The following is a 110,645-nucleotide window of genomic DNA, read 5'->3' as shown; positions in this document are numbered from 1 at the left end:
TCGATTCACGAATCATGAGCTCGAAGGGGGCGATGTACTGGACGGTCGGGCGGAGGGGGGCGCGGATGCGCTGAGCCACCAGTTCGACAGCCCGTTCCGCCATCCATCGATGATCAGGTGCCACCGTGGACAGTGAGGGCACGGTGAATCCGGATTCGGGGATGTCGTCGAACCCGATGAGACGGACGTCCTCGGGAACGCGTAGACCGCGGTCGGCCAAACCGCGGAGGACGCCGAGGGCGACGGTGTCGGTCACCGCGACCACACCGTCGATCTCGTGGCCGGAGTCGACCAGACTGCGGGCCGCCTCGCGGCCTGCTTCCATGCTCGCGTCGTCCAGGGAGAAGAGCAGAGCCGGATCGACGCCTATGCCTCGCTCGGCGAGCGCGGCGAGATAGCCGCAGCGGCGGCGTGTCACCATGTTGACGTCATCGGACGCTCTGCCGGTGACGATCGCGATCCGGCGGCACCCTCGGTCGGCCAGGTGGTTGGTCGCGGCTTTGGTGCCTTCCTCGTTGGGCATGGCGACGTAAGCGGCCGCCGAAGTCCTGCTCACCGAGCATGACCAGGGGGTAGCCGGCTTCGGCGGGATGTTCGTCCAGCCGGTCCAGTGCGTCGAAGCAGCAGCCCCATCCACCACCGATGTAACTGGTGCCGGATGGGGCTGCCTCAAGATATGACCGAGGATGCGGTCACTGCGCTACTTGTTGGCCACCATGTGGTCGAGGTTGAACCACCCGGCGTCACCGGGACCATAGCTGACGCTAATCGTGTTGATACCCGCCGCCAACTGCACCGGAATGGTCGCGTCGCCCCAGGTATTCCAGCTCCCAGTGAGCGGGAGTGGAATTTGGTGAGGATCTCCGCCGTTTACCGACACCGATGCGCTCCGGGTGCCGGCCGGACCGTCAGGGCCGGCCGCGTAGCGGAGGTCCAGTGAGTATGTGCCTGCATCCTGGGCGACGATCCGCTGAGTCACGCTCGGCCCCCGTGAGGTGAAGCATGCGACGAAGCCCGATCCCGTATACCCGGGATGGTCCGTGGCCAGGCATGCTCCGCCGGACAGAGCTCCGTCCTCAGCCTCGCAGACGTCCCCGACCCCACATTGCAGCAACGCGTCGACAGAGTTCTTCACGGAGACGTCCTGCCCTTCGGACTTCGTCGTCGCAGCCGCCGTGAACCGGTAGTTGCCTCTGGGCAGATCGGCAGAGGTCGTCATCGTGTACTGCACAACAGTGCTCTGGCCGGAGGCCAACTTGGGCACTCTTGGGCACGCCGGCGGGCCACTGGCCGCGCAGGTGATGGTGAATCCGGGGGCCGGCTCGCCTTCCGGGGTGTAGGCGGCAAGGCTTGTTCGGACGTCGCGATCCATCTGTCCACCGCCGTTGGTGAACGTTACCGGGACTGTGTATCTGCTCCCAGGCTGCACGGTGGTCGGGGCGTCGAGAGAGATCGTCTGTGGTTCGGTCCAGGACAGATAGATACCGTAGGCGTCATGCTGCGACTCGAGGTCGAACGGCACTGTGATGGCATCGTTCTCGACCTTGACGTCTTGGCTGAAGGCAACCTGGCGCGTGTACAGGGGTGCCTTGTCAGGGATCCTGTAGACAGTGGCGTGCACGAGGCCATCGCGGACCAGCCACGGCGTCGAGGACAGTCCCTTGAACGTTACGGCCATCGGCCCGACGTATGCGCCCTGAATGTCACCGAGCAGCGCCACAGCGCGCTTCTTCGCGGGGTCCGCGGACGCGGAAATCGCGGTCGACCCGACTTGTTCGGAGGTGGAGACCAGCGTCCCGGTCAGGTCGGCATAGGTTCGCATCGCCCACCAGTTTCCGTTGGGCGCCCATCCGCTCGGGGTCTTGGTGAGCAGCCCGGTCAGGTTCGGAATGGTGCAGCAACTCCAGTTTCCGCGCATGGCGTTGGCATAGTTCGACTGAGCCAGTCGGGCGTTGTACCAGGCAGTGTCTCCGGCGGTCTGCCGATCCGCGGGCTGGTACTCGTTAGCAGAGAGGGGCCGTTGGGGGATCCCGTTGGCGTCGAGTGCGTCCGCCAGGGACTGGCCGACGGTGACCGGGTCGTCCACGGTCCCCTCATCGTGGTTGGTGATCTCGTCCGGGACAGTGTTCGCGGCCTTGACGTGGGCCAGGAAAGCCTGCCATTGTGCGGCCCGTCGCTCAGGGGTGTAGGCGAACGACGGACCGGCGATTTTCGCAGCCGGGGCGATGCGCCGGATCTCGCGGTAGGCGCTGTCCCACATTTGGAAGTACTGTGCCGTGTTGACGCCCGGTTTCCAGAAGATGCTGAGGTCGGGCTCGTTCCAGATCTCGTAGGTGAAGTCCTGGCGGGAAGCCTGGAGCCGGGTCACGGTCGCGTCGATGAACGTGATCCAGTTGCTGCAGTCGCCGTCGGTGCACGGCCACAGGGTGTTCGCCGGAGCCCCGCCGGTTGAACCGAACACATCACTGAGCAAGACCTGGTACTCGACCTTGTGTCGGGGCGGGCGCTGCAATCGCTTCGCCTCGGCGATGACCGCATCGATGTTGGCTTGGGTGCCCGGTCCGAAGGTGTACTTGTCCTTGATCCAGCCGCCCGCATACCAGCCGCCGCTGCGGTAGGCGTTAATCGTCAGCGGGTCGAGGTATTCGTCGGACGGTTGCAACCCGTCCTGCGTGATGCCGTAGAGAATGCCAAGACCCACCCCTTCGGACCGCTTCGTCTTTGCGGACAGATCGACGGTCAGCTCTTTCACGCTGGCAGAGCTGACGTTCGAGTCTGCCGTGGCGGTCTGCTGGCCGCTGACCAGCAAGGCAGCGGTAGCGAACAGTGCCCCGAGGGCTGCGAGCAGCTTTCGGCCGTTGAGGCCTCGGCCCTGGCCGTGTGCCGCAGCTGTACCGTCGGGACGCCTAATGGTGACTAAGCGTTTTGGATGAGCTGACATTCTTCCTTCTTTCGTGGAGGGGCCGACCCACATCGCGGCCGGCGGGGTCACGGTCAGCGCGAGTGCGGAGCGGGGACGGCGTGCGGCACGATCCTGCGTGCCCGCCGAGACAAGGGTGTGACCATGCGCCTTTCCCGTTCGGGGGTGCGGTTAGGTCGAATCGATTCGGCGAATCGGTTCGACTGGACCATAAGCGTGTGTCGGCGGGATGGTCAAGAGCCGGAAATGTCCGTGATACGTCCTCGTCATGCAGCCGTCATGCGACGCCGTGGACCCGGAAGCCGCGTAGGGCTAGGGATCCAGTGCCGTTGTTCGAGGAGGACTCGACGGGGGAGGAGCCGGGGTCAGGCGCGGGGTTTCGCCGGTCCTGTGGTGCCGCGAAGGGAGATGGGCGGGGCGGCCAGGAGGTGGCGGTGCGTGCTGCCGGGATCGGCGATGCGCTGGATGAGCAGCTCGACGGCGCGAGCGCCGAGCTCGATGGTGGGAACGTCGGCGGAGGTGAGCGGTGGGTCCAGGTTTTCGGCCAAGTGTTGCGCGGCGACGCCGGCGATGGAGAAGTCCTTGGGGACGGCTAGGCCCGCCTGGGCCAGTGCGCGGTACATGCCGGTGATGGCGGTCTCGTTGATGGTGGCGATGGCCGTCAGTTCGGGATGTTCGGCGAGGAGTCGCTCGACGCAGGACAGCCCGGCCTGGGCGTCGTCGGCACAGCAGGCGTGCACACCGTGCAGGTCTCGTTGGGCGACGGCTCGTGTGAAGCCGGCCTGGGCGCGATGGCCGGGACCGTAGCCCGCGGCGACCAGCTCGGCGGAGCGGTTGACGAGCGCGATGTTGCGATGGCCGAGGTCCGCCAGGTGGTGCACGCACTGGGAGATGAGCGTCTCGTAGTCGACGTCCACCCACGTCATGTCCTCGGGATGGCTGGTGCGGCCGATTCCGACGAACGGCAGCCCGCTCTGCCGTAGGCGGGTGACGCGATCGTCCTCCAGCCTGATCTCCATGAGAATGACGCCGTCCACGCGTCGGCCCGTGACGACGCGCTCGAATGAGCGCTCGTGCTCGCCACCCGACGGTGACAGCAGAACGTCCAGGTCGGCGCGGGCGGCGGCGTCGACGACCGTGGCCACGAAGCCCAGCTGCATGTCGGTCAGGCGCTGACTTGCCGGAGGGATGACCAGGCCGATCGTGCGGGTCCTGCCCTCCTTCAGTGCCCGAGCGGCGGCATTGGGCCGGTAGTTCAGCTCCTCGATGACCGCCTGGATGCGCTGTCGGGTCTCCTCCGACACCGGGCGCTTGCCGGTTAGGGCGTAGGAGACGGTGCTACGCGCCACACCCGCTCGCCTGGCGATCTCCCCGATGTTCACCCGCACCCCCGCATCCGAATCCGCCGGTCCGCGACCATCGTAGGTCGAATCGGTTCATGGCACCCGCGGTACTGGATTCCGTAACGAGGATGTGTCGCGGGGCGCACGCCTGCGGCGACATTTCGGCAACCTGAAGTCCCTTCCCATTGACTCGTGCGACGAACCAGGCCTATGTTCGGTCGAACCGGTTCGCCGAATCGGTTCGACCTAGATCGAAAACAGCCGCGTAACGCCTGTCAGCGGAGGTCAGAACCAGTGAGATCAGCGGCAAGGAGCCGGCGCATGGCCGGTGTGAGTCTGGCGGTTCTGGCGACCGCGGGCGGTCTGGTCGCCTGCTCGTCAACGTCCGGCAGTGAGAGCTCGTCGAGCGCGAGCCAGGCGGCAGGGGGCGGGAGTTACGCCGTCTGGGACCCGTACCCGCAGTATGACAAGAGCTCTGAATGGGTGAAGCTGCTGGAGGCATGCGGCACTCAGGCCGGGGTGAAGGTCGAGCGCACCAGCTATGACACGAGCGATCTGACGAATAAGGCCTTGCTTGCGGCCCAGCAGGGCAACTCGCCGGATGTGCTCATAGTGGACAATCCGGTGGTCTCGACGCTGGCCGAGGCCGGCGTGTTGACAACGACCGAGGAGAACAAGCTCGACGTCTCGGCGATTGCTCCGAACCTACTGGCGGCGGGACAGAGCGGCGGTAAGACGTACGGCGTCCCGATCGGCGCCAACACCCTGGCCCTGTACTACAACAAGGGGGTTCTGGAGAAGGCCGGAGTGGACATCGCGTCGGTCAAGGACTGGCCGTCGCTGACCGCGGCACTGGAGAAGGTCAAGGGCGCGGGCAAGAAGGGAATCACGTTCTCGGCGATCGGCACCGAGGAGGGCAGCTTCCAGTTCCTGCCCTGGTTCTGGGGTTCCGGCGCGCAGCTCACCAAGCTCGACTCGGCCGAGGGCGTGTCGGCCGTGGCGCTGTGGAGCGACTGGCTGAAAAAGGGGTACGCCCCCAACTCTGTGATCAACAATACGCAGACGACCAGCTGGCAGGAGTTCGCCAGCGGCGACTTCGCCTTCGCTGAGAACGGCACGTGGCAGCTGGCCAACGCCAAGAAGGCCGGCTTCGAGTACGGGATCATTCCCGTGCCGGGCAAGGGTGGCGGGACCGCGCCGGCTCCCACCGGTGGTGAGTTCGTCAGCATCCCCGTCCAGCAGGACACCGCCCGCTACGCGACCTCCCAGAAGCTCGTGACGTGTCTGACCAGCCCCGACAACTCTCTCACCACCACGACCACCCTCTCCTACATCGCGCCCACTGAGGCGGTGCAGGCCAAGCAGGTGGCGGCCACTCCCGACCTGAAGGTGTGGGTGGACGCGGTGAAGGCGGCCAAGGGCCGCACCAGCGACGACCTCGGCACCAAGTACCCGAAGATCTCTGAACCGATGTGGGGTGGGGTGCAAGCGGCGCTGAGCGGATCGAAGTCGCCGCAGGAGGCGATGGCGGCCGCGCAGTCCGCAGCGGCGAGCGCCGTCCAGTAGAAAGCATGAGTCGAGTCACACAGACGAAGGTCCGTCCCGCCGGTGGTCTCGCCCCATTGAAGGGCCGAGGCCACCGAGTGGCGGCGCGAACCCGGTCCGGGCAGTGGGCGGCGTGGGCGTTTCTGGCCCCCGTTGCCGTCTACTTGCTGGTGTTCTACGCCTATCCGCTGTATCGCAACGTCGAACTGAGCCTGCGCAACTACACGGTGCGTTCGTTCGTGCAGGGCGATGCGCCGTTTACCGGGTTCGCCAACTACATCAAGATCTTCGGCGATGCGACGTTCGGGCCCGCCCTGTGGCACACGGTGGTGTTCACGGTGGTGTCACTGGCCTTCCAGTTCGGGATCGGGCTTGCTCTGGCGGTGTTCTTCAGCCGGAACTTCCGACTGTCGGCCACGTTGCGGGCGCTGTTCCTGGTGCCCTGGCTGCTGCCGTTGATCGTGTCGGCCTCGACCTGGTCGTGGATGCTCAACAGCGACTCCGGTGTGATCAACGTGGTGCTGGGTGCGTTCGGGATCGACCCGGTGAACTGGCTGACCTCGCCGGACTGGTCGCTGTGGTCGGTGACCATCGCCAACATCTGGATCGGCATCCCGTTCAACCTGGTGGTGCTGTACTCCGGCCTGCAGGGGATCTCACCGGCCATCTACGAGGCCGCCGCGCTGGACGGGGCAGGTGGCTGGCAGCGGTTCTGGAAGGTCACCTTCCCGCTCCTGCGGCCGGTGTCGGCGATCACGCTGCTGCTCGGGCTGGTCTACACGCTGAAGGTCTTCGACCTCATCTGGATCATGACGAAGGGTGGTCCGAGCGGCTCCTCCACCACATTCGCCACCTGGTCTTACCGATTGGGCTTCGGAAACCTGGTGCCCTCCTTCGGGCCCGGCGCGGCGGTGGGCAACCTGCTGATCGTGATGGCCCTGATCTTCGGGCTGATCTACATCCGCGTGCAGCGAAGGCAGGCCCATACATGAGGTACTGGAAGACCGCGATCGGGTTGGTGCTGACCGGCGTGATGCTGTTCCCGGTCTATTGGATGATCAACGTGTCGTTCACCCGGGACACCGACATGCGTAAGAGCCCGCCGAGCTGGTTTCCTGTCAACGGCACGCTGGAGGGATACCGGGCGGTCCTGGACCAGCAACTGCCCTACCTGGGCGTGAGTTTGGTCGTCGGGCTGGGCACGGTGGCGCTGACGCTGCTGGTATCGGCACCGGCCGCGTACTCCCTGGCCAAGCTGCGTCCGCGCGGCGGTGGGGTGCTGGGCTTCGTGCTGCTGATCGCACAGATGATCCCCGGGATCATCATGGCGATGGGGTTCTACGCCATCTTCCTCAGCACAGGGGTGCTCAACACGATCCCCGGGCTGATAGTGGCCGACTCCACGCTCGCCGTGCCGTTCGCGGTGCTGATCTTCACCGCGTTCATGTCCGGCATTCCCGAGGAGCTGCTCCAGGCCGCCCGCACCGACGGCGCCGGTACTTTCCGCACCTTCTGGTCCATCGTGCTGCCCGTCAGCCGCAACTCGATCATCACTGTTTCGCTGTTCGCGTTCCTGTGGGCCTGGTCGGACTTCGTCTTCGCCAGCACTCTCGACCAGGGCGGTGACCACCAGCCGATCACACTCGGCATCTACCACTACATCGGCAACAACAACCAGCAGTGGAACGCCATCATGGCCACCGCCGTGATCGCCTCCATCCCGGCCACCATTCTGCTCATCATCGCCCAGCGCTACGTGGCCGCCGGTGTCACCGCGGGCGCCGTCAAGGACTGACCTTCCGAGAAGGGACTCTCACTTTCATGACCGTCGCCGCGTCAGGCCCGGTGTTCTCTCTGCGGGAAATCCCGTTCAGCTTCCACGGATCCTGGTTCGACTTCTCACCCGTGGTGGCCGAGAAGACCTACGCCCAGGACGTGCACCTGGTCTCACACCAAACCGGCATGCACCCGATCCTGCGGCTGATCCCCACCGCAGAGACCGACATCACCGCCACACCGCACCAGCTCACCTGGAGCTGCGAGGGCGGCCGGATCGATCTCGCCTACGAAACCCCCGATACCGTACGGCTGCGCGGCCACCGCCTCGGCCTCCGCCTGCTAGCCGCTGATCCCATCCTGACTCCGTTCAGCGGCCCCTACTTTTACCAGGATCCCGCCGACGGATCATTCGTCTTCACCGTTTACCAGACCGGGCGCCGCTATCGCATCACCCTGATCTACGGGCAGATCACCGAGCAGCTCAACGCGCAGACGCTTGGCGCCGCCGAGCGCGGCGTCGTCCTGAGCGGCGATTGGGAGATCGCCATCGAGGAATACGAGGCCGCCCGCGAGCCCTACACCAGTGCAGATACTTTCGAGCAGGTGGCCAAGGCGGCGCGGGCCGAATTCGACGCGTTCGCCGCGGCGGTGGCGCCCTGGCGCAGCGATCGTACGCCTGCCGCCGAGTTGGCCGCCTACGTGCTGTGGTCGGCCACGGTCCGCCCAGCCGGGTTCGTCACCCGACCCGCCGTGCTCATGTCCAAGCACTGGATGGACAAGGTCTGGAGCTGGGACCACTGCTTCAACGCCATCGCCCTGTCCGGCGGCCTGCCCAATCTGGCCTGGGACCAATTTCGGCTGCCCTTCGACCACCAAGACGTCGCCGGGGCGCTGCCTGACTCCGTCACCCATTCCGAGATCCTCTACAACTTCGTCAAGCCACCAATCCATGGCTGGGCCCTCCGGCACATGCCCCCGGTGCCGAAGGGCGAGCTGGCCGAGACGTACCGGCTGCTGGAGCGCTGGACCATGTTCTGGCTGACCGCCCGGCGCGCTCCCAGCAGGGAACTGGCGCACTACCAGCACGGCAACGACAGTGGTTGGGACAACGCCACCACCTTCGACCCTGAGCGCGTCGTCGAGACCGCAGACCTGGCCGCCTTTCTCGTGCTCCAGATGCGAGCGCTCGCCCGTCTGGCCACCGAACTCTCCAATCCTGATGCGGCGGCCGGCTGGTCGGCCGCGGCCGACCGGATGCGAGACGCGCTGCTCGCTGAGCTGTGGACGGGGGACCGATTCGTCGCCCGGGGCGCACGTTCGGGACGAACCTGGTCCAGTTCCAGCCTGCTCGACCTCATGCCGATCGTGCTGGGGGAGGAACTCCCCGAACCGATTCGTGCGACGTTGGCCGCCAAGATCGAGGAGCACCTGACCGCGTTCGGGCCCGCCACCGAGTTGCCTACCTCTGAGCATTACCAGGACGACGGCTACTGGCGCGGGCCGATCTGGGCGCCCTCGACCGTTCTGATCGAGGACGGCCTTCGACGTGCTGGGTACACCGACCTGGCCGACGAAATCAGCGTGCGCTTCCGCGCGTTGTGCGAGAGCTCCGGGTTCGCGGAGAACTTCGACGCCCGCACGGGAGAAGGATTACGCGACCGTGCCTACACCTGGACGGCTAGCGCCTACCTCACGCTCGCCGCTGCCCAGGAGGGGCGGCACCGACAATGACAGTGCCTTTGACACGGGAGGTCAGGCCCGCCTAGCCTGTGTCGAATCGATTCGAGCGCGTCTGTGACGATGGGCCGGTCACACGGGGGAATGGGTGAACATCGGGGAGATCGCCAAGCGGGCGGGTGTATCGCGCAGCACCGTGTCGTACGCCCTCAGTGGCAAGCGCACGGTCTCCGAAGCAACGCGTCGGCGCATCCTGCGGGTCATCGACGAGGCCGGTTATCGCCCCAACGCCAGCGCCCGAGCCCTGGCCGAGGGGCGTACCCGCACCATCGCCCTGGTGATCCCCCCTGCGGGACGTCGCCTCACCCCCATCCAACTGGGGTTCGTCGCCAGCGTCGTCGCGGCAGCCGGCCTTCACGAATTAGATGTGCTGCTCTCTCCCAGCGGCGGTGAGCACGACCGCTCGTTCGAGCGGATCATCAGCGGCCGCCGCGTCGACGGAGTGATCCTCATGGAGGTCCGATTGCAAGACGCGCGGGCAGCCAGGCTGCGCGAGTCCGGCCTACCGTTCGTGGCGATCGGCCACACCGCCGACGCCGGGACCGGCTGCTGGGTGGACCTGGACTATGAGGGGCTCATCGGGAACTGCGTGCACCACCTGGCAGACCTCGGGCACCGCGCAATCGCCCTCATCAACCGACCGCAGGAGTTCCTGGACTCCGGCTACGGCCCAGCCCGCCGCGCCCTGGACGGATTCACCGCCGCAGCAGCCGCGCGCTCCCTCACCGCGACCGCGATCTGCTGCCCCGATGACGCGATGGCCGGTGAGGCCTGCGTGGAGAACCTCCTCGCCGCCCACCCCGCGATCACAGGTATCGTCACCGCCAACGAGGCCGCATTGCCCGGCATGGAACGCTCGCTACGCCGCCTCGGCCGGGCCGTACCCGGCCAGATCTCCATCACCGGGGTGGTCGGACGGCACTGGGCCGAGGAGTTCCACCCACCCCTGACCGCGGCCGACGTCCCCATCTCCGACATGGCCGACCGCGCTGTGGGACTACTTGTCGAGCGAATCTCCTCGCCTGCCGGGCCGGAGCGCCACATCCTCCTGACGCCACCGATCTCCTTACGCTCCAGCACAGCTCCTCCGGTCCAACGAGCCGAGTGTGATCCAGCCTTGCCCTCCCAGGGCAGCCACGCTGAGTGTTTGACCAGCTGAAGCGCCGGCAGTTCACGCCCTGAGCCCGCACCAGGCGACTGCCGGCGCAGGCGAGCAAGATGATGACATTCGATGCTGTCGAGCTTGGCGTCGAAATCGGGATCGGGAGACTCCTTCCACGTCTTGGTCCGTTGGAAGATGACCCCATGGCGAGCGAGTAAGGCGCGTAACGCCTCCCGGCCGATACGGATGCTTTGGCAGGCAAGACGCTCCAGGTAGGCGGCGAGCTTGCCGATACGGCGGACAACTGATGATCATCTGGTTCGCTTGGCACCCTCGCCGCGGGCGCCTATCCACATGCCCCAGCACGTCCCGCTCCCCGTGGCGGTGATGCCGGTCACCGCTCACCATGCGGCTTGAGCCAGGTCATGATCTCGGTTGCTGGAAGATGCTCAGCGAAGCTGTTGTCGGATACTTGCTGTAGCACCACGCGCAGGTCCCGCTCGAAGTCCTCAAGCCTGTCGCCGAACAGATGGGGGGCTGAGTCGGATCGGGAGAACACCCACGCCACGATGTCGTCCGCGGTGCGGTTGACCACTTCCCCGGCAGGCACGACATGTCGTTCGAAGTGGTCGAACCCGGCCCGTGCCAGGACGAGGTCCTCCCGGTTCGGCGTGCCGTTGACGAGCGTTCCCTGCCCCGCGCGGCGTACCGGGCCCAGGTACCGACGCACTAGATCGCTGATCTGCGCGAACGGGGGAGCAGGCAGCGGCAATGGCGCCGGTTCGGCGGGCGGGTTCTTGAGGTCGCTCATATGGACGAACGCGCCTCCCGGCTCCAGCATCTCCAGCACGGTCGCAGCGACACGATCCCGATCCGTCCAGTGGAAGGACTGGGCGAACACCACGACCCGGAACTCACCCAGACCGGCCGGCAGGTCCTCGGCGCGGGCGGTCACCCAACGCGCGTTGGTCACCCCGCGACGCCTGGCCTCTCGCTCGGCCTCGGCCAGCATGTCCTCATCTGGGTCGATGCCGGCTACTTCGGTGAAGAACCGCGCCAGGGCGAGCGTTACGGTGCCGGGCCCGCAGCCGACGTCGAGGAGTCGGCCCTGGCCGTCCAGGCCGAGGGCAGTGGCCAGTGTTTCGGCGAAACCCGGAGCATACGGTAGCCGGCCACGCTCGTAGTAGGGTGCGCTTCCCTTGAACAGGGTGCTGTCCCACTGCCATCCATCAGGCACGTCAATCTCACTTCATGCGTGGGCGAAGCCCGTCGGCAGGTCCGAGCCCATCGGCGGCGGCGTCGTCCCGTACGCGCCGATGTCCACAATTCAGGGTTTTTCCTCGATCACCTGTCAAGCATGACCTGAGACAGAAACGCCAAGCATCTCGTGGGACGAGACAACGGGATCGGCGCGCAAATGCTGCGGGCCGGGCGCCTGGAGGACGCCCGGCCCGTGACATGAGACGGTTGGCGTCAGCCGATTCGCTTCCAGGGACCGTTGGGGTCACCTGGCGTCTGATTGCGGGTCCACCATTGCGCCTGGTAGACGACGCCCTGGTAGTCCGCCCTGTCGCCGGCGACGAAGACCCGTGACGGGGTCCATACAGCGGTGCCGTCCGCTGCGGAGACGATTTGCTCCCAAGGTCCGTAGGGGTCGCCGGGGGTTTGGTTCTGCGTCCACCACAGGGCGCGCCAGACCGATCCACGGTAGGACGCCTGGTCGCCGGTGTTGTACACCTTGCCGGCGGTCCAAGCCGGCGGGTTGTCGATCACGATGGAGACGGTCTGCTCGGTGGTCAGGCCGTTCGTGCCGACTGCGTCGATCTTGAGCTTGTAGGTGCCGTTGGGGTAGGCGGTGGTGTCGACGACGAGGTTGGGGTGGAGGCCGTCGTTGTGGCTGCCCGGTGCCTTGGTGTTGTCGGTCAGCCAGACGCCGCCGTGGTTGAGTTCGATGTAGGTGTAGGACACGTCGGATGCCGTACCGCCGAGATCGGCGGTGAAGGTCTGCGTACCGGAGACGGCGGCGTCGGCCGCGACCGAGACTCTGTTGATCGTCGGGTAGGGGGTGAGGGTCCAGAAATGGTCCAGGACGGCGGCGTCGCTTGTGGCGGGCGCCGGACTGGAGACGACCGTTGCGTTGCGTCCGTTGCCTGACGAGTCCGCGACGGCCGTTCCGGTCGTCTCGTCGAATGTGTAACGAAGGACGTTGCCGGTGCCGGCCTGCCCGCCCGCAAGAGCGGACACCTCAGACGCCGTCAGCGCGCGGCCATAGACGTTGAAGTCGTCGACAGCGGCGGCCAGGTACGGGTCGCCCGAGTACTGCGAGCGGCCGATCCAGTTCTGGGTGGTGTTGCCGAGGTTGGACGGGTGCAGAGTGAGGCTGGTGTTGGTACCTGCGACCTGGCCGTTGACGTAGAGGGTGCCGGTGGTGCCGGACACTGTCACCGTCACCAGTGACCAGGTGTTGAGCGGGAGCGACGTGGTGGAGCTGATCTGCTGCTCCCCGCCGGCGCCGCTGGTCGTGATGGCGAATCTGAGCCCTGTGTTCTTGTTGAGCGTCAGGAACATGTAGTTCGACGCGCCGGTGCCGAAGTCGAACACGCGTGACCACGTCGAGTTCTTGGTCGGGTTGACCCATGTCGAGACCGTGAAGTCGCCCGTGACACCGCTCACCGCGCCCCGCGGGACGTTGACGTACTGGTTGGATCCCGACAGCGCGACAGCGTTGCCGAGCCTGCCGGCAACCCGGGTGCCACCGGCACCGGATGAGGTGACGGTGGTGTCGCTCCACTGCACGACCTGGGCGCCCGAGGTCTTACTCATGCCGTCGACAGCGAGCGCGAGACCGCTGTCGTAGCTCACGAGCTTGTTGTGACCCTTCCCGTCAGGGATGACCTGCCAGAGCTGGGTGTTGCCGCCGGTGTCGGTCTCCACCACAGCGGACGCCCCGTTGCCACTCGAGGCGTCCTTCACCCCGAGCACCAGGCCGCTTGCCGTGTTGACCACCTTGTACAAGCCGGGGCCGGCGGAGACCAGCTTCCATTTCTGGGTGGGACCGCCCGCGACGCCGGCCTGATTGACGGACGTCCCTGACGACGTCCCCGCGTCCTTGGTGTCGAGTGCGAGACCGCTGTTGAGGTTGGTGATCCGGTACGTGTTCTCGAGGTCGGTCGCAGTACCGGCGCCGCTGATCACCAGGTGGTAACCGTTCGCGGAGTTCATCGCCACCGGCACGGTGATGGAGCCGTCGGCGACCTGGTAGACGGTGTCGGAGATGGTGATCGGACCGGCGACCGGGTTGGTGCGCCCGTACGACGGGGTGTACTCGAGCTTGGCGTGGACGGTGTCGCCGAGGCTGAGCTTGTCGAGGCCCTTGACCTGGACGGCGGTCGCGCCGCTGCCGCCACCGAACAGAACGCTGACCTGCTTCTTGTCGCTGGTCACCGCGGCGGCGCCGTCGAGGCCCGACGTCGCGTTGGGCGGCGTGGTATCGACCATGTCCCCGTTCATGTCGGCGTACCACTTGTAGAGCCAGTAGGCGCCGTTCGGGCTCCCGCCGGTGCCCGTCAGCAGGTCGCCGAGCGCGCCGTAACCATTCCAGAACGCCAGCTCGGCGTCGTGGATGCCGTACCGCTCGAACTTCGCGATGTACCCCACCAGGGGGCCCGGGATGCCGACCTCGGACGGCGCCGCGTACTCCTCGATCGAGATCGGGCGCGGGCTGATGCCCAGGTCCTCCATGATGGCGGTGACCTTGGCGAGGTCGCCCACGATCTTCCCCGAGTTGATCAGCTCGTGCCAGGAGATGATGTCGGGGACCGTGTCGGTCGCGACCGCGTTCTCCAGGAAGTTCTGCATGTCGTTGATGTTGTCGGAGAAGCTCGGGCCCTGGATCGGCGTGGTCGGGTCCAGGGACCGCACCTGGCGGAAGGTCTTCGTCCAGAAGTCCTCGTAGGTGCCGTTGGAGGCGAGCCAGGTGTTGTCCGACTCGTTCCACAGCTCGTAGGCGACCATGTTCGTCGCGCCGGACGCCTGGACGGCTTTGACCTGCTGCTCCACGACGGTCGGCCACGTGGCCCAGCTGAACTGGTACGGCCAGCCCGCGTAGTAGTCAGAGAGGCGGTTGACGACCTTCGCGCCCGCCCTGGCCGCCTTGTCGGCGACCACCAGCACGTCGCCCTTCGCCTGCTGCCTGCCGCCTACGGCCATCTGGACGAACGTGTTCGGCTTGATGGCCTTGACCAGGTCGTCAGACGGCGTCGCGTCGTCGGCGAGGCCGTAAAGGGACCCGGTCGCGACGTGCGTGACCGGGCGGAACGGCTTGTCGGCGCTCACCACAAGGGTTGACGCGGGCGTCGGGGCGGCGGACGCGGGCGAAGCCGTGATCGCGGTTCCCGCGGCCGCGATCGTGAGCGCGGCGACAAGGGCCCCCGCGCCGCGAGACCGGCGCCGTAACCGGTCGAGGTGGAGGGCCGATGCCCTCCCCTGGGGTAATGCAGGTGATGCCGTTCGAGACATGCGTGATACTCCTTTGTGTTCCGTGAACGAGGGGCGTTCACAATCCCGGGTTCGGGCGTTGCCCATGGAGGTCTTCCAGGGCAAGGGCAGGCCCCGCCGAAACGGAAGTGAGCGTTAACATTCGGTTCGCGCTGCGGGCCTGCGTCGATTCACACTCGCTTTGGGCGTTACCTCTGAGGGGGTGGCGGGGCCGGATCCGGGGCGCCCTGGTGGATGGTGCCTTTAGGGCGGTCCGTCGCCCTGTCACCGCTCCTGCGGTGGGAACGGGATCCAGACCCGCATGGCTCCCGCGGACCTGTTCGCCCAGAGGAAGTACGGAACGGCCGGGATGGCGGCCGGTGCCGTCGCTGAAGGTGTGGTGGTCTCGAAGGTCCGATACAGGCGGTCGTCGCTGCCTGACCGCACACGTACGGGGGTTCGAAGCGTTACAGGTGCGATCGCGTGGGCGCCGTGGACGACGTCGATGGGGCTACGGGTGTCCAACTCCAGGTCTTCGAAAACGACGTCGGCAAGGTCGTCGGCAAGGTCGGCCTGTTCCAAGCAGTACACGAGCGGGCCGCGGGTGAGTGCGACGCTGCCGCGCACTGCGTCGACCCGATGGTGGGCGGTGACCAGCCGCGGCGGCATGGGCAGGACGAGTTCAACGCGGTCGCCCGGCCGCCAGGTGCGCGTAAGGTCAAAGTAGCCCTCGTGACGGGCTGTGACGTCGACCTGCGACCCGTTGAGTGTCAGCTGGACGTCTGTGCACCAGGCGGGGAGGCGAAGGGTCAGGGTCCACGGTGCTTCCGTTGTCTCGGTGACCGTGATGGTGACGTTCTCGTTCCACGGATATGCGGTGGTGACGTCGACCGTGTGCTCGCCGGCTGTGACGGTTCCGGGAGCGTACAGGTGCAACTGCAGGCCATCTGGGCCACCGGTGGCCGTGTAAGTGTGCAGCGATGCCATCAGCCGGGCGAGATTGGGCGGGCAGCAGGCGCAGGAGTACCACGGCAGCCGCTGGCCAGGGGCGTCCTCGTCGGCCTCATGGCCCGTGCGCACCTGTAGCGGGTTGGAGTAGAAGAAGGCGGTGCCATGAAGCGCGGTGCTGGCGGCGATGCCGTTGTAGAGCAGGCGTTCCATCTCGTCGGCGTAGCGGGAGCGACCGGTGGCGAGCAGCAGCCGCCACGCCCAGTGGAAGCTCCCGATGGCGGCGCAGGTCTCGGCATAGGCGCGGTCGGCCGGCAACTCGTAGGGATCGCCGAATGCCTCGTCACGGTGGCGTGAGCCCTGCCCGCCGGTCACATACGTCTTTGCTGACATCGCCGATTCCCAGAGCCGCTCAGTGGCGCTCAGCAGGGCGGTGTCACCGGTTTCCACGGCGACGTCCACGGCACCGGCGGCCAGATACACCTGACGCACGACGTGGCCCGTGACCTCGGCGGCGTCGCGGACAGGCCGGTGGTCCTGGTAGTAGTGATGCTGCCGGAAGCGATTGTCGGGGCCGAGCAGGCCGTGCCCGCGCAGTTCGACGAAGCGCGCGGCCAGGTCGAGGTAGGGGCGGTGGCCCGTGACCCGGTAGAGCTCGACCAGCGCGGTCTCGATCTCAGGGTGTCCGTCGAGAGCATCTACACCGTCTGGGCCGAACCGCTCGATCAGCAGGTCGGCGAAGCGTCGCGCCACCGCGAGGATCTGCTGCGCCGCCGGCTCGTGCTGAGCCGTGCGTGCCGCGGCCACGGCAGCCTGGATGAGGTGGCCGGCGTTGTACATCTCATGGCTGGAGGGCAGTTCGGCCCATTGGCGGTCGCGGTGGTCGACCTGGAAGTACGAGTTCAGGTAACCGTCGGAGTCCTGGGCCTTCTCCAGCAACTGGGCGGTGTCAGTGACGAACGCCGACGATCCACCGGACCGCGCGAGCTCCCAGAGGGCCGCCTCGAGCGTCTTGTAGACATCGGTGTCGGCGAACCAGTAGCCGGCGAAGCCGCCGTCGAAGTCCCCGGTGACGCGACGGAAGTTGTCGAGGTTGCCGCGCACGTGGAGTTGCCCGATGCAGTGTGGGAGGGTGGCGGCGGCGTTGCGGTCCTGCCAGCCGCCGAGCAGTCCGTCCGCGCTGAGGCGCACGGCGTGGGCGGGCAGCGGCCTGAGCGCGGAGATCGCCTGGGAGGTGGGCAGGGTGGGACCGTACGAAGCAGAGTGGGGCATGCAGGGGTTCCTCAGTCCTTGACGGCACCGGCGGTCACGCCGGCGGCCACATACCGCTGAGCCACGATGAGCAGCAGCGTCGCGGGGATGGACGCGACCACGGCGGTCGCCATGATGGCGTTCCATTCCTGGTTGTTGTTGCCGATGTAGCGGTAGATGCCGAGCGTGATCGGCTGCTGGGCGCCGCCGCCGTCGAGGGTCGTGGCGAAGACGAAATCCGACCACGCCCACAGGAAGGCGAACAGGCTGACGGTCACGACGGCGTTCCTGCTCACCGGGAGGATCACCGACCAGAACGTGCGGAAGGCGCCGGCCCCGTCGATCTTGGCCGCAGCCGACAATTCCGCGGGTACACCGGACATGAATGCCGTGAAGATGAGCACTCCGAACGGAACCGCGATGGTCGAGTCGGCCAGTACCAGGCCGGCGGCGCTGTTGAGGACCCCGAGTTTGAGATAGATCGAGTAGAAGCCCATAGCCATGATGACGCCGGGAATCATCTGAGCGACCAGCAGCACGAAGCTGAGCGCACCTGCACCGCGCGGGCGGAGCTTGGCCAGGGAGTATCCGGCGGGCGCGGACACTATGACGGTGAGCGCGACGGTGCCGAGCGCGATCAGCAGGCTGGTGCCCAAGTACGGCAGTTGCTGATCGAGCACTGCTCGATAGCCCTCAAGGGTGCCGTGCAGCGGGAACAGGTGCGGTGGGTCGGCGCGCATGTCCGTGTCCTTCGTGAAGGACACGTTGATCATCCAGTAGATCGGGAACAGCATGATCGCGGTCAGCATGATGCCGATGGCCGTCTTCATGGACCGATTCATCGCGGAGCCCTCCGCTGCATGCGGATGTAGAGCAGCCCGAAGACCATGGCGAGGACGATCAACAGGTTGCCGACTGCCGCGCCCGGCCCGAACGACGGGAGCAGGTTGCCGAAGCCGAGCCGATAGGACCAGGTGGCGAGGGTCGTAGAGCCGTCGGCCGGGCCACCCTTCGTCATGATCCAGATGATGTCGAAAACCTTGAGCGTATAGATCAGACCGAGCAGCAGCGTGATCGCTGACACAGGCCGTAGCAGGGGAAAGGTCACCCGCCAGAACGTGCTCCACGGCGTGGCGCCGTCCAGCGCCGCTGCCTCGTAGATGTCCGATGGGATGGCCTGCAGGCCGCTGTAGAGCACGACCAGGTTGAACGGGATGCCGATCCAGATGTTGGCGATGGTGACCGACACCAACGACCAGTCCGGCGAGGTCAGCCAGTTGACAGGGCCGATGCCGAACACGCCCAGAGCGCTGTTGACAATCCCCGAGTCACTGTTGAGCATCCACGACCACGTTGACGCCGAGACGATCAGTGGCAGCAGCCACGGCACGAGGAACAGCGCGCGCAGTGTGGCCGACAGACGGAAGTGCTGGTGGAAGAAGATTGCCAGAGCCATGCCAATGGAGAACTGGAAGACCAGCGAGGCTCCAGTGAAGACCGCGGTGTGGGTCAATGCCGGCCAGAAGGTCGGGGCGTCGAAGACCGTGCGGTAGTTGTCCAAGCCGCTGAACGGTGCGCCGCCCTGCACGAACGAGCGGACCGTGTAACGGTGCAGACTCAAATCGAGGTTGCGGTACAGCGGGTAGGCGTAGAACGCGACCAGGTACACGACGACCGGGGCCAGGAAAGCCCAGGCCGTCCAATGCCCGCCGGAGCGGGCCGACCGCGGCCGCCTGGCACCGGCCCCCGTCTCCGGCACAGCCGGGACGGAGGCACGGGTCGTCACGTGAGGTGCCATGATCACTTCGTCGCCGCAGCAGCTGTGGCCTGGGCGGCGGTGAAAGCGTCTTGTGGGGACTTCGCTCCACTCAAAGCCGCCTGGAACCCGGTCCACATCGGCTCGGAAATCTTCGGGTACTTGGTGCCGAGGTTGTCACTGGTACGGCCCTTCGCCGCTTTGACCGCCTCGACCCACACCTTCAAGTCGGGGTTGCCCGCCACCTGCTTGGCCTGCACGGCGTCTGTCGCCGCGATGTAAGACAGTGTCGTGTCCGTCGTGTAGGCGTTGTCGGCGTTGGTCAAGCAGCTGATCAGCTTTTGTGAGGTGGCGTAGCGGCCGGTGTCGGTTTGCACCGGAGCCGTGACGAACTCGCCGCCCGTGGGGGCCGGTGCGGTGCCGCCGGAGGAGGACGGGATGGGGATGATGCCGTACTCGAAGCCGGCCTTCTCCGCGTTGGCAAGCTGCCACGTGCCGTTCTCGGCGAACGCGAACTGACCGGTGGCGAACTCCTGCCAGCTCGTGGTCTGGGTGTTGTTGATGACGGAGTTCGGCGCATAGCCGTTCTTGAGCCAGTCCGACCACAACTGCAGTGCGGATATGCCCTGCGCCGAGTCGAGCTGGGTCAGGTTGGCGCCGGCACCCCAGAACCAGGGCAGGAACTGGAAGCTCCCCTCCTCGGTGCCGATCGCCGAGAAGGTGATGCCCTTCTTGCCTGCGGCCTTGACCTTCTCCAAAGCCGCGGTAAGCGACGCCCAGTCCTTGATCTGCGCGGCGTCGACTCCTGCCGCGGTCAGGACTTCCTTGTTGTAGTAGAGGGCGAGGGTGTTGGCGCCGATCGGGATGCCGTACGTCTTGCCGTCGATCTGACCGGCCGCCAGAAGGTTCGGCTCCACCGCCGAGGTGTCGACCTTCATCTCCTCGGTGGTGGTGAGCACTCCCGCATCTGCGAGCGTCGACACAACGGGGTTGTCGACGATGAGCACGTCCGGGGAGTTGCCTTGCTGGGCCGCGAGGAGGGCCTTGTTCGTCAGGTCGGTGGTGTCGTAGCCGGTGCGCTTGATGGCAACGCCGGTGTCGGTGCCGCACTTCTGCAGCAACTTCACCCAGTCGGCGCTGTCGTCGAACTGCGGGTATGGATCCCAGATCGTGTACGTGCCGTTCGAACCGGAGGACCCGGCGCCCGAGCTTGTGGACGAGCCGGTGGTGGAAGAGCAGGCAGCGGCGAGGCAGGCCGTCAGCGTGACGGCCGCGACAGTGCGGACACGACGGCGTGTGACGTTCGAAGAAATCATGGCGATCCCTTTGCACGGGGGGTCAAGCGATGTGGGATGCGGTTCGGGGTGTCATCGGCTTCCTGCCTCCCGCCGTGGCCACCACAACGGGCCTGGACGAAAGTTCAGGAGCTCTTGAGGATGAGTTCGGAAAATCAGGAAAACGATTGCCCCGACGCTAAGCTGGGCCTTGCGACCATGTCAATAGGTAGTTACAGTCACGTTAACCGGACCAAAAAGCATCATTAGGAAACCAAGGAGGAAACACTGGGCAACATCGTTCGGCCACCCACGATCAACGAAGTGGCCACACTGGCCGGGGTCTCCACCGGAACCGCATCAAAGGCGCTCAACGGTCGCGGCACCCTGCGCCCCGAGACGCGTCTGCGCGTCCAGCAGGCCGCCGAGCAGTTGGGATTCGTTGCAAACGCGGCGGCGCGCAGCCTGCACAGCGGGCGCACCTACACGGTAGGCATGATCACAACCGACAGCATCGGCCGGTTCAGCATCCCGCTGATGATCGGCGCCGAGGACGCTCTCGGCGCAGGACAGATGTCGGTCTTCCTCTGTGATGCCCGTGATGACCCTATTCGCGAGCAGTACTACGTCCGCACGCTTCTCAGCCGAAAGGTCGATGGGATCATAGTGACCGGGCGGCGTACTCAAGCTCGCGCACCGATCGGAGAGGATCTCCCGGTGCCTGTGGTGTACGCATTCATCAGTTCCTCGGACCCGCAGGACTGTTCGGTTGTCCCGGACGAGGCCGATGGTGCACGCCGGGCCATACAGCACCTCCTCGCAATCGGCCGGCGCCGGATCGTCCATGTCACCGGTCCCGAGCACCACTACTCGGCGACGGTTCGCGCGGCGGCAGCCGAGGAGACTCTGACCGCAGAGGGGCTCGAGCCTGCGTCCAGGACCTTGTACGGCGAGTGGAGCGAGGCCTGGGGTCGCCAGGCTGCCGGGATCCTGCTTTCCACAGGAGCCGACATCGATGCCGTGTTCTGCGGCAGCGACCAGATAGCCCGCGGAGTGGCGGAGGGGCTACGCGAGGCCGGCCGGGAAATCCCCCGCGATGTCGCCCTGGTCGGCTTCGACAACTGGGATGTCATGGTTCAAGGCTCCCGGCCCGCGCTGACCAGCATCGACATGGACCTGGAAGGAATCGGCCGGACAGCCGCCGAGTTGCTCCTGGCGGCCGTGAACGGCGAGCCGGTGCATGGTCAGCGGGCCCATCCTTGCCGTCTTGTCCCGCGCGCCTCCACCGCCGTGCCTGCCGATTCCGGTCGCCGCACGTGAACCAGCCGCTGACGACACCCTTCGCTGCGATCCACCGGGACTCTGCCGGACCTGCTCGTCGGCATCCACCACGGCATCGTCCCGCGCGGCTACGTGCTCTGTAGGGCCGAAACGCCCCCGAATGCGTACATGAGGAAATCAACCATCGGGCCCATCACCTACCGCCGCGGCACCTTCGGGGCGATCAGCTCGTTAACCGACGCCACGGTCCAGGGCTATAAGTACTGATCGAATTGCGCTCGCTCGCCGGTCGAATTGGAGAACAGCCATGGAAGCTGCAGGGCACGGGAGGGCGGCGGTGATGACCGACGTCGCCCGGTTAGCGGGCGTGTCCTCCCAGACGGTGTCGAGAGTCCTCAACGAACACCCACGCGTCAGTCCCGCCACCCGCGAGCGGGTATTGCAGGCCGTTCGCCAACTCGACTACCACCCCAACGCGCTGGCGCGCGGCCTGGCTGGAGGGCGTTCACGGGTTGTCGGCGTGATCAGCTTCAACACGGTCCTGTACGGACCAGCCGCGACGATGCTGGGCATCGAGCGTGCCGCCCATGCGTCGGGCTACGGGTTGAGCATCGCGACGGTAGAGCACGTCGACCGCCACGGCGTACTGTCGGCGTACGGACGGCTGGCCGACCAATCAGTCGACGGCGTGATCGTCATCGCTCCGCAGACCGCAGCCGTCGCAGCACTGTGCCATTTTCCTTCAGGCATGGCCGCCGTCGCAGTCTCCCCGGACAACTGCGCACCGGTGCCGGCGATCTCGGTGGACCAAGTCACAGGAGCCCGGCTTGCAGTCACTCACCTGCTGGAGCTGGGACACCGGACTGTCTGGCACATCGCCGGAGCCGACGACTCGCTGGACGCGCGAGGACGCATCGAGGGTTGGCGTGCGGCCCTGGAGCAAGCTGGCATCGCCCCACCTCCTCTTATTCGCGGCGGCTGGAGCGCCCGTTCCGGCTACCGAGCCGGTCTGAAACTTGCCGAACGGAACGACGTAACGGCAATCTTCGCTGGCAACGACCAGTTGGCGCTTGGCCTGCTGCGCGCCTTGGCCGAGCACGGAATTCGCGTGCCCGATGACGTCAGCGTCGTCGGATTCGACGACATCCCAGAGGCGGAATACCTCGTGCCGCCCCTTACAACGGTCCGGCAGGACTTCGACGAGGTCGGCCGCCGCTGCATGGCCGCACTCCTACGACGCATGCACGCTGGTCACCCGAAAGGCGCAAAGCTCCCCATGCCGGACCCGACCGTTCAGCCCACTCTCATCGTGCGCCGCACCACCGCGCCGCCGCCTGGCTAGCTGGCGGCACCTGTTGTACCCGGCGCCAGGCCACTTACTGGAACTCGGGCATGAGACCGTGTGGCATGTCGCCGGTCCCGCCGGCTGGCGGGAGGCCGACGGACGGTTTCAAGGCTGGCGCGCCGCGCTCCGTGCAGCAGGGCGGCAGGTTCCGGACGCGCTGATCGGAGACTGCAGTCCCCGATCGGGATATCAGGCAGGCAAGCTGCTGATGACACTTCCTGGCCGGGTCACCGCGGTGTTCGTGGCCAACGACCAGATGGCGCTGGGCGTACTGCGGGCGTTGGCGGAAGCGGGCGTGCCCGTTCCCGGCCAGGTGAGCGTTGTCGGCTTCGACGACATCGCCGAGTCCGACCTTGTGGGAGCCGGCGAGGGCGCCGGGCGGCGGCTGGGCAAGGCCGGCACATGACGCGATTGTCGGGCTGGCGCCGACGGCGGCCCGGCCGCTGCTGCGGGCCAGAGGCTCCGGCGGCCTGGCCTCCGGAGGGAAGGGCCGTCAGAAATAGGTGGGCATACGCGGTACGTAGGGCTCTTCCAGCGAGCGGATCTCTTCGTCGGTGAGCTGGATGTCGAGCGCGGCGGCGGCGTCGGCCAGGTGGTGGGGCTTGGTGGGGCCCACGATCGGCGCCGAGACCACGGGATTCTTGAGGACCCAGGCCATCGCGACCTGCGCCATCGGCACGCTGCGGGTCTCCGCGATCCGCTGCACGGTGTCGACGATGGCCTGGTCGCTGTCGAGGAACAGCGGCCGGCCGTGGAAATCGACGACGGGATCGCTCTGCGAGCGGCGTGTCGACCGCTCCCCCCAAGGACGCGCGACCCGCCCCGCCGCCAGAGGGCTCCAGGGGATGCTTCCCACGCCCTGGGCGGCGAGCAGGCCGAACATCTCCCGCTCCTCCTCGCGGTGAATCAGGCTGTACTGGTCCTGCATGGACACGAACCGGGTCCACCCGCCCGCCTGCGCGGTGTGCTGCATCGTGGCGAACTGCCACGCCCACATCGACGAGGCCCCGATATAGCGGGCCTTGCCGACCTTGACCACGTCGTGCAGGGCTTCCATCGTCTCCTCGACCGGTGTCCCGGGGTCGAAGCGGTGGATCTGGTAGAGGTCGATGTAGTCGGTGTCCAGGCGTCTCAGGGAGGCGTCCACCTGTTCCATGACGGCCTTGCGGGACAGGCCCGCCCCGCCCGGCCCCTGGTGCATCGGCTGGAACAGCTTGGTGGCCAGCACGACGTCGTCGCGCTGGACGTACTTTCTGAGAGCTCGCCCGACGATCTCCTCCGAAGTGCCCAAGCCGTAGATGTTCGCGGTGTCCCAGAACGTGATGCCCAGGTCGACGGCCTGCCGGAAGATCGGCTCGGCCGCGTGGTCGTCAAGCACCCACGGCAGCCGCTTGGCAGGGTCGCCGAAGCTCATGCAGCCCAACGCGATGCGGCTGACCTTCAGCCCCGACGTTCCCAAACGGGTGTACTCCACAGTGTGTGTCCTTTCCCAGCGTGCGGGCCCTTCGGGCCCTTCGTGTGGTCGGGTTCGGGCGCCGGTCAGCGTTGGGGAGTCGCATGCCGACGCGTCACGGCTGCAAGGCGGCCGTGATCCCACCTTCGCCGTCTTTCGGCGCAGACGGCAGGCCGGGCCGTTCGGGGTAATGACAGGGCCCCCCACGGCGGGGCCCGGGCAGGTCAGCGCGATGCGACACTGAACAAATGGCACACGAGCCCGGCACCAGCGGCGGCGGTGGCATGGAGTTGGGCCGCTTCCTGCGCGCCCGCCGCACCCAGACCAGCCCGGAACAGGTCGGCCTCACCGTGGGCACCGGCTTGCGCCGCACCCCGGGCCTGCGACGGGAAGAGTTGGCCACCCTGTCCGGGATCAGCATCGACTACTACATACGTCTCGAGCGAGGCAAGGAAACCCGCCCCAGCCCCTCCATCCTCGACGCCCTCGCCCGGGCCCTGCACCTCGACGACCAGGAGCACCACCATCTGCGGGAGCTGGCAGCCCGTGCCGCCCACTACGCACCCGAGCCGCCTCCCGCCCCCAGCCGCACCGTGCGCCCCCACCTGAAGCTGCTTCTGGAGACGATGCGCCCCAGTCCCGCCTACATCATCAGCCGCAGCATGGACCTCCTGGCCTGGAACCACGGCGGACTGGCGCTGTACGCGGGTTTGGACGACTGGCCCACCAAGCAGCGCAACCTCGCTCGCTACCTGTTCCTCCACCCCACCGCCCACAGGTTGTTCCCCGACTGGGACAACCAAGTACGCGCCTGCGTCTCCCGCCTTCGCGCCGCCGCCGGCACCGCGCCCGATGCACCCGACCTGACCAGCCTGGTCGGCGAACTGCTGCTGAAGAGCGCCGACTTCGCCAAGCTGTGGGAGCGCTATGACGTGACCGGCCGCAAGCACAGTCACAAGACCTTCCACCATCCGCACGTGGGCCTCATCACGCTCAACACCCAGTCCATGCACCTGGAGGGCACCCCCGGCCAGCGCCTCGGCGTCTACGTCACCGAACCTGGCACGCCCGACCACGACGCGATGCTCCTGCTGGACATGACCGCACCCGAGCCTGCCGCGCATCCGTCCACGACCAACCAGGCACAGCGATCAGCGGGGACTGACGGGAAGTCACGGGGACTCGACCGGCGCTGAGCAGCAGCCCCTGTTTCCCAGCTCAGAGGAGGGCAGATCAGTAGCCGCTTCCTAAGACAACCGGCCGGGCTGCTGTGTCCCGGAAAGCCGTGACTCGACCGGGCGCGGCGATGGTTCAATGGGTGGCCATGAAGGCCAACCGCTCTATTCCAGCGGCAACGGTGATACCGGTCCTGATCTATCCTGACGTACGCGAGGCGGTGGCCTGGCTGTCCGGGGCCTTCGGGTTCGTCGAGCGAGTGCGGATCGGCGAGAACCATCGCGCTCAACTCCGGTTCGGCGACGGTGCCGTCATCGTCGGCGATGTCCGACATGATCGGCGTCCTCCCCGTTCCGGCGAGGTCACCCATTCGGTGACCGTACGCGTGGAGAACGCGCGGGCCCACTGCGAACGAGCACGGGCGCACGGTGCGGTCATCCTCATGGAGCCGACGGATTTCGAGTACGGCGAGAGGCAGTACACGGCCCAAGACACTGCGGGTCATCAGTGGACGTTCTCGGAGACGCTGGCCGACGTTGCCCCCGAGGAATGGGGCGGGGAGACCGTCAGCTCTGAATGAGATCGTCGAAACTCCGCCTACAGGCCGAGACGTACAGGGGATTGGGGACCATCCGGGGACGACACGTCGTGCATGTAGCCGAACGACCCGCACGTCACCAAACGTCGTTCATGGCTACCCTGAACGCCACGCTGACCGTAGTCGCGAACCCTGCTGCCGCTGCCACTGCCGGCCCCTTCTTGTGGGCTTCGGGGGCCGTCGGTGGGGAAAGCGGAAGGTGCTGGACGTTGCAGGTCCTTCCACGGCGAACAACGCGAAGGTGCACCTTTGGGGCGCGCCCGCAGCACGGTGGCGATCACGTGCGCGTTCAGCACGGCGGCCCTTGACACGTCCATGACATGGAGCCGCCCGCTGGTCCGGCGGGCACCCGGAAGTCAGGTGCCGGTGGTGACCGGGCTGGCCAGGATGATCGGGTCGGGGGAGAGCCAGGGGCGTACCCACGCCTCCTCCTCGCGCCGGACGAGCTCGCCGCAGCCGTCACACACCCTGCCCGGGGTCGTGACCTGGCCGCACCGCTGGTGGATCACCTGCATCGAGCCGGTCGGCTCGGCCGGCTTGGTGTGCTCCTCGCCCCAGACGGCCAGAGCGTGCAGCACCGGCAGCACCTCGGCCCCCGCGGTCGTGAGCCGGTACTCCTGCCGGGTGCGCCCCCCGTCGTGGTACGGCACCCGCATGAGCACGCCGGCCTCGACCAGGCGGGCGAGCCTGTTGGACAGGATGTTCTCGGCGATGCCGAGCTCCGCGCGAAAGGCGTCGAAGCGGGTGGTGCCCAGGTTGGCGTTACGCAGGATGAGCAGCGTCCACCGCTCGCCCAGCAGGCCGGCGGCGCGGCCGATCGGGCAGGGAACGGACACCTGTGGCGCTGTCCTCACATCAGCCTCCTCTCGAGCCCAACACTGGCTTGCATTAAGCAAGTCTAGCCCAGGAGGCCGGAAGGGGGCGGCCTTCGCGCCATGGCGCTTCGACCTGGCATGCGGCGTCGCGCCACTCGCCGCGCCACCGCCGCTCCCACACAGCCTGGCTTGCACCTGACAAACCGAAGACGTAACGTCGCAGGTAGAAATAGCTTTCGTTTTGAAAGTCAGGCTGGTCGCGGAACGCGGAACCGTCCTGCGGCAGACGCCGAGAACGGCGCCCTACAGTACGGCGACGCCCATGTCCCGGTCCCGCCCACGGAGCGGGATGCCGGACCGGCCGCACTGGTGAAGGGGGAATCACCATGACGGCTATCAAGGCCCACCCTGTCCAGGACGTCGCGCGCGAGGTCCACCGGCTGACCGTGGACACAGGCATGCCATTCGCGGCCTTCCGGGAGAGCTACGAGCGGGCGGTGCCGCCGCTCGACATGGCGGAGTACGAACGCCTGCGTCATTCCGGTTCCGACTGGGACGCCGTTCTGCGAGCCGCAGGGGAAAACGCGCCTCACGGCTTCATGATCTTCTGGAGCCTGGACAACACGGCGATCATGCAAGGCTCCGGTGACCGGTGGCACAGCGTGCAGTACCTGATGGGCAACCACACCATCGCCCAGCGGATGTTCCACCACGATCCCGGTGTTCTGCTCTACGCGCCTCTGCGCACCACGATCTACGAGGACGCCCGTGGGGTGACGCGCTTCGCCTTCGACCAGCCGAGCGCGCAGTTCGCCTCCTTCGGCGATCCCGAGATAGCGGCCGTCGGCGTCGAACTCGACCGGAAGGTCGCCGCCCTCCTCGACTACCTCGGCGTGCCCGTGCCGGAACGGCTCGTCCCGGCGGACGCCCGTACGAGGTAGAGGTGGGTGGCGGACATGAAGCAGACGTTTCTCGGTGTCGGTTACACGAGGGACCGCGCCGGGCTGCCACTTGAGGCGGTACGCGTTCCCGTCCCGCGGCCGACGGCCGACGAGGTGCTGATCCGCGTCGCCGCTTCGTCGCTCAACCCGCTGGAGTACAAGCTGGCCGACCTCAACTTCATGGGACGGACGCCTCCCGTCGTGCTCGGTTTCGACCTCGCCGGCGTGGTGGCCGGCGTGGGCCGTGACGTGGAGGGCGTGGCCGTCGGTGACGAGGTGGCCGCCATGGCCGGCCTGAACGGTGACGGGGGCTGGGCCGCGACGGGTGGCGACGGCGGCTCATACGCCGTCGCACCGCGGTTCCTCACCGTCCACAAGCCGTCGTCCGTGAGTTTCCGTGACGCGGCGGCGCTTCCCATGTGCTTCCTCTCGGCTTTCGCGGGTCTCTACGGGGCCGTCCAAGCCGGTGCCACGGTCTACGTACCGGGCGGCGGGGGCGGTGTCGGTCATCTGGCCGTGCAGATGGCGGCACGTGCCCTGGACGCCGGGACGGTGATCAGCAGCGGTGGCAGGCCGCAGTCGATCGCGCTGGCCCGGCAGTCCGGCGCGCACTTCGTCTTCGACTACAAGCGTGACGACGTCGCGGTCGAGATCGCGGAGTTGACGCACGGCCGGGGAGTCGACCTGGTCTTCGACGCCACCTACAACGAGCAGAGCTTCGCCGAGACCGCGAAGACCGTCCGGCGGGGTGGCAGCTGGATCGTGCTCGGTGTCGGCCCCGGCAGGACGACCCGCCTGGCCGAGACGCACAGCCCGGTGGACGCCATCCTGGCCGAGCGCGGAGCCAGGCATGTCAACGTCAACCTGCTGCGCTACTTCTCCGAACCCGCCATGCTCGACGGCGAGGCGCGCGGCTTCCTCCAGCGCGGGATGGACCTGGCGATGGAGTGGGCGACGAAGGGGCTCGTGGTCCCGCACGTCAGCCAGACCGTCGACAGCACCGTCGAGGCGATCAGCACCGGACTGCTTTCGCTGAAGGAGGGCGGCGGAGCGCTGGGCAAGATCGCGGTGATCGTGGATCGCGATCTGGCCGCGGGGACGTGAGGGGCGAGCGCTCACGAGCCCTACAGCGCAGGGTCGACTTCCCGTCCCGAGGGAGGCCGAGGATGAACACCCGTCCCACGCCGAGATAGAAGTTCGCCGAGATCACGGGGTCCGTTTGGCCTATCTCGACGGGGGAGAGGGCCGTGCAAGGCGGGCCTGGTCTCCGCTGTGCCACGGTCACATGGTGATGAGCGTGGCTGACGCATCGCGAGCCGCAGTTGGGTGAGGTGCAGTCCGCGTTGCGTCGGCAGGGTTGTACGGCGCCCAGGCGGGCTCACGGAGGGCAGGGCAGTGTTCGGGAGTTGGATGGTTCGCGATGTCGATCATGCGGTCGAGGGCGTCGCGTGCGGCAGCAAGGTCGGCCATGGCGGCGGTGATGCGGTTGCGCTCCGATGCCAGCAGCTCGAAGGCCTTGGGGGAGGCGTGCCCGGTATCGACGCAGGGCAGCAGCTGCAGGATGGTCCGGCTGGGCAGGCCGGCGGTGAAGAACTGCTGGATCAGCCGGACGCGTTCGACGGCTGACTCGGGGTAGGTTCGCTGGCCGCTGGGGGTGCGTTCCGGGGTGAGCAGACCCTGCTCTTCGTAGTACCGGAGAGCTCTGGTGCTGACCCCCGCATGGTGTGCGATCTCGCCTATCCGCATCTGTGCCCTCTTCTGATTCCGGCTTCGCGGTTCTCGACTTGCCCTTGACGTCAATGTGAGGTTTTAGGTTAGCCGATGCCGGGCCGGATGCGGCTCGCCGAACCCGAGAGACCTACGCAGGAAGCAAGGAACCCATGAACGTCACCGACCAGATCGCCCTCGTCACCGGAGCCAACCGCGGTATCGGCCGTCAGTTCGTGCTCGAACTGCTCGAGCGCGGGGCGAGCAAGGTCTACGCGACGGCTCGCCGCCCCGAGAGCCTCGACTTCGACGACACCCGGGTGGTGCCGCTGCGACTCGACATTGTCGACCACGAGTCCGTCATCGCGGCAGCGGCGACCGCGCGGGATGTGACCCTCCTCGTCAACAACGCCGGCATCGCGACCGGTGCCGCCCTCGTCACGGGTGACCTGGACGAGGTACAGCGCGAGATGGACACGCACTTCTGGGGCACGCTCGACGTGATCCGTGAGTTCAGCCCCGTCCTCGCGGCCAACGGCGGAGGTGCAATCGTGAACGTGCTGTCGGCGCTGTCGTGGTTCGCCGGCCCGGGCACCGGCTCGTACTCCGCTGCCAAGGCTGCGGAGTGGAACATGACGAACGGCGTCCGTCTCGAGCTCGCGGCTCAGGGCACGCTCGTCCAAGGCGTCCTCCTCGGCGCCGCCGACACGGACATCATGGCCGGATACGACGGGCCCAAGATCGATCCCCGCGAGGTGCCGCGCCGCTCGCTCGACGGACTGGCCGCCGGCTCGATCGAGGTGATCGTCGATGACTGGACCGCAATGGTGAAGGCGTCGCTCGTCGGCGACCCCGCCGCGTTCTACGCACAGATCACCGAGTTGCTCGGTGCGAGTTGAACAGCTCGGTCGGAGCTTCCTCTCGTGGAGTCGAACATGAGACCGCCTCCGGGTGCCCGCGGCAGCCGACGAGCGAGCTCGACGACGACGACGCCGGCGGGGGGATGTACCGCACGTGGGAAGACGGCGGGAGCGTAATGTCCCATTACCTCTGAATCCGGCGGGATTCAGAGGGGGACATAGTTGATCAGAACCTCCCACTTCCGCCGGTAGCGCCGAGGTGGGTCCTGATCAACAGGGACCGGGCGCGGTCGTCGGGGGAGCGGTCGAGGCATGTCCGATGGGGAAGTGGAAGCAAGGGGCAGGAAGGTAAGGCAGCGGCGGCGGGAGCGGCAGGCCGTGGCGAGGTCGTACGTGGTGAAGTTCGTCCTGACTGAGCAGGATTACGCGGACTTCCGTGCGGCGGCGGAGCGGCTCGGGTTGGCGCAGGGAGCGTATGCGGCCGAGGCGTCCCTGGCGGCGGCGCGGATGGCGAACCCGCCGATGCCGGACCCATTGCGGGAAGCGTTGATCGAGTTGATGCAGGCGTGTGCGTCCAGGCGATGTTGTGCGGACCGCCTTCGATCGCTGCGCCCCTGTGGCGCTGGTACTCGAGGCGATGCGGGTGCGTCTTCGAGCGGTTCCGCTGAAGCGCGTTCATCCGCCGGGCGCGGCCTCGCCCGCCCGCACCAGGCCCTGCTCGTAGGCGAAGACCACGGCGGCCACGCGGTCGCGTAGTCCGGCCTTGGCCAGCACCCTGGACAGGTGCGTCTTCACGGTGGCCTCGGACAGGTGGAGAGCCGCGGCGATCTCCGCGTTGGACCGGCCGCGCCCGACGTGCGCGAGGACCTCGCATTCGCGGTCGGTGAGGCGCTCCAGGGCAGTGCCGCCGCCGGGTGGGACGCTCAGGAAGCGCTCAATCAGCCGCCGTGTGACCGCCGGGGCGAGCAGCGCCTGCCCGGCGGCGACGGTCCTGACCGCCTCGGCGAGCTGTCCCGGCGGCGCGTCCTTCAGCAGGAAACCGCCCGCCCCCGCGCGCAGCGCGTCGTAGACGTACTCGTCGAGGTCGAAGGTGGTGAGCACCAGTACGGCGGGGCCGCCGCCCGGCGTGTCACGGATCCGCCTGGTGGCCTCGATGCCGTCGAGCCTGGGCATCCGGATGTCCATCAGCACCAGATCGGGGCGCAGCCGCCTGGCCTGCGCCACCGCCTCGACGCCGTCGGAGGCGGTCCCGGCCACCTCGATGTCGGGCTGGACGCCGAGCATGGCCGACAGTCCCGACAGGGCCAGGGCGTGGTCGTCGGCGATCAGTACACGGATCACGTGGGCTCCACGGGGAGTCGGATGCGTACGGCGTAGCCGCCGTCGGGGACGGGACCCGCGTGCAGGGCTCCGCCGTACAGGCGGGCCCGCTCACGCATCCCGAGCAGGCCGTGGCCGCCACCGGCCGCAGGGGCCTGGGCGGCGCCGGGCCCGTTGACGACCTCCAGCCCGAGTTCGGCGCCTCCGTAGACGACCCTGACCTCGGTGTCGGCCGCGCCCGCGTGCCGCAGGACGTTGGTAAGCGCTTCCTGGACGATCCTGAATGCGGCCAGTTCCAGCCCGGCGGGCAACGCGAGGCGCTCTCCCTGCTCGACCAGTCGTACCGGCAGCCCGCCTGCCCTCGCCTGCTCGACCAGTTCGGGCAGCCTGTCCAGGGTGGGCTGCGGGGCGAGCCGGTCGTCGCCGTCGTCGCGCAGGGCCTCCAGCACGTGGCGCATCTCCGCCAGAGCCTCGCGTGCCGTACCGGCCACGGCGTCCATGTGGTCGCGGGCCCGTTCCGGGTCGAGCCCGCTCAGCTCCCGCGCCGCCCCGGCGTTCACCGCGATGATCGACAGCGAGTGGGCGACGACGTCGTGCAGTTCGCGTGCGATCCGCAGCCGCTCGGCCGCCACCGCCTCCCTGGCCTGCTCGCGCGTACGCTCCTCGGATGCGCGCAGCTGGATGTCACGGCGGCGCAGCAGCCTGCCCGCCGTCCACGCGCCGGTGACGAAGAAGAGCAGGATCAGGAGGGATCCCACGTCAGGCCAGGGGCCGTAGAACCGCAGTGCCGTCGCCCCGGTCATACCGCCGACCGCCAAGGGCCACGCCAGGGCCGCCACCGGCAGGGACCGGATGTGCAGCGCGGCCGAGAATGTGGACACCAGGATCGTGGGGAAGGGCGCGACGGTCGCCGGCGGCCCGGTGGTGACGGCCGCCCAGACCAGCAGCGCGGCCACCGTAACCCCCAGCACAATCACCGGCGCGTGCCGTCTGAACATCAGCGGCAGAGTCACCACTAATGCGAACGTGATTCCGGCATACAGCGGGTCCGGGCGCGCCACCAGCGCCTCGGCCACGGCCCAGACCGCCAGCAGCCCGGCGAGCGCGAGGTCCGACCTGGACGGGCGCGGCACGCGTGCGAGCCGGGCTAGGGGGTCCACGGCTAGACCGTACTTCGCCGCGGGCGGCCGGGCATCAGTCCGTGGCGGTAGCCGGGTCAGCCATCCGCGGTAGGAGGTCGCGCCTTCCGGCGGACGCGCCGCGATCTGCCTGCTTCCTACCGTTACAGCGTGATCTCAAATGAAACAGCGCCCCGCGGGCGCACCGCAGCGGGCTGGTCGGCGATGGCCGGCGGCCTGATCATGGCCGGCCTCGGCGTGTGGCAGGCCGTGCTGCCCTACGACACCACCTTCTTGGTGCTCGGTCTGGAGCATCTCTCCCTCGGGCTGTTCGCGGTCTCGCTGATCCTGCTCGTCCCCGGACTGATCGCGCTGGCCCGCCACGGGGGCAGGGCCGCCCTCGCCGGGGCCGCAACCATCTCCGTCGGCCACGTCCTGCTGGCGTTCGGCGCCACATCGTCCAACCTGCACGGCGAGGACTACCCGTGGTTCGTCTTCGTCGCCATTCCCGCGAACCTGGCCATGCTCGCCGGGGGGATCGTGATGGCGGTATCGCTGTGGCGGACGGGCCACGTGCCCCGGCTCGTCGCCGCGATCCTGCCGCTGCTGTGGTTCTTCGAGATAATCCTCAGCCAACTCGGCGGCAGTCTGGTCGCCGGCGTCTACTGGCTGGTGGTGGGCCGCATGTTCGTCGCGGGTACGGCGGACCGCCGCCTCGCCGCCACAGGCTGACGGAGGATCAGGTACGAGGGCTTTGCGGAAGGTACTGCGATCGATCCCGCCTGCTGGAGACCAGCGCTGATCTCCGCGAAGGTCAGTCGCTCACCGTCGAAGGTGCGCGCGGCCGGTGCCGCAGGGCTTGGGACCTCTGGAATCCGAACGGTTCGCGCGCTTGCCCAGTAGGGCCAGGGCGAGGACCGTGCCTGTCGCGGCGATGACGGCGGTGGTGGCGAACGCGGTGCGGTGTCCGGAGACGAGGGCGAGCGTTACGGGCCCGCCGATCGCGGACGCGCTCGCGGCGGCGGCGCTGGAGCAGATGGCGACGCCAAGCGCGGTGCCGATGGCGAAGGAGGTGTCGGCCAGCCCGGCGGCCAGGCCCGAGTCGCGCTCGGCGACGCCGGTCAGCGCGGCGATCTGCGCGCACACGGCCGCTGTGCCCATCCCGGCGCCGAACACCAGCAGCGCCATGAGCAGGAGGCCGAGCGAGCCGTCGGCCGAGATCCGGGTGAGCAGCAGGCAGGCCGCGCCCAGCAGCACGGTTCCCGAGGTGGCCACCAGTCGTATGCCAAGCCTGGTCACCACTCGCTGGCTGAACAGCGCGCCCGCCACCGACGCCACGGTCATCGTCGCGGCCGCCAGACCGAACTGCACCGCAGACCAGCCCAGCACCTGCTGCACGTGCGAGGTCAGGGTGATCAGCATGCCGTCGACCGCCATCCCTGCGATCAGTAGTAAAAGGTTCCCGCCGACCAGCACCCGCGAACCCAGCAGGCGGAATGGCAGCAGCGGAGCCGCGGAACGCCGTTCGATCATCACGAACAACGCGACGAGCGCTGCTGCGACAGTCAACAGCCTGCCGTCCCAGCCGTCACTCGGCACCCGGACGATGACGTACACCAGCAGGACGAGTGCCGGGGTGATCGTCAGCGCGCCCGCGAGGTCGAACCCTCGTGTGTGTGTACGGCTCTCGTGAAGCAGTACCGGCGCCAGCAGCAGGACCGTCGCCCCGACGGGGACGTTGACCCAGAAGACCCACTGCCAGCCGAGCGTGTCGGTGATGAGCCCGCCGAGCAGCAGCCCCGCGGTCGCCCCGAACCCCCCGAGCCCGCCCCAGACAGCAAGCGCCTTGTTGCGCTCCGGGCCCTCGGCGAAGGCGTTCATCACGATGGACAGCGCGGCGGGAGCGATGATCGCCGCCGAGACGCCCTGCAGGGCGCGGGCGGCCACCAGCATCTCAGGAGAGGGCGCCAGCCCGCAGAGCAGCGATGACAGCACCCGCAGCACCATCCCGGCCAGGAACACCTTGCGGCGTCCCAGCAAGTCGGCGACTCTGCCGGACAGCAACAGCAAGCCGCTGAAGGCCAATGCGTAGGCCGTCACCGTCCACTGAATCGCGGGGCCGTGAAACTCCAGGTCACGCTCGATGGAGGGCAGGGCCGACAGCAGGCTGGTGCCGTCCAGGATGGTCATGAAGAACGCCGTGCCCAGCAGAGTGAGCATCTGCCAGGGGGTCCTTGTCATGATGGCCTCTCTTCATCCGCGCCGCAGGTCGGCGCCGAGCGCGTCGAGCCAGTCGCCGGTGCCCTGCCGCCGCTCCGAATGGTTAGGCATGTACTTAACTATGCGCTTTTCGCGAGCTGATAGTCAAGTGACTGCTTAAGTATTTGCCGGCATGGCCCCTCCACCGCGACTCGGCCGCGGATGGGCACGGATCCGCTGCGGAGCAGGGTTAACGGGTAGCGGGGACGATCCGCGCCGGCTGGACTTCTTTGGACGGGCCCGGCTGGATGGCTTCGCGGAATTCAGCGCGCCGACCGCAGGACATCACGACGAAGCAGCTCGCCGGCTACGCCTCTCATTGGACCAGCTTGGCTCCAACGAGAGTAAGCAGGCCGATGCCGATGCATCTGCCGATCTGTCGCCGCCGAGGCTCCGCCCGTACCGCATCTGATACCGCCGCGCCCAAGCGAGCGGCTTCTCAGCCGCGACTGAGGTCTCCTAGCGCGACCATGGCGTTGTCAGGCAGGTCGGCGACCCGCAGCAGCTCGCCGCGGGACACCCGCCAGGCCAGCAGCCGGGAGGGCCGGCCCCGACTGGCGAAGAGCACCGTGTCCTCGTCGTACCAGCCCATCACCTGACAGCACCCCGTCCACCGATCCATCCCCGGCAACACAAGTCCTGCGGCGAGCTGCCCTGTCTCGGCGTCCAGCACCACAATCACTTCGGCCTCGATGACGTCGGCATAGGGGCGCGGGCCTCCAGCGCCGAAGACGTCCCCGGCGATACGCCCGCCGCGCAGCCAGCCCGTCCCCCACCAATCGCCCGTGCCCACGGCGAGTCGAGGGCGCATGCGGCTCAGCAGAGTCCCAGAGGTGTCCCAGCGTGTCAGTTCAGCCACCTGCGATGAGGGGTTGTGCAGTCGATAGAGGTCCGTCCCCGGCTCGCCGCCCGCCACCGTCCCGAACCCGGGGTACGGCGGATGCCTGACCCGCCCGGTGTCGCTGTCCACCAGGTACACCGCCTCCTCCTGCTCGACCACGAGCGTGACGCCGTCCGGACGCCAGGAGACGATCTCGTTGAAGCCGGGCACCCGCCAGCGGCGGGAGGTGGCGTCAGTCAGGTCGACGACCACGACCTCATCCCGCTGTGGAAAGGCCGCCATACGTCCGTCCGGGCTCAGCGCGGTGTCGTCCAAGGCAGATTGCTCGTTCCCATGCCGGTCGGTCACCCTGGTCAACCCAATGTTGTCCAGTTCGCGTAATCCGCCGTCGCCCCCCAGGGCGAGCACTGGGCCGGGGTCACCCTCGCCGCCTCGTTGGAACAACGCCAGTGCCCGCGCGATCGGCGCGGCGGATAGCGGAGTGGCGCCGTTCAGCGAGAGTTTGTCAGGCAGGACCGTCTCCAGCCGGGGCAGCCGGTCTTCGTCGGCCCTCTCAACGCCTATCCAGATCCCCGGAGCCACCGCCGTCGCGGTTGTCACCGCCGATGCCGGCACGGATGGTGTGAGCGTGGCCGCCGACGCCGTCGGACTGTCCGCGAGCCGCATCCCGGCAGTCCTAGGCCAGGCCGTCACTGCTGCCAGCAGCACTACGAACACGCCTGCTGCCACAACCACCCAGCGCGCGACGCGTGTCCCGTTTCCGCTGTCGAGTACCTCCTGATCGTCCACGCTTGGCCTTCCTGCCCAGTGAAATGACTCACCAGGTAGTACCGACGGGCACGAGAAAGGGTTCCTACCGCTTCGACTCACGAAGTCGCGGGGACTCGACCACGCCTGAGCTGCACCCTCGGTTTCCCAGCTCAGAGAGGGTAGATCACTAATCGATTCCCAAGCTGACAGCTTGCACATCTGCGCAGTGCTGCTTACTTGCAGCCTGCGCGCGTTCGGCGGCCTGGCGGCCTTGCGCATGCGGCCCTTGGGGCCGTACGCGCCCGCCGCGTTGTTCCCCACCCGAGAGTGGCTCGACCAGGGCGCGCTGTTCCTGCGAGCCGTCGCTCGCAATGTTCGCCTCGACGCAGTACCGATCCGGCCCGACGTACCCGGCGATGCGATCCGGCGACTGGAGCACCGCGGGATCACTGTCTATGTCTCCGGGATCCGCGACGGCCACCACCAGCCACTACGCGCTCTCGGTGTGATCGCACGGCTCGACGAGGCCGGGCGCGTCTTCGCGACCACCCCAGAAGCGATCTCCGCAGCGCGGGACGGGCTGCACCGTGCCGGCGTCCTAACGACCGTCCCGGTTGGAGCCGGGCCACACACCGTTGTGCCCGGATAGCGGACTGAGATTGGTGGTCGAGCGTCACAGCCCAAAGGACCCGTCGGAACCGGAGTAGTGGGCGGTGCGGGGGAAGGCTATTTCGGGACGCCGCCGCGAGCGATGTGAGCGGCGGTCATCTCCCATATTCGCTGCTGGAGTTCGACGTCGTAGGACGCGGCCGGGGAGCGGATTTCGGTCCTGACGTGGAAGTAGCGCCCTGTGGTCTCGGCCAGTTCCGGGGCGATGGCCGCATTGAGGGTGGCTTGAGCGCCTTCTTCAGGGGGAAGGAGGAGACGCCTGGTCAGCGGAAGGATCGGCTTCATGAGCGGGTGCGCGATGTCGTCGAGGATGCCTGTGTTGACGAGCCCCGGGTGCACGGCGTTGACCGTGACTCCGGTGTCGCGCAGTCGTTCGGCGAGAAGGTAGCCGCTCATCAAGGTGAGCATCTTGCCTCTGGCGTAGGCGTCGAGCGGCGTCCAGCCCGCTGCCGGATTGGTGTGTCTGAGATCGTCGAGTTGGGCCGGGTCGATGCGGACCGGACGCGGGCGGCGGCGGAGTTTGACCACTCGGGTGTCTTCCAAGGCCATCGACGCGACGTTGACCACGCGCGAAGGAGTTCCTGCCTGCAACGGGCCGAGCAACAGGTCGGTCAGCGTGAAGCCGGCCAGATAGTTGATGGCGATGTGCATCTCCACGCCGTCGGCGTTGAGTGTCCGCTGCCGGTAGTGGGCGCCGACGTTGTTGATGAGCAGGTGCAGGGCCCCGTGCCGGGCGGTGAAGCGGTCGGCGAGCCGGTGCAGGTCGTCCTGGGAGGCGAGGTCGGCGGTCAGCACCTCGACGCGGTCGGCGCCGACTTCTGCGGCGACCCGCCGCCTGAGCTGTTCGCCGCTGTCGGGGTTTCTGACCGCGATCACCACGGTGCTGCCCAGCCGGGCGAGTCGGGTCGTGATGACCGTACCCATGCCGCCGGTGGCACCGGTGACCAGGCTGACCTTGCCGGTCAGATCGACGTGTGGAGACAGGGCGGTCATGCGGCGATCCGTGGGGCCTGGTGGAGGTAGGCCGGTGTGGTGGCCTCGCGGAGCAGGAAGTCGGCCAGGTCGGCGCGGGAGATCGCCGAGGTGAGCCGGATCTTCAGGTCTGTGCTCGTGCGGTAGACGCCGGTGTGGGGCTTGTTCCTGAGTGCGGGCGGGCGCACGATCGTCCAGTCGACGGTGGAGGCACGGATGAGTTTTTCCATCTCGTCCTTGTCGCGCATCTTGTGGCCCAGCATCGCCCACAACATGCGCGCATAGAGGGAACCGTCGTTGCTCTCGGCGGCACCGTGGGCGCTCACCACGATCAGTCGTCGCACCCCGGTCCGCGTCATCGAACCGAGGATCGAGCGGACGCCGTCGGTGCAGACGCTCACCGGTCCTCTGGCGTTGGTGCCCAGCGCGCTGATCACCACATCGCGGCCGCCGATCACGTCATCGACCATCTCGGTGTTGGTCAGGTCCGGCACGACGGCGATCTGCAGACCGGGCCGGGCCTGCAGGGCCTCCGGGCGGCGCGCCACCGCGGTGACGTGATGCCCTGCGGCGAGGCCCAGTGTGACGGTCTCCCGCCCGGTGCCGCCGGTGGCTCCGAAAACGACTATTTTCACGACGATCCCCAACTCCGTCCTGTGAGACAATTTGTCTCGCAGCGAGAGTGGCATCGGCTCGTCTTTGAGTCAAATCGTCTCATAGAATGCGGATGTGAGCAGCTTGACCGATCCCCGTGCCGTGCGTAGCCGAGACGCGATCCTGGCCGCCGCCAGCTCGTTGTTGCTCGACGAAGGCCCCGGCGCCCTCACTCATCAACGTGTCGCTGAGCAGGCCGGCGTCGGCCGCGCCACGGTGTACCGGCACTGGCCGCGCCCTGAGCAGCTGCTTCTCGACCTCATGACCGACGTAGACATGCCGTACTTCCAGGAACCGGAAGCGCCGATCCACCCCTGGCTGCACTCTCAGCTTCGCGAGCTCGCCGACGCGATGGCCGTCCCCCACATCGCCGCGGTCACGCTCACCCTGATGCAAGGTGCGCTCTGGGATCCGAATGTCGCGACGCAGCGTGACGCCTGCCTCGAAATACTCAACGAAAGGCTTGAGGCGGCGCTGGCGTTGGCCGCCGCAAACCGGGAGATTGACATTTCCGTCGATCCGATCGATTTCTCGGCGATACTGGTCGGGCCGATCATCTATCGCGTCGCCATACAGGCCGGATCCGTCTCCGATCACTTCATCGATCAACTCATCGACGGTTTGGGGAGGTGGGCCGTCCGCTCCATTCGGGGACCCGATCAACCAGAACGATCCTCCCGTCACCATGAGAGCCCGAGGCCGTAGAGGCCCTCCGAATCGTCTGCCGAATCGTCTGCCGCATCGTCGAGCAGGCTCACCACTCGCGGATACCGGACGCCTTCCAGCGCGGCGGGCCGGTCCTCGTCGGCGCCGTCTATCTCAGCAGCGATGGGCCCGGTGAGGAGTCGTGTGCGGTGCGGGCTTCGAGTAGCGCGGGGAGATGGTCCTTGCTCCAGGCACGTGCGGCCGCGATAAGGGTCAGCAAGCTGCGCCCCAGTGCTGTCAACTCGTACTCGACCCGGGGTGGGTTCTCGTCGTATGCGGTGCGTGTGACCAGACCGTCGCGCTCCATCGCCCGCAGGGTCTGGGTGAGCACTTTCGGTGTTATGCCGCGCAGTGGCTCGCGGAACTCATTGAACCGCCGCCGGCCACCTTCGAGACAGAGCACGACCATCGCGGTCCACTTGTCGCCGATCCGTATCGGCATGGAGCTGGACGGGCACACCGGGTCGAACATCTGTGGGTCCAAGGGCTCAGCCATGGACGCGAAGCTATCCCAGTATCTTTGAGGTAATCAGTATCTCGTGGATACGGTCCTTTCTGGCAGCGATATACGTGGCCAGATTGGAGTGACATGAGCAGCATCGTCATCTTTGGAGCGGGCGGCCGGGCGGGACGAGCGGTTACCGCTGAGGCGGGTGAGCGCGGACACCGCGTCACGGCCGTGGTCCGGGATCCGGACAAGTACGGCGACATCGAGGCAAATGGCGTCCGCGTGGTGCGGGGCGACGTCACGGACGTCGAGGCAATCTCCTCGATCGCGCTCGGCCATGATGCCGCGGTTCACGCGGTGAGCCCGTTCTCTGGCCCGGAGCAGGGCTTCGCCGGCCTCGACCCTCAGTTCTTCGTCAAGGCAGCCGACGCCCTGCTTCACGGTCTGGCAGAAGTGCGCGTGCCCAGGCTCGTTGTAATCGGGCTGTTCGCGAATCTCAACGACGCCCACGGGCGTCTGGTGATGGACGATCCCTCGGTCTTCCCGGCTGAAATCCGGCCGTTCGCCGTTGCGCACACGGCCGGCCTGGACAGGCTCCGGGGGGCAGAGGACACAATGATCGACTGGCTCATGCTGACTCCGCCTGCGCTGCTGGAATCGACAGGTCCCAGGACTGGCTGCTACCGGATCGGGGGAGAGATCGTGCCGCAGTCGGCATCCGCGCATCTGTCCTATGCGGACCTCGCGGCGGCGGTGATCGACGAAATCGACACGCCACGGCACCACCGCACCCGCGTCTCCGTCTTCAACTGAGCCGACAACGAGCACGTTTCCGGCTGGCCGAACATCACCTCTTCAGCAAGATGCTCCGATCGCGATGCTGTACCGGCTCCATATGCGAATTCCTGGACCTTGACGCCGTATCCGGCGCCACAAGATGATCAACACGTGTTTTCACGCGCAGGCGTCACCATGCAGGCCTGATCGCGCTCGCACTGGTAGGCGCCTGCGGCAATGATGGTGTGGATCACGCCGAGCGGGTCTCACTCAAGGGTCGGGTGTCCTCTACGGCCACGGTGGCTCCCTCACTGGTGGCGTTCCCATCCCTGCCCGCCGCCGAGTCGTCAGCCCCTGCGGACGTCGCGCCGGGCCCCATGGCGACCTCACTGTCGTCAGCGTATTGCCGATGCCTGCGGTGACGCACTCACAGGCCGCCGGCCCGCGGGCACATTCAGGGCACATGGCGAGAAGCGCCGAGATGTCGAACCCACAGGTCGGAGGCATTGTTGGAGCTTTGGCGCTAGTCAGCAGCACCCACCGTGGCAGTTCACGAACTACCGCTGGAGGCGGCTGTTGACGCATGTTCAGCTGCTGACGCGGATGTGATCGCCGAACTAGGCTGGCCGGATGGTAGGGGAAGAAGGCTTCGGCGTGGTGTTGGAGCGATTGGCGGATCGCAGAAACCTTGACCTCGTTGCCGTGTCCTCCATCCCCGCGTCCGAACTGCTGGCAGTGTTCCAAGGTGAAGCACCGAGCCCATCCCTGCTTCGGCCGCTCGCGCCCGTGCTCGGTCTACACGCGGCAGACCTCTTTGCCATCGCTGGTGCTGGCGTACCCGAGGATCTTGCCCCAGTGGATATCACGGCTGGACGAAGCGTCCCCTACTTCCTCCTAGACGCGGTCCGCCTGCCGCTGGAGAAGAGGACCGTGCTGCGTCAGTTCGTGGCATCCCTGCCGCAGGAGAAGCGGGCGCAGCCTTTCGAACCGCCGACGCACGAGCAGTACCAATCGGGTCCTGGGGCCCTGCTCATGCGCATGGTCCGGAACCGAAATCTCGGCTGGACAGCCACAGCCAAGACGTTCCTGGCGGTCACGGGGCGATACTGGTCTGCTGCCACCTACGGCTGGGTGCAGAACGGCCGTAAGCAGTTGACCCCCGAACTCCTGGCCGATTTCTCCGCTGTGCTCGATGTCCCCGCCGATGACTTGGCGGCGTTGACCGGCGTCGCGCTGCCTGACGCAGCCTTGGTTCCGAAGCCAGATGTTACCGGCGTGGCCGAACTGATCTGGGACGTGCGACGCCTTACCGCGAGCCAGCTTCGGCAAGTCAGCGACCTCGCGAAATCCATGCCGCATTAGCCGTCTAGTTGGCCGTGTCGAACGGCTGGCACCAAGGTGGACGCATTAGGACCCCCTCACCTGGGGCCATCCCTTCAGCTCGAACACTGCCGATTCGGTCCAGTCAGCGTCTCGATGGACAGCGGCGGGCACTTCTCCGGCTTCTGGGTGAGGGTCACGAGTTCCTCCGGGGGCTCGCCACCGTCCCGTACGGCCACGACGTAGGTCTTTGCCTCCTGTGGTCCAAACCCCGGGGCCTGCTTGCGTAGATGACGTATCGCGGCCATGGTCCCCGCGGAGTGCAGGTGTTCTCGGACAGCCGCGACCAGCGGATCAGGTGGTCGGATGCCCTTGACCTGTCGGAGGTACAGCTCCGCCCAGTCTCCAGTGGCGTACGTGGTGACGGGGATGTGGTGGATGCTCTCGTCCCGCCGGTCCACCAGGTAAGGGCCCTGGCCTACCAGCATCTTCTTCTGTTCACGGGTGCGGATGTACTCCACCGACTGCAAGAAGACCAGCCAACCGAGAGCATGTTCCTCCACGTCGAGGACAGCTAGTTCGGGCATCCATGGCGACTCTCGCCGCTTACACAGCAGCAGATCTTCGACCAGTTCGACAGCGCGCACCTTGGTGACCACGCCCTCATCATTCACCGCAACTCGGATCAGCCGCGCACCGGTTTCGGAGGCCGGCACCGCAACGAGAGCGCCACGTATTGAGAACTGGGAACCACCCGGGGACCACACGTCATGCGCGTAGCCGGACAACGCGCATGTCACCGCACGTCGTGCGTAGCTATCTGAAGGCCGTTGAGCTGCAAAAAGCCAGGCACCTCCTCCGGTATCAGGGGCGTCTCCGCTATCAGACGAGGATGCGTCGCAGGCGGCGCACGGCGACGATCAGGATGACCACGGCGGTGAGCGCCCCGCCGGCGGCGAGCATCCACGGCGGCGCCGAATTCAGGAGCGCCGGAAGGCCCCAACTCGCCGCTCGCACCGGGAACGTCAGGGTGCCCGTGACCGTGCGATGGACTCGGCCGCTCTCCAGCGTGAGCGCCACCTTCCAGGGGCCGTCGGGCAACGGCTGGCGCAGCATGACGGAGACGGGGGCACTGGAACCCGGCGCCAGCGTCGTGCCGACCTGGGCGGCGAACGGTCCGGCCTGCAGCCCGTTGGGCCCCTCGGACAGCCACATCCGCCCGCTGAGGTCGAGTGCGCGTTCACCGGTGTTGTGAACCGTCGCCCGCACGGTCGGCAGGCCGTCCTCGGTACGGCCGGGCAGCAGGCTCTCGATGCGGAAGTCCGACGGGGGATCGCCGCCGGGACCGACATCCAGGTAGATCCTGATGCCCACTCCGTTGACCACCCGGATGGTCGAGCCGGAGGCCGGGCCGGCGGGAGCGGACCGCACCTGGGCCCAGATGCCGCCGTACCGCTCTCCGCGGCTGGCGGACTTCGGGATGCTGATCGTCGCCGTCAAGGGGATGCGGCTGTGCGGTGGGGCCACCACCTGGGGCCGGTCGACGGCCACCCACGAGCTCAGCTCGTTGGCGTCGCGGTCCGCGGAGGGCACGAACGCGTTGCCGCGGATCTCGGCCGCGCCGGGAAAGATCGCGATGTGCTGGGCCGTGCTGGAGGTGTTGGTGATCTCGAAGCGCCGCGAGATCGTGGTTCCCGGGTTGATGTGGTCGACGATGTAGAGCCGGGCCCGCGGATCGTCGCTCCGATTGGACGAGGCTTCGAGCAGCCGGATGCCGAGGGAGCCGTCGGCTTCCCCGGCGTGGGCGGCGGTTGGCCACGCGAACGCCGGGGCGCCGCCGGCGACATGAATCGCCAGCAGCGCCCCGATCGCGGCGAACAGCCTGGTGCGTAGTGACACCCGGCTACGCCACCGTGTGGGAGATCGTGCCGGTGTACGTGCCCGCCACATTGCTGAGGGCGATCGCTGCCGTGATCAGCGGGTTCCACGTGGCCGAGTTGTTGCCCGTGCCGCCGGTGTGGCTGTATGCCGTACGCGACGTGTCCAGGGTCTGGCCCGTCGCGGGAGGCGGAACAGCGCAACCGGTCTGGCCGGCGGTGAAGGTCCCGTTTCCGCTGGTGGTCGCGTCGCCCGAGCAGTAGTACACGCTGGCGTTGCTCACGGTCTCACCGGCGGCGGCGGCGCCCGTGGTGAAGTCCGTCGAGGTCACCGTCGTCGTCCATGTCGGCGTGCCGGACGCCCGCTCGTCGTCCACGGTGACGTCCCCCAGTTGCCCGTAGGCGAATCCGCCCGGCGATCCGTCGGTGGCGAGGACGGCGGTGTCGGGCACGGTGATCTCGAGCGCACCCGCGGTCACGTCGAATGTCGTGGTGGTGTTACATGCGGTGCTCTCCGCGCACGTGGCAGCGTGGGCCGGCATCGCCGTCAGCACGCCCGCACAGATCGCCCCTGAGATCCCCGCCAGAGCGGCTGTGAGAATTCTGTTCATCGTCCCTTGGCTTCCCTTGACTTCGTCGACTTGATCAAGGACGCCGTCAAGTTAACACGTGGGGAAATGTCGCCTGACGTGTTGAAGTCAAGTGTTGATCAACGTACTGACGTGCAAAGACGACACGGTCGGCCCCGTGTCGGAGACGGCGGGTGAGTTCGGCGAGATCCGTGTCGTCCTCGCAGCGAACGGCAGCACATGGTCGAGGACGACCGCGTGCGGGCCGTCCACTCGGACAATAGCCTGACGTGCGGTGCTAAGTAGAGACGCCGTGAGAGAGGCAGCAATGGGCCAAGGCGCCCGCGGCGAGCTCATCAGCCGGCTGGCCGAGGCGATCAGATCCGTCACGACCACGCCGCGCTGTGCCGGGTCCTGCTCGATCCGCTGGGCCCAAGCGGAGACCGAAGGTTCCAGCACACGGTCTACGACAGAGACACCGACACTCCATCGTCCCCGCTGGCCACGACCGCCCCCGCAGACGCCGTACTGCTCTTCGACGGCGTCTTCCTCCTGTGCAATCGCGGCCAATTGACGTTTGTCCGTGCCATCGCCGTCCTACCACGGGCAATCAATGAGCGCCATGGCTGGGACATCGAACAGATTGGGCCGCCAAGCAGGTGGCCGACACCACGGAGATCATCAGTCTCAGATCACGTTGCCGGTAGTGGGCACCGTACGCATTGCCTCCTAGCAGAGCCTCACCTTCTATACGGTGCCCGGCGTGCGAATCAAGGTCGCAGGGCGTGACCGCCCGGTGGTCGCCGTTCAGACCGCCGGGCAAGTCCTGAACGCGGATCGGCCGAGCGCTTCTTGAACGATGCGCGACAAGAAATTCCTTGCCTCGGCCCCCGCGCCTATCGGCAGGACACATGGTCCGTAAAGAAGTCGGCGTGTCTGATTCCTCGGTGGCCTGTCTCCGCTCAACTGAGGCATGGCAAACATGCAGGTCAGGGACATATTCTGGGGCAGATCGGCGCGGAACGTCCGCTTGGTTGTAGCGGCGAGGGCGGTTCGTACCTTCGGCTACGGGTGTACCAGTGTGCTGCTGGCCGGGATGCTGGCGGAAGATGGTGATGCCCCGTGGCAGATAGGGCTGCTGCTGGCTGCCGCGTCGGCTGGCTCGGTCGCCTCCAGTCTGCTTTTGGGGTTGTTCGCTGATCGGTGGGGGCGGCGGCGGGCGCTTATCGCCTGCGGGTGTCTGATGGCGGCGGCGGGCGTGGTGTTCGCCCTGAGCGAGTCGTTCCTCGCACTGGCGGCTGCGGCGTTCGTCGGCACGATCTCGCCGTCGACGAACGACAACACCCCTTTCTCGGGGGTGGAGCAGTCGATCCTGGCGCAATCGTGCGAGCCGTCCCAGCACACCAGGGTCTTCACCATTTACAACGTGACGGCGCTGGTCGCCGGAGCCCTAGGTGGGCTCGCCGCCGCCATATTGGGTTTGCAGCACCTGGTGTCCGCCGGTGATGCGGCCTTCGCGTTGTATGCCGTGCTGGCTGCGGGCACCGTCACGCTCTTCTTCAGGTTGTCGCCCGAGGCCGAAGCGCGGGCGTATCCCGCACCCGACACCGGAACGATCGGCCGTCCGGCCGCCCGGGCGCCTTGGCGGGTACCCGCCAACATCCGCCGCTTGGCGGGACTTTTCGCGGTCGACGCCTTCGCCGGGGGACTGGCCGTACAGACCGTGCTGGCCTGGTGGTTCGCCCACCGTTACGGCGCCACCACCGCCCAACTCGGTCTGGTGTTCTTCGCCGCCAACCTTCTACCCGCGCTTGCTCAGCTCACCGCACCCCTGTTGGCCGCACGCAGAGGCCTGCTCGCGGCGATGCTTGTGCCGCATTTCGCCTCCAACCTGATCCTGGCCTGCATCCCGTTCGCCCCGTCTCTGGGCGGTGCGGTCGCATTGCTGCTCATCCGTCAAGCCCTCTCGAAGATCGACGTTCCGGCCCGCCAAGCTTTCACCGCCGCTGTCGTGGATCCTGAGGATCGGACCGCCGCTGCGAGCATGACCAGCATCGCCCGCAGCGTTGCCGTGTCCGTCAGCCCTCTCGTCGCCACGGCCCTGCTCACCGGTGCACTCGCAGCAATAGGCGCGCCACTGCTCTTGGGAGCGGCACTTGCCATCGGATACGACATCACCGTCTGGCGCAGCTATCGCTCCACACCCCTGGGCGAAACGGCATGACGTCGCCTTGCGTGGAACGCGAGCGCCCCTGTCGCATCGCTGGATTGACGCCGCTCGTGCCATGACGCGCAGGACCTGATGGCGTGAACACGAAGAGCTCCGAATGGATGGCGCCGAAAAGCGGAAGCTCCAGAGATTTCGTTGTTCGCGGAGCGACCTGGATGGGTCGTGCCTCGGCGTTGCAGCTCAGTCGATCTAGAACGGTGTCACGCGGCCGGGTCCCGTCGCAGGAGTACGAGGACGGCGACGCCGGTGGCCAGGACGATGGTGGCGATCTGGCACACGGTTCCGGTCCCGAGGGCGGCTGTCGCGGTGGGATCGAACAGATGTGTCCAGCTCTGCCAGTAGTGCACGGGCAGCATTACCGCCACGGTGTGCAGGGCGGGCTGGCCGTTGAGGATGCCGGCCACGACCACGAAAGTGACGGCGGTCCCGAGGGCTTCGGCGCCCCGTGGCAGAAGTAGCCCAAGGGCGAACGCGATCGCGGCGATGCTGAGCATGCACAGCAGGGTGTAGCCGCTGGCGGCCAGGACGCGGGCGGTCGCGTCGCCGGCGTTCAGGTCAGGCGCGCCGATGATGTGAAAGGGATGCCAGCCGAACAACGCGAGGCCGATGAGCAGCCCGGCCACCAGCACGCACAGGTTGGCGGCGGCGGTGACGACAGCGACGGCGCCGAGTTTCCCCGCCAGCAGCCGTGCCCGGCTGACCGGGGTGACGTACAGGTAGCGCAACGTCCCCCAGTCCCGGTCGGCGGATCCGATCGCGCTCGCGAGCGACGCCACCACGATGGGGAGCAGTGGCGGCGCGATGAACTGCAGGCTTGCCATCGCGTGGTTGAGCGCCGAGTACGGCGACGGGCCGAACAGGCCGCTCTGGTTGTTGTAGCGATGCCCGGCAGAGGACATGGTCGCCAGCCCCGCGAAGACGGGGACGGCGGCCAGGCAGGCGAGCGCGACTAGGGTGCGGATGCGCAGGAGTTGAGTGGTCAGTTCAACGCGCAGCATGCCGGCTGTCTCCTTCGGTCATGGTGAGGAACGCCTCTTCGAGGGATCGGTTCGCCTGGTGCACCGCCGTGACGCCGATGCCCGCCGTGACCAGTTCACGCACGAGATCACGGGAGGGCACGTTCGGAGCGGTGACGATGACCTCGGCGCCCCTCACGGTGACCGACTCGACGCCCGGTATCCGGCGCAGCACGTCGGCCGCCCCCGCGGTGTCCTCCGCCTGGAGGCGGTAGGTGTCGGTGTCGCCGAGCAGGTCGGCGAGCGGGCCCGAGGTGACCAGGCGGCCGTGGTTCATGACGACGGCATGGGTTGCCAGTTGTTGCACCTCGGCCAGCTGGTGACTGGACACCAGCACCGCCGCGCCCCGCCGGGCCAGCGTCCCGAGGTGCTCACAGCCGCGACGTGCTCAGTGAGGCGGCTTGACCAGCCCGATCTCGTAGGCGGTGATCACCAGCTGAACCCGGTCCCGGGCGCCCAGTTTGGTGAACAACCGTGAGACGTGCGACTTGGCGGTGGCCACCGTGATGAAGAGATCCTCCGCGATCTCGGTGTTCGACCGGCCGCGTCCGACCAGGGTCAGCACTTCACGTTCCCGATCGGTGAGTCCTTCGACCGGCCGTGGGGAGCGCTCCGGAGCAGTAGTGGGTCGCCCGACGAAGTCCGCGATCAGACGGCGCGTCACGCCCGGCGCGATCAGCGCGTCGCCGGCGGCGACGACGCGGATCGCCGTGAGGATGTCGTCCAGCGCCATGTCCTTGACCACGAAGCCGCTCGCGCCGGCCCGGAGAGCGTCGTAGACGTGGTCGTCCTCGTCGAAGGTGGTCAGAACGAGGACGCGGGCCGTTGTCGGACCCGCGGTGATTCGGCGAGTGGCCTCGATCCCGTCCATGCCGGGCATCCGGATGTCCATCACCACGACGTCGGGGTCGACGTCCCTGACCAGTTGGACCGCCTCGGCGCCGGTGGCGGCCTCGCCGACGACCTCCAGGTCGGGGTGATCGGCGATGAGCACGCGTAGACCGGATCGCACCAAGGGCTGGTCGTCGGCGAGTACGAGCCGGACGGTCATCGAACCTCCGCCGGAGCTTCGACGGGTTCGGGCAGCGGCAGCCTCGCCATCACCCGGAAGCCGCCCTCGGGACGCGGCCCGGCGCTGAGGTGGCCGTGCAGCAGGCCGACCCGCTCCCGCATGCCGACGATGCCGAAGCCGTGGGACGAGCCGTTCTCGGTGGCGCCGCGCCCGTCGTCGACGACCTCCACGGTCAGTTCATCGTTCCCGTAGTCGATGGCCACCCGGCAACGCCCGGTCCCCGCGTGGCGGATCACGTTGGTCAGCGCCTCCTGGACGATGCGGTAGGCGGACAGGTCGATGTCGGCCGGCAAAGGACGCTGCTCCCCGCTGCGGCGCACGTCGACGCGTACCCCCGCGTCCGCGGTCGCCGCGGCCAGGCGTTCGATGTCCGCCAGACCGGGCGAGGGTTCGAGAGGTGCGTGACCCGAGGCCGCCGTGCCCGGGTCGGCCTGACGGAGCGCCACCAGTGTGCGCCGAAGGCCCGACAGGGTCTGTCTGCTGGTGGTCTCGATGGCTCGCAGTGCCTCGCGGGCCTCCGCAGGCTGCGTCTGGATGACCCGGCTGCCGACCCCGGCCTGGATGGCGATGATGCCGATACTGTGCGCGACCATGTCGTGCAGTTCCCGCGCGATCCGCAGCCGTTCGGCGGTCACGGCCTCGGCCACCTCCTGCGAGCGCAGCGCCACCGCGTGTTCGCGGCGTTCGCGACTGAGCAGACCGACCGTGCAGGACGCGGCCGTCGCCAAGAGGGCGATCACGCCGTTGACGATCAGGTTGTCTCCGTGAGCGAACCCGCCGATCACCAAGGCTTGAACGGTGAGAGACACGCCCACTACGACGATCGAAGCTCGCCGGGTGCGGGTGGCGACAATGAAGCCCAGGACGAGGTCCACCGCCAGATACGACAGAAACTGGCCCTGGTACGACACCGACAGGCTCGCATAAGCGGCGCTTGGAGGGCCCACCACCACGGCGGTGGCCCCGAGCAGCGTCATGGCCAGAGCCAGGAGCGGCATCCGTCGCAGCACACCGACGAGCAGGCTCACAGCCAGCAGTGACCCGACGGCGTGGACCGTGCCCGAAGCCCGCGGCGCACCCCACACCAGCAGAGCCACCATGACGAAGTACAGCGCACCCCCCACCCAGGCCATGACCTTCGATCTCGTCATCGGCGGGGCCCCCTCTTACGAGGGAGGTCGCGATGCGAAGCGCGTGCAGGCAACGGGGTCCTCCGTGTGGTGGCCATGCGGCGAGACTAACCAGACGCCGCCCGCGAGACATCGGCCCGGGGACGTACGCCCGCGGGCTAACCCGGCAGCGTGATTGCCGCCCATGGCCCAATGCCCCGACCATCACTCACCCCGGGGTGTTGCGGGCACTGATGGCAGGGGGTGGTCCGGCCCGGCGGCTACCGCGGGCGACCAGTGCCAGCCAGGTCGGTCACGTCCCCTCGGGGGGTGTCACGCCAAGCTGCTGACGTAAGCCCCGGACATGGGGCGGGCCATCGTGTGGCGGTCAGCGAGTTCCCGCGCGCCCGTCTCTCCATGGCGTGGATGCCACTGCCTGCCCTCGGATAGGTCACCGTCAACTCGGGTTCCGGGTTCGGCACGCTCATGTTTGCCCCGCTCGTGACTGCGGTGATCCGCGACCGGCTGGCGTCAGGCGCTGTTCGCGTTCAATGCCCGGCAACTCGGTCTTATCGGTGGAGGACGATCCTCACGATCGTCTTCACGTTCCGTCGCTTCCTACCAGCGGCAGTTGCAAGCTGCCGAGAAGGCTCAGCAGGCGCAGGCGCTCGCCGGCGCATTCGATGCCATCAACAACATCCACCGGGAGGGGTTCGCACCAGCGACACCACCCATAGCTCCGCAGCCGTCACCCGTCGATGAGTCGGCTATCCGGAAGCGTCATGAGAGCAAGGCGCTGGAAGGCATCGGCATTTTCAAGCGAAGCGAGCGGACAGTAGCCAAGGAACACGCCCGTCGGACGGGGGAGCAGGAGATCGCCCGCGTCCGCCAGGAGTTGACCGCTCAGCGAGCAGAGTGGCAAGCCGCGCTGGACGCACGCTGGAACCAGTTGTGCGCCAACAACCCAGATGTTGTTCTGGAGACCCTGGCTGAGGCGTTCGACGACAACGAAGCACCAGCCGCAGCTGTCGGGATTGTTGGGGGAGAAGTCGCCCTGGCGGTGCTTGTCCCTAACGCCGATACGGTCCCCGATCGTATGTCACTCATGGGCTGGGAAGACTGCCTCGGTGTCTAGGCGGATCACCACGTACTGGATCGGAAGCCCACGCGCGTGCGCTTGGGCGGCCGCGGACTCGGCGTCGCGCAATGCGTCGTCTCGGTCGTACGCGCTGTATCCGAGGCTTTCCAGCACGACCAGGCTGCCGTCGCGCTGATCGAACTGAATTACCAGGTACTCAGAGTTGGACAGCGGGTTCGTCACAGACCGCCCTCCTTAGGGTGTCGGGTCTCGACTTGCGGAAAGCTGAACTCGGGCATGACCGCCTTGCGGAGACCTGACCACGCAGGTGCCCAGGCAACCCGGGGCGCACAGTGCACAAGGGCCGTTGTGTGCGCGGGTACGTTCTGTTTGAGGTGCCGGAGGACTTCAAGCCGGCGTACATCGCGTACTCGCCAAGCAGCGGCGACTCCCTTGAGTGGGCTGTCCGCTAGTCACCACTGCGTTCTCGGTCGTGGTTGTGGTCGTGCAGTCGTGGGTCGCCGGCCTTGCGGTGGGAGGCATTCGTCGATACCTCTCCTTGGGAAGCTTCGAGTCGCACTACTTCGAGACCGGTCCCCGGGGGAGACATCATGCGTGTGAGCAACATTCCCAGGTCTGCCGCCGAGAGGTCCCCGCTTCGCGGGTCACTTCGCCGGGTCAGGGCCTTGTCCTGCGCCCTTGTCCTGGTCGGCGGGCTGCCGGCGTCGGGGTGTTCCACAGCCGGCGACACCACGCGGCCGGTTTCCTCACCCGGATCCCCGACGCCACCCCTTGCCCCGGCTTCGTCGTCGGCGACACCGGTCCCATCCTCATCCGGCACGACCACGCCGCCGACCCGGCCAGTGCGGCTGAGCGGGAAGATGACCCGGCCGGGAACGCGACTGCGGTTCGGGCAGAAGGCGATCGTGCCCGTCCGTCAGTACAACCGCATGAGTAAGACCTACTCCGAAGGCGTGCTGGGCATCATCGTGCAGCCGATCCGGCGTGCCCCGGCCACCACCATCCGGGGCGACTTCGACGCCGACAGCCGGGCGTTGCTCAAGACTCGCACGGCGTACTACGCCAATGTCGTCATCACCAACGAAAGCGGCGACGCCCTGTCGTTGTACGCGCCCCGGTTCAACCCCGTGTTCCGCGACGGAGGCCCGTCCGACGTCATCCTCATGGGGTTCGGCGGAGATCTGCCCAACTGCCCGGAGACCCCCCAGCCGGAGTCGTTCGATCACAGGGGCGATCGATGGGTCACCTGCATGGTCAACGTGTCGACCCCGTCGCGGCCGATCACAGGGCTCCAGTACATGGACCCGCCGTACGGCAGCGAGGGCCACTACCCCGGAGATCCGTCGCCGGACTTCAACAAGTACTACGACCTCGGGACGATCATCTGGTCATAGCCCTCACGCGGCCTCCACCGGTGGACCAGCGAACCACGTGGTTACTTGAGCGGGCTAGGCAGGCCATCTTGATCACAGGTCGGGAGAGTCGCTGCTGCTGTTGGCTCCGCGGTCGCGCCTGACGACAACCCTGACGACAACGTCGGCTCACGGACGTGCTGCTAAGCAGCTCAAGGGCGCGTGACCTTGTCCGGGAGTCCCCGCGAGTTCTTCTGGTGACCGTCCCGCCTGGCACGCCTGTGGCACGCATGGGGGATGACCATTTACAGGACTCGATCAACCCAGGTAGTACCTGGCATAAAGCCGCGACCTGTTCTCTACGGAGAAGTTCAGGAAGTCCCCAGTTGCCTCGCAGCTCAGCAGGTAGTCCAATGCCTCTGAAGCATCCGCTGACTTCTCTGTGGCCAGGTACGCCTTGGTTTCTTCGAGACCAGCTCCGCAGAGCAACTGCACATCGATCGAACAGTGGGCATCCCAGCTCGATTCCTTGGCCCGCCAGATAGGCAGCACATCATCGAGGTTGCCCGCGTTGAAGAGCTGCACGCAGCAGAGCTTCATCAACTCGGTGTCACTGTCGGCTTGCTCTGCTTGAGCCTCCAGGGTCTCCCGAACTTGGCCAAGGTCCTCCACGGCTGGACTCAGACCGTAACGCCGAAGGCTTTCGTCCTCATTCATGAGTACACCGTCGGAACTCAACCGCTCTCGCCACCTCGTAAGACGCATCGCCTGGCCATGAATAGTGGCCCTGGGCGTGTCGGACCCCTTCATATCAGGCAACAGGCATGAGCGTTTTGAACTGCCCGAACACGGTCTTCACCTGTAGGGATCGTCCACCGCCGGTCACCGGTGTCCGAGGTTGTCCGTTGGCGTTGTCACGCAGTTCGTCACGCACGAGACCTTTTCTCAGCCGGCCCAAGGGCTCGGTCAGCGCTCGTCCGACCAGTGGAGCGGTGCCGAGCCCCTGCCGGTCCACCGTGCGGCCGTGGCAGGGTCGGCCTAGGGAGGGCCTGTCGGCGGCGGGTTAAATCACGTTCTTGCAAGATCTTCGTACAAGGGTGAGCAGGAGTCCGGAAAGCCTCTCAGCTGGCCCGGCCCAAGGTCACGGTGCGGGATCCGGGTGTGAAGTCACCGAAGGACTGTTGCCAGGACTCACCGGGCCAGTAGTACGTCACACGGCCCTCGACGGGCCGGTAGTGGGCTGTGTAGAGCGTTCCCGACCCCTGCTCGTCGACGGATCGATACAGCGGCGGCTTCAGCATCGCCGCCACGTCCGCACCCGCGGCGCGAATGGCGCGCAGCCGCTCCTGCGTCCGCAAGGCCCGCTCCTGCTCGTCGGTCACCGGCAGGTGCTGGTGATTGGCGGCACAGGCATCCGGCGCCACCGTCGGCGACATATCCGGCCCCACGAACACCGTCACCGCCTTCGCGGGATCGACAAGGGTGAGGTTTTGTGGGACGGCGACCGGCAGGGACCGCAGCCTGCCGACCGCCTCATCTACGGTGTCGCACGTCTCCAGCAGGTAGCGCACCACGATGAGAATGGCGAAGCCACGTCCGTAGACGGAACGTCCGCCGAAGGTGATCGAGACCGCGAGACCGGCGTCGTTCATCCCGTCCAGCAAGCCCCACAGCACGTCCTGCATCCCGATCACGGGGCGCAGGAAGCAGGAGGAGACGATGGTGCCCTCGCACTGATCGGGCGGGAAGTCATAGTTGCGCAGCAGAGTGCCGTTCCTGCCGATCTGGGTGCAGGACGGGGAGAACGGCCGCAGTGCCGCGTGGGTGAGGAAGACTTCCGCCTCGGGCCGGACGAGTTGGCCGGCCAGGCGGTCCAGAACCGGGACCAGTTCCGGCATGTGCGCACGGAACAGCGCCCGAACACGGTCCGCGCCCTCCGGAGTCCTGCCCTCCGCGGTCAGCAGGCCCTCCATGTCCTGCCACAGGGCCCGGGCGTGGGCGGCCCACCGCCCGTCGCCGCCGTCGCCGACCTCGATCGCCTGGAAGGTCTTGTGCTGTTGCCGCATGGCTGCCACTTTCCCCTGTGCGAATCGGACGAGGTGCGGGCAACCTAGCTAATTGTGCGGGTAATTCACCAGGTGGCCGCCATCGGCGACGGCCAGGCGCTGGATCTGATGAAGCCGCTGAACGCGAGCGTGGCCGATTCCAAGTAGGCGATCATGTCCCGCGTTGGAGGAGCCGGGAGTCAAGAAGGCGGGTGGCGGAGCAATTGTCAATCGCTGTGGTTCGGGTGACGTGTGATCAGGCTACGACGGTCTCGTCGCGCTCGGCCAGGAAGCCGTTCTCGAACTTGGCCCCGGAGCGGACCATTGCGACGAGGGAGGCGCCGGTGATCGCGCGCCGGCGTTCCTGGGCGGACTCGACCAGCTTGAATACCATGGCGAGGGCGGCGGCCGGGCTACCGGCGGTCCTCGGCGTTGTAGATCTCCTGCATGGCCTTCGTCGCGCCCGGCTGCGCGGACTTCGGCAGGGCGTTTGTGATATTTCGGGCCTTGTGGACCCAGCGCCTTTGATGACGGGCGGCGGGGAACACTGCGGCCAGGGCCTTCCATAGACCATCGCGCCGTCGCCGACCACCAGCTCGGACTCGCATGCCGCGTCGGCGGCAGTCGCGTAGCAGGTCGGCCCATGACTCGGTGGACTCCCGCAGTCCCTCCGCGAGAGCGATCAGCTGCTTGGCGCCGTCCAGCCGCACTCCGAGCAGGACCAGCACGCACGAGTGAGCCTGTCCGAGCCGGACCTTGGGGTGCACGCCGTCGGCCCACACGTAGACGAAGTCGCGGTCCTTGAGGTCGCGCTGCTGGAAGACGGTGTGGTCGTCCTGCCACTGGTTCGTCAGCCGGGTCACGGACGCCGACGACAGGCCGGGCGAGCCGCCGAGGAACTGCTCCAGCGCGGGCACGAAGTCCCCCGAGGACAGTCCATGCAGGTAAAGCAGGGGAAGCACTTCGGATGTCTTCGGCGACTTGCGGCACCACGATCACAGGCCTGGGTGTTTTCGGGGATCATCCGGTCCTCTTCCGCGTCTGTGGGAGCCATCCGGGTCCGTTCCTCAGCGAGATCGGCGCACAAATCAGAGAGCACTGCTCTTGACTGTGAGCGGATCTCCAAGCATGCTTGTTCTCTAGCGAGAGCAGTGCTCTCGGAATCATCTGCTGAGGAGCTGTGATGACCCGCTACATCGAACCCACCCGCATGGATCACCTGTTCAACCGTACGGTTGCAGGGCTCACCCGGCTCGGGATCAGCGTCTGGGGCTCCCGGATCCTGTACGTCCGCGGCCGGTCCAGCGGCGAATGGCGCACCACGCCGGTGAACATGCTGACCCTGAACGGCTCCCGCTACCTGGTCGCACCCCGAGGCATCACCCAGTGGGTCCGCAACCTGCGCGTCGCTGGAAACGGCGAACTGCACGTGGGCCGCCGCATCGAAACGTTCACCGCCACCGAACTATCCGACGACGAGAAGCCGGCCATTCTCCGGGCGTACCTGAAGCGCTGGGGCTGGGAGGTCGGGCGGTTCTTTGAGGGAATCAACGCGAACGCGTCCGAGGAACAGGTGCAGGCGATCGCTTCGGGCTTTCCCGTCTTCCGGATCAACTAGAGAGGCCTAATGGCTGAGGTTAAGGCGGGTAGAAGTCCAGGCCCGTCTTGGCGGTGAAGCGCTGCCGCGGCCCTCCTCCGTCGGGCCTTGTCATCGGGTGACCATGGCCGAGGTGACAGCTGCCTGGACACCCGTGGATGTCACCGATCTTGCTACGGAGCGACTACCAGCTGGCCGCGATCGAGCTTGGACTGCTGAACGCCAGCGCGGCCTCGCGGACCTCGTCGGAGTCGACCAGCTTCAGACGTAACTCAGCTCTTCGCTGCCTGCTCCCTCCATGCGGAGGAGACCCTCAGGAGGGTCACGCTGCCGGGCCGACGGCTCCTAGCTCGATCGGAGAAATGCGAGCACCGCAAGGACGCGTCGGTGGTCGCCGACGCCCGGGGGCAGGTCGAGCTTGGTGAAGATGCTGCGTACGTGTGCCTCGATCGTCTTGGCGCTGAGGTGAAGTTCTGTGGAGAGTGCGCTGTTGGAGCGGCCCTGCGCCATGAGGGCGAGCACGCTGCGTTCCCGTTCGGTGAGGGCGGTGAGGGGGTCACGCTCGCGCTTGCGTCCCACCAGCCGGGCGACGAGTTCGGGGTCGATCACGCAGTCGCCGTTGGCCACGCGGCGCACGTCGCCGGCGAAGCCGGCCAGGTCGCTGACCCGGTCCTTGAGCAGGTAGCCCACGCCTCGCTCGAATTCGGTCATCAGCCGCATCGCGTGGTGGGTGTCGACGTGCTGTGACAGCAGTAGTAGTCCGACGTCCGGGTGGATACGTCGGATCTCCGCGGCCGCATCGATACCTTCGGTGGCATGGCCCGGCGGCATCCGAATGTCGATGACCGCAACGGCGGGGGGATCGCGTCGGACGAGGTCGAGCAGTTCGGCGGCGTTGCCGGCCTGGCCGGTGACCCGGAAACCGGCTTCGATGAGAATCCGGGCGGTCCCTTCCCGGAACAGCACGGCGTCGTCGGCGAGGATCACTCGCATGGGATCTCCGCGCGGAGCTTGGTCCCGCCACCGGCCGGACTGTGCACCGTCAGGTGCCCGTTCAGGGCCGCCAGCCGGTCCACCAGACCTTGCAGACCGCCTCCCCAGCGGTCGTCCGCCCCACCCTGTCCCTTGTCGGTCACCTCGATCCACAACCGGTCGCCGTCCAGTCCCGCGCTGACCGTCACACTGGAAGCCCCGGAGTGCTTGGCAGCATTGGTCAGCGCCTCGCTCACCACGAAGTATGCGGTGGTCTCCACGTCCTGGGGTGGCCTCCGCTCGAGGTGGATGTTGAGGCGGACTGGTAGCGGTGCGCGTTCGGCCAGGAAGCTCAGCGCGGCGTCGAGTCCTTCCTGCGTCAGGATCGCGGGATGGATGCCCCGGGCCAGCTCGCGCAACTCGGCCAGCGCCTGGGACAGCTGGCGCGTGGCCTCCTCGATCCTGGCCACGAGCTGATCGTCGCCGACGGCGGCTGCATGGCGGGACGCCGACCGGAGGCTGAGCGCCAGGGTGACCAGTCGCTGCTGGGCACCGTCGTGAAGGTCACGCTCGATGCGCCGGCGGGCCTCGTCCTGGGCTGAGACGATGCGTTTCGCGGCGGCCTGCAGTTCGGCAGCCTGCACCGAGATTTGGTGAAGGCGCTGCCGCAGCTCCGCGCCGAGACCCACGTTGTCGATGACGAGTCCGGCCTGAGCGACGAGGTCGCGCAGCAGACTGTCCTCGGCGGCTGTGAGCACCTCTCCAGGCGCTTTGGTGAGCGTCACGGCGCCACGCAGTAACCCTCGGTGGACGATGGGACGCACATGGGCACGGCCGCCGTCTTCCAGTGAGGCAAGGTTCCGAGGAGCGATGGTCATCGCCGACCGGTGATCGGACCGTGGCGGCCACCACGCGACCGTGACGAGCTCGTCGATCGAGCCGACCCACAACGTCACCTCGGCGGCACCCACCCCGTCAGCGACGGTCGACGCCAGTCCAGTAAGCAGGTCGTCATGCTGACCGCCGCGGCTCAGCTGCGTCGACAGGCGTGCCAGTGCCTCGTAGGGGGAGGGCCGGTTGCCGTAGACGAGGCGGTCCGCGACCCGCTGCACGCGCCGTCGGGCGGGATCGAAGGCGACGGCGACCATGGCGGTGGCCACGATCGACAGCACCGGGTTGGCGCCCGGTGTCACGCCCACCAGCCGGCCCACACCCACCACCACCGCGATGTACCCGAGGGTGACCAACACCGCCAGCGCGCCCACGACCAGGGTCTTGTTGATGACCAGGTCGATGTCGTACAGCCGGTACTTAACGATCGCCAACCCGGCGGCAAGGGGAATGGCAGGCACGGCGAGTACGCCGAGCATCGGAGAGCCGAAGACCGCCAAGCCTGCCGCCATGGCCACCGCACCCATGGCAACCGCGTACGCAAACCACCTGAACTGGCGCGCCTCATCGCCGCGGGCTCGACGCATACGGTCCACCAGGCAGGCCACCCAGGCAATCTGCAGCAGGAGGTAGCTCGCCGGACCGAGAACATCCCACAGCCGCTGCGCGGTCTGGTACCCGCCCAGCTGCAGCGGATGGGGCAACGACAGGGAGTTGTCGGCGTACTCCACCGGCCACAGCGCCGAAGCGAGCGCCAGCAGAACCCCGTCGGCCACCATGACGACCACGACCACCCGCCATCGAGGTGACGGCAGCCGCCCCTCGGGAAAGCACATCAGGGTGACGCCGGTGAGCACCAACACCAGCGCCAGCGGCCAGACTCCCGTCCACGCCACCCAGGTCGCGCCGGGCAGGGCGGCGTCCCGGTGGGCGGCGGAGTAGAAGCCGTACTGGCGTCCGAAGAACATCGCCGCATGGGCCACTCCGGTGGCGGTGAAATACCACCCTTCGCGGTTGCCCCATCGCTTGCCGACGACCACGATGCCGACGGCCGTGAACGCCGCGGCGATCAGCCCGTTGTGCAGATTCGGCAGATAGACGCCGAGGACGAAGCCCCCGACCACGAGCAACGCGCAGAGCAGACCCAGGCATGAGACGGCGACGTACCGCCCGGTGCCGGGACGCTGGGCATCGAGTGACGGCGGACGGCCGTCGCCCGCGGCCTCGGTGGTGCGCGTTTCGGCCTGCGCTTCTGGGGTGCCGGCTGGGCTCGTCATAGCCGCGCCACCGCCCGGCTCAGCGACTGCACCGATAACTCCGCCTTCGTGATGAAACCCGCCGCGCCGCTGCGGACGACCCGGCTGCCGTAGTCGGCCTCCTCACGCGTGGAAATCAACACGATTGTCGGGTCGGCGTCAAGCTCCTCCACCTGCGCCATCACGCCGAACCCGTCGATGTCCGGCAGTTGCACATCGAGCAGGACCAGATCCGGCCGCAGCGTCACGATGGCGGCAAGCGCCGAGCGTCCATCGGGGCAGGAGCCCACGACCTCGTAACCCGCCGCATCGAGCAACTGCACCGCGTGAGCGCGGAAGTCGGCGTGGTCGTCCACGACGACTGCGGTTGGTGCCACCCGTCGAGGCTGACACAACATCCGCTGTCCGCACATGAGGGCTAACCCTCAACAAGCTCCAGGGACGACCCTGATGAACGCGTACCTAGGCGTCCTTACCGTGACCGGGAGACGATCCGATGCGCCAGGAAAGGAAACGCCATGTCCACGTGGTCGACGACGCAGGAGCCGACCGTGACCCGCCCCAGCCGGCTGGTCGGATGGGGACTGCTGGCGGGAGGAGCGTTCTTCCTCGCCGGTGGTCCGCTGCATCCCAAGGAAGACCCCGAAGGTGTCAGCCTCAAGGAGCACCTGCGGCTGATGTACGAGGACCCCGCGTGGTACCCCTCCCAAGCCATCCTGCTCGTCGGCGTGGCACTCATCGCCGCCTCGCTCGTGGCGCTGGCCCGCGGCCGCAGCCTCGCCGGCGTCCCACGCCTGCACACCGTCACCGTCATCGCGGCGATCACCGCCTCGATGGCTGCCGTCGACTGGCTGCTGCGCCTGGTGTCCGCCGTTGACGCCGACGCGATCGCCGCCGGGCGGCCCACGCCTATCAGCGACGTACAGGTCATCATGGAAACGATCACCATACCCGCGTTCTGCCTCGGCATCATCGCCCTCGCCGTCGTCGGAGCCAGGACCCGCGCCCTGGGTAACCCGCTGATCGCGGTTCCCGCCGTCCTCGGCGGCATCGGGCACGGCCTGGCCACCGCAACAATCCTGTTCACTGACCGGTTCAACCCCCTGTTCCCCGCCGCCGCCGGCATTGCGGTGTGGGCCATCGCGGTCGGAGTGACGGTGCTCCTGCGCCGGCGAGCGACGACCCCGATCAACGCGACCTGACGAGCGTGACACGCCGCGAGCAGCGCGACCCACCGCTGTGGCACCGCCGCTCCTGGGTGACCCCGCGCCCACGCGGCGCGAGGTTCACTCGAGGATCGCTCATCTGTCGGTCAGGCGGCGAAGACGCCGCGCCGTAGCAGCCGCCCGTCCGGGCGGCCCAGTTCCGCCGGTTGCCGAGGAGACGGCATGACCATGTCATCAGACGATCCCCGACTGGTCGTCATCCACCCGTCGCAGCTTGCGGGCACGGTGCTTCCTGTGAGCCCCGGACGCCGCTCCCTCGGTCGAGGGCAGGCTGCCGATCTACGGCTCGACGATCCTTATCTCAGTTTCATCCACGCCGCGCTGAGCCAGACGGGCGGCCAGACCAGTGTTGAGGACCTGGGATCGCGCAACGGCACGTCGGTCAACGGCGAACCGGTACGGCGGCCCCGGGTCCTGCACGACGGCGACGTCGTCCAATTCGGCATGGTCCGCGCACGGTACGAGGTGCCTGGGAGCACCGGCATGATCCCGCCCGCCCGGCCCGCGCAGGAGCCGCCGGTCCGCTTCGACATCGACCGGCAGGCAGGCGGCCAGATCAACAATGTGGGCCGCGACCAGTACAACCACTACTTCCAACAGCGGGACAGCTTCCTACGAGAGGTCGCGGCGGCTCGCACCCGTTCTCTGCGGTTGATTTGGCTGAGCCTGGCGCTGATGTTCGGCGGAGGCTTGGTCTACCTCTGGGGGTTCTACAGCACCGCCAACAGCTTCGGCAGAAGTTTTGGCGACATTTTCAACAACATCGGCAACCCGGAGGCCGGCAAGCCACCGTCCCTGGGCAATTTGTTCGACGAGCAGGGCTTCGCACTTTCGGCCATCGGGTACACCGTCGGGGCGGTTGGCGCCATGCTGTTCTTGATTGCATTGATCATGCACATCATCGCCGCAGCACGTGGCAGGAAAGTGGACACCGACCCCCGGCACGCCTGGAACGCTCCGGTCCAGCGCGGGTGAGTTGGAGGATGGGATTGACGTTCAACATTGGCAACCAGCAGGCCGTCAACATCAACAACGTGGGCGGCGACCAGACCATCCAGGGCGGCCAGCAGGGCACATTCCTCGCGGGAGAGCCCAGTGAGTGGGCCGCGTCGCTGGTGACCCGGCTCCAGGCTCTCGGCCTGCCGTCCGAGGCGGCCGAGGCGGAGGCCGTACAGACCGAACTGGACCGCGCGCAACCCGATCGGCAGAGCATCGCCACCCGCCTGGCCCGGCTGACCGAGGTACTGACCTCGGCGGGGGCGATCGCCGTGGCGGGAGAGTCTCTGCGCGGGCCGCTGATGGCTCTGGCGGGCTGGCTGGGGGCGCTCGGAACTCCCATCATGCACATGCTCACGGGTTGAGCTCGCGGGACGCTGTCCCCTGGAGGGTGCGAGCAATTTGGATCGACCGAGGCACATGGTCAGGACCGGATCAGAAGGTACGGGTTTCGAGTACCTCCGGCCGCACACAGCTATGAAGGCCCCTGAACTGGCAATACGCCGTCAGAGGCCTTCCTGCTTACAGGGTGAGGGTTATCCACGCGGAGTCGTGGTCGCGGCCTTCGTCGCCGGGGGTCCGGTGGCCGGTAAACGCGCCGCCTTGCCCGGCGTTCACTCGCTCAATCAGACGTTGATCAGCCTGGTCATGCATTAGTCATCAGCGTTAGCGTCGGGGAAGGCTCTCAGGGGCAGGCGCGCTGCCACGTTGGCGGTGAACCAGGTGAAGTAGTCGGTACTCGGGTCCAAGTCCGCGCGCACCGTTTCACTCCAGTCATCCCGGTTAAGCGTCGCCAGGTACTGCTGCAGGATCCGGTTGCGATCTTCAGCGGTGCAGCTGAGCCGTTCCGGTGGCTTTTGGGTCAGATGATCGGCGATGACTGCCGTGTTGACGTACCTGTTGACGCTCGGTACTTGGCGACTGAGGTGATCGGCGTGTGCTTGGAGGACGATGCGTGCAGGCGGGTAATGGCCCAGGGTCATGCCGCGCGCGGGTGACCAGGGTGGAGCGGCGCGTCCGCAACGGTGAGGTGACCATCCACTTGGCCGACGGGCCGCCCGTGGTCGCCGACGAGCTGCTGGTCGCCACCGGCCGTGTCCCGGCCAGTGGCGGGCTCGGCCTGGTCACCGTCGGCCTGACGCCGGGCTCGCCTGTCCAGGTGGACGACAGTATGCGGTCAGCGACATCAATGGGCGTGCCCTGCTCACTCACATGGGCAAGTATCAGGGCCGCCTGTGTGGGGACGTGATCGTCGCCCGCGCGAAGGGCGAGCCGGATGACCTACCCGCCATGAGGGATGTGACCACCGCGTCCGGCGTGCCGCAGGTGATCTTCACCGATCCGCAGATCGGCGCCGTTGGCCTGACTGAGGCCGCGGCGCGGGAGAAGGGCTACCGGGTCCGCGTGGTGGAGTATGACATGGCGGCGGTGTCCGGCGCCTACGTGCGAGAGCCCTCCTACCGCGGCCGGGCCAAGGCGGTGGTCGACGAGGACCGCAAGGTCCTGCTCGGGGTCACCTTCGTCGGCCCTGGAGTGGCGGAGCTGGTGCATTCGGCCACCATCGCCGTCACCGCGCAGGTGCCGCTGGAGCGGCTCTGGCATGCCGTACCGTCGTTCCCCACGGTCAGCGAGGTGTGGCTGCGGCTGCTGGAGACCTACGGGCTATAGAGCCGAGGCAAAGGGCCGGTCCCCGCGCGGACCGGCCCTTTCGCATGGAATCAGTGAAGCGCGAAACGACGCGTGGGATGTGGCCTTGCGTAAGACCTGGACCGGCATCGAGCCGTCCGGGCGGTTCACGGCGACCGTGCAGGCCGCGGTGATCGTCGGTCAACGGCCGTGACGCGGCTATCCGCGGCCGAGCCGGTGGATCGTCCAGTCGGCCCCCGCCCACCAGTCGTCGTGGAGCACGGCGCGGGTGTCGATCGCGACCCGCCTGGCCACCACCTCGCCCAGCTCCTGCGGGTTGATGGCGCGGAACTCAGGCCAGCCGGTCATGACGAGCAGCACGTCAGCGTCCCGCGCGGCCGCGATCGGATCCTGCGCGTAGCCGAGCTCCGGGTGGGCGGCGCGGGCGGTGTCGATGGCCATCGGGTCGTAGATGGTGAGGGCGGCGCCTGCGGCGTGGAGGCGGGTGGCGACGTCCAGGGCGGGGGAGTCGCGGATATCGTCCGTTCCGACCTTGAATGCGGCACCCCAGACGCCGATGCGTGTGCCTGCCACGTCACCCCCGACCGCCTTCGTCGTCAGGTCGACGACGCGGGTGCGCCGGGCCGCGTTGATGTCGTCGACGACGGACAGCAGCGCCACGGCGCCGTCCGCGCCGAGGTCGCGTGCTCGTGCGGCGAACGCCCGCCCGTCCTTCGGCAGGCAGCCGCCGCCGTATCCGAGGCCGGCGTCCAGGAACGCTCGGCCGATGCGCGGATCCAACCCGATGGCATCAGCAAGCAGACGGACATCTCCTCCAGCCGCCTCGCACAGGTCGCCCATGGCGTTGATGAACGAGATCTTCATCGCGAGGAACGCGTTGGCCGAGCCCTTCACCAGTTCGCAGGTCACCGGGTCGGTCACGACCAGGGGAACACCGGCGTCGGTGATCGGGGCGTAGGCCTCGCGGATGATCCGCTCGGCCTCCGCGCTGGTCACGCCGATGACGATCCGGTCCGGGCGCAGTGTGTCCTGAACGGCGTGGCCCTCGCGCAGGAACTCCGGGTTCCATACGACCTCCACGGCGTCCCCGGCCGGGGCCAGGTCGCGGACGAGTTCCTGCACGGCAGAGGTGGTGCCGGCGTGGACGGTCGACTTGCCGACGATCACGCAGGGTCGGTGCAGGTGCCCGGCGAGCATGCTCACCGCCGAGAACAGCTGCGTCAGGTCGTACTCGCCGGTGTCCGTGCCCGGGGTGGCCACCCCGATGAAATGCACGTCGCCGAACTCGCCTGCTTCGGCGAAGTCCGTGGTGAACCGAAGCCGGCCCGACGCGATGTGCCTGGCCAGCATCTCGTCCAGATCGGGCTCGTGGAACCACGCCCGACCCGACCGCAGCGTCTCGATCTTCGCTGCGTCGACATCCACGCCCAGGACGTCATGACCGATCTCCGCCATCGAGGCCGCGTGCGTGGCTCCCAGATGGCCGCACCCGATCATCGTCATCCGCACGTTCTGGTCGTCCCTTCGCTCGGAGGTACTCAGTGAACATCAGCGTCATCGGATGCGGCCGCCTCGGAATCCCGTACGCCGCCGGTATGGCGATCGGGGGCAACGAGGTCCTCGGCCTGGACGTCGCCCCGGCCATCGTCCGTACCTTGTCCTCGGGCCGGGTCCCGTTCTCCGAGCCCGGCTTGGCCGAGGCTATCGCCCGCCACGTCGATTTCAGAGTTCTCGTGGTGGGACGACGGTGTCGACGAGGCCGGTGAGGACGTCGTAGACGAGTCCGGAGACCTGGATGCCGTCGAGGCAGGGTTCGGCATGTAGCGCGGCGACGTCGCGGGCGACGGCGGCCCGCGGGTCGCCGACGGCGACGGCGGGCAGGTTCTCCTCGGCCACCTCGAAGTAGGAGGCCAGCATGTCGGCCCGGTTCTGGATGAGCGTGATGCCGCACTGGGTGTGCTGGAGCACGACGATGTGCCTCTCGGACGGGATATCGGGCTGGTTGGCCCGCGCCACCTCCTGGAGTATGAGCAGTTGCTCGATCGTCTGCGGGGTCACCCGCCCGCCGGGGTTGCGCAGCACGGCGATCTCGCCCTGCTCGGTGCCGAGTACGACGGCTGGATCCACCCGGGGGTCGAGGCAGGTGATGACGGTGGTGTTCAGGCTCGGCCGCATACGTAGCCGCGGGTCGAATCGCGTCTCGGCGAACGCTCGGTTCCGGCGGATGAGGGCTTCCAGGATGTTCATGGTGTGTTCCTTTAGGACACGGACACTGAGTCGATGTTCAGGAAGGTGAGCGGCCGGCCCGGGGTGATGTCGTCGGGGTGGCGGCGCAGTACGAACCGGCGGGTGGGGTAGGCGAATCCGTCGTAGTGCCGGTAGCCGGTGATCTAGTGGGCCCGTCAGCGGGTTCCCGAGGACGTCCGTGCTGTAGTGGTGCTGGCGCACCGGGGTGTGCCCGGTGTGATCGCCATGAGTCCATGACCGACCACACCGGGGCCGCCGGCGAGCTATCGCGATGCGAGAGCCGGGTACAGGACGGTGACGGACTGGGAGAGCGCGGCGTGCACGCCCTTGGTCATGTCGTCGACGAGTACCTCGTTCTCGCCGGCCTCCAGAGCGTCGAACACCGACGCGACGACGTCGGACGGCTTGTGCTTGCCGGGCGAGGGGTTGTCCGCCTGCATCGGCGTGTCGGTGGGGCCGAAGTAGGCGCCGAGCACCTGCACTCCGTCAGGTGCGAGTTCGAGGCGCAAGGCGTTCGTCGCCATCCACAGGCCGGCCTTGGAGACGCTGTGCGCCTTGCCGACCGCGAGCCAGCTGAGGACGGAACCCACGTTGACCAGCGCACCCTTGGCCGATCGGAGAGCGGGTGCGAGGGCACGGGTGAGGCGGATCGGTCCGACCAGGTTCGTCTCGATGGTCGCCGTGATCTCCTCGATCGGGGCGCTCAGCAGGTCGCCTCGGGGGAAGATGGCCGCGTTGTTCACCAGGACGGTGGTGTCGCCGGCCTCGCCCGCGGCCCGTTCGATCGAGGCGGGGTCGGTCAGGTCAAGGCGCAGCGGCACGACGCGCTTGTCGTCCCAGTCCTTCGGGTTTCGTGCGGCGGCGTAGACACGGGCGGCGCCTCGCTCGAGGGCGGCCTGGACGAGTGCGGTACCGAGCCCGCCGTTGGCGCCCGTGATGAGGACGGTCGCGTTGTTCATCGATGTCATGTTCTTGTTCCCTTTCACTCAGGAGTGATCTCTTGCGATGAGAAGGCCGGCGCTAGGCCGCATGGGCCTTCCGGCGCCGTGCAGTGCGCGTGCCGGTGACGACCACGCCGGCCATGGCCACGATGGCGATGACGATCCCGAAGCCGGTCGCCATGGACGTCACGCCGACGGCCCCGGCGAACTGGCCGGCGATGATCGCGGGGATGCCCATGGCGAGATAGCCCACGAGGTAGATGGCGGTGAACAACCCCGCGCGCTCGTGAGCTTTCACCTCGGGCACGAGTCCCCGGGTGATCCCCGAGAACGACGCACCGAGCCCCGCGCCGCCCAACACGGCGGCGATCCACAGGAAGGGCAGTGCTTCGGCGCGGACGCTCACGATGAACTCGAACGCGCCGACGGTTATCGCACTGGCCCCGATTAGCCTCAAGTGGTGAGGTCGCACGCCGGTCGTGACCGCCGATACCACGGTCCCGACGCCGAAGGTGACGAACGCGGCCAACGCGCCGACGAATGGTGTTCCGGCCCCGAAGACGGCGCCCATCACGATGGGGACCAGGCCCAGGAACAGCGCCATCGTCATGAACGCGCTGATCACGACGGGCAGGGTCGATGCGAAGAGACCGCGCACCTGGGGTGGCACCGAGACGCGCGGGACCAGTGACGCCAACGCGCCCGGCTTGCGGGACGACGTCTCCGGCGTGAACACGGTGAAGACGGTTCCGGCGGCCACGACCACGACGAGAACGAGCCAGGCCGTGAACGCGGGATCGGAGACGAACTGGGCGAGCAGGCCCGCGAAGAGCGCCCCGATGCCCAGGCCCGCCAGGGGCGCCATGCTGGTCATCAGGGCGCCGAGCTTCTTGTGCCGCTCGGGAGCGAGCTCCACGACCGCGGCGCTGAGCGAGCTGGAGGCCGCCCCGGTGGCGACTCCCTGGACGATGCGGGCGGCGATGAGCCAGCCGATCGAGGGCGCGAACAGGAATACCAGCATCGCCGCCAGTTCGACCGTGAGCGCTGCGATCATGAGTGGGCGCCGGCCGACGTGGTCGGACAGTGATCCGATCACGAGGATCGCGATCAGGAGCGCGATGGCGTAGACACCGAACGCGAGCGTCAGTTGCCAGGGCGCGAGGCCCCAGTTCCTCTGGTAGATCGGCAGGAGCGGCGTGGGGGCGCCGGCCGCGACGAGGATCGCCACCATCGCCGCCGAGATGCCGGCGAAGCCGACGGTGCGCGGCAGGTGCGGCCGGCGCGAGGACGGGTTTCGCGCTCGCCGGCCTTCGGGGCCGGAAAGCAACCCAACCGTGTCTGGATTGGTCACAGCACCACCTAGGTCAGTCTGTCGCCGTTGAGGAGGTCGGCGTGCGCGCGGGCGTACTCGCCGACCGTCATCGACCGGCGGTCGGTGAGTTTCTCGATGTTGTCGTCGGCGCCCGACATGCGGCCGTTCTGGTAGTCGAGCATCGCGCCGGTGATGTGCGCGACGCCGTAGGGGGGCACGCCGGCCGCCTCGAGGTGCGCGGCGTACTCCGCCATGGGCGGGTTCTCAAAGACGATCTTCCTGCCGAGTGCCTCGGTGAGTTCGGCCGCCATCTGCTCGTGGCCCATCTCGACCGGGCCGGAGAGCGGGATGGTGGTGCCGATGTGCTCTTCGGGGTGCAGCAGCAGCGCGGCGATGGCGCGTCCCTGGTCCTCGGCGGCGACGGGGGAACTGGTGCCCTCGCCCACCGGCATGTACAGGACGCCCTCCCGCAGCTTGGACGGCATCCAGGAGTACTGCAACCACTCGAGGAAGAGGGTCGGGCGGAGATGAACGACGTTCAGCCCGGACCAGTTGAGCACCTCTTCGGCGATGTAGGTGTCGCGGCACGAGGGGCTGGTGGACTCGCGGTTCGCGGACCGCTGGGAGCAGTTGAGGACCGCCTTGACGCCCGTCTCCTTCGCGGCCTGGGTGAAGTTGACGGTCGCGTGGATGAGCCCCGGCGCGACCGGATAGCACAGATATGCCGCGTCCACGCCTTCCATGGCCGGGCGAAGGGTGTTGGGGTCCAGGAAGTCTCCGACGACGACCTCGGCTCCCTGGTCGGCGAGGGCCTGGGAACGTGCATCGATGCTGCGCACCATGGCCCTGACGTTGAGGCCGAGAGCGATGGACTCCCGGACGGTCGCTCGCCCGGTGTCACCCGTCGCTCCCGAGACGAGGACGGTCTTGCTTGTAGCTGATGAGGACATATGGTTCTCCGCTGGTCGATTCACGATGCGGTGGTGGACTGGGTGGAGTCAGCCGCCCCGTGCCGAACGGATCGGGGATCTTCGTGACGTACGGCACGAGCCGAGCGGCCGCGATCCCGACCGGCAGGGTGCACCGGGAGTCTCCCGGCGCCGGCTCGAGTGACAAGCAGCCCGCCGATCACGGGTTCGAGGTGACGGCGAAGGCGTCCGGGCCCGCCGTGGACGCGGCGAGCGACGGGGACCGTGCGCGGGCCGTGCGTGACCGCCCGTCGCAACTCTGGACCAGGACGGTCGCCCAGGGTCCGTTCGGTCATGTCGGTGACCCTAGGCGTGCTACTTCGTTTTTGCAAGTCAGCTTCGTAAAACGAATCAGGCGGCAGATTAAAGAGGTTGCTATAGTTGAAGCATGAAGCGTCGTGATTACGGTCAGTACTGCGGCCTGGCCCGCGCGTTGGAGCTCGTGGGCGAACGATGGGCGCTGCTGATCGTGCGCGATCTCGCGGTGCGGCCGCACCGCTACACCGACCTGCTCGACGGGCTGCCGGGCATTCCCACCAACGTGCTCTCCACCCGACTCAAGGAGCTCGAGCAGTCGGGCATCGTCGAACGCCGCGTCGCGCCGGCGCCACAGCGCGGCGTCCTCTACACGCTGACCTCTGTCGGCCGCGAACTCGAACCGGCCATCTTCGCCCTCGGGCGCTGGGGCGCCGTGCACACGGGCGAGCCACGACCGGGCGAGATCGTCACGCCCGAGTCGCTGATCATGAACCTGCGGGGGGTCTTCCACGCCGAAGCCGCGGCAGGGGTGACCGCGACCTGGGAGGTCCGCGCCCCCGACCTGGTGGTGCACCTCGCGGTCACCGACGGGAAGCTCGAAGCCGGCGTAGGCCCGGCTTCAGGCGAGCCCGATCTCGCGATCGCCTTCCAGCCGGACGGGCTCCCCTCCTACTGGGAGCTCATGCGGGCGGCCAAGTGTGGGTTGGTCGAACTGTCCGGGCGCCGCGAACTGCTGAACACCTTTCTGCGCCTGTTCACCATCCCCCAGCCGGTCTGAAGCACGCCGTAAGCCCCCGACGAGCCGGAACAGGAATTTGTGCTGTCGGCGGCGAAGTCTGTCGGATATCTCAGCCCGCGCTGCGCCACATGGCGAGCAGCTTGCTCGTGCTCTTGACCACGCGCGGTTGGGACTCGTCCTGGGGCCGGATCTGCAGCAGATAGCTATCGATGATCTCTGCCGAGGTGTCCGCCTCCCGCGCCTCGTCCATGCCCCGGGCGTGATAGCGCAGTCGGTACCACCCCGGTCCTGTGGTTAGGTCGGGGAGGTCATGGGCCACCTCGGGCGACCACTCGAGCAGGGAGACTCGTCCGACGGTGGACTTGAAACTGATCTCCACGATGTCCTCGTACCCGTCGGTGTCCGCTCCCGGGTCGCCATCGGCCACCGTCGCCGAGAAGCCGACCGTGCCCGTGTGCAGGCCTGTGACCAGGAACGCGATGCCGTCTTTCACACGTATGATCCCGACGGGATGCGTGGGGTGGTCGTCGAGTAGGTCGCCTGGGCCCATCGCGTCGTCAATGAGGTCGATGAGGTACGCCTGGCTATAGGCGACGTGGAGATCGAACGATATGGTCCGAGCCTTGGTCATGGGCGGCAAGCTTACGATCTTGGACTGACGTTTGCGGATTGGCGCCGGGCGAGCTATCCGAGCGCACCATGGGCCGCACCCGAGGTGTAGGCCTTGTCCGCCAGAACACTGCCAGGCCGGGTCCGGGGCCGCGCGCTACCCAGACGAGGCACCCGGATGGCGTCGATGACCACGGTGAACTGCGGGCTGTCGCCACGATGACCGGCGATCAGCAGGATCGCCGGCGGCTTTTGACCCTGCTCGCACGCCAGATGCAGCTTGGTGGTCAGGCCGCCGCGGGAACGTCCCGGCGCGTGGTCGGTCACGGGCCGCCCGGCGCGACCGGGCCGGGCGGGCACCCCGACCGGACGCCGGCGGACACCTCATCGAGCACCAGGCAGTCATCCGCGGTGACGTCCTAGCGGGTCAGCCGTGCACCCTCGTAGCGCCTTGGAGCCGCTCTAAGCGCGCTTGGGCCAGATGAGGCCCTGGTCGGTCCAGATGACACCCTTGTTGTGGCAGAGGCAGAAGGGGTGGCCGACGGGGTCGGTGTAGACGCGCCAGCCATAGCCGTCGGAGCCGATGGAGTCCTGCTGCAGGGACGCCCCGAGGGCCAGGACGCGGCTCTGTTCGGCCTCGATGTCGTCGACCTCGAAGTCGAGGTGGAATTGCTTGGGGTGCTCGCTGTCGGGCCACTGGGGGGCGTGGTAGTCCTCCACCGGGTTGAAGGCCAACTCGATCTCGCCGAACTGGATACCGGCCCAGTTCTCGTGGCTGCCCTCCTTGAGCGGGCGACCCGTCACCTCGGAGTAGAAGGCCGCCAGTTTCATCGCGTCTGGGCAATCGATGATGAAGTCGGTGAATCGCAGCATCCCGGGATCTTGTCACAAGATCAAATAAGCCGGGACTTTGAGGCAGGCCCTAGAACGGGCTACCACAGCCACCAAGAACACAAACGCACCTACCAGGCCGAATACGACCTCACAGCCTGACTTCTCACCAAGCGTGCCGTTGCGACGAACGCTTTCCAGTTGGAAAGCATGGCCGCATGCACAGGCGACTGTAGTGTCCTCGATGCGGTCAGGGATGGGTCAAGCCCTACCGAGTACGGGGCGGCGAGATCAGCTTCCTCCTCTGCGAGGAATTCGACGCCACCTGGACGCCTGAACAGCAACCCGAGCGCGGCACCTTTCGCGATCTCAGCAACCGACTGAACGAAGCCTTCGGGACCACCGGTCAGAACATCAATTGGTGGACGCGAATAGAAGAACCGACAGAGCAAACCTGATCCAGGGCGCGCCTCTCCTTTCCCTGCGGACGAGAAACACCCTGGCGAGAGTGCGGTCGGCTCTGTCCCCTGCCTCTCCATGAATACCCCGGCGACTTCCGTTCCACTGGCGCGGGTGAATTCCAATCCTCCTATTCCAAAAATATGCGAGGAAGAACGTTCGGCCTGCTGAACCGGCAGGCCGAAAGGACCGCCCGCACGGGGTAGCCGTCTGGGTACTCGGCCGCTCCCGGCGGCCCCGAGAGCGGTCGCACCGGCGCTGGCGCCCACCCCCTTCCTACGTCCGGCGCAGCGCACGACCTGGTACACGGGGCGGGACAAGGGCGCGGAGCAGAGCCGGAACACGGGGTGGGGCACGGAATTCACGCGAAGTCAAACAACAGGATCAGAAATTGACAGAACGCTTGGCGGCATGCCCTCGGGAGCGCACTAAACCGCCGGCCCGCTCACATCTTCAAGAATTGACAGAACGCTTGGCGGCATGCCCACGGGAGCGCACTAAACCGCCGGCCCGCTCACATCTTCAAGAATTGACAGAACGCTTGGCGGCATGCCCTCGGGGGCGCTGGAAAATCGCCGACCGTGACCGGCTACCCGGGAATTGACATACGCCCGATGGTTGCCTACGGTCCCGCTCGTCAGCTTTTCCAGATCGCATTCGAAGGTATTCATGACTACATCCACGTTGCCGAATTCCAGGCAGCGGTTGATTCTTGCCGTTCTCATGGTGTGTTCACTGCTGATCTGGCTGGACAACACCGTCCTGAGTACCACCCTGGAGACCCTCGCGGACCCGGTCCGTGGGCTGAACGCCGGCCCGGCCGAGCTGCAGTGGGCCACCGGCTCGTACACGCTGGCCTTCGCCACCTTGATGTTCACCGCGGGTGCGCTGGGCGACCGCTTCGGCCACCGGGCCGTGCTCGCGACGGGCTTGGTGGTCTTCGCCGCGTCCTCGGTGTGGGCAGCGTACGCGGGGGACGCGGGGCAGCTCATCGCCGCGCGGGCGGCGATGGGCGTCGGCAGCGCGCTGATCATGCCGGCCAACCTGGCCATCCTCATATGGACGTTCACCGGCCCGGCGCGGTCGACCGCGATCGCCATCTCCTCGACCTCCGCCGGGGTCGGCATGGCCGTGGGCCCGGTGCTCGCCGGTGTGCTGCTCGACCACTTCTGGTGGGGCTCGGTCTTCCTGGTCAACGTCCCGGTCGTGGTCCTCGCGCTGATCGGCATCGCCCTGCTGGTCCCGAACTTCCGCAGCCCCGTCGTGCGACCGCTGGACCCGGCCGGGATGCTGCTGTCCATCACCGGCCTCGCGGCGCTCGCCTACGGGCTGATCCGCGCGGGTCAGGCGGCGGCCTGGGGCCGTACGGACGTCTGGGCGCCGATCGTCGTCGGACTGATCCTGCTGACCGTGTTCGTCCGCGTCGAACTGCGCAGCAAGATGCCGAGCTTTGATCCCCGGCTGCTCGCCCAGCGCGCGTTCGGCGGCGGCAACGCGGCGCTCGGCCTGCTCCTGTTCGCCATATCCGCGGTCACCTTCTACAACGCGTTCTACCTGCAGGGCGCGCGCGGCTACTCGCCGATCGAGGCGGGCCTGGCCGGCCTCCCGACCGCGCTCGGCGCGATCTTCGGCGCGCCCGTCGGCGCCCGCCTGGTGCACCGCTGGTCGCTGCGGCTCGTCGCCGTGCCGGCGCTGATCGTCGCGGCACTGACCATGGGCGCGTACGGGCTCTTCGGACTGGGCACGCCCCTCGTCTGGATCGAGGTCGTGCTGCTGGTCCAGGGCCTGTCCATCGGCATGGTGCTCGGCCCGGTGACCGCGGCGCTGATCAGCACGCTGCCGCTGGAGCGGGCCGGTGCCGGGTCGGCCGTCACCAACACCGTGCGCCAGACCGGCAGTGTGATCGGTATCGCCGTCGGCGGCACGATCATGTCGATCGTGTACCGACGCGCGATCGAGCCGTCGCTGGACGGTGTCCCCGGACCGGTACGGGAGCAGGCGCGGGTCTCCGCCGAACAGGCGCGGCACGTCGCCACCACGTCCCACCTGCCCGCGCTCGGGCACGCCGCCGACGACGCGTTCGTCCACGCCATGCATGTCGGCGCGGTCTGGATCATGTTCATCGCGCTCTTCGGCGCGGCCGTGCTGCTGCTCGCCCTGCGCGCGATCCGCAAGCCCGCGGCTGCCGGGGGCGAGCCGGAGCCCGCGCGGGACGGCAGCCCGATCGCGGACGAGACGGCCCCCGGGGCTGGGGCCGAGGACCTGACCGCCCGCGAAGGCGACGAGGTGGGCACCCGCTGAAGCCATGGGAACCAGGCAGAAACTCCCCGAGGCGCCGTCGGACAGTCAGGCCACGTACCTGCCCGAACGGCACATGTTCGCCCTGTGGACCTGGGCCGACGGCGCCCGTGGGGCCGGCCCCGCCGAGCCAGGGAGGCGGGCACTGAGGACTCCGGTCAGGCGGCGCGCTGATACATGTTGATCTCGTCCACGGTGGTCAGCTTCTCGAAGGACTCGTCGTCGGCTTTCTCGTTGCCGGCGCGCTGGTCCGGAGTGGCGGCCAGCTCGCTCAGTACGTCTGGCTTGTTGGTGATGATGCCGTCTACGCCGTAGGAGGTCATGCGGCTCATGTCGTCGGGGTCGTTCACGGTCCAGGTGAAGATCTTCATGCCGTTGTCGTGTACGCACTTGACGTATGAGGGGGTTACGTCGGCGTACGGCGGGTTGATCTCGTCGGCGAACTTGGCGAGGTCGTCGAGATCCGCGGTCTCCGGTGTGCCGAGCAGGCCGATCGGCACCTGGGGCAGTTCCTTGTTGAAGGTACGCATGGAGTCCCAGTCGAACGACTGGAGGACGAGCCTGCTCCCGCTGAGCCACGAGGAGTTGCGGCGCAGCTTGCTGGCGACGCGGCCCTCGATGCCCGGGTAGAGGTGCGGGGACTTGATCTCCAGCCGCAGGTCGAGCCCGCTTCCCTGCATCGCGCGCAGCGCCTCGCCAAGGGTGGGCACCGGTTCGCCCTCGTAATCGGTGTCGGCCCACGAACCGGCGTCGAGCTTGCGGATCTGCGCGAGGGTCAGGTCGCCCACCTTCCAGGAGTTCCGGTTGGGAAAGACCTTTTCCGCGTCGGTGGTGCGGTTCAGCGTCGTGTCGTGCATCAGGACCAGCTTGTGGTCCTTGGTCTCCTGAACGTCGAGTTCGAACATGTCCGCGCCCTGTTCGGCGGCCAGCTTGAAGGCCGCGACGGTGTTCTCGGGCGCGTACGCCGACGCTCCGCGGTGGGCGACGCCGATCACCGTTGAAGGATCGGCGGCCGCTGTGCTCGCACCTACCGCCATGGCAGCCAGGGCGGTGGTGATGATGAGGCCGACTCGGCGCAACTCAGATCTCCCCGTACTCGGTTAGGCCTACCACGAGCTGAACTCGCCCCATTGATCGCGGCTTGCAGGCGATGGACGAGTAACCCATTGATTCCCGGCAGGTGAGCATTCGAGCGCCGCGTGGCCAACCCTTGTCACCCCTGTCCCAGTGCCCTGGCCAGAAGGGCAGATCGGGTCGGTCTCCTTGACGATCCGCACCGATCCCGCCCGGAACTTGGGATCAAGCGTTATGCGGATCAATCCGCGAGAGCAGATGAGATGGCACTGCCGCAGGCGGCGAGGCCACCAGGACGACGCCCCTTGATACCGCGGCCACGTCAAGGGGTCGCAGGGTCAAATCCTGTCGTCCCGACGCAGCTCAGAGGGCTGATCCGATTGATCGGGCCGGCCCTTTCGGCGTCTTGAGGACCACGATCATCTTGCGTCCGGCTGATGGCGTTGCTTGACTGCCGGTCAAGAGCTGTCATGGCGATTGCCGCCGTATTCCTTTGAGTCTCGCGCGGACGAGGCTGTTCAACCCGGCCCCCTCGGGCGGCTGTGTGCGCCTGACGTGTCGGGGCCGGGCCAGGTTCGGGATCGGAGTTCGGCGATCCCGTGGTTTGCACCGCCTCCGGGGTTTACAGGTTCGCGGACGCCAGCCGAGCGGCTCGTTTCGCCAAGGACGGCTGGAGCTTCATCACGAGTCGATAGAGACCCCGCATCTGAGGAGGGTGTTCCTGCCAGTAGTCGAAGAAGTGACGAACCATCTCCTCTCCGCAGACCTTCGCCACCCTGCGGTCCAGCCCATATATCCGCTGCCTCAAGGCGTACGGACTCATCACGATGACGACCGCCACGATTGCGACGACAGCCGGGATGAACGAGTCGAACAGGATGACAAACGGGGCCACCAGGGTGCCGACCACAAGGCCTATGACAAGGGCGCGCCTGATGGATACACCGTCCTTACGGGAACGTTCGCGATCGGATGCCGCGACAAGCCACGCGATATCCGCATCCTGTAAACGCTCTGGCAACGCGTCGAAAGTATCTCCGATGACGATCACTGAGCTCTTCCCGAGTCTTCTCAGAATGCAGTCCGCTCCTTCTGGCGGCGTGCCATGGATGACCTCAGGGGGCTTGACACCGAACAGCCGGGACATCTCCTCGACGTGAAAACGAATCTTGTCCATATCCACGAGGCCATCTTCGCAGCTGGTCAGAGTCCGGCGACCCCGACGGATGCGGGGCCCCGACTGGGCCGTGAGACGCCTGCGGGTGACGGACGCAGGCCCGCACGTTGGCCGGCACGGTGGGGACCACGTGGGGACCACACGTCATGCGCGTAGCCGATGTCTGCTTCATCGATGGCGCCCGCCTGGTCTTCGGACCGGGCGGGCGCCTTTTGCGTTGTGCGGCTCGCTACGTGCTTGGCCACCGATGAATCCGGCGGTGTGGCGCTCTCCCAGCCGGAGGTGGCGAACGCGTGCAGCCGATGGGCTCGGTGATGCGCGATCGGGTCAACCCGCGCGCCGGGAAACATCCGCTGCAGGAGCACCGCACGCGGGTGCCCGCCTGCGAGGCGTCGGCGCGCTCGTTGGGCCGCCCCCCAGCCGGCCTCGCACTCGCAGCTCCCGACACCACTCGCGAAGCCCCTGCCCGAGCGGCCCGTGGACCCGATCAGCGATGTGCTGAGCAGTGTCGCGTTCCCCGGCCTTCCGGGTGCTGCTGCGACGGCGACTGCGGTTCCCAGAGCACCGGTCACCGGGCTATAAGATCCCCCTCCAAAGACTGACGAAGGGTGCATCGACATCTCCTGTTATCACTCATCTGGCTCGCCGCTCACTGAGGATGGCGCTCGGTGAGCGGAGGGGTGGCGCTGCAGGCGATCCTGAGCGGGTTGGCCCTGGGTACGGCCTACGGCTTGATCGCGATGGGGTTCAGTCTCGTCTACCGGCTGACCGGCGTGATCTCTTTCGCGCACGGCGATCTCGTGGTCGGCGGCGTGTTCATCGGTGTGCTGGTGGTGCTCGGGACCACGCCGGTGGCGGCGGCCCTGGACATGGTGCACTCCGTCGGGCTGGCGGTGCTGATCGTCGCCGCGGGAGCGGCACTGTCGGCGGGCGTTTACCTCGTCGCCGTACGGCCCTTCCTGCCGGGAGTCGGGCACCGGTCCACCCGCGGGGACGTCTTGGGCTGGGTGGCGGGTGGCCTGGCCGCCGGCCTGCTGATCCGGGAGGTTCTCGGGCTGGTGCTCACGCAGGACGCGTACGCGGTCCCGGATCCGTTGCGCCTGGGCAGCCTGACGCCTTCAGGAGTGCTGCAACTGCCCGGGGGAGAAACGGTGTCGGTGCGCGCTCTCGGGGTCATAGGGATCGGGTTGGCCGTGGGGATCCTGGTCGAGCGGCTGCTCGTACTCACCTCGGTCGGCACGGCGATGAAGGCGGTCAGCGAGGACCCCACCGCCGCCGCGCTGCTCGGGCTCCCGGTGCGGCGGCTGGTGCTCGTCGCTTTCGTGGTGGCCGGCGCGCTGGCGGGTCTGGCGGGGCTTCTGATCTCCCCAGACCGTTCGCTCGGTGTCGACGACGGCGTCGTCCTCGGCCTCAAGGCGATGGCGGCTGCGCTGGTGGGCGGCCTGGGATCGGTGCGTGGCGCGCTGGCCGGAGGGCTGGCGCTCGGCGTGATCGAGTCGTTCGTCGTCGCATCGAGCGTTCTCGGCCCCCACTACGCCGACGTGGTACCGCTGACCATCCTGCTGATCGTGCTCGCCCTCGGACGGCGGGGCCTGCGATCGCCGCTGCGTGAGGACCCGGAATGACGGTCGAGCTGGCACACCATCTGTACCTGTTGATCGCCGTGCTGGGGCTCGCGCTGTCCGTCTCGTACGGAGGGCAACCCGTCCTGTGCCAAGGCGCGTTCCTGGCCGTGGGCGGTTTCGGTGTCGTGCATCTGGAACGCGCCGGATTGCCGCTCGCGGCGGCCGTGCTCGCCGCCGCCGCGATCGCGGCGTGCGCCGGCTACCTGGTCGGCCTGCTCACGGCTCGTCTGCGCGGCGCGGAGGTCGCGTTGTCGACATGGGCGTTCGCCTGGCTCGTGTACGCGTTGCTCCGTGCGTTTCCCGCGGTGTCCGGTGGGAGCCAGGGGCTGGTTCGCCCGACACCGACCCGCCTGAACTCACCGTTCTTCGGCGTGACCGTCACTCTCACCCCGTGGGCGCACGTCGCCGTGGCGGGAACGCTGTGCCTGCTGTCACTGGCCGCCGTGGCCCGGCTGACCCGCGGCCCGGCCGGCCTGGACTGGGCGGCCCTTCGCGAGGCTCCCGCGCTGGCCACGTCCCTCGGGGTGCCGGTGCTTCGCCGCAGGGCTGCTCTCTTCGCCACGACCGCGGCCATCGCGGCGGTGTCCGGCGCGGGCATCACCGTGCTGCTCGGGGTGGCGGCCCCATCCGACGTCTCGCCATTGCTGTCCCTCCAGTTGTTCGTGGCGGCGCTGATCGGGGGTACGGCACGGCTGTGGGGGCCGGTGCTCGGCCTGCTCGTGATCGCCGTGATTCCACCGCTGGGCGACGCGCTCGCCGGTGCGGTGGGTCTGCCGGCCGAGGCGTCCGGTGGCGTGCTCACCGCCTTGGCGCTGGTCGCGGTTCCCTTCCTCCGCGAGCCGATCGAACGGCTGGCGGCCCGGTGGCCCGAGCGGGCGGAGCGCCCGCGTGAACCGGTGGAACATTCCGGGGAATCCGCCACCCGCACCGCTTCCCGGGAGGGGGTGGTGTTGGCCGCCCAGGGGCTGGACGTCGGTATCGGGGAGACGGACATCCTCACGGGAGTGGACTTGGAGGTGCGAGCCGGAGAGGTCCACGCGCTCATCGGCCCCAACGGCAGCGGCAAGACGACGGCCTTACGCGCCCTCGCCGGCGCTCTGCGTCCCAAGGGCGGCCGGATTCTGCTGGAGGAGACCGACGTCACCGGGGCCGGCCAGTTCGAGATGGTCAGGAGGGGAGTGACCCGGACGTTCCAGCGCACCGTCGGTCTGGAGCGGCTCTGTCCTCACCGTCAGGTGCTGCTTGGGGTGCGCGGAGGAACACCGGTGCCGTTCGCCGCCGTCCGGCACCTTTTCGGAAGTGCGTCGATGCAGGACCACGCCGACATCGCCGACCGCGAGGCATGGAGGGCGCTGCATGTGACGGAACTCGCCCAGCGCGCGTTCAACCGCCCGGGGGCGCTCGGCGCCGGCGAACGGCGTCTCCTGCAGGTGGCCCGGGCCGTCGCGACCGGGTCACACGTACTCCTGCTCGACGAACCGGCCGTCGGCATGACCGGGCCGGAACGAGCCGCCCTGACCCGTGTCCTGCGTCGCCTCGCGGCAGGCGGCGTGGCCGTCCTGCTGGTCGAACATGATCTGGCGCTGGTGTACGGCGTCGCCGACAGGATCACCGTTCTGGACCGCGGCCGGGTGCTGGCGAGCGGAACCCCCGAGTCGACGGCCGCCGATCCCGCGGTACGCCGGATCTACCTCGGCGATGCCGATCCGTCGTCCACCCGCGCCTGACGTGCTGAGAGGAGACCGCGTGGCGCTGCTCGACATTCGCGGACTGTGCGCCCGCCACGGCGCCGCACCGGTGCTGGACGACGTGTCCTTTCACGTCGAGCGCGGCGAGATCGTCGCGTTGCTCGGCGGCAACGGCGCGGGTAAGACGACCGTCGCCCGTGCGGTGTCGGGCCTGCATCGGCCGAGCTCGGGCGAGGTGATGTTCGACGGCCGGGACATCACCCGGTGTGACCCTCGGCGGATCGTCCAGGGGGGACTGAGCCACGTGCCCGACGGCAGACGCGTCTTCCCCAGTCTCACCGTCGAGGAGAACCTGACCCTCGGCGGCTATCTCGACAGCCGTAGGAAGTACGTCGTCGCCGAGCGCCGAGAGGGCGTCTACCGGACCTTTCCGCGGCTGGCGGAGCGGCGCGGGCAGCGCGCCGGCAGCCTGTCCGGCGGAGAGCAGCAGATGCTCGTCATCGGCCGCGGCCTCATGTCGGACCCCTCGCTGCTGGTCCTCGACGAACCGTCGGCTGGTCTGGCTCCTGCGTCGATCGCCGCGCTCGCCGAGGACATCGCCGCCATCCGGGCCATGGGCACGGCCGTTCTGCTCATCGAGCAACACCTTCAGCTGGCTTTGCGGCTCGCCGATCGGCTTGTCGTGCTGCAGGAAGGTCACGTGATCCTCAGCGGGTCCACCGCGACGGTGGCGGCCGACCCGCGGATCGGCCGGATGTACTTCGGCGACGGCAACCCCTGAAGTGAGCCGCCTCGTTTCCCGGAGGCCCCGATATGCGTCCCCGTGGTGACGGGCGTCAGTCCTGCAACTGGTGCACCGAGGGGATGGTGTCGGAGAGCGGGTCGTCGCCGACGGGTTCGAAGACGAAGCCGTGGAACCGGGCGAAGTACATGTCGCTGGGGTTCACCCCCTCGTGCTGGTCGGCCGCGTAGCCGCGGTAGTCGCCGTTGGCGCCGGTGATGCTGATCTTGTTCAGGGCCTCCATGAGCGGCTCGCCTGGCGCGCCGCTCTCGCTGAGCGATGCGGCGACCAGGTGAACCGCGTCGTAGGAGAACATCGGCCAGTCCGGCGGCTGCACGACCTGCTTGCCGTCCTGGCGGACACCGACCAGATCGACGCCCATCTTCGCCTCGTAGCCGGCGCGGAACTGCTCGAACGGCCCCGGCCCGACCTCGCTGGTCATCCGGAATGAGACGAAGGTGACCTGGTCGAGCCATTCCGGATGCTCGGCGAGGCGCTGACGGATCAGCGGGTCCTCACCGGTGGGCCCGGTGTAGACGGGCACCTTCCAGCCCAGCGCGTGGACGGCCTGGATGGCCGCGATCACGTCGCTCGCGCTCGCCCACACCACGAGCTTGTCGGCACCCGCCTGCCGTGCGGCCAGCACCTGCGTCGTCAGGTCGGGGGAGCGTGCCGGCGCCTTCTGATCCGCCACCACCTCCACCTCGTCGATCTTGAAGGCCTGTAGCAGCGCCTCCCGGCCCTGCTCTCCGTACGTCGAGTCGTCACTGATCACGCCGACTTTGGGGCGGCTGTTCGCGATGTAGTCGGCGAGCCGGCGCGCCATCGGCTTATTGGCCGGCGCCATGCGGAAAAGGCTCGGCCAGCGGGACGGGTCGATCAGCGCCTCGCCGCCTTCGAAGCAGATGAAGACCGGCAGGTGCGCGGCGTCGGTGATCGGCGCGACGGAGGCCGCGCCGGTCCCGTCGGTGAGCAGAACGGCCGCGTGGTCGTCGACCGCCTTGCGGGCGTTCGCCGCGGCCTGTGCCGGCGACCCGGCGTTGTCGAGCACAGTCAGCCTGACCCGGCGCGATCCGGACGAGGTGGTGACCCCGCCGTGCGCGTTGAGCTCGTCGATCGCGAGCCGCGCCCCTCGTTCGATGAAGGCGTCGATCCACGGCTCTGTGGACATCGGCGCGCTGACCACCACCAGTAGGTCGTCGGTGGACGCCCCCTGTGACCCGCCGCCCGAGCAGGCAGAGATCAGCACGATGAGAGCGGCGACCCACATCGGCACCATCCGTCGTCTGTGGCCACGCCGGCGAACCTGGTAGCGTCGCCGCCCGCGGGCGTATCCGCCCGTTTTGAGGGATTCCTGCCCGATCATGCGCAGGACCTTATCTCACCCCCTGAGGAACCATTTCATGAACATCACACGACTGATCGCTGCGGCGAGCATCGCCGTCGCCGCCGTGGCATCGCTCGCCGGTTGCGGGGAGACTTCTTCGAACGCCGCTGCGCAGGAAAGCCCCGTGAGCGCGACTTCGGCGGCGGCGAGCCCTGAGGCGGCGGGCAACGGCATCCCCTGCTCGCAGGCCGGCGACCTGACCGGCAAGCCGGACCGGCAGCCGCCCGCGGACCTGCCGGTGCCGTCCGGCGGGCAGGTCTACATGTCCAAGGGGCCCTTCGGCAAGACCGAGCTGTTCTTCGTCGCGAAGGACGCGGATCCCACCAAGCTCGACAGTGTTCGCGACGAGGCCGCGGACGTGCTCGCCAAGGCCGGGTACAAGATCGAGCGCAAGGACCAGGAAGAAGGCTCGGAGGCCGAAGCGCACCTGTCTGGACCTCACGACGTGGCCATTCAGGTGATCCAGCTGTGCGAAGGAAAGGTCCGGGTCAAGTACACGTTGTCGTAGGAGACAAACGCCGGCCCGTGGCTTCCTACATTTGTCGCACGAGACCCTGACGGCTCCGCCAACGGGTTCGTGCTGCTGGAGGCGGTGCACGGGCCGGCCCCCGTACGACGCTGACGCGCGATGCGGCATCGAGCGGGTGTGCCCGCAACGTCCCGGAAGTAGTTACCCTTCGACAAACGTCTATTGACTCAATACTTTCGCTCTCTTTACCTTTTGCCCCAGATGTCCAACTGTGGACGGGTTATTGGGAGACGGAATGGTCAAGAGACGTAAGAGTCGGATGAGGCGTGCCCTGCCCGCGATCGGTACGGCGGGCGTGCTCGCATTCGGCGTGTCGGCCTTGACCTTCCAGGGGCCCGCGTTCTCGGGTCAGGCGGTCCTGTCCGCGGGAAGCCAGACGAGCGCCTCTCTCCAGCTTCCCGGCGAGGAGGAGGACGGTGGTCCCGCCGAACCGGCGAAATACCTCACGCAGAAGTTCACCTCCGGCCAGGAGGTGACGGCCGCGCAGATCAAGCAATCGGTCCAGCAGGCCAAGGCGCTCAAACCCGGCGACGGCACCTGGGATCTCGTCGGCCCCTCGAACATCGGAGGCCGTGTCACCGACCTGGCCGTCGACCCCGCCCACCCCGACACGTTGTACGTCGCGGCATCGGGCGGCGGCGTCTGGAAGAGCACGGACGCCGGCAACACCTTCGAGCCGGCCTGGCCGGACGACTACACGCAGACGGTGGGCGCGCTGGCGATGGGCCCCGACGGCACGCTGTGGGCCGGCACCGGCGAGGCGAATCCGTCCGGCGGCGGTCTGACCTACTTCGGCGACGGCGTCTACAGGTCGACCGACGGCGGCAAGCACTGGCAGCAGTGGGGCCTCACCGGCAGCGCGGCGATCGGCAGGATCGTCGTCGACCCCACGGACCCGCAGACGGTCTTCGTCGCGGCCGCGGGGAACCTGTCCGGGTCCGCGAGTGAGCGCGGCATCTACCGGCTGACGAACCACGGCAAGGACTGGAAGCTCGTCCTGCCGACGCCGAACGCCACCACCGGCGGCGTCGACCTGGCGATCGACCCGACGAACCCCAAGCGGATCTTCGCATCGTTGTGGGACCACCAGCGCAACAGCGGCGCACGCCTCTACGGCGGTGTCGGCTCCGGTCTGTACCGCTCCGACAACGGCGGGGACACGTGGAAGCGGCTGGAGAACGTGACCGGCACGCATGTCTCGGACACCTCGGGCACCGGGCTGACGAGCGACGCGAGCCTCGGCCGCATCGGAGTCGCGATCGCGCCGAACGACCCGAACCGGGTGTACGTGATCTCCGGGAACACCTACGGTCCAGACAAGGGTTTCTACGTCTCGAACGACGGCGGCGACTCATTCGTGCCGGGCGGTCGTGCGGGCGGTTCGAGCGGCTTCGAGTGGTGGTTCGGGCGCCTGTGGGTCGACCCGAAGGACGAGAACCACCTGTTCAACGCCGATGTGAACCTGCGCGAGTCCAAGGACGGCGGCGCGACGTGGGCCACCTCCAGCGGACCCCACTCCGACCAGCACATCGTGCAGTGGGACCCCAACGTCCCGAACCGGGTCTACCTCGGGGACGACGGCGGCGTCTACCGCTCCGACGCCAACGGCGCCACCCGCTCGTGGATCCACGCGACGTACGAGCCGTTCAACCAGTCGTACCACCTCGCGGTGGCCATGGACGACCCGAGCCGGCTCGCGTCCGGCCTGCAGGACAACGGCAGCAACCGTACCTGGACCGCCGCCGCCGGGCCTTCGGACCTGACGCAGTGGAACTCCTACGGCGGCGGTGACGGCCACTTCGTCGTGATCGACCCGAGCGACCACAACATCTACTACGAGTGCTCCCAGGTCGGAAACTGCACCCGGCACGAGGACGCGAACGGCACCACCCGCAACATCCGGTTCGGAACGCGGCACTCCTCGCGGATCACGACGGACGCCCCGGTCGTCCTCGACCCGAGCGACCCCTCGATCGTGTACTTCGGCGGCAACGTTCTCGACCGGTCGACCGACCGGGGAACGACCTGGACGCAGATCAGCCCGCCCGGGGACTACCTGACCGGCCCGGTTCCGCCGGAACAGGACGACCAGGGTTCCTATGGCGGCCTCTACTCCACGATCACCACGGTTGGTGTGGCGAAGACCGACGGCAACACGATCTATGTCGGTACCGACACCGGCCGGCTCTGGAAGACGACCGACCTCGGCGCCAACTGGACCGAGTTCACCGGCAAGGGCCTGCCCGTCCGGTGGGTGAACTCGATCGTGGTCGACCCGGCCAACGCCGACCACGTGTACGTGGCCTACTCGGGCTACCGGGAGGGCGACTACGCGGCGAACGTCTGGGAGACGACCAACGGCGGAGCGAGCTGGAAGAACATCAGCGGAAAGCTGCCGAACGCGCCGGTCGAGATGCTCGCCTACGACCAGCCGAACGACCAGCTCTACGCGGCGACCGACTTCGGCGTCTTCTACGACAAGAACGGCAAGAAGAACTGGAAGCGGTTCGGCGACGGCCTGCCCAACACGCCGGTGCTCGACATCAAGATCACCGGTGACGGCAAGACGCTCTACGCGGCCACGTTCGGCCGCAGCGTCTGGAAGATCGCGCTTCCGCAGCAGTAGCGAGTCACCCACTGACGGTCGGGGAGGGCGGGCGCACAACGGGCCCGCCCTCCCTGCGTTTTGGTGTCCCGGTCATGTCCGAAAGCGGCCCGGTGCCGCGGCCAACTCGATACGGACATGCGCGTAACGAACCCTGCGGGTGCCGAATAATCATCCGCGGTGGGATGGGCGGTGACATCGAGAACACGGATGCGGCGGGTAGGTGCTCGATGACTGCGAAGACGGCACGCAGCACGCAGCGCAGGCCGCCGCCAAGCCGGTCAGACGGGCCGGGATAAGGCGCTTACGCCGATCCGAATCAGCCGACGTCGACACGGTGCCCTCCGCCTGCAAGATCAGAGAAGGGGAGCGGGCAACACGGACTTGCCGCACAAGCCACCAGATCATCACACCCGGCATCCACCGCCTGTACCAGCGTCTGCCGGATCAGCTGAAGGTCGGCAATCTTCTGCTCGACCTCTGCTAGCTTGGCTGTCGCCCGCGCCTGCAATCCGCTGTTCGGTCTGCCATGACGATGCCCGATGGTCTCGATCAGGTCGGCAACCTCGTCCAGCGTGAAGCCCAGCCGCTGCGCGACTTTGATCACCCGAAGCGCGATCACGGTTTCCGGCGGGTACAGCCGATGACCACCGTTACTACGCTGCGGCTCTTGCAGGAGACCCCGGCGATGGTAGTAACGCAGCGTTTGAGCGTTCACCCCCGCCGCTTCGGCGACCTGCCCGGTCCGCAGCCACTTCTCACTCATGACGCCATCCGGGGTGCCGCCTCGTTCGCCCGGACCGCCAACCCGTCCAGGACCTTGACGTGAACCATAGGGACCTCGATATCCAGACCAAGGCCCTGGTCTCCTGGCGTGAAGGTGAACGTGAAGAACGAACAGCAGCTCGTTTCCCGCGCCGCCAACTCCCGCGCAGTCGCTTCCACGAGCGCACCGCCTTCCAGCATGAGCCGAAGATGAGTCGGCCCCACACGTTCCACCCCACGAAGCGTGGAGGCGAACAGCGCGTCGAACTCTGCCACTCGCAACGGCTGCTCCTCGGTCGGCAGTGTGCATTCAGCCGGCGCCCAATCCATGAGCCCTCCCAACTGCCAAGGCCACCCGTCTCTCCTGCGAGCGACCCACAGTCCGACGGTAAGCCTGTACCTAGGTACGAGATGCAACCCCTAAATCCATGCATCCAGCGGCGGCGCTCCCGCTCCTGGACGATCCGGCGGGGGAGTGCGTGCGAGATCGCACAGACCATGATCCGGAATATGGCTGGAATGATCATCGTCCAAGGGCTCGCAGGCGGAAGTCCAGGACCAGGTCAGGGGCTGTCCTGCATTACCGTCTGCGTCTCCAGCGGTGTCATCGCAGTGGCTTCCGGAGAATGTAGTTGAAGCCGAACTCCGTCTCGCTCGTGCGCACGTCGACGTAACCCAGCCGCTGGTAGAACCCGTGCCCAGTCACGCTGGCGCCGGTTTCCATGTAGTCGTACCCCTCGGCTGCAGCCAGTGTCTCGATGTGGCGCATCAACCGCCGTCCGAGACCCTGACCGATCGCCCGGGGATGGACGAACATCGTGAAGACCTTGTTGCCATCGCGGGAGACGGTGCCCGCGATCCCCGCACTCTCGGCGACGAACATCTGCCGCTCGTCGGCGAGTTGCACGATCCGCTCGGCGGAGAAGTGTGCGCACATGCGCTCGATGATCTCTTCCGGGTAATCGCGACTGTTGAGTTCGCGCAGGCACCGCTCGATGACGTCGGCCACGGCCGGACCGTCGCCAGATCGGAACAACCGGATCTCCACCACCTCCGCATTCTGCCCCAGGTGCATCTCATGAGGAACGGCGCCCGGTAGGCGGTGGCGGCCTCTGCGTATCGGCCGAGTCGGTGCAGCAGATCCGCTTTGATCGCGGGGAGGTAGTGGTACCCGGCCAGACGCGGGTCGTTCTCCAGTGCCTCCACCTCGCGCAACCCGGTACCCGGGCCAGCGCCACGGCCCGGTTCAGTGCGACCACCGGGGACAGCCAGACCTGCTGCAGCCGGTCGTACAAGCTGACGATTTGTGGCCAGTCAGTGTCTTCGTACCCAGGGCCTGTTTCAGAAGTCGGCTGAGGATTGATGTCCGCTGAGGGCTCTGTGCGCTCGGGCGGTGTTAGCAACCCAGACGGCTGCATCGCGAGCGATGCGGTCAGGGTCGCTTCCGACGCTGAGTTCGTGCCGTCTGCGAACGGTATCCCGGTACTCGACCTCGTAGGTACCGTCATCGAGGAGGGATGCAGATGCGAACCAAGCGGGGTCATCTTCGTCGGGTTCGACGATTACGAAGGTGTTATCGGGCGCGGTCAGCTCGATGATCATCTCGTAAAGGGCGTCTTCCGACGGTTCCACGATGAGCTCGCCGCCTTCGGTCTCCGCCTTAAGCGGGATGTAGTCGTGTCTCATCGGTTCGATCGTCCTTCCGACTCTCCTGTTCCCGTCCACGCGGCGACTCCAGGATCCCAGCCCCGAGCAGAACTGCCATCACAGCCACTCATCGATCACAGCTTGACCTGTATCTGTTCCAGCAGCCGCGCCCATGTGCCGTCCTCGTCCCAGCGCTTGAACCGCTCGTAACAGGTCTGCCAGGGCCCGTACCGCTCGGGAATGTCGCGCCACGGCGATCCGGTCCGCAGCCGCCACGCCACGGACGACCCCGCGCGTCCGTGGCGGGCAACAGCGGCTCGATCCGCTGCCAGGCCTTATCGGTCAGCTCACCACGTCTCACCACGAACGATCATCTAACCGCACCAACAGAGATCATTCATCAGACAAACCCTAGGCGCCTCCGCGTGCAAGACGGCTATCGCGGCCTGCAGAAGATACCCGGCTAGCCCGGCCCAGCCGCATGCCGCGCAGGACGAGGGCCCGCCCTTCCGTGATCGCTGCCTGGTCCCAGTGGGCACGGTTCTGCTCCGCCAGGCGCAGCAGCCGACCCTGGGCATCGGTGCGGGTGGTCCGCCGTGAGTCGCTGACCAGCAGCAGTGCGAGCAGCCCGGATACCTCCGGCTCATCGCTGCGAGCACCAGCGCCCACTGGGCCCGGTGCGCCTCGGCTTTCCTGGGATTGCCGATACGATCCCCGCCATGCGCAATGTGACAATTGAATCTGACAGGGATGGTATTCCAAGAATGCATGTGCGACTGCCGGGTGAATATGACGGAAAGCAAGGTTTCTTTCGTTGGATCATTGAACAAGATGGAACTATAAACCATCACCTATCTACACCAGGAGGGTGACCCGTGGCTCATGTTAGGCAGGAAGCGCTGTTCGCAGTGCTGCCGACTTCGATTCAGGAAAGGTCGGCAGATCTTACTGATGTTGGATCTGCCGAGTACGCCTTCCCGGTCGATTGCCTAGATCAGGTTTTTCACATTCTTGTTCAGAATGATTTCGTGATTCTAGGTGGCGACCTATGGCGAAAGGTGCCGGAGGGCTTCGAGCCAGTTTTTGAGGGATGGTATACGGACTCCCCCGGCGAGGGTGCAATCTCGGCTTGGCGGCAATTCTTGATTGCAGCATCCAGGGAGCCGAAGTATTTTGCCACATTCGTAGTTCAGTAGTTTGATTTCTGCCTGAAGATCGCAGGGGCCTCCCGGAGATGATCCCGGTAGGGCCCTCTTGGGTGGTTGATTGGGGGGTGTCTAACGGCAGTAGTTGACGGCATCGTCAGCAGACGGGTGCGCCACAAAGTGGCGGTTTGTCGCAGGCGTTCGTACGGCTACTGCGGCCAGATCTGGCGGGCGCGCGGAAGGTCCTCGATTCCGCCGCCGAGAGGAATCACGCCCCATAGGAATGGGATCACGTAGTTGGGCGGCTCGCCGAGAAGGTCCGGGAGTTCATCTTCGGTGATATCGAGGGAGAAGGGCCTGCCCCTGCGCGCCGGTGCCCATCCCTCGTCGAGTGCACGTCGGATGGTCGATTCCACCAGGACCGGGCGTACAGCGATGGCTCGCTCTCCGAGCCAGTTGTCGGGCCGGGCGCAGGGGAGGGTGACCATGAGGACGTTGGCGGGTTGTGCGGCGTGTTCCACCGAGAAAGAGAGGGGAGTCCAGCCGTTGCCTTCGCAGTAGGTGGGCCGGTGACGGATGTGCCACCGGAACACCACGTCGGCCACGGTGATGAGCCGAGAGCCCTTCTTGGGCATCGCCATGAATCTCTCCTGCTCCGCCCATGTTCCGTGAGGCCTCGAAACCAGACCTGCACCGTGGTGGATCCCCGGGAGCGTAGCGTCTGCCCGAGGATCTGAGCGACCGAGTAATCAGGTGAGCGGCGGAGGCGTCCGGGCGGACTTCATGGGGACCACACGTCGTGCACGCAGCCGAACAACCCGCACGTCACCAAACGTCGTGCATGTCTACCTGAAGGCCGTTGAGCTGCAAAAACGCCTAACCCCACTTTTTGGGGGTCAAGGGGTCGCGGGTTCAAATCCTGCCGTCCCGACCAGGTTTTGGCTGGTCGGATAGGGTGTCACGTGATCACGTGGCACCTTTTTCATGTGCTGAGTGACTAACTGAGTGACAACGGATCCGATCTCGCTGTGGCTTCCGGAAGGGCTTATGGGATGACCGCGAATCGAGCCGCCTCTGTCGCGAGGTCCGTTGGTGCGGCGGCGCTCTATGCGGTGGCGGCATTCTGGGTGCTGTTCAGCTACGCCACGACGATCGAGGCGGATAACCCGGAGGCCTTTCCCGGCATGCTGGACAAGGACGAGGCCTTCGGTGCGTTCCTCAGCGTGGGCTTGGCGGTGCTCTTCGCGGCGGCGGCCGTGGCATTGCTCCGGCGGCCCCTTGTCTCCAAGGCCGTCTTTGCGTTGATGGTTCTGGTGTGCGTCTATCGGGCGATCAGCGTCTACGGGCAGTTCTAAGGGGCCTGATCACGTGAAGATCCGTCCATGGCTTCGGCTCCGCCGAGGAGTACTGGGCGGATCTGCTTGCGGTAGACGGTTTCGGTGACGGCGGTGCCGCTGTGGCCGACGAGAGGGGCGATGCCTTCGAGGGTTACGCCGGAGTCGGAGAGTAGCGAGACGAAGCTGTGCCGCATCGCGCGTGGTGTCCATTCGTGGGCGGGTAGGCCGGCGTCCTTGACGATCTTCCGGAAGGCTCGCCGTACGTTGTGGGAGTCGAGGGGAGTGCCGGCGAGGGAGGCGAAGGCGAGACCGTGTTCCCGCCACTTGTCGCCGGCCTCAGCCCGTTCCCTGTCCTGCTGCGCCCGGTGGAGGGCGAGGACTGCGCGCCACCACGGCCGGTGGCCACTACGCCGTCCAGCAGGCCGTGGTCCGCCAGTTCGGTTCCCCCTTCGAGCCCTTCGGCCTCCTTCGACGGCGCAGCAACGAACTCGAGTACCCATGTTCCCCGACGAGTCCGTGGAGCCTGAGGAGGCGGAACAGGCAGCGACCTCCGCCGCGTCGATCATCGAGGCTGCGGGCAAGACGATCGATCATCTCGGCCTGTTCTGAGCCGAAGACGCGACCCGGCCGGGCCGTCGCGTGCGCGGGCGGCGCGCATGTCGGCTGAACATGCATCTGTTCGAACGGGCGAGGCTTTCCTACGATGTTGACGTGCTCGCCCTTCTTCGCTCGGTCTGGGACGAGCCGCGCCCCTCCCCCGTGCCGGCCCGCGTCTGGCGAGACTGGGTGCTCGTGGCGCTGCTCATACCGGCGGCGGCGCTCGAAGGGGTCCTGCGGCCGGATCTTCCGTGGCGGGCCTACTCGGTGACCGTCGCCATCGGGCTGGTGCCCACCTTGTTGTGGCGCAGGACCAGGCCGCTGTCGATGCTCACGATCTGCTTCGTCGCCACGAGTCTGATCCCCGCGTTGCTGGGCGGGCCGTCCTCCGACGAGTACACGGCGGCGTATCTGCTGATCCTTCCGTACGCGTTGTTCCGATGGGGGTCGGGCCGCGAAGCCGTGATCGGGTTCGCCGTCATGCTCATCTCGGTCGGCGTCTCGACGATCTCCGCGCCCGGCGACCTGGTCGGCGCGCTGGCCGTCATGTTCGCGACCATCGGCCTGGGCGGTGCGTTCAGGTACCGGGCCGGGGAGAGGATGCGCGAGTTGGATCAGGTGAAGCTACTCGAACGCGAACGGCTGGCCCGCGACCTGCACGACACCGTGGCGCATCACGTCTCGGCGATGGCGATACGCGCCCAGGCGGGCCTCGCCACGTCGGCGTCGGGACCTGACGCCGCCACCGAGGCGCTCCGCGTGATCGAGGCCGAGGCGTCACGCGCGCTCGCCGAGATGCGCGCCATGGTCCGCGTCCTGCGTCGCGGCCAACCCGCGGACCTGACACCCGGCCGGGGCATCGGCGACCTCAAGGAGCTCACGCGACGGAGTGGCTCCGGCCCGTCCGTCGACGTGGAGGTCTCAGGCGATCTCGGCGACCTCTCCCCAGCGGTGGGGTCCGCGGTCTACCGGCTCGCCCAGGAGTCCGTCACCAACGCCCTTCGGCATGCGCGGCACGCCACCCGCGTCGAGATACGCGTCGCAGCCGACGAGACCTCGGTGCACCTACGTGTGAGCGACGACGGCGACAGCGGCCTCATCCGCCCGAACGCGTCGGCGGGATACGGGATCCTCGGCATGATCGAGCGCGCCGACCTGCTCGGCGGCACCTGCGCGGCCGGCCCGGATCCCGACGGCGGGTGGACCGTGACCGCCGCGCTGCCCCGGACGGGACCTGCGACATGAGCATCCAGGTGCTCGTCGCCGACGACCAGGAGATCGTGCGCACCGGGCTCACCATGATCCTCAACGCCCAGCCGGACATCGAGGTCGTCGGCGAGGCCGCCGACGGACGGCGGGCCGTCGAGCTCGCCCGGCGCCTGCGCCCCGACGTGTGCCTGTTCGACATCCGCATGCCGGGCGTGGACGGCATCCAGGCCACCCGATCCCTCGCCGGGCCCGGCGTCGCCGACCCTCTCGCCGTCGTCGTCATCACCACATTCGACCTCGACGAGTACGTCTACGCCGCGCTGAGAGCCGGCGCCCGGGGCTTCCTGCTCAAGGACGCGGGCACGGAACTGCTCGCCCAGGCCGTCCACGCCGCCGCCGGCGGCGACGCGCTCATCGCCCCGAGCGTCACCGCGCGGCTGCTCAGGACCTTCGCCCGGACGACGACCGGCTCAGCCCCGGTGCGCCCCGTCGAGGCGCTCACGGAGCGCGAGGAGCAGATCCTCGCCACCGTGGCGCGCGGACGGACCAACAGTGAGATCTCCGAGGAACTCCACATCTCCCTCAGCACGGTCAAGTCCCACATCGCCAGCCTGATGGCCAAGCTCGGCGCCAGAAACCGCGTCGAGATCGCCATGTGGGCCTACGAGACCAACCGCCTCTAGAAGGACGCGGACCGGCTGCGGACGACCCATTCGGCCACGGCGAGATTGATCAGCCAGCCGGCGGCCACGAGCAGCGCCCTGGACGTCCCGCTGGGCATGCCGAAGATCAGGACCCAGGGCAAGTGGATCAGCGCCTGCGTCCCCGCGCCGACCCCGATGGCATAACCCCGGGTCATCCATGCGCGGTGCCGGGCGACGTCCCGCCGCCGGATGGCGGCCAGCCCCAGGACGATGGACACGACCATCGCGGTGCCGAACAGGAGCCGGAAACCCGCGAGGAGATCGCCGTCGCCTTCGGGGCGGGGATAGAACAGGGTCATCCACAGGCCCGTGAGCCCCGCGGCGATTCCGCAGGCAACGAGCAGTCGTCCGGCCGCGCGATGCAGGCGGGGGTGTCGGCGGCGGAGTCCGCGCGCGAACTGGAAGGCGCCGAGCACGCTGTAGAGACTGGCGCCGATTATGTGCAGCACCACGGGAAGGGGCACGGCGAAGAAGCGCGCGTTCTCCGGCGTGATCGCCGCGCCCCCGCCCAGCTGAGTCAGGCGGGCCGCTCCGGCGACCACGGGAACGGCGCTGAGCATGATCAGCGCCGCGGGGACGAGCCAGGAGGCCGTGGCGGACGTCCCCGCCTTGTCGGGGGCGCCCGCCGGAGGGCCGCCTCGAGGCGATGTCGGATTTTCCACCGTGTTCTCGTCGGTCATGCCCCGATCGTGATCGGCGGGCGACGGCGGTTCATCGGGCGATGGGCCTGATCCGGGTCGGCCTATCGTCCGCCAAACGGGCGTACTTTCGGCCGATGAGCCCTTTCTCCTGGACTTTTACAGTGAATTTCCGGCTCGAGACCCGCTCGTCGCCGTCCCCGCCCGCAGTGGATGAGGAGAAGTGATGAAGGCGTTCGTTCTGCGCTCGTACGGTTCCCCCGACGTCCTGGACCTGACCGAGATCGACCGGCCCGTGCCCGGCGAGGACGAGGTGCTCGTCCGGGTGCGCGCCACCTCCGTCCAGCCCTACGACTGGCATCACATGAGAGGCGAGCCGTACATCGCGCGCCTGATGGGCGGCAGCCTCGGGCCGCGCAGGCCGAAGTTGGACATATTGGGCGCGGACGTGGCGGGGCAGGTGGAGGCAGTCGGCGGGCGCGTGACGGGGTTCCGCAGCGGCGACGAGGTGTTCGCGCAGATCAAGCAGGGAGGCTTCGCCGAGTACGTCTGCGTGCAGGCGGCAGAACTGGCGCCGAAGCCGAGGAACCTGTCGTTCGAGCAGGCGGCGGCGGTGCCGCTCGCGGCCAACACCGCCCTGATCGGCCTGCGTGATGTGGGGCGGATCCAGCCGGGCCAGAAGGTCCTCGTCAACGGCGCCTCCGGCGGTGTCGGCACGTTCGCCGTGCAGATCGCCAAGGCGTTCGGCGCGGAGGTCACCGGTGTCTGCGGGCCGCGGAACGTCGGCATGGTCCGGTCGATAGGCGCGGACGACGTCATCGACTACACCAAGGAGGACTTCACGCGGGACAGGCGGGGGTACGACCTGCTGCTCGACAACGCGGGAAGCCGTCCGGGGTCCGCATGCCGGCGGGTGCTGAAGCCGAAGGGGACCTACGTCGCCGTCGGCGGACCCGCGAGCCGATGGTTCCAGCCGGCCGTCCGCGTGTTCTCGGCGGTCGCGATGTCCCCGTTCGTGTCGCAGCGGATGGCCGTGGCGGACGTGGTCGGCTGCACGGAGAACAGGCGGAACCTGATGACGCTGACCGAGCTCATCGAGGACGGCAAGGTCACCCCGGTCATCGACCGCTGTTATCCGTTCGAGGAGATCCCGGCGGCCATCAGATATCAGGAGGAAGGACACGCACAGGGAAAGGTCGTCGTCGCCGTCTGAGACCGTTCATACCCCCGTGCGCGACAGCCGGCTGTGAGCCTGCGACACAGGCCTGCGAGTCACCAGACGTCAGGCCGACCTGGCAGGCTCCGCCGGCGCCAACGGGGCCGCGATGTTCCCCAGTATCGGCTCAGCTCAAGCGGCGGGAGCCCGTGGTGTCAGACGGACCTCGACATCCGCATCCAAGGCACGTGCCAGGCGTTCCAAAACCGGCAACGTGGGGATCGTCCCGCCGGCCTCGAACCGCGCCACCGCCGACTGCGTCATGCCGGCCTCGCGTGCCAGATCGTTCTGACTCCAGCCTCGCCCTTCACGCATCGCCCGAACCGTCTTGCCCAATTCGTAGGCGAGACGCGTCGCCTCATAGGCCTCAACCGCGCCCGGCTCGGCCAACCGGCGATCCCTGAGCTCTCGCCAGCTCTCCTGCTCACTCATATCGCTTCTTCTTCCCCATCGACGGTGTGCGCCAGTTCGACACAGCGACGCATAGCTCGCCGAGCCCGTTCGACCTCACGGAACAGGCTTTCGATGAACCGTGGAAACAAGCTCTGCGTACCTCCCAGCGAGCGCCTGGATCCGCTGGCGTCCGTGGAGGGAGAGCCGTGAAGATGATGACCCGCACGAGCTCGCTGGAAAGTGCCCGACTCGTCGACTGCAGCACACTGCCGGCCTGATGAGCCGGCACAGGGGTCTGACGCTCCGCAGGTTGACCGTCTTCCTCGCTCTGCCGCTCGCCATGGCTTGTTCATCTGAGGGGCGGAGCCATAAGTCGGTTCAGGGCCACGCCCTCGGTGCCCCCACCTTGGGTGCCGGTTCGCCGTTGAGCGTCGAGCAGTTGGCCGCCAAGAGCGGCTGCGGTAGTCCAAACGTACAGATTGACGCCGACGAACTGCGTCAGGCGATCTGCCAGACACCGCGGGGGCGCTACATCATCACCAGCTTCGCCACCGAGAAGGGCAAGCGGGACTGGCTGGACGACGCCCAGTCGTACGGCGGGGCGTATCTCGTCGGCAACCGATGGGTCGTCATCGCGAGCCCAGACCTCTTGTCATCGCTGCACGGTCAGCTCGGCGGACAGATGGAAATGCCGGGACATTGAAGCCGCCGATGCTCCATCCGGGCAGAAGGCTTCACCCTATGGATGCCTGTGCAAGTCCTTGGCACAGGCCGTCCATGATGTCGGCGTAGTCCTGCCTGTCGTGCACGTAGGTCTTGCCGTGAGACGCCGCTCTAGGAGGTGTGATGGCTCGACGGTCGATTCGCCGGATGTTGGTAGGGCTGTTCTGCACCGTTTCCATTGGTTGCGCATCAACCGTGGCCGCCCAGGGCGCCTTCGCCCACAACGTTCTCGAGGCCAGCAATCCCGCGGACAAGTCCGAGCTGCACACCGCGCCGCGAACCATCCTGCTGGACTTCAACGACAAGGTTCTTCCTCGATTCGCGACTGTGATCGTGAGCGGGCCACAAGGGAAGCGATACGAGAATGGATCAGTTGCGATCAAACGCGACACGATTCGCCAGTCACTGAAGCCGCTCCAGGCTGCGGGAATGTACGTCGTCGCCTTCCGAGTCGTGTCGGCTGACGGTCATCCGATCAAAGGGCAGATCTCCTTCAAGCTGACCACGTCAGCCCTTACCGCGACGGCCGAGGCCGCCTCGGCCTCTTCAGGCGAATCTCCGGATGAGAAGCCGTCGCCGTCGGGCCGAGATGTCTCTTCTCCTCCAACCGTGGCCCTACCACCTGGGGCGCAAGCGCCTTCCATGGCGCGGCCGGCTACGCAAGCGGAGGGCCTGGGGACGCGAGCGCTCATGGCGCTGGGAATCGCCGCACTCGCCCTCATAGGAGTTGGCGCGCTGTCCATGCGGCGACGGGGAGATGTGGATGAGGACGGTCACTGAGAAGAGGAGGACTGTTCGCGCCTATTTCGCCGGTGCCGCTGCATGCAGTATCGGGATCTTGGTCCTGGGACTGTGGGTCGGTGGAGCCGGAGCCGATGGTGATCTCGCATACCTCCTCCCTACGGCAGGTGCCGTGGTCACCTGGACCCTGCCGTTGGCTCGTCTTGCGCACGACGCGTGTGCCGTAGCTACGGTGGGCGCGTTGTTCACCGGGACGGTCTTGGTGCCGACATCACCGGGTGAGCTGAGCCCGGCTGCCACGCGGTGCATCCGGGCCGCAGGCGCATGGGCGCTGGGCTGGGCGGTGAGTACCGCGTTCGTGCTCGTCCTGACGGCATCTGACGTCTCAGGAGTGCCGCTTTCCAGGATCGGCTCCGTCGGGGCGGTGGCAGATCTGACCCTGTCGATCACGCAGGGACGGGCTTTCCTCATCGTCGCCTTGATCGCCCTCGTCGTTGCCGCCGTGTGTCGCAATGTGTCGCGAACCGGATGGGCGCGTGCGCTGTTGGCCGCGAGCATCTTCGGGCTTCTGCCGCCTGCCTTCGCCGGGCACGCGACGTCGGCCGCCGACCACGACCTGGCTGTATCGGCCATGATGGTCCACATCGTCGCCATCGCGGTGTGGGTGGGGGGCCTGGTCGGCATCCTGCTCTACCTGCGCGATGAGCGCGAGCTTCTGCCTTCCGGCATCAGCCGTTTCAGCGTCGTCGCGCTGACGTGCTTCATCGCGGTGGCCCTGTCGGGTGGGGTCGCCGGCTGGATTCGGCTTGGTGAGCTTTCTCAGTTATGGACGTCGCGGTACGGCCTGCTGCTCGCGGGCAAGATCTTGGCGCTGTTCGTGCTGGGATACTTCGGCTGGAGACATCGCCGCACCACGATGGCCGGACTGGCGAGTGGGCAGTCCAGGCGGCCGTTTCTCCGGCTCGCCGCCGGCGAGGTCGCGGTCATGGGCGCGACGATCGGACTCGCAGTCGCACTGTCTCGTACCGCACCTCCCGCTGTGTCTCCCGTCACGGCGACGAATGTGCAGAGCGGCGAACTGCTTTACCTCCGGCACCTCCTCGGATACGAGGTGCTTCCCTTCACCTTCACTCGGCTGATCACCGAATGGCGCCCCAGCCCCTTCCTGATTTCGCTGTTCCTCGCGGCCGCGGCGGCGTACTTGGTGGGGGTTCGCCGCGTGACCATGAGAGGAATCGCATGGCCGCGAAGACGGACGTCGGCGTGGTTCACCGGTCTCGGAATGCTTGCGCTGGTAGAGGTGACCGGTATCGGAACCTACGCACGAGTGATGTTCTCCCTGCACTCCGTCCAGCATGTGGTCATCACGGTCTTAGGTCCCGTGCTGTTAGCCGGTGGTGCTCCGGTCACCTTGACCTTGCAGGCTCTCGGCCGAACGGCGGATGTGCTGAGCAACCGCTTCGCAAGGTGGGCGACCAAACCGATCGTGGTCTTCCTCGCCTACGTGATCCCGGTGTTCTCGTTCTATGTGACCGACTGGTTCGGATACTCCCAATCGAGTCAGGCCGTGAATCTCGCGACCCAGCTGACGTTCACGGCTACGGGCCTTCTCTACTTCTGGGTGGCCGCCGGAATCGATCCGCTGCCTGTGCCCCTGAGCTCGGCCACCCGTGCGCGGCTGGTTCTCGGCGGCATCGCCGTCCAGACGGTGCTTGTCACCGTCGTGCTGACCTGGCCGTTGATCGGAGAGCAGTGGTACCGGCAACTCGGCCTGATGTACACGCCCTTGCAGCAGGATCCCGTCCTGGGAAGCCCCGCGGGCGGGTTGACCGCCGAACTGGACTCCCTGGCCGTCGATCAGCACATCGGGGGTGCGGTACGCGGAGTTGTCGCCATCGGTGCGCTCTACGTGCTTGGTTTTCTCACACGAGCAAGGTCTGCCAAGCCGGGAGCTCGCGGATGAGCTGTGGCCTGGGTTGACGTATGCGCCGGACGGTGCCTCGACGCGATCCAGCGGGAGCTGTTCGACTACCGCCGGCTCATCAAGGGCGCGAAATATCGCCCATATCGGGACGTTTATGTCCGACATAAAGCCCATTTCGCATCAATGGCGGCCATTATTGGTCGGCATGGTCAATAAAGAGATAAGCGGATGACAAAAGCCATCGACTCTCGTTTGTCGGTCGCTCGGCACGGAAAATACGACAATGCGCGGATGGTGCACTAAGCGTGGCCATAAGCGCATTTCCCTAATCATTGGGGAAAGTTAGCGCAAGGGTAAAAGTCGTCAAAAGGGGAAATGGGATGCCTAACTTCAAGAGCCTCGTCGGGGTTCTCGCCATCAGCACCGCGCTGACCGGCGGAGCCGTTGCCCTCGGCACCGCTGTCACCGTCGGCACAGCGAACGCCACGACCGTCATGGGCTGCGGCGGCGGCTGCGGCGGGGGCGGCTGGGGCCGGGGCAACCGGAACAGCAACCACAACCGGAACCACCTCCGCCAGCGCCAGCACGAGCGCCAGTTCGAGTTCCAGCGTCAGTACCTAATGCGTGACTTCAGCCTGGTCGTGACGCCGTTCCAGAAGAGCGACACCCAGGCCACCCCGTTCCAGAGGCAGGACACCGACAGCAAGTCGGAGGCGGAGGCTGAGTGACGCTACCTGGCGCCAATGGTCCCGGTAACGCCCGTTCCGTGATCTAGGTGCACAACGACCGGTCGCGTGGGCACTCCGGCCGCAGAGCCATGGGCGTGAGCGCCTACCAGCAGCGGAGCCGGCGCCAACAGTAACTTGATCATGAAGGGGGCGGTCTCTCGGCACCATCCGGGAGGCCGCCCCATGCACGACACTGACCAGCCCCACCATCCAAACGGGTACTCGGCGGTGGCTACGGCACATCCGGTACAGTCACAAACATCTCAGTCTCAGAGAACCAATCCAATTCGACCGCGGATATATGGTCGGTGCAGGTATTCAACAACGGCGGCAGCTCCTTTCTTCTCACTCCGCGGGTCCAATGCGCTTTCGTCACCTGACGCTGAGGGACCGTCCGCGCGGCGCGGTGTCGTTGCATACCCCGATTGGCGTCCGGAATCCGCTGCTCGGCCTCGTGCCGGCGGCCTAGCTGACATTTCGCTGACTCGGCACGAGCCCCGAGACGGGGCCGTCGGGCACTTGGCGCTGAAGCCGACGATGCCATGGCGGACGAGCGACAACCCTTGGCACGGGACGGGATGAGTTCGCCGTCCGACACTTCCACACTGACGCATCACCACGAAGAGACCACCGGCCTGGCAACGGGACAGGCCGGCGAAGGCAATCACCCGACCCCTTCCCTTACCCAGCTTCATCGTTTATCGTCGATTAACGATGAATGAGGGAACAGGACCGCTCGACCGGACCACAGCCATGAAGTACGCCTCGTGGTTCAAGGCATTGGCCGACGCCACGCGCATCCAGATCGTCACCCTGCTCGCCAGGCGCCAAGCGCCCATGTCGGTCAAAGAGATCGTCGAGGCAGTAGACGTCGGGCAGTCGACCGTGTCCGCGCATTTGAAGGTGCTGGCCGAGGTGGGATTCGTCCTGGTCGAGCGTCGGGGCACGTCCAGCCTGTATGAGATCAACAAGGCGTGCATAGGGGCCTTCCCCACGGCCGCCGACGTGGTCATGGGCAATCCCGTTTCCCCGCCAGGCTGCGCCTGCTGACCGGAGGACACATGCCCGAAGACGCCGACAAGGTCCGAGCAACCATCGTCGAACGCTACGGCCGACTCGCCCGCACCGCCCAAGCCCAACTCCAGATCGTCGACTGCGGACCACAACAATTCAACGACGGCGGATTCGGGGCCGCCGCCTACAGCGACACAGGAGAGCTCCCCGAGGGAGCGGTCCGCGCCAGCCTGGGATGCGGAAACCCTGTCGCCGTCGCAGACCTCCAACCGGGGGAAACCGTCCTCGATCTCGGCTCAGGCGGAGGGATCGACGTCCTGCTCTCGGCCCGCAGAGTCGGCCCCACCGGCAAGGCCTACGGCCTGGACGCCACCCCCGACATGATCACCCTCGCCAGGGCCAACGCCGCCGAAGCCGGGGTGAACAACGTCGAGTTCCTCCACGGGCACATCGAGGACATCCCGCTTCCCGATGCCGGCATCGACGTGATCATCTCCAACTGCGTGATCAACCTGTCCGCCGACAAACCCCGCGTCCTGGCCGAAGCCTTCCGCGTCCTCAAACCCGGCGGCAGACTCGGCATCAGCGACGTCATCGCGGACGACGGACTCGACCCCGCGCAGCGCGCGGAAGCCGAACAACTCGTCGGCTGCACCATCGGCACCCTCGCCGAATCCGAGTACCTCTCTCTGCTGGCAGCAGCCGGGTTCACCACCTACACGATCACGCGTACCCAGGCAGCAGCCGACGGTCTCCACTCGGCGATCATCCAGGCGACCAAACCGGCAGCACCGCCCGAGATCAACATCCGCCCCATGACGGCCGGCGACGCCAGGCAGATCCTCGACATCTACCAAGCCGGGCTCGACAGCGGCAATGCCAGCTTCGAGACCACCGCACCGACCTGGGAAGCGTTCGACGCCGCGAAGTTACCTCTCCATCGGCACGTCGCCGTCGAAGCGCTTACCGGTCAGGTACTCGGTTGGGTCGCCGCCAGTGCCATCTCCGACCGATGCGTCTACGCCGGAGTGGTCGAGCACTCTGTCTACGTTCACCCTGATCACGGGGGCCGCGGAATCGCCACCGCGCTGCTGAAGGCCCTCGTCCAGTCCACCGAGACCGCAGGCATCTGGACCATCCAGTCTGGGATCTTCCCCGAGAACACCGGGAGTCTCCGCCTCCACGAGAAGGCCGGATTCTGCATTATCGGCACCCGCCAGCGCATCGGCCGCCACCGCGACCGCTGGCGCGACGTCGTCTTCATCGAGCGCCGCAGCACTATCGCGGGGACCGAGTAACTCACGTTGACCCGAACATCCCGCCTGTCCTCCGGCCAAGGACACGGAAGTCGAGTCCGATCTGGATCGGCCACCAGGCATCCACACACACCGCAGAAAATGCGCCCCTGCCTCCAACGAGGTCAGGGGGCACCGGGTGACGCTCCGTCTCTGACGCCGTCATCCGTGTTGCGCCCAGGTTGGTGACGTAGACGCGCGTGCCGCCGCGACTGACCGCCACATCAGCCGGGCTGCTGCCGACGGGGACGGTGGCGATCACCGTGTTCGTCGCAGTGTCGATCACCACGGTGAGGAACCATCGTTCGGCTTGTCGGACGCGACAGAACCTTGCTGGTGTGACGGTTTTCACCGACCCCGCAGCACGATCACGGGTGCCTGATCATCGCCGGTACGGCTCGCATCACGAGCAAGATTCTTACGATGCTGGCCGTCAGCGCCAGCAGGAGCAGGAGCGAAGGCGGAGGGACGATCGACGCGACGGTCCCGAGTATGGCCGCGTCGAGGACGACCGCGCTTGCCGCGCCGCCCAGCGCCGCCAGCCGTACGGCTTGGTAGTGGCGCCGTTCGCGGACGGCGAGGACCAGCATGAACACGGCCACGCTGAGCGCGATACCGAAGGCCAGACGTGCCGGCAGGGGTATCGACCAGGCCCACGCGTGGCCGGTGACGAAAGCGGCTCCCCAGCTCAGTCCGACGAGTGGACCGATGACGAGGAGCCGGATCGCGGTCGTCTTGCCAGGAGACAGACGGACGAACGCGGTGGTGATCGTGTCGGGGTCACCGAAGTCGGCCAGCGCGGCCCTGGCCGCCTCCTCCGGATCGCCGAGCCGCTCAAGCTGTTCTTCATACGATGTCTCGAGCCCGTCGGCGAGTTCCTCGACGACGGACCGGGGGAGCCGTACGGCGAGTGCCTGCAGGTGGCGATCGATCAGCTCGTGGCCGGCCACGGCGTACCCCCCAGGGCTGTTGAGATCGCGGTGGCGAACTCCTGCCAGTGGTCACGGGCTCCGGCGAGGGACCGCCGCCCGTCCTCGGTCAACTCATACGTACGTCGTCTGCGTCCGCCGACCACGGACCAGCTTCCTGAGATCAGGCCTGCCTGTTCCAGACGGTGCAGGGCCGGATAGACGGTGCCCGTCGGAAGGTCGAGCCTGCCGTCGGTGGTGTCCCGCAGGGCTTCCTTCACGGCGTAGCCGTGTCGTGGGCCGTCCTCCAGCGCGGCGAGCAGGAGTCCGTCCAAGTGGCCTTTGAGCGCTTCGGCTCTCATAGGTAGTAACGCTACTCCTGCTCTTCCCGTCGGCCAAGGCTCGGAGTAGCGTCGCTATATATAGCGACGCGACGTATGGAGGTGCCGTGAACGACATCGACATCTTGGGCACTCCGATTCCGAACGCGGGGCCGGTGTTCCTGGCCGCACTCGCCGTCCACGTCATAGCGGGGCTCACCTGCGTCATCGGGGGCGCGATCGCCGCCCTCACACATAAGGGCAGCCCATCGCACAGGCGGTTCGGCCGCGCCTATTTCTGGGGGCTCCTGATTGTCTACGTCACGTTGACCGTCATGTCGGCGATCCGCTGGAAAGAGAACGCCTACCTGTTCGCCATCGGCACGTTGGCGTTCACCGCAGGCCTGACCGGTTACCTGAACCGGAGACGTCGACCGGCCGTCCACATTCTCGGGATGGGGGCGTCCTACGTGCTCCTCCTCACCGGGTTCTACGTGGACAACGGCCCGCACCTGCCCCTATGGGATCGGCTTCCCGCCGTCTCCTACTGGGTTCTGCCGTCGCTGATCGGCTTTCCTCTGATCGCACGCGCACTGGCGCGCAGGCGCCGCCAGGACGCATCAGCTCAGGCGTGATGCGCATAGGCCCACGCGGGGATGCCACATTGCCCTGCCAAATCGTGCCCACCCGTCTCTCCTGCGAGCGACCCACAGTCCGACGGTAAGCCTGTACCTAGGTACGGGATGCAACCCCTAAGGGCTCTTAACAAAAGTGGCGGACTTGACCTGATCAGCGGTCGGTGTCGCGCACGAGGCTGCTCGGTAGCGGGACGCGGTCAGCCGCCATCGCACGCGAAAAACCCGGCGACGTCGACGATTGCCCCCGGGATACTGGTCGCCCATGGATGAAGTCCAAATGGTCGTCGCCCATTCCGAGCGCGCGACCCTGCGCGTCGGCGACGTGTTCCTGAAGGTGGACGCCGATCAGGCGCGCATCGACGTCGAGGTCGAGGCGATGGCCCTGGCGCCGGTCCCGACCCCGAAGGTCCTGTGGCACAAGCCGCCGGTGCTCGCCATCGCCGCAGTCCCGGGGACGGCGCTCGGCCGCCTCGGCGAGCCGTCTACCGCGTCCCCGGCGGCGTGGGCCGCGGCGGGCGCCGCCATCCGGAGGTTGCACGACGCGCCGTTGCCGCCCCGGCTCGGCCGGGCCGGCCGGGGCCGCGACGAGTTGGCGGCGGATCTCGACGGTGAGTGCGAGTGGCTCGTGACGAACGGCGTCCTGCCCGCCGACCTGGTCACCCGCAACCGCCAGGTCGCCGAGGACGCGCTCCGGCCGTGGGCCCCGGTGTTCACGCACGGCGACCTGCAGATCGCTCACGTGTTCGTCGACGGCGACGAGATCACGGGCATCATCGACTGGTCCGAGGCGGGCCGAGGTGATGCCCTGTTCGACCTCGCCATCTTGACGCTCGGACACGAGGAGCACCTCGGCGACGTCGTCGCCGGCTATGGCACCGACGTCGACCTCGACGTGATCCGCGCGTGGTGGTCGTTGCGAAGCCTGCTGGTGGTTCGCTGGCTGGTCGAGCACGGCTTCGACCCGTTCGCGCCGGGCTGTGAGGTCGACGTGCTGAGATCCCGGCTGTGAGGCTGCGCGGGCCCGACTGCTATGAGAAGTCCTATCGGATGATCAGTGGATGAGGCGTCGCCGGCGATGATGGCGGCGGCCAGGGTCATGAAGGCTTCGTGGATGTCGTCGCGAATCTCCCAGCGGATGCGCAGGCGGTGGAGCCAATGGAACAGGGCGATCGTCTGCTCGATCATCCAGCGATGCCTACCCAGGCCGGAGCCGTACGGGGTGCCACGGCGGGCGATGACCGGCAGTCCCGTCGGGCAGGGGCCCGCCTGATCGTAGGGGCCTATCCGGCTGCTTCCCCGGGTCGTCTCCGGTCATCCGCGTCGTCGCGTAGCGAGATGCCGGCGGGCCTCTAGACCTCCGACGACCTGGCATGTAAGACCTGCCGCGCGCCTGTCACTCACCAAGACGTGCCCGGCAGGATCTCTAGTTCAGACGCCAACTGCGGCACGAGCCGCATCGCAAAGGAGTGAAGCAGCATGGGCGTTCGAAGGCCGCAAACTGATCGCCGTCAGCGGCAGGAGCGGCATGGGACGGCAGAGTGCTGAAGACGTCATCGCGGCCGGCGGCTCGGCCGTCATCATCGGCCGCGACCAGGCCCGCGTGGACGACACCGTCAGCACCTTGTCCAGAACGGGGAGGCATGGGGCATCACTGCCGACCTTGCCAACCACGACGACGTCAGGCGGGTCCAGGACACGCCGGCGGCCGAGCACGCTGACGCCGCCCTCCTGGTGAACTCAGCCGGCTTCTTCATCCCCAAGGCTTTCCTCGACTACGAGGGCGCCGACTACGACGCCTACCTCGAGCTCGCCATGTCAGCCTTCTTCCTCACCCAACCGTCACCCGAGGCATGATCAGCGCCGGCGAAGGCGCCATCGATGTGGGCCCACCAAGCCGTCGCCGCACCCCCGCGACCGGTTACTCGATGGGCAAGGCGGCCCTCCATGCGCTCACCCACAACCTGGCCATGGAGCTCGCGGAGCACAAGATCCGCGTCAACGCCGTGGCGCCACCCCCTTGTATGAGGCGTTCGTACCCAGGGACCAGCCCGAGGCCACGCTCAACACCTTCAACGGCTTCCACCCGCTCGGCCGTGTGGGAACGCCCAAGGGCATTGCCTCTGCGGTGACTTACCTGCTCTCCGACGATGCCAGCTGGGTCACCGGCGCGATCGTCAACGTCGACGGCGGCGTTATGGCGGGCCGGAATCAGGCCTCAAAGAGATCCCCTGCCACGCGAGGTCCGGGCACAGCACGGACTCCTTGGCAAACCAACACGAGAAGTCAAACCCCACAGCGAGGAGCTAGAACCATGGCACAGACATATGAGCGCACGCCCGAGGCAGTAGAACGACTGACGTCACGACAGGGGGCGGTCACCCAGGACGACGTCACCGAGCCGCCCTTGGAAAACGAGTTCTGGAACTCAAAGGAGCCAGGCATCTACGTCGATGTGGTCTCAGGCGAACCGCTCTCCGCGTCGGACCACAACGCGGACGCCGTCGTACGAACACGGGTGCGTGTGCCCCTGCGGTTCCGCGACGGGTTCAGCACGGTGGCCGAGGCCGTGACCTTCCGTGGTCTGGCCGACGACGGCGAGCACGTGGCGCTCGTCTTCGGTGAGCCGGACGCGGGCGCGTCCCCGCTGGTGCGCCTGCACTCCGAATGCCTCACCGGCGACGTCTTCGGCTCGGCACGCTGCGACTGCGGCCCGCAGCTGCGCGAGGCCGTCGAGCGGCTCTCCGCGGCGGAAGGGGTGCTGCTCTACCTGCGTCAGGAGGGTCGGGGGATCGGCCTGTACAACAAGCTGGACGCCTACGCCCTGCAGGACCACGGCCTGGACACCTACGCCGCGAACGCCGCGCTCGGGCTGCCGGAGGACGGTCGGGACTACACCGTCGCCGCGCAGATGCTCGGCGCGCTCGGGATCGGCAGTGTCGACCTGCTGTCCAACAATCCCGACAAGGAGCGTCAGCTGTCCGCCCTCGGCGTGACGGTGCGCCGCCGGGTGCCCACAGGCGTCTTCGCCACCGACAGCAACATGCGCTACCTGCGCGCCAAGGTCGACCGTACGGGCCACACCATCGCCCTGACCGAACTCGCGAGTTAGCCGGGAGCCCCCGATGGCCACCACTCGGCCGTACGTGCTGCGGTCCGCCGCGGCGACCGCCGACGGCTACCTCGACGACGCCGGCCCCGAGCGGCTCCTGTTGTCCAGCGGCGAGGACTTCGACCGGGTCGACGCGGTGCGCGCCGAAGTCGACGCCATCCTCCTCGGGGCCACGGCCGTGCGCCGCGACAACCCGCGACTGCTGGTCGGCTCGGCGGAGCGGCGAACCGCCCACCTGGGGGAGGTCTGACCGAGCACCCCATGAAGGTGGTGGTCACCGGCTCCGGCGACCTGGACCCGTCACTGGCCCTGTGGCACTGCGGCGGCGCGAAGCTGGTCGTCACCGTCACCGTCACTGTCGACGCCGCGCTCTGGGACCCGCCGCGTATCCGGGCGGCTCGTGCGCCTAGATGAGGCCGATGGAGGCCCGCCTGGTCGGCGACGTCGTGCTGCTGCGCTACTTCCCCAAGGAGCGTTCGGCCGGCGTCACACGACCCGACGACCCTGAACAGGCAGGGCAATGACGTCGGGACGAGCTACCGCTCGGCGATCTTCTACCAGAACGAGCAACAGCGCGATATCGCCAACGCCACGAGCAAAGACGTCGAGACCAGCGGTATGTGGCCCAGCAAGGTCGTTACGGAGGTGACCCCCATCGGGACGTTCTGGGAGGCAGAGCCTGAGCACCAGGATTACCTGATCAAGCATCCCAACGGCTGCACGTGCCACTACGTCCGACCTCAGTGGCAGCTGCCCCACCAGGAACACGGCAGCTGATAGAGCGAATTGCCCACGGCTAGGAGCAGACCCCGCGACTCCAAGAAGATGGGGAGTGCTTCTCGTTGGCTGGACACTCTGGCTAGGCATCCAAGGCATGAATCAACCAAGGTGGACGCGTGGATGACAACGCGCAGAACGCATCCGGCGATCAGCGGAGTGATCACTGGGCTCGACTGGACGCCTTTCTCCAGACCGATCCGCGCGACGCCGGCTGCGACGAAGCCATGGAGATGCTGGACGTCTACGCGGAGCTGCTTGCTGCGGGCAACGATCCGAGCGAGCGGTTCCCGGGCGTTCATGCGCACTTTCTGGCCTGCGGTCCATGCGCCCAAGACTTGGAGGGCCTGCTATCCGCTGCGGTGACCTCCCAGGAAGCTGCGGAGGAACTTCAGCCGCGCGACCATGTCGTGAGGCCGCAGTAGGGCTCTTCCGAGGGATCTCCTGATGGCTGCGTGGTCTCAGCCACGGGCCTTCGCGCGCGCCGACTCGGCGGACGCACGATCGGAGTAGCCGGGGTGTCGGGCGTCGATCAGATCGGCATAGGTGGTCGTTCGCGAGAGATAGTCGACCACAAAGGGGCAGATTGCGGTGATCGTGCCCTCGCGGGCGCGGATCTCGTCGAGCACGCGCCGCACCATCGCACCGGCGACACCTTGGTGTTGATGACTGGGCTCGACTTCGGTGTGCCGGAGGGCGTACCGGTTGGGCTTCAGATGGGTGTAGTAGAGCCAGCCGACCAGTTCGCCGTCCCGGTAGAGCTCCAAGCGGCCTTGGCTGGTGTTGTCAATCAGGTCCTCAGCAGCCGGTGCCTGTTCTTCACTGCTCATCGGCCCACTCCTTCAACGTGTATCTGCGGCGTGCGTTCGGGCAGTCCTCGTTTTGGACGCTGAAGTCCAAGTATGTCGTGTGAATGCTCGCAGAGCACCACCGTAGTGTCGTAAATTGGACTAGATAGTCCGCGTGAGCCCTTGCGGGTGCTGGCTAGACCCACCGACTGGAGACGAACGAGGCGAGAAGAGAGCATGAAGCCATCACCGGCCGCCGTTGAGGTGCGCAAGGATGAGACCACCCGCCTTTACGAGGCACTGATCGATGGCCAGGTCGTCGGGAATCTGGCCTACGAGACTTCCGGCGGACGAGTCTCACTCACACACTCCTACGTGGACCGAGACCAACGGCATCGGGGCGTCGCTTCGGCACTGGCGCGCTACGCCCTGGAAGAGCTGAGCCAAAGTCAGACCAAGGTTGGCATCTACTGCGGGTTTGTTGCCGACTACGTCCAAGACCACCCCGAGTTCAACGACGCCGTCGACATCAGCCGCTCGGCTTTCATCGCCACTCGCACCGCGCGAGACACGAACAGCGGGCGCTGACGTCATGGATGACCTGCACATCACCATCGAGCCTGACCGCATCGTCACTTCGACCCTCATCCTGCGGTCCTGGTCTGCCGAAGACGCCCACGGCGCGTTCGAGATCTACGAGGGCAAACGTCTTGGAATGACAGTCGTCGATCACTTCGACTGGGCACATCACGGCGTACAACTCGAGGTGCTGCGGATGAGCCGGGCCGACCTTCACAAGATCCGACCGGGAGTCTTGCTGGACTCCTATGACCCAGACGGGCTAAGGCTCTCGATGTACGCAAGTGCCATGTCGATTGATGTTGCCATCGGTGTGACATCGCGCGCGGTCTGGGCCAGCATGTACCCGCCCTGGAGGGCGGCCATGAGCCCGGTCGCGAGCTGGTCTATCGACGCCTCGGGCGCAAGCGCACCACCGTCTTGAAGCCGTCGCAACACGCCTGCCAGGAGTCCCTGCCATTCGGTGAACAGTTGAGACAGGGCTTGGCGTGCGAGAGCGTCGTGATCGGAGACCTCGGAGGCCAGCGAGCCGAGCGCACAGCCGTAGGCACCATGTCGAAGGGCATTGTTCTGGACCAACGCGTCCCGCCAGCGTCGCAGGCCCCGGATCGTCGAGACATGGCCGAGGGCTTCGCGCTCGCGCTCGATGATGCGTTCTCCCACGTGGTCAACGACGGCCCGCACGAGCGCGTCCTTGCCGTCGAAGTGGTGGTACAACTGCGACTTGCTCACTCCGCTCGCCGCGAGCACGTCATCAAGCGTGGTGGCCCCGACTCCTTGGATGTACATCAGTTCGGTTGCCGCGGCGACGATCCTTGCCCGCGTCTTCGCGCCGCGCGCCGTCAGGCGTCTGCCATCGTGCGAGTCAGCGGTGGTCATCACGGGTTCATGTTACCGATCGGGCAACTCGTTACCGTTCGCGCGTGGCTACAGATGCCTACGTGGTAGCAGGGGCTCGCACTCCGTGCAGGAAGGTTCCCAAACGATCTCCAACAGCGTCCGAATCAGTTCGCGGCGCTGGTCGACGACACTGCGCCTGTTCAGACCCGTACGGCCCGATCCGCCGTCGTACGCCCCGGCGGCTCCCAGCGTGGCTCCCACGAATTGGGATGACGGCCTCACCGCAGGCTGGCCATACTCAGTCGATTGTCCGACCGACTTCCAACAGTCCCCGCACGCGGAGTGCCGATCATGACCGAGGATGAGATCTTCAAAGCGATACGGTCAGACCCTGGGCCCGATGTACTACCGGTGGCCCCGTCCGAGGCCGTCGCTGAGGCTGAAGAGGCCATCGGTTACCCGCTTCCTTCGCTGCTGCGGCGGTTGTATCTGGAGGTGGGAAACGGAGGTTTCGGTCCTCGCGGTGGCATCATCGGTGTACGGGGCTATGACTTTTGGAAAAGCGACATTTTCGCGGACGTCACTGAATCGGCTGTGGCGTTTCGTGCCGAGCCTTGCGGACGGCGGGCGGGCATGATCCAGTTGTTGGACTGGGGGTGTGCAATCGCGTCACTGCTAGATTGCCGCGACCCCGAGGGGGCGATGTGGGGATGGGACCCCAATCTGTGCTGCTTGGATCATGCGCTCTTCCCTCAGGACATCACCTTCGCGTCGTGGCTCGCGGAGTCGATCGGCCGCGATTTCGCCGAACCGTTCTATGACGGTTACTTCGAGGTCTCACCGCGAGATGAGGCAGAGATCGCGGTGAGCACTATAGGAGAAGAAGAGGAACCGTGCATGTGGTCGCCGCCCGTATGGGTGAAGGGTAGGAAGGCCGGCGATGACTGACGGGTTGGCTTCGTAAGCGAGTACGTGCCCAGCTCAGGAGGAGCGCTTCCACCAAGATCTGGGCCAAGGCGATCAAGAAAGCCCAGGCTTCGTATCCGATCTGGACTATCACGCTGAGAGCCAGTGACGGGAATCGAACCCGCGCTGTCAGCTTGGGAAGTGTATGGATCAGGGCTCATAGGGCCGCTGAGCTGGGCTTCAGGCCGGTCGTGAGTGACCGTGGTTGACCCCTCGTCCCCCTGTCTAATTGCACGCTAATTGCACGACGATCAGGCGGTTCACCCGCGGCTTGACGGGCGTAGCTGCTGCTCAACTCCCACACCGCGGGCCAGTGGTTGATGAGCGCAGCCCTTCCCTACCGGGTCAGCGGTCGAACCACGCTTTGGCAGAGGGTAGGAGCAACAGAAGGAGTACGACGACGGGCAGGACCAGGCTGTACATGTTGGGAGGGGGGTCGAGCGTACGTCCGGAGACGTAGGTGAGAGCCATGAGGCACTCGAGTCCAAGCGCGGCGATCCTGACCCGTCTTCTCCGCGAGATCCACTTGCCTGCCCACCAGCCGATCAGCACTGCGATCACAACGCTGAGGCCGAGAACCAGTGATGTCAGGACATCACCTTTACCGCCCAATGCCGCTAGCGGAGCGATAAGCAGCACGCCGGACAAGAGTCCCAGCGCCCCTTGGACGATCATGATGAACTGGGCGCTCTTAACCGCGAGCGACATACGCTCGTTCTTCACTGCCTCAGCCACAGGACCTCTTGGGGGGCTCGCAGTCTGCCTAGGCACTGGGCGTCTGGCCGTGTGCCTCATAAGGACTGTAATGGTGATCAGAGCCTACTTCCTGCGAGGCTGCGGTTCCGTCCCGGATGTCACCGTGTGGCTGTGACTCGGGCTCTGAACCTCATGCCTAGTAAGGACCACCCCGGAAATACATGCTCTTGTGTGGCCGAGGACGGTCGCCGCGCTCATGCGCGACGTCGGACCGGTCGGCGGGCGTCGACCGCTTGGCGAGAACTCGCAGCCTCTCCAAGCCGGCG

117 protein-coding genes and 5 pseudogenes (1 of these 122 running past the window's edge) are annotated in these 110,645 nt (G+C 67.2%); 59 read left to right on the top strand and 63 right to left on the bottom strand.

The annotated features are described in order from the left end of the window. From Pmi06nite_RS34485 to Pmi06nite_RS34475, 3 genes are all read right to left on the bottom strand, one after another. On the bottom strand, positions 1-556 hold the 5' portion of the coding sequence (locus tag Pmi06nite_RS34485) for a LacI family DNA-binding transcriptional regulator (RefSeq protein WP_203957380.1). Its footprint begins 8 nt before the window's first position; the window shows 556 of its 564 coding nt (coding positions 1-556); it begins with the start codon at positions 554-556; the stop codon falls past the left edge of the window. 144 nt (positions 557-700) lie between these two features. Beyond that, a complete protein-coding gene (locus Pmi06nite_RS34480) occupies positions 701-2,941 on the bottom strand; it encodes a CBM35 domain-containing protein (RefSeq protein ID WP_203957379.1) in 2,241 nt (746 codons plus the stop codon). 344 nt (positions 2,942-3,285) lie between these two features. Beyond that, positions 3,286-4,308, bottom strand: coding sequence for a LacI family DNA-binding transcriptional regulator (locus Pmi06nite_RS34475; protein WP_203957378.1), 1,023 nt, complete (start codon positions 4,306-4,308; stop codon positions 3,286-3,288). Between the two features lie 276 nt (positions 4,309-4,584). On the opposite strand from Pmi06nite_RS34475, the gene Pmi06nite_RS34470 reads away from it, so the two are divergent. From Pmi06nite_RS34470 to Pmi06nite_RS34450, 5 genes are all read left to right on the top strand, one after another. Then, positions 4,585-5,829, top strand: a complete 1,245-nt coding sequence (locus tag Pmi06nite_RS34470) for a sugar ABC transporter substrate-binding protein (protein ID WP_203957377.1) — start codon at positions 4,585-4,587, stop codon at positions 5,827-5,829. Between the two features lie 5 nt (positions 5,830-5,834). Continuing rightward, positions 5,835-6,800 carry a carbohydrate ABC transporter permease gene (locus tag Pmi06nite_RS34465; protein ID WP_203957376.1) on the top strand — a complete coding sequence of 322 codons (966 nt, stop codon included), beginning with the start codon at positions 5,835-5,837 and terminating at the stop codon, positions 6,798-6,800. After that, a complete protein-coding gene (locus tag Pmi06nite_RS34460) occupies positions 6,797-7,603 on the top strand; it encodes a carbohydrate ABC transporter permease (protein WP_203957375.1) in 807 nt (268 codons plus the stop codon). The genes Pmi06nite_RS34465 and Pmi06nite_RS34460 overlap by 4 nt, the downstream gene beginning before the upstream one ends. A gap of 26 nt (positions 7,604-7,629) precedes the next feature. After that, positions 7,630-9,318 (top strand): amylo-alpha-1,6-glucosidase, encoded by a 1,689-nt coding sequence (locus Pmi06nite_RS34455; protein ID WP_203957374.1) that lies wholly within the window; start codon positions 7,630-7,632, stop codon positions 9,316-9,318. 94 nt (positions 9,319-9,412) lie between these two features. Continuing rightward, positions 9,413-10,483 carry a LacI family DNA-binding transcriptional regulator gene (locus Pmi06nite_RS34450; RefSeq protein WP_203957373.1) on the top strand — a complete coding sequence of 357 codons (1,071 nt, stop codon included), beginning with the start codon at positions 9,413-9,415 and terminating at the stop codon, positions 10,481-10,483. A 68-nt stretch (positions 10,484-10,551) separates the two neighbouring features. Here the strand turns inward: Pmi06nite_RS34450 and Pmi06nite_RS42890 are convergent. The 7 genes and pseudogenes from Pmi06nite_RS42890 to Pmi06nite_RS34420 all read right to left on the bottom strand — a co-directional run. Further along, positions 10,552-10,713 (bottom strand): annotated as a pseudogene (locus Pmi06nite_RS42890) (IS630 family transposase); the annotation flags it as partial. Positions 10,714-10,820: 107 nt separating this feature from the next. After that, positions 10,821-11,663: a class I SAM-dependent methyltransferase gene (locus Pmi06nite_RS34445; protein WP_203957372.1), complete on the bottom strand. Its 843-nt coding sequence runs from the start codon at positions 11,661-11,663 to the stop codon at positions 10,821-10,823. A 236-nt stretch (positions 11,664-11,899) separates the two neighbouring features. Beyond that, complete coding sequence (locus tag Pmi06nite_RS34440; RefSeq protein ID WP_203957371.1) at positions 11,900-14,944, bottom strand: LamG-like jellyroll fold domain-containing protein; 3,045 nt, start codon at positions 14,942-14,944, stop codon at positions 11,900-11,902. 243 nt (positions 14,945-15,187) lie between these two features. Further along, positions 15,188-17,122, bottom strand: a complete 1,935-nt coding sequence (locus Pmi06nite_RS34435) for a glycoside hydrolase family 127 protein (RefSeq protein WP_203957370.1) — start codon at positions 17,120-17,122, stop codon at positions 15,188-15,190. An 11-nt stretch (positions 17,123-17,133) separates the two neighbouring features. Continuing rightward, entirely contained in the window at positions 17,134-17,931 is a 798-nt protein-coding gene (locus Pmi06nite_RS34430; protein WP_239114395.1) for a carbohydrate ABC transporter permease, read from the bottom strand. A gap of 8 nt (positions 17,932-17,939) precedes the next feature. After that, entirely contained in the window at positions 17,940-18,899 is a 960-nt protein-coding gene (locus Pmi06nite_RS34425) for a carbohydrate ABC transporter permease (protein ID WP_203957368.1), read from the bottom strand. A 2-nt stretch (positions 18,900-18,901) separates the two neighbouring features. Continuing rightward, complete coding sequence (locus tag Pmi06nite_RS34420; protein WP_203957367.1) at positions 18,902-20,173, bottom strand: sugar ABC transporter substrate-binding protein; 1,272 nt, start codon at positions 20,171-20,173, stop codon at positions 18,902-18,904. Positions 20,174-20,455: 282 nt separating this feature from the next. On the opposite strand from Pmi06nite_RS34420, the gene Pmi06nite_RS34415 reads away from it, so the two are divergent. The 3 genes from Pmi06nite_RS34415 to Pmi06nite_RS42270 all read left to right on the top strand — a co-directional run bounded on the left by Pmi06nite_RS34415 (position 20,456) and on the right by Pmi06nite_RS42270 (position 23,163). Then, positions 20,456-21,451, top strand: a complete 996-nt coding sequence (locus Pmi06nite_RS34415) for a LacI family DNA-binding transcriptional regulator (protein WP_203957366.1) — start codon at positions 20,456-20,458, stop codon at positions 21,449-21,451. A 301-nt stretch (positions 21,452-21,752) separates the two neighbouring features. Further along, positions 21,753-22,754 carry a LacI family DNA-binding transcriptional regulator gene (locus Pmi06nite_RS34410; protein WP_239114394.1) on the top strand — a complete coding sequence of 334 codons (1,002 nt, stop codon included), beginning with the start codon at positions 21,753-21,755 and terminating at the stop codon, positions 22,752-22,754. 13 nt (positions 22,755-22,767) lie between these two features. After that, the gene (locus tag Pmi06nite_RS42270; protein ID WP_308442551.1) at positions 22,768-23,163 is read left to right on the top strand and encodes a substrate-binding domain-containing protein; all 396 of its coding nucleotides are present in this window, start codon (positions 22,768-22,770) and stop codon (positions 23,161-23,163) included. A gap of 87 nt (positions 23,164-23,250) precedes the next feature. On the opposite strand, the gene Pmi06nite_RS34400 is transcribed toward Pmi06nite_RS42270, so the two are convergent. Continuing rightward, on the bottom strand, positions 23,251-24,231 hold the full coding sequence (locus Pmi06nite_RS34400; RefSeq protein ID WP_203957364.1) for an aldo/keto reductase: 981 nt from the start codon (positions 24,229-24,231) through the stop codon (positions 23,251-23,253). A gap of 227 nt (positions 24,232-24,458) precedes the next feature. On the opposite strand from Pmi06nite_RS34400, the gene Pmi06nite_RS34395 reads away from it, so the two are divergent. Together Pmi06nite_RS34395 and Pmi06nite_RS34390 are read left to right on the top strand one after the other, a co-directional pair. After that, the gene (locus Pmi06nite_RS34395) at positions 24,459-25,406 is read left to right on the top strand and encodes a helix-turn-helix transcriptional regulator (RefSeq protein WP_203957363.1); all 948 of its coding nucleotides are present in this window, start codon (positions 24,459-24,461) and stop codon (positions 25,404-25,406) included. 161 nt (positions 25,407-25,567) lie between these two features. Next, a complete protein-coding gene (locus Pmi06nite_RS34390) occupies positions 25,568-25,966 on the top strand; it encodes a VOC family protein (RefSeq protein WP_203957362.1) in 399 nt (132 codons plus the stop codon). Positions 25,967-26,340: 374 nt separating this feature from the next. Here Pmi06nite_RS34390 and Pmi06nite_RS34385 read toward each other — a convergent pair whose 3' ends face one another. After that, positions 26,341-26,838 carry a winged helix-turn-helix transcriptional regulator gene (locus Pmi06nite_RS34385; RefSeq protein ID WP_203957361.1) on the bottom strand — a complete coding sequence of 166 codons (498 nt, stop codon included), beginning with the start codon at positions 26,836-26,838 and terminating at the stop codon, positions 26,341-26,343. A 347-nt stretch (positions 26,839-27,185) separates the two neighbouring features. Here Pmi06nite_RS34385 and Pmi06nite_RS34380 point away from each other — a divergent pair, with 347 nt between their 5' ends. Further along, positions 27,186-27,740, top strand: a complete 555-nt coding sequence (locus Pmi06nite_RS34380; protein WP_203957360.1) for a DUF302 domain-containing protein — start codon at positions 27,186-27,188, stop codon at positions 27,738-27,740. Between the two features lie 15 nt (positions 27,741-27,755). Continuing rightward, a complete protein-coding gene (locus tag Pmi06nite_RS34375; protein WP_203957359.1) occupies positions 27,756-28,844 on the top strand; it encodes a quinone oxidoreductase family protein in 1,089 nt (362 codons plus the stop codon). Between the two features lie 177 nt (positions 28,845-29,021). Here Pmi06nite_RS34375 and Pmi06nite_RS34370 read toward each other — a convergent pair whose 3' ends face one another. Continuing rightward, the gene (locus Pmi06nite_RS34370) at positions 29,022-29,486 is read right to left on the bottom strand and encodes a MerR family transcriptional regulator (protein WP_203957358.1); all 465 of its coding nucleotides are present in this window, start codon (positions 29,484-29,486) and stop codon (positions 29,022-29,024) included. Positions 29,487-29,620: 134 nt separating this feature from the next. Here Pmi06nite_RS34370 and Pmi06nite_RS34365 point away from each other — a divergent pair, with 134 nt between their 5' ends. Continuing rightward, on the top strand, positions 29,621-30,346 hold the full coding sequence (locus Pmi06nite_RS34365; RefSeq protein ID WP_203957357.1) for an SDR family oxidoreductase: 726 nt from the start codon (positions 29,621-29,623) through the stop codon (positions 30,344-30,346). 636 nt (positions 30,347-30,982) lie between these two features. On the opposite strand, the gene Pmi06nite_RS34360 is transcribed toward Pmi06nite_RS34365, so the two are convergent. Then, complete coding sequence (locus Pmi06nite_RS34360) at positions 30,983-31,648, bottom strand: response regulator (RefSeq protein ID WP_203957356.1); 666 nt, start codon at positions 31,646-31,648, stop codon at positions 30,983-30,985. Next, positions 31,645-32,787, bottom strand: coding sequence for a sensor histidine kinase (locus Pmi06nite_RS34355; RefSeq protein WP_203957355.1), 1,143 nt, complete (start codon positions 32,785-32,787; stop codon positions 31,645-31,647). Before Pmi06nite_RS34355 ends, Pmi06nite_RS34360 begins: the two co-directional genes overlap by 4 nt. 129 nt (positions 32,788-32,916) lie before the next feature. Here Pmi06nite_RS34355 and Pmi06nite_RS34350 point away from each other — a divergent pair, with 129 nt between their 5' ends. After that, complete coding sequence (locus Pmi06nite_RS34350) at positions 32,917-33,477, top strand: hypothetical protein (protein ID WP_203957354.1); 561 nt, start codon at positions 32,917-32,919, stop codon at positions 33,475-33,477. A 90-nt stretch (positions 33,478-33,567) separates the two neighbouring features. Here the strand turns inward: Pmi06nite_RS34350 and Pmi06nite_RS34345 are convergent, their stop codons facing one another. Then, complete coding sequence (locus Pmi06nite_RS34345; RefSeq protein ID WP_203957353.1) at positions 33,568-34,986, bottom strand: MFS transporter; 1,419 nt, start codon at positions 34,984-34,986, stop codon at positions 33,568-33,570. Positions 34,987-35,443: 457 nt separating this feature from the next. Further along, positions 35,444-36,511: a hypothetical protein gene (locus tag Pmi06nite_RS34340; RefSeq protein ID WP_203957352.1), complete on the bottom strand. Its 1,068-nt coding sequence runs from the start codon at positions 36,509-36,511 to the stop codon at positions 35,444-35,446. Positions 36,512-36,821: 310 nt separating this feature from the next. Here Pmi06nite_RS34340 and Pmi06nite_RS34335 point away from each other — a divergent pair, with 310 nt between their 5' ends. Next, positions 36,822-37,244, top strand: a complete 423-nt coding sequence (locus Pmi06nite_RS34335; RefSeq protein ID WP_203957351.1) for a hypothetical protein — start codon at positions 36,822-36,824, stop codon at positions 37,242-37,244. 77 nt (positions 37,245-37,321) lie between these two features. On the opposite strand, the gene Pmi06nite_RS34330 is transcribed toward Pmi06nite_RS34335, so the two are convergent. Both Pmi06nite_RS34330 and Pmi06nite_RS34325 read right to left on the bottom strand, forming a co-directional pair. Beyond that, on the bottom strand, positions 37,322-38,257 hold the full coding sequence (locus Pmi06nite_RS34330; protein ID WP_203957350.1) for an SDR family NAD(P)-dependent oxidoreductase: 936 nt from the start codon (positions 38,255-38,257) through the stop codon (positions 37,322-37,324). After that, positions 38,254-38,871, bottom strand: coding sequence for an NAD(P)-dependent oxidoreductase (locus tag Pmi06nite_RS34325; RefSeq protein WP_203957349.1), 618 nt, complete (start codon positions 38,869-38,871; stop codon positions 38,254-38,256). Before Pmi06nite_RS34325 ends, Pmi06nite_RS34330 begins: the two co-directional genes overlap by 4 nt. A gap of 94 nt (positions 38,872-38,965) precedes the next feature. Here Pmi06nite_RS34325 and Pmi06nite_RS34320 point away from each other — a divergent pair, with 94 nt between their 5' ends. After that, positions 38,966-39,595, top strand: a complete 630-nt coding sequence (locus Pmi06nite_RS34320; RefSeq protein WP_203957348.1) for a TetR/AcrR family transcriptional regulator — start codon at positions 38,966-38,968, stop codon at positions 39,593-39,595. Between the two features lie 109 nt (positions 39,596-39,704). On the opposite strand, the gene Pmi06nite_RS34315 is transcribed toward Pmi06nite_RS34320, so the two are convergent. Continuing rightward, positions 39,705-40,091, bottom strand: a complete 387-nt coding sequence (locus Pmi06nite_RS34315; RefSeq protein WP_203957347.1) for a winged helix-turn-helix transcriptional regulator — start codon at positions 40,089-40,091, stop codon at positions 39,705-39,707. 93 nt (positions 40,092-40,184) lie between these two features. Here Pmi06nite_RS34315 and Pmi06nite_RS34310 point away from each other — a divergent pair, with 93 nt between their 5' ends. Both Pmi06nite_RS34310 and Pmi06nite_RS34305 read left to right on the top strand, forming a co-directional pair. Continuing rightward, on the top strand, positions 40,185-40,856 hold the full coding sequence (locus Pmi06nite_RS34310) for an NAD(P)-dependent oxidoreductase (protein WP_203957346.1): 672 nt from the start codon (positions 40,185-40,187) through the stop codon (positions 40,854-40,856). A 594-nt stretch (positions 40,857-41,450) separates the two neighbouring features. After that, positions 41,451-42,182: a hypothetical protein gene (locus tag Pmi06nite_RS34305; RefSeq protein ID WP_203957345.1), complete on the top strand. Its 732-nt coding sequence runs from the start codon at positions 41,451-41,453 to the stop codon at positions 42,180-42,182. 74 nt (positions 42,183-42,256) lie between these two features. Here Pmi06nite_RS34305 and Pmi06nite_RS34300 read toward each other — a convergent pair whose 3' ends face one another. The 3 genes from Pmi06nite_RS34300 to Pmi06nite_RS34290 form a co-directional block, all read right to left on the bottom strand. After that, positions 42,257-42,799 (bottom strand): YrhB domain-containing protein, encoded by a 543-nt coding sequence (locus Pmi06nite_RS34300; protein WP_203957344.1) that lies wholly within the window; start codon positions 42,797-42,799, stop codon positions 42,257-42,259. A gap of 223 nt (positions 42,800-43,022) precedes the next feature. Then, positions 43,023-44,039, bottom strand: coding sequence for a COG1361 family protein (locus tag Pmi06nite_RS34295; RefSeq protein WP_239114393.1), 1,017 nt, complete (start codon positions 44,037-44,039; stop codon positions 43,023-43,025). 4 nt (positions 44,040-44,043) lie between these two features. Beyond that, entirely contained in the window at positions 44,044-44,628 is a 585-nt protein-coding gene (locus Pmi06nite_RS34290) for a hypothetical protein (protein ID WP_203957343.1), read from the bottom strand. 931 nt (positions 44,629-45,559) lie between these two features. Here Pmi06nite_RS34290 and Pmi06nite_RS34285 point away from each other — a divergent pair. Then, positions 45,560-46,810 carry an MFS transporter gene (locus Pmi06nite_RS34285; RefSeq protein WP_308442550.1) on the top strand — a complete coding sequence of 417 codons (1,251 nt, stop codon included), beginning with the start codon at positions 45,560-45,562 and terminating at the stop codon, positions 46,808-46,810. Positions 46,811-47,016: 206 nt separating this feature from the next. Here Pmi06nite_RS34285 and Pmi06nite_RS34280 read toward each other — a convergent pair whose 3' ends face one another. The 4 genes from Pmi06nite_RS34280 to Pmi06nite_RS34265 are packed head-to-tail and all read right to left on the bottom strand — an operon-like array spanning position 47,017 to position 50,055. Then, positions 47,017-47,814: an ABC transporter permease gene (locus Pmi06nite_RS34280; protein WP_203957341.1), complete on the bottom strand. Its 798-nt coding sequence runs from the start codon at positions 47,812-47,814 to the stop codon at positions 47,017-47,019. Further along, positions 47,801-48,163: an ATP-binding protein DrrA1-3 family domain-containing protein gene (locus tag Pmi06nite_RS34275; protein ID WP_203957340.1), complete on the bottom strand. Its 363-nt coding sequence runs from the start codon at positions 48,161-48,163 to the stop codon at positions 47,801-47,803. Before Pmi06nite_RS34275 ends, Pmi06nite_RS34280 begins: the two co-directional genes overlap by 14 nt. Before the next feature lie 57 nt (positions 48,164-48,220). Then, complete coding sequence (locus Pmi06nite_RS34270; protein ID WP_203957339.1) at positions 48,221-48,883, bottom strand: response regulator; 663 nt, start codon at positions 48,881-48,883, stop codon at positions 48,221-48,223. Continuing rightward, on the bottom strand, positions 48,880-50,055 hold the full coding sequence (locus Pmi06nite_RS34265) for a sensor histidine kinase (protein WP_203957338.1): 1,176 nt from the start codon (positions 50,053-50,055) through the stop codon (positions 48,880-48,882). Before Pmi06nite_RS34265 ends, Pmi06nite_RS34270 begins: the two co-directional genes overlap by 4 nt. Positions 50,056-50,644: 589 nt before the next feature. Here Pmi06nite_RS34265 and Pmi06nite_RS34260 point away from each other — a divergent pair. Further along, positions 50,645-51,148, top strand: coding sequence for a hypothetical protein (locus Pmi06nite_RS34260; RefSeq protein WP_203957337.1), 504 nt, complete (start codon positions 50,645-50,647; stop codon positions 51,146-51,148). Here the strand turns inward: Pmi06nite_RS34260 and Pmi06nite_RS34255 are convergent. Beyond that, positions 51,113-51,334, bottom strand: a complete 222-nt coding sequence (locus tag Pmi06nite_RS34255) for a hypothetical protein (protein WP_203957336.1) — start codon at positions 51,332-51,334, stop codon at positions 51,113-51,115. The genes Pmi06nite_RS34260 and Pmi06nite_RS34255 overlap by 36 nt on opposite strands. 638 nt (positions 51,335-51,972) lie before the next feature. Here Pmi06nite_RS34255 and Pmi06nite_RS34250 point away from each other — a divergent pair. Next, complete coding sequence (locus tag Pmi06nite_RS34250) at positions 51,973-52,506, top strand: hypothetical protein (RefSeq protein ID WP_203957335.1); 534 nt, start codon at positions 51,973-51,975, stop codon at positions 52,504-52,506. Positions 52,507-52,782: 276 nt separating this feature from the next. Here Pmi06nite_RS34250 and Pmi06nite_RS34245 read toward each other — a convergent pair whose 3' ends face one another. The 4 genes from Pmi06nite_RS34245 to Pmi06nite_RS34230 form a co-directional block, all read right to left on the bottom strand. Beyond that, positions 52,783-53,181 carry a hypothetical protein gene (locus tag Pmi06nite_RS34245; RefSeq protein ID WP_203957334.1) on the bottom strand — a complete coding sequence of 133 codons (399 nt, stop codon included), beginning with the start codon at positions 53,179-53,181 and terminating at the stop codon, positions 52,783-52,785. Positions 53,182-53,585: 404 nt separating this feature from the next. Beyond that, entirely contained in the window at positions 53,586-54,530 is a 945-nt protein-coding gene (locus Pmi06nite_RS34240; protein WP_203957333.1) for a C45 family autoproteolytic acyltransferase/hydrolase, read from the bottom strand. 235 nt (positions 54,531-54,765) lie between these two features. Further along, positions 54,766-54,903 (bottom strand): hypothetical protein, encoded by a 138-nt coding sequence (locus tag Pmi06nite_RS43085; RefSeq protein WP_203957332.1) that lies wholly within the window; start codon positions 54,901-54,903, stop codon positions 54,766-54,768. A gap of 19 nt (positions 54,904-54,922) precedes the next feature. Then, positions 54,923-55,471, bottom strand: a complete 549-nt coding sequence (locus Pmi06nite_RS34230; RefSeq protein ID WP_203957331.1) for an IS256 family transposase — start codon at positions 55,469-55,471, stop codon at positions 54,923-54,925. A 221-nt stretch (positions 55,472-55,692) separates the two neighbouring features. On the opposite strand from Pmi06nite_RS34230, the gene Pmi06nite_RS34225 reads away from it, so the two are divergent. Further along, complete coding sequence (locus Pmi06nite_RS34225; protein WP_203957330.1) at positions 55,693-56,127, top strand: nitroreductase/quinone reductase family protein; 435 nt, start codon at positions 55,693-55,695, stop codon at positions 56,125-56,127. 324 nt (positions 56,128-56,451) lie between these two features. On the opposite strand, the gene Pmi06nite_RS34220 is transcribed toward Pmi06nite_RS34225, so the two are convergent. From Pmi06nite_RS34220 to Pmi06nite_RS34210, 3 genes are read right to left on the bottom strand one after another with little or no spacing between them, the layout of a single operon-like run. Beyond that, positions 56,452-57,099, bottom strand: a complete 648-nt coding sequence (locus tag Pmi06nite_RS34220; protein ID WP_203957329.1) for a response regulator transcription factor — start codon at positions 57,097-57,099, stop codon at positions 56,452-56,454. Beyond that, on the bottom strand, positions 57,090-59,246 hold the full coding sequence (locus tag Pmi06nite_RS34215; protein WP_203957328.1) for a sensor histidine kinase: 2,157 nt from the start codon (positions 59,244-59,246) through the stop codon (positions 57,090-57,092). Before Pmi06nite_RS34215 ends, Pmi06nite_RS34220 begins: the two co-directional genes overlap by 10 nt. Next, the gene (locus Pmi06nite_RS34210) at positions 59,243-59,602 is read right to left on the bottom strand and encodes a response regulator (RefSeq protein WP_203957327.1); all 360 of its coding nucleotides are present in this window, start codon (positions 59,600-59,602) and stop codon (positions 59,243-59,245) included. Before Pmi06nite_RS34210 ends, Pmi06nite_RS34215 begins: the two co-directional genes overlap by 4 nt. Positions 59,603-59,743: 141 nt before the next feature. On the opposite strand from Pmi06nite_RS34210, the gene Pmi06nite_RS34205 reads away from it, so the two are divergent. The 3 genes from Pmi06nite_RS34205 to Pmi06nite_RS34195 all read left to right on the top strand — a co-directional run bounded on the left by Pmi06nite_RS34205 (position 59,744) and on the right by Pmi06nite_RS34195 (position 61,812). After that, entirely contained in the window at positions 59,744-60,427 is a 684-nt protein-coding gene (locus Pmi06nite_RS34205; RefSeq protein WP_203957326.1) for a hypothetical protein, read from the top strand. Positions 60,428-60,613: 186 nt separating this feature from the next. Then, positions 60,614-61,426, top strand: a complete 813-nt coding sequence (locus tag Pmi06nite_RS34200; protein WP_239114392.1) for an FHA domain-containing protein — start codon at positions 60,614-60,616, stop codon at positions 61,424-61,426. 14 nt (positions 61,427-61,440) lie between these two features. Continuing rightward, positions 61,441-61,812, top strand: coding sequence for a hypothetical protein (locus Pmi06nite_RS34195; protein WP_203957325.1), 372 nt, complete (start codon positions 61,441-61,443; stop codon positions 61,810-61,812). 288 nt (positions 61,813-62,100) lie between these two features. On the opposite strand, the gene Pmi06nite_RS34190 is transcribed toward Pmi06nite_RS34195, so the two are convergent. Beyond that, entirely contained in the window at positions 62,101-62,430 is a 330-nt protein-coding gene (locus Pmi06nite_RS34190; protein WP_203957324.1) for a hypothetical protein, read from the bottom strand. 11 nt (positions 62,431-62,441) lie between these two features. Here Pmi06nite_RS34190 and Pmi06nite_RS34185 point away from each other — a divergent pair, with 11 nt between their 5' ends. Both Pmi06nite_RS34185 and Pmi06nite_RS34180 read left to right on the top strand, forming a co-directional pair. Further along, complete coding sequence (locus Pmi06nite_RS34185; protein WP_203957323.1) at positions 62,442-62,696, top strand: hypothetical protein; 255 nt, start codon at positions 62,442-62,444, stop codon at positions 62,694-62,696. Next, on the top strand, positions 62,660-63,115 hold the full coding sequence (locus tag Pmi06nite_RS34180) for an oxidoreductase dimerization domain-containing protein (RefSeq protein ID WP_203957322.1): 456 nt from the start codon (positions 62,660-62,662) through the stop codon (positions 63,113-63,115). Before Pmi06nite_RS34185 ends, Pmi06nite_RS34180 begins: the two co-directional genes overlap by 37 nt. A 177-nt stretch (positions 63,116-63,292) precedes the next feature. Here Pmi06nite_RS34180 and Pmi06nite_RS34175 read toward each other — a convergent pair whose 3' ends face one another. Beyond that, positions 63,293-64,597, bottom strand: coding sequence for a UDP-glucose dehydrogenase family protein (locus tag Pmi06nite_RS34175; RefSeq protein ID WP_203957321.1), 1,305 nt, complete (start codon positions 64,595-64,597; stop codon positions 63,293-63,295). A 38-nt stretch (positions 64,598-64,635) separates the two neighbouring features. On the opposite strand from Pmi06nite_RS34175, the gene Pmi06nite_RS34170 reads away from it, so the two are divergent. After that, a complete protein-coding gene (locus Pmi06nite_RS34170) occupies positions 64,636-64,860 on the top strand; it encodes a hypothetical protein (RefSeq protein WP_203957320.1) in 225 nt (74 codons plus the stop codon). On the opposite strand, the gene Pmi06nite_RS34165 is transcribed toward Pmi06nite_RS34170, so the two are convergent. The 4 genes from Pmi06nite_RS34165 to Pmi06nite_RS34150 form a co-directional block, all read right to left on the bottom strand. Continuing rightward, the gene (locus Pmi06nite_RS34165; RefSeq protein ID WP_203957319.1) at positions 64,817-65,341 is read right to left on the bottom strand and encodes a carbonic anhydrase; all 525 of its coding nucleotides are present in this window, start codon (positions 65,339-65,341) and stop codon (positions 64,817-64,819) included. The genes Pmi06nite_RS34170 and Pmi06nite_RS34165 overlap by 44 nt on opposite strands. 263 nt (positions 65,342-65,604) lie before the next feature. Then, on the bottom strand, positions 65,605-66,300 hold the full coding sequence (locus Pmi06nite_RS34160) for an SDR family oxidoreductase (protein ID WP_239114391.1): 696 nt from the start codon (positions 66,298-66,300) through the stop codon (positions 65,605-65,607). Positions 66,301-66,361: 61 nt separating this feature from the next. Beyond that, positions 66,362-67,633: an MFS transporter gene (locus Pmi06nite_RS34155; protein ID WP_203957317.1), complete on the bottom strand. Its 1,272-nt coding sequence runs from the start codon at positions 67,631-67,633 to the stop codon at positions 66,362-66,364. An 8-nt stretch (positions 67,634-67,641) separates the two neighbouring features. After that, positions 67,642-68,544 (bottom strand): NmrA family NAD(P)-binding protein, encoded by a 903-nt coding sequence (locus Pmi06nite_RS34150; protein ID WP_203957316.1) that lies wholly within the window; start codon positions 68,542-68,544, stop codon positions 67,642-67,644. Positions 68,545-68,950: 406 nt separating this feature from the next. Between Pmi06nite_RS34150 and Pmi06nite_RS34145 the strand changes: the two genes are divergently transcribed. Then, complete coding sequence (locus Pmi06nite_RS34145; RefSeq protein WP_203957315.1) at positions 68,951-69,598, top strand: winged helix-turn-helix transcriptional regulator; 648 nt, start codon at positions 68,951-68,953, stop codon at positions 69,596-69,598. Between the two features lie 70 nt (positions 69,599-69,668). On the opposite strand, the gene Pmi06nite_RS34140 is transcribed toward Pmi06nite_RS34145, so the two are convergent. From Pmi06nite_RS34140 to Pmi06nite_RS34130, 3 genes and pseudogenes are all read right to left on the bottom strand, one after another. Beyond that, the gene (locus Pmi06nite_RS34140; RefSeq protein WP_203957314.1) at positions 69,669-70,190 is read right to left on the bottom strand and encodes a hypothetical protein; all 522 of its coding nucleotides are present in this window, start codon (positions 70,188-70,190) and stop codon (positions 69,669-69,671) included. Between the two features lie 80 nt (positions 70,191-70,270). After that, positions 70,271-70,477: pseudogene (locus Pmi06nite_RS34135) on the bottom strand (IS5/IS1182 family transposase); the annotation flags it as partial. 153 nt (positions 70,478-70,630) lie between these two features. Beyond that, complete coding sequence (locus Pmi06nite_RS34130; protein WP_203957312.1) at positions 70,631-71,041, bottom strand: VOC family protein; 411 nt, start codon at positions 71,039-71,041, stop codon at positions 70,631-70,633. A gap of 1,086 nt (positions 71,042-72,127) precedes the next feature. Here Pmi06nite_RS34130 and Pmi06nite_RS34125 point away from each other — a divergent pair. After that, positions 72,128-73,759 (top strand): MFS transporter, encoded by a 1,632-nt coding sequence (locus Pmi06nite_RS34125; protein WP_203957311.1) that lies wholly within the window; start codon positions 72,128-72,130, stop codon positions 73,757-73,759. 155 nt (positions 73,760-73,914) lie between these two features. Here Pmi06nite_RS34125 and Pmi06nite_RS34120 read toward each other — a convergent pair whose 3' ends face one another. After that, positions 73,915-74,835 (bottom strand): glycerophosphodiester phosphodiesterase, encoded by a 921-nt coding sequence (locus Pmi06nite_RS34120; RefSeq protein ID WP_239114390.1) that lies wholly within the window; start codon positions 74,833-74,835, stop codon positions 73,915-73,917. Positions 74,836-75,452: 617 nt separating this feature from the next. Further along, on the bottom strand, positions 75,453-76,013 hold the full coding sequence (locus tag Pmi06nite_RS34115; protein ID WP_203957310.1) for a hypothetical protein: 561 nt from the start codon (positions 76,011-76,013) through the stop codon (positions 75,453-75,455). Between the two features lie 662 nt (positions 76,014-76,675). Here Pmi06nite_RS34115 and Pmi06nite_RS34110 point away from each other — a divergent pair. The 3 genes from Pmi06nite_RS34110 to Pmi06nite_RS34100 are packed head-to-tail and all read left to right on the top strand — an operon-like array spanning position 76,676 to position 80,101. Further along, positions 76,676-77,632 (top strand): branched-chain amino acid ABC transporter permease, encoded by a 957-nt coding sequence (locus tag Pmi06nite_RS34110; protein ID WP_203957309.1) that lies wholly within the window; start codon positions 76,676-76,678, stop codon positions 77,630-77,632. Further along, the gene (locus tag Pmi06nite_RS34105) at positions 77,629-79,359 is read left to right on the top strand and encodes a branched-chain amino acid ABC transporter ATP-binding protein/permease (protein ID WP_203957308.1); all 1,731 of its coding nucleotides are present in this window, start codon (positions 77,629-77,631) and stop codon (positions 79,357-79,359) included. The genes Pmi06nite_RS34110 and Pmi06nite_RS34105 overlap by 4 nt, the downstream gene beginning before the upstream one ends. 19 nt (positions 79,360-79,378) lie before the next feature. Then, on the top strand, positions 79,379-80,101 hold the full coding sequence (locus tag Pmi06nite_RS34100; protein WP_203957307.1) for an ABC transporter ATP-binding protein: 723 nt from the start codon (positions 79,379-79,381) through the stop codon (positions 80,099-80,101). 55 nt (positions 80,102-80,156) lie between these two features. Here Pmi06nite_RS34100 and Pmi06nite_RS34095 read toward each other — a convergent pair whose 3' ends face one another. Next, entirely contained in the window at positions 80,157-81,467 is a 1,311-nt protein-coding gene (locus tag Pmi06nite_RS34095; RefSeq protein ID WP_203957306.1) for an ABC transporter substrate-binding protein, read from the bottom strand. A gap of 37 nt (positions 81,468-81,504) precedes the next feature. On the opposite strand from Pmi06nite_RS34095, the gene Pmi06nite_RS34090 reads away from it, so the two are divergent. Together Pmi06nite_RS34090 and Pmi06nite_RS34085 are read left to right on the top strand one after the other, a co-directional pair. Further along, positions 81,505-81,996 (top strand): hypothetical protein, encoded by a 492-nt coding sequence (locus Pmi06nite_RS34090; RefSeq protein ID WP_203957305.1) that lies wholly within the window; start codon positions 81,505-81,507, stop codon positions 81,994-81,996. Positions 81,997-82,252: 256 nt separating this feature from the next. After that, positions 82,253-84,643, top strand: coding sequence for a WD40/YVTN/BNR-like repeat-containing protein (locus tag Pmi06nite_RS34085; RefSeq protein WP_203957304.1), 2,391 nt, complete (start codon positions 82,253-82,255; stop codon positions 84,641-84,643). 298 nt (positions 84,644-84,941) lie between these two features. Here the strand turns inward: Pmi06nite_RS34085 and Pmi06nite_RS34080 are convergent, their stop codons facing one another. From Pmi06nite_RS34080 to Pmi06nite_RS43080, 6 genes and pseudogenes are all read right to left on the bottom strand, one after another. Continuing rightward, complete coding sequence (locus Pmi06nite_RS34080; protein WP_203957303.1) at positions 84,942-85,388, bottom strand: MerR family transcriptional regulator; 447 nt, start codon at positions 85,386-85,388, stop codon at positions 84,942-84,944. Then, a complete protein-coding gene (locus Pmi06nite_RS34075; RefSeq protein ID WP_239114389.1) occupies positions 85,385-85,663 on the bottom strand; it encodes a hypothetical protein in 279 nt (92 codons plus the stop codon). Before Pmi06nite_RS34075 ends, Pmi06nite_RS34080 begins: the two co-directional genes overlap by 4 nt. Positions 85,664-85,991: 328 nt before the next feature. Next, positions 85,992-86,396, bottom strand: coding sequence for a GNAT family N-acetyltransferase (locus Pmi06nite_RS34070; RefSeq protein WP_203957301.1), 405 nt, complete (start codon positions 86,394-86,396; stop codon positions 85,992-85,994). A gap of 332 nt (positions 86,397-86,728) precedes the next feature. Further along, a complete protein-coding gene (locus Pmi06nite_RS34065) occupies positions 86,729-87,112 on the bottom strand; it encodes a hypothetical protein (protein ID WP_203957300.1) in 384 nt (127 codons plus the stop codon). A 68-nt stretch (positions 87,113-87,180) separates the two neighbouring features. Beyond that, positions 87,181-87,398 (bottom strand): annotated as a pseudogene (locus tag Pmi06nite_RS42265) (transposase); the annotation flags it as partial. Positions 87,399-87,445: 47 nt separating this feature from the next. Next, positions 87,446-87,703 (bottom strand): DUF6596 domain-containing protein, encoded by a 258-nt coding sequence (locus Pmi06nite_RS43080; protein WP_373317350.1) that lies wholly within the window; start codon positions 87,701-87,703, stop codon positions 87,446-87,448. 50 nt (positions 87,704-87,753) lie between these two features. Between Pmi06nite_RS43080 and Pmi06nite_RS34055 the strand changes: the two genes are divergently transcribed. Beyond that, positions 87,754-87,906 (top strand): hypothetical protein, encoded by a 153-nt coding sequence (locus Pmi06nite_RS34055; RefSeq protein WP_203957298.1) that lies wholly within the window; start codon positions 87,754-87,756, stop codon positions 87,904-87,906. Between the two features lie 3 nt (positions 87,907-87,909). Then, entirely contained in the window at positions 87,910-88,230 is a 321-nt protein-coding gene (gene imm40, locus Pmi06nite_RS43250; RefSeq protein WP_203957297.1) for an Imm40 family immunity protein, read from the top strand. 158 nt (positions 88,231-88,388) lie between these two features. Here the strand turns inward: imm40 and Pmi06nite_RS34045 are convergent, their stop codons facing one another. Continuing rightward, a complete protein-coding gene (locus Pmi06nite_RS34045) occupies positions 88,389-88,820 on the bottom strand; it encodes a hypothetical protein (protein WP_203957296.1) in 432 nt (143 codons plus the stop codon). Between the two features lie 411 nt (positions 88,821-89,231). Between Pmi06nite_RS34045 and Pmi06nite_RS34040 the strand changes: the two genes are divergently transcribed. Beyond that, positions 89,232-89,534, top strand: a complete 303-nt coding sequence (locus tag Pmi06nite_RS34040) for a hypothetical protein (RefSeq protein WP_203957295.1) — start codon at positions 89,232-89,234, stop codon at positions 89,532-89,534. On the opposite strand, the gene Pmi06nite_RS34035 is transcribed toward Pmi06nite_RS34040, so the two are convergent. Next, positions 89,531-90,016 carry a tyrosine-type recombinase/integrase gene (locus Pmi06nite_RS34035; protein ID WP_203957294.1) on the bottom strand — a complete coding sequence of 162 codons (486 nt, stop codon included), beginning with the start codon at positions 90,014-90,016 and terminating at the stop codon, positions 89,531-89,533. The genes Pmi06nite_RS34040 and Pmi06nite_RS34035 overlap by 4 nt on opposite strands. A 211-nt stretch (positions 90,017-90,227) precedes the next feature. Here Pmi06nite_RS34035 and Pmi06nite_RS34030 point away from each other — a divergent pair, with 211 nt between their 5' ends. Continuing rightward, entirely contained in the window at positions 90,228-91,358 is a 1,131-nt protein-coding gene (locus Pmi06nite_RS34030) for a sensor histidine kinase (RefSeq protein WP_239114388.1), read from the top strand. After that, a complete protein-coding gene (locus tag Pmi06nite_RS34025) occupies positions 91,355-92,005 on the top strand; it encodes a response regulator (RefSeq protein ID WP_203957292.1) in 651 nt (216 codons plus the stop codon). Before Pmi06nite_RS34030 ends, Pmi06nite_RS34025 begins: the two co-directional genes overlap by 4 nt. On the opposite strand, the gene Pmi06nite_RS34020 is transcribed toward Pmi06nite_RS34025, so the two are convergent. Further along, positions 92,002-92,706, bottom strand: coding sequence for a DUF2306 domain-containing protein (locus Pmi06nite_RS34020; protein ID WP_203957291.1), 705 nt, complete (start codon positions 92,704-92,706; stop codon positions 92,002-92,004). The two genes, Pmi06nite_RS34025 and Pmi06nite_RS34020, sit on opposite strands and share 4 nt — an antisense overlap. A 184-nt stretch (positions 92,707-92,890) precedes the next feature. Between Pmi06nite_RS34020 and Pmi06nite_RS34015 the strand changes: the two genes are divergently transcribed. Continuing rightward, on the top strand, positions 92,891-93,877 hold the full coding sequence (locus tag Pmi06nite_RS34015; RefSeq protein WP_203957290.1) for an NAD(P)-dependent alcohol dehydrogenase: 987 nt from the start codon (positions 92,891-92,893) through the stop codon (positions 93,875-93,877). Between the two features lie 135 nt (positions 93,878-94,012). On the opposite strand, the gene Pmi06nite_RS34010 is transcribed toward Pmi06nite_RS34015, so the two are convergent. Then, positions 94,013-94,312 carry a helix-turn-helix domain-containing protein gene (locus tag Pmi06nite_RS34010; protein WP_203957289.1) on the bottom strand — a complete coding sequence of 100 codons (300 nt, stop codon included), beginning with the start codon at positions 94,310-94,312 and terminating at the stop codon, positions 94,013-94,015. Positions 94,313-94,583: 271 nt separating this feature from the next. Here Pmi06nite_RS34010 and Pmi06nite_RS34005 point away from each other — a divergent pair, with 271 nt between their 5' ends. From Pmi06nite_RS34005 to arsM, 6 genes are all read left to right on the top strand, one after another. Continuing rightward, positions 94,584-94,976, top strand: coding sequence for a hypothetical protein (locus Pmi06nite_RS34005; protein ID WP_203957288.1), 393 nt, complete (start codon positions 94,584-94,586; stop codon positions 94,974-94,976). A gap of 143 nt (positions 94,977-95,119) precedes the next feature. After that, on the top strand, positions 95,120-95,776 hold the full coding sequence (locus Pmi06nite_RS34000) for a copper resistance CopC family protein (protein WP_203957287.1): 657 nt from the start codon (positions 95,120-95,122) through the stop codon (positions 95,774-95,776). Positions 95,777-95,909: 133 nt separating this feature from the next. Continuing rightward, a complete protein-coding gene (locus Pmi06nite_RS33995; protein ID WP_203957286.1) occupies positions 95,910-97,700 on the top strand; it encodes a bifunctional copper resistance protein CopD/cytochrome c oxidase assembly protein in 1,791 nt (596 codons plus the stop codon). Between the two features lie 341 nt (positions 97,701-98,041). Next, complete coding sequence (locus tag Pmi06nite_RS33990; RefSeq protein ID WP_203957285.1) at positions 98,042-98,389, top strand: hypothetical protein; 348 nt, start codon at positions 98,042-98,044, stop codon at positions 98,387-98,389. Between the two features lie 714 nt (positions 98,390-99,103). Further along, on the top strand, positions 99,104-99,439 hold the full coding sequence (locus tag Pmi06nite_RS33985) for an ArsR/SmtB family transcription factor (RefSeq protein ID WP_203957284.1): 336 nt from the start codon (positions 99,104-99,106) through the stop codon (positions 99,437-99,439). Between the two features lie 11 nt (positions 99,440-99,450). Beyond that, positions 99,451-100,701, top strand: coding sequence for an arsenite methyltransferase (gene arsM / locus Pmi06nite_RS33980; RefSeq protein ID WP_203957283.1), 1,251 nt, complete (start codon positions 99,451-99,453; stop codon positions 100,699-100,701). Between the two features lies 1 nt (position 100,702). Here the strand turns inward: arsM and Pmi06nite_RS33975 are convergent, their stop codons facing one another. The 3 genes from Pmi06nite_RS33975 to Pmi06nite_RS33965 all read right to left on the bottom strand — a co-directional run bounded on the left by Pmi06nite_RS33975 (position 100,703) and on the right by Pmi06nite_RS33965 (position 101,968). Then, positions 100,703-100,987, bottom strand: a complete 285-nt coding sequence (locus Pmi06nite_RS33975) for a YncE family protein (RefSeq protein ID WP_203957282.1) — start codon at positions 100,985-100,987, stop codon at positions 100,703-100,705. Positions 100,988-101,066: 79 nt separating this feature from the next. Then, positions 101,067-101,648 (bottom strand): permease prefix domain 1-containing protein, encoded by a 582-nt coding sequence (locus Pmi06nite_RS33970; RefSeq protein WP_203957281.1) that lies wholly within the window; start codon positions 101,646-101,648, stop codon positions 101,067-101,069. Next, entirely contained in the window at positions 101,630-101,968 is a 339-nt protein-coding gene (locus Pmi06nite_RS33965; protein WP_203957280.1) for a PadR family transcriptional regulator, read from the bottom strand. The genes Pmi06nite_RS33970 and Pmi06nite_RS33965 overlap by 19 nt, the downstream gene beginning before the upstream one ends. A gap of 86 nt (positions 101,969-102,054) precedes the next feature. On the opposite strand from Pmi06nite_RS33965, the gene Pmi06nite_RS33960 reads away from it, so the two are divergent. The 10 genes and pseudogenes from Pmi06nite_RS33960 to Pmi06nite_RS33925 all read left to right on the top strand — a co-directional run bounded on the left by Pmi06nite_RS33960 (position 102,055) and on the right by Pmi06nite_RS33925 (position 106,875). Continuing rightward, positions 102,055-102,561: a DUF2306 domain-containing protein gene (locus Pmi06nite_RS33960; protein WP_203957279.1), complete on the top strand. Its 507-nt coding sequence runs from the start codon at positions 102,055-102,057 to the stop codon at positions 102,559-102,561. Between the two features lie 265 nt (positions 102,562-102,826). Then, positions 102,827-103,573 carry a phosphotransferase family protein gene (locus Pmi06nite_RS33955; RefSeq protein ID WP_203957278.1) on the top strand — a complete coding sequence of 249 codons (747 nt, stop codon included), beginning with the start codon at positions 102,827-102,829 and terminating at the stop codon, positions 103,571-103,573. A gap of 722 nt (positions 103,574-104,295) precedes the next feature. Beyond that, positions 104,296-104,418 (top strand): hypothetical protein, encoded by a 123-nt coding sequence (locus Pmi06nite_RS42780; protein WP_275409631.1) that lies wholly within the window; start codon positions 104,296-104,298, stop codon positions 104,416-104,418. Beyond that, positions 104,415-104,579: pseudogene (locus Pmi06nite_RS43075) on the top strand (SDR family oxidoreductase); the annotation flags it as partial. The gene Pmi06nite_RS42780 and the pseudogene Pmi06nite_RS43075, both read left to right, overlap by 4 nt. Before the next feature lie 2 nt (positions 104,580-104,581). Continuing rightward, a pseudogene (locus Pmi06nite_RS42775) lies at positions 104,582-104,746 on the top strand (SDR family oxidoreductase); the annotation flags it as partial. A gap of 129 nt (positions 104,747-104,875) precedes the next feature. Beyond that, the gene (gene ribA, locus Pmi06nite_RS33945) at positions 104,876-105,673 is read left to right on the top strand and encodes a GTP cyclohydrolase II RibA (protein ID WP_239114397.1); all 798 of its coding nucleotides are present in this window, start codon (positions 104,876-104,878) and stop codon (positions 105,671-105,673) included. Positions 105,674-105,686: 13 nt separating this feature from the next. After that, complete coding sequence (locus tag Pmi06nite_RS33940) at positions 105,687-105,923, top strand: dihydrofolate reductase family protein (RefSeq protein WP_203957277.1); 237 nt, start codon at positions 105,687-105,689, stop codon at positions 105,921-105,923. Positions 105,924-105,934: 11 nt separating this feature from the next. Continuing rightward, complete coding sequence (locus Pmi06nite_RS33935) at positions 105,935-106,087, top strand: hypothetical protein (protein WP_203957276.1); 153 nt, start codon at positions 105,935-105,937, stop codon at positions 106,085-106,087. A gap of 90 nt (positions 106,088-106,177) precedes the next feature. Beyond that, on the top strand, positions 106,178-106,450 hold the full coding sequence (locus tag Pmi06nite_RS42885; RefSeq protein ID WP_203957392.1) for a peptide-methionine (S)-S-oxide reductase: 273 nt from the start codon (positions 106,178-106,180) through the stop codon (positions 106,448-106,450). Positions 106,451-106,569: 119 nt separating this feature from the next. After that, entirely contained in the window at positions 106,570-106,875 is a 306-nt protein-coding gene (locus Pmi06nite_RS33925; RefSeq protein ID WP_203957275.1) for a hypothetical protein, read from the top strand. Positions 106,876-106,911: 36 nt separating this feature from the next. On the opposite strand, the gene Pmi06nite_RS33920 is transcribed toward Pmi06nite_RS33925, so the two are convergent. Continuing rightward, positions 106,912-107,280: a GNAT family N-acetyltransferase gene (locus tag Pmi06nite_RS33920; protein WP_203957274.1), complete on the bottom strand. Its 369-nt coding sequence runs from the start codon at positions 107,278-107,280 to the stop codon at positions 106,912-106,914. Between the two features lie 195 nt (positions 107,281-107,475). Here Pmi06nite_RS33920 and Pmi06nite_RS33915 point away from each other — a divergent pair, with 195 nt between their 5' ends. Then, on the top strand, positions 107,476-107,826 hold the full coding sequence (locus Pmi06nite_RS33915; protein WP_203957273.1) for a GNAT family N-acetyltransferase: 351 nt from the start codon (positions 107,476-107,478) through the stop codon (positions 107,824-107,826). A 237-nt stretch (positions 107,827-108,063) separates the two neighbouring features. On the opposite strand, the gene Pmi06nite_RS33910 is transcribed toward Pmi06nite_RS33915, so the two are convergent. Beyond that, positions 108,064-108,696, bottom strand: a complete 633-nt coding sequence (locus Pmi06nite_RS33910; RefSeq protein ID WP_203957272.1) for a TetR/AcrR family transcriptional regulator — start codon at positions 108,694-108,696, stop codon at positions 108,064-108,066. Between the two features lie 312 nt (positions 108,697-109,008). Between Pmi06nite_RS33910 and Pmi06nite_RS33905 the strand changes: the two genes are divergently transcribed. Continuing rightward, a complete protein-coding gene (locus tag Pmi06nite_RS33905) occupies positions 109,009-109,605 on the top strand; it encodes a hypothetical protein (RefSeq protein ID WP_203957271.1) in 597 nt (198 codons plus the stop codon). Positions 109,606-109,968: 363 nt separating this feature from the next. Here the strand turns inward: Pmi06nite_RS33905 and Pmi06nite_RS33900 are convergent, their stop codons facing one another. After that, positions 109,969-110,358 (bottom strand): hypothetical protein, encoded by a 390-nt coding sequence (locus tag Pmi06nite_RS33900; RefSeq protein WP_203957270.1) that lies wholly within the window; start codon positions 110,356-110,358, stop codon positions 109,969-109,971. Positions 110,359-110,645 lie beyond the last annotated feature (287 nt).

The organism is Planotetraspora mira (assembly GCF_016863275.1).
GTDB lineage: Bacteria > Actinomycetota > Actinomycetes > Streptosporangiales > Streptosporangiaceae > Planotetraspora > Planotetraspora mira.
This window is presented reverse-complemented; position numbering and strand designations above follow the sequence as displayed.

Bases quoted from the DNA above. Each gene is read 5' to 3' on its own strand.
- Pmi06nite_RS33920 (WP_203957274.1), bottom strand. From the start codon at position 107,280: ATGAGCAGTGAAGAACAGGCACCGGCTGCTGAGGACCTGATTGACAAC.
- Pmi06nite_RS34280 (WP_203957341.1), bottom strand. From the start codon at position 47,814: ATGCTGCGCGTTGAACTGACCACTCAACTCCTGCGCATCCGCACCCTA.
- Pmi06nite_RS34040 (WP_203957295.1), top strand. From the start codon at position 89,232: ATGACCGCGAATCGAGCCGCCTCTGTCGCGAGGTCCGTTGGTGCGGCG.
- Pmi06nite_RS34470 (WP_203957377.1), top strand. From the start codon at position 4,585: ATGGCCGGTGTGAGTCTGGCGGTTCTGGCGACCGCGGGCGGTCTGGTC.
- arsM (WP_203957283.1), top strand. From the start codon at position 99,451: ATGCCCGAAGACGCCGACAAGGTCCGAGCAACCATCGTCGAACGCTAC.
- Pmi06nite_RS34425 (WP_203957368.1), bottom strand. From the start codon at position 18,899: ATGGCACCTCACGTGACGACCCGTGCCTCCGTCCCGGCTGTGCCGGAG.
- Pmi06nite_RS34265 (WP_203957338.1), bottom strand. From the start codon at position 50,055: ATGACGAGATCGAAGGTCATGGCCTGGGTGGGGGGTGCGCTGTACTTC.
- Pmi06nite_RS34315 (WP_203957347.1), bottom strand. From the start codon at position 40,091: ATGGCTGAGCCCTTGGACCCACAGATGTTCGACCCGGTGTGCCCGTCC.
- Pmi06nite_RS34285 (WP_308442550.1), top strand. From the start codon at position 45,560: ATGGCAAACATGCAGGTCAGGGACATATTCTGGGGCAGATCGGCGCGG.
- Pmi06nite_RS34420 (WP_203957367.1), bottom strand. From the start codon at position 20,173: ATGATTTCTTCGAACGTCACACGCCGTCGTGTCCGCACTGTCGCGGCC.
- Pmi06nite_RS34000 (WP_203957287.1), top strand. From the start codon at position 95,120: ATGGCTCGACGGTCGATTCGCCGGATGTTGGTAGGGCTGTTCTGCACC.
- Pmi06nite_RS33915 (WP_203957273.1), top strand. From the start codon at position 107,476: ATGAAGCCATCACCGGCCGCCGTTGAGGTGCGCAAGGATGAGACCACC.
- Pmi06nite_RS34440 (WP_203957371.1), bottom strand. From the start codon at position 14,944: ATGTCTCGAACGGCATCACCTGCATTACCCCAGGGGAGGGCATCGGCC.
- Pmi06nite_RS34410 (WP_239114394.1), top strand. From the start codon at position 21,753: ATGACCGACGTCGCCCGGTTAGCGGGCGTGTCCTCCCAGACGGTGTCG.
- Pmi06nite_RS34020 (WP_203957291.1), bottom strand. From the start codon at position 92,706: ATGACCGACGAGAACACGGTGGAAAATCCGACATCGCCTCGAGGCGGC.
- Pmi06nite_RS34025 (WP_203957292.1), top strand. From the start codon at position 91,355: ATGAGCATCCAGGTGCTCGTCGCCGACGACCAGGAGATCGTGCGCACC.
- Pmi06nite_RS34180 (WP_203957322.1), top strand. From the start codon at position 62,660: ATGGGCAAGTATCAGGGCCGCCTGTGTGGGGACGTGATCGTCGCCCGC.
- Pmi06nite_RS34165 (WP_203957319.1), bottom strand. From the start codon at position 65,341: ATGAACATCCTGGAAGCCCTCATCCGCCGGAACCGAGCGTTCGCCGAG.
- Pmi06nite_RS34245 (WP_203957334.1), bottom strand. From the start codon at position 53,181: ATGAATGAGGACGAAAGCCTTCGGCGTTACGGTCTGAGTCCAGCCGTG.
- Pmi06nite_RS34140 (WP_203957314.1), bottom strand. From the start codon at position 70,190: ATGACCAAGGCTCGGACCATATCGTTCGATCTCCACGTCGCCTATAGC.
- Pmi06nite_RS34270 (WP_203957339.1), bottom strand. From the start codon at position 48,883: ATGACCGTCCGGCTCGTACTCGCCGACGACCAGCCCTTGGTGCGATCC.
- Pmi06nite_RS34330 (WP_203957350.1), bottom strand. From the start codon at position 38,257: ATGACCGCCCTGTCTCCACACGTCGATCTGACCGGCAAGGTCAGCCTG.
- Pmi06nite_RS34190 (WP_203957324.1), bottom strand. From the start codon at position 62,430: ATGACCCTGGGCCATTACCCGCCTGCACGCATCGTCCTCCAAGCACAC.
- Pmi06nite_RS33935 (WP_203957276.1), top strand. From the start codon at position 105,935: ATGAAGGTGGTGGTCACCGGCTCCGGCGACCTGGACCCGTCACTGGCC.
- Pmi06nite_RS34220 (WP_203957329.1), bottom strand. From the start codon at position 57,099: ATGCGAGTGATCCTCGCCGACGACGCCGTGCTGTTCCGGGAAGGGACC.
- Pmi06nite_RS34215 (WP_203957328.1), bottom strand. From the start codon at position 59,246: ATGACGAGCCCAGCCGGCACCCCAGAAGCGCAGGCCGAAACGCGCACC.
- ribA (WP_239114397.1), top strand. From the start codon at position 104,876: ATGGCACAGACATATGAGCGCACGCCCGAGGCAGTAGAACGACTGACG.
- Pmi06nite_RS34240 (WP_203957333.1), bottom strand. From the start codon at position 54,530: ATGCGGCAACAGCACAAGACCTTCCAGGCGATCGAGGTCGGCGACGGC.
- Pmi06nite_RS34125 (WP_203957311.1), top strand. From the start codon at position 72,128: ATGACTACATCCACGTTGCCGAATTCCAGGCAGCGGTTGATTCTTGCC.
- Pmi06nite_RS34395 (WP_203957363.1), top strand. From the start codon at position 24,459: ATGGCACACGAGCCCGGCACCAGCGGCGGCGGTGGCATGGAGTTGGGC.
- Pmi06nite_RS34250 (WP_203957335.1), top strand. From the start codon at position 51,973: ATGACCCGGCCGGGAACGCGACTGCGGTTCGGGCAGAAGGCGATCGTG.
- Pmi06nite_RS43085 (WP_203957332.1), bottom strand. From the start codon at position 54,903: ATGGTATTCAAGCTGGTCGAGTCCGCCCAGGAACGCCGGCGCGCGATC.
- Pmi06nite_RS33985 (WP_203957284.1), top strand. From the start codon at position 99,104: ATGAATGAGGGAACAGGACCGCTCGACCGGACCACAGCCATGAAGTAC.
- Pmi06nite_RS34200 (WP_239114392.1), top strand. From the start codon at position 60,614: ATGACCATGTCATCAGACGATCCCCGACTGGTCGTCATCCACCCGTCG.
- Pmi06nite_RS34380 (WP_203957360.1), top strand. From the start codon at position 27,186: ATGACGGCTATCAAGGCCCACCCTGTCCAGGACGTCGCGCGCGAGGTC.
- Pmi06nite_RS34370 (WP_203957358.1), bottom strand. From the start codon at position 29,486: ATGCGGATAGGCGAGATCGCACACCATGCGGGGGTCAGCACCAGAGCT.
- Pmi06nite_RS34465 (WP_203957376.1), top strand. From the start codon at position 5,835: ATGAGTCGAGTCACACAGACGAAGGTCCGTCCCGCCGGTGGTCTCGCC.
- Pmi06nite_RS33965 (WP_203957280.1), bottom strand. From the start codon at position 101,968: ATGAGAGCCGAAGCGCTCAAAGGCCACTTGGACGGACTCCTGCTCGCC.
- Pmi06nite_RS34035 (WP_203957294.1), bottom strand. From the start codon at position 90,016: ATGGGTACTCGAGTTCGTTGCTGCGCCGTCGAAGGAGGCCGAAGGGCT.
- Pmi06nite_RS34375 (WP_203957359.1), top strand. From the start codon at position 27,756: ATGAAGCAGACGTTTCTCGGTGTCGGTTACACGAGGGACCGCGCCGGG.
- Pmi06nite_RS34305 (WP_203957345.1), top strand. From the start codon at position 41,451: ATGGTAGGGGAAGAAGGCTTCGGCGTGGTGTTGGAGCGATTGGCGGAT.
- Pmi06nite_RS33910 (WP_203957272.1), bottom strand. From the start codon at position 108,696: ATGACCACCGCTGACTCGCACGATGGCAGACGCCTGACGGCGCGCGGC.
- Pmi06nite_RS34290 (WP_203957343.1), bottom strand. From the start codon at position 44,628: ATGAACAGAATTCTCACAGCCGCTCTGGCGGGGATCTCAGGGGCGATC.
- Pmi06nite_RS34105 (WP_203957308.1), top strand. From the start codon at position 77,629: ATGACGGTCGAGCTGGCACACCATCTGTACCTGTTGATCGCCGTGCTG.
- Pmi06nite_RS34365 (WP_203957357.1), top strand. From the start codon at position 29,621: ATGAACGTCACCGACCAGATCGCCCTCGTCACCGGAGCCAACCGCGGT.
- Pmi06nite_RS34010 (WP_203957289.1), bottom strand. From the start codon at position 94,312: ATGAGTGAGCAGGAGAGCTGGCGAGAGCTCAGGGATCGCCGGTTGGCC.
- Pmi06nite_RS34435 (WP_203957370.1), bottom strand. From the start codon at position 17,122: ATGCCCCACTCTGCTTCGTACGGTCCCACCCTGCCCACCTCCCAGGCG.
- Pmi06nite_RS33905 (WP_203957271.1), top strand. From the start codon at position 109,009: ATGACCGAGGATGAGATCTTCAAAGCGATACGGTCAGACCCTGGGCCC.
- Pmi06nite_RS34160 (WP_239114391.1), bottom strand. From the start codon at position 66,300: ATGAACAACGCGACCGTCCTCATCACGGGCGCCAACGGCGGGCTCGGT.
- Pmi06nite_RS34225 (WP_203957330.1), top strand. From the start codon at position 55,693: ATGACCCGCTACATCGAACCCACCCGCATGGATCACCTGTTCAACCGT.
- Pmi06nite_RS34175 (WP_203957321.1), bottom strand. From the start codon at position 64,597: ATGACGATGATCGGGTGCGGCCATCTGGGAGCCACGCACGCGGCCTCG.
- Pmi06nite_RS34205 (WP_203957326.1), top strand. From the start codon at position 59,744: ATGTCCACGTGGTCGACGACGCAGGAGCCGACCGTGACCCGCCCCAGC.
- Pmi06nite_RS34145 (WP_203957315.1), top strand. From the start codon at position 68,951: ATGAAGCGTCGTGATTACGGTCAGTACTGCGGCCTGGCCCGCGCGTTG.
- Pmi06nite_RS34150 (WP_203957316.1), bottom strand. From the start codon at position 68,544: ATGTCCTCATCAGCTACAAGCAAGACCGTCCTCGTCTCGGGAGCGACG.
- Pmi06nite_RS34045 (WP_203957296.1), bottom strand. From the start codon at position 88,820: ATGGCGATGCCCAAGAAGGGCTCTCGGCTCATCACCGTGGCCGACGTG.
- Pmi06nite_RS34085 (WP_203957304.1), top strand. From the start codon at position 82,253: ATGGTCAAGAGACGTAAGAGTCGGATGAGGCGTGCCCTGCCCGCGATC.
- Pmi06nite_RS34430 (WP_239114395.1), bottom strand. From the start codon at position 17,931: ATGAAGACGGCCATCGGCATCATGCTGACCGCGATCATGCTGTTCCCG.
- Pmi06nite_RS33955 (WP_203957278.1), top strand. From the start codon at position 102,827: ATGGATGAAGTCCAAATGGTCGTCGCCCATTCCGAGCGCGCGACCCTG.
- Pmi06nite_RS34480 (WP_203957379.1), bottom strand. From the start codon at position 2,941: ATGTCAGCTCATCCAAAACGCTTAGTCACCATTAGGCGTCCCGACGGT.
- Pmi06nite_RS34340 (WP_203957352.1), bottom strand. From the start codon at position 36,511: ATGCGGCTCGCGGACAGTCCGACGGCGTCGGCGGCCACGCTCACACCA.
- Pmi06nite_RS34095 (WP_203957306.1), bottom strand. From the start codon at position 81,467: ATGATCGGGCAGGAATCCCTCAAAACGGGCGGATACGCCCGCGGGCGG.
- Pmi06nite_RS34055 (WP_203957298.1), top strand. From the start codon at position 87,754: ATGCGCAATGTGACAATTGAATCTGACAGGGATGGTATTCCAAGAATG.
- Pmi06nite_RS34345 (WP_203957353.1), bottom strand. From the start codon at position 34,986: ATGACAAGGACCCCCTGGCAGATGCTCACTCTGCTGGGCACGGCGTTC.
- Pmi06nite_RS33940 (WP_203957277.1), top strand. From the start codon at position 105,687: ATGGCCACCACTCGGCCGTACGTGCTGCGGTCCGCCGCGGCGACCGCC.
- Pmi06nite_RS34310 (WP_203957346.1), top strand. From the start codon at position 40,185: ATGAGCAGCATCGTCATCTTTGGAGCGGGCGGCCGGGCGGGACGAGCG.
- Pmi06nite_RS34455 (WP_203957374.1), top strand. From the start codon at position 7,630: ATGACCGTCGCCGCGTCAGGCCCGGTGTTCTCTCTGCGGGAAATCCCG.
- Pmi06nite_RS33990 (WP_203957285.1), top strand. From the start codon at position 98,042: ATGCCTAACTTCAAGAGCCTCGTCGGGGTTCTCGCCATCAGCACCGCG.
- Pmi06nite_RS34015 (WP_203957290.1), top strand. From the start codon at position 92,891: ATGAAGGCGTTCGTTCTGCGCTCGTACGGTTCCCCCGACGTCCTGGAC.
- Pmi06nite_RS34130 (WP_203957312.1), bottom strand. From the start codon at position 71,041: ATGCTGCGATTCACCGACTTCATCATCGATTGCCCAGACGCGATGAAA.
- Pmi06nite_RS34460 (WP_203957375.1), top strand. From the start codon at position 6,797: ATGAGGTACTGGAAGACCGCGATCGGGTTGGTGCTGACCGGCGTGATG.
- Pmi06nite_RS34080 (WP_203957303.1), bottom strand. From the start codon at position 85,388: ATGAGTGAGAAGTGGCTGCGGACCGGGCAGGTCGCCGAAGCGGCGGGG.
- Pmi06nite_RS34090 (WP_203957305.1), top strand. From the start codon at position 81,505: ATGAACATCACACGACTGATCGCTGCGGCGAGCATCGCCGTCGCCGCC.